The organism is Lentzea sp. NPDC037011 (assembly GCF_055607425.1).
In genome coordinates this window covers 169,046-263,964 of record NZ_JBVJRT010000011.1, presented here as the reverse complement: position 1 = coordinate 263,964, position 94,919 = coordinate 169,046, and the positions used below count along the sequence as shown (strand labels likewise).

The following is a 94,919-nucleotide window of genomic DNA, read 5'->3' as shown; positions in this document are numbered from 1 at the left end:
TCCGCCGCCAACCCGGCACTCCGCGGTTTCCGGCCGCCCGCCCCACCTCAACCACGCCTCACGCGTTGCTCCGCAAGCGCCCGCGTCAACCACCGCCACCCCCGGCACCCCGCGGTCTCCGACGCGCCCGCTGGCTCCCAACCACGCCTCACGCGTTGCCACGCAAGCGCCCGCACCATCCGCCGCCAACCCGGCACTCCGCGGTTTCCGGCCGCCCGCCCCACCTCAACCACGCCTCACGCGTTGCTCCGCAAGCGCCCGCGTCAACCACCGCTATCCCCCGGCACCCCGCGGATCTCCGACGCGCCCGCTGCCCAGCCACGCCTCACGCGTTGCCCACGCAAGCGCCCGCGCCGTCCGCCGCCATCCCGGCACCTGCGGTCCCGGCACGCCCGCTGCACCCGGCCACGCCCCACACCCGTGTCCCACAGCGCCCGCGCCGCCCGCCGTATCCCTGACCACGCATCACGTCCCGTGCCGCCCCAGGCCCGCACCTCAACGCCAGGCCCACCCCACCCAGCGACGAGAGGAGCACCTCCCACCACACCACCAGCTGGCTCACCCAGCCTCACCAACGCTCGCACCCGTCACAGGACCGGTCCCGCCGCCAGGCCCGTTCCCTCCCCCGGCTCCCCAGGGCCCCGGCGCGCCCGCTGCTCCCGGCCGACTCCCGTCGCCGGCACAGCGCCCGCGCCGCTTCGCGCCACAGGCCGCCTCACCCCACCCATCACCGGCAACAGGCCAACCCATCAACCACTGACACCCCCAGCGGCCGCCCACCCCAACCCACAGCAACCCCACCGCCCAACCGCGGGGAGAGGAAGGTGCGAATCAGCAGGAAGCGAACTCGGCGAGCAGACCGGAGGCCACCTCCACGTCCGGGCTGAGCTGGCGGTCGGACATGTCCGGGTTGAGCTTCGACTCGGCGAGCTCGAAGGCCGCGCGCAGTTCCGGGGTGTCGGGCACGATGCCGCGCAGCCGCAGGGCGCGCACGGCGGCGACGATCTCGCAGGCGAGCACGAGGCGGAACGCGCCCAGCGAGCGCAGGGCCTGGCTCGCGGACTGGAAGGCGAAGCTCGAGTTCTCCTCCTGGCCGCGCGAGACGACGGCGTTGCCGATGCTGGCCGGCTCGGCCAGGGTGCGGACCTCGGCGAGCGCGGAGTTGGCGCTGTACTCCAGGATCATCACGCCCGAGCTGCCGCGCACGCCTTCGGCCAGGAACGGGTGCAGGCCGGTGAAGTTCGGCTCGACGAGGGTGGCGAGCCGGGCGGTCGAGAGGTGACCGGTGTGCAGCAGGGCCAACCGCAGGCGGTCGAGGGCCTGGCCGAGGTACGCGCTGTGGAAGGCACCGTGGTGGTAGGCGGCGTCGTCCTCGGGGCCGAAGTGGTCGGAGACGATGAGCGGGTTCTCTGCGGCGGCGTTGAACTCGACGTCGAGGACGCGGCCGAGGTCGGTGGCGGCGTCGACGGCGGGGCCGTGGATCTGCGGGAAGCAGCGGTAGCCGAACGGGTCCTGGATGCGTGCGGGCGGGCGGGACGGCTCGCCGAGCAGCCTGCGCATCTCGGCGGCGACGGCGACCTGGCCGGGGTGCGGGCGGCCGAGGTGGACGCGTTCGGCGTAGGCCTCGACGGCGCCGTCGACGGCGAGGAACGACAGGGCGGCCACGACGTGGGTGGCCCTGAGCAGTTCCGCGGCGTCGTGCCAGGCGAGGCCCGCCATGCCGATGGTCAGGGCGTTGCTGCTGATCAACGCGAGGGCGTCGCCGGAGTCGAGGTCGATCGGGTCCGGGGTTTGCGTGGACCCGAGCCAGTAGCGCTCGCCGATCAGGGTGAGGCCGGTCTCGGCGAGTGCGGTGAGGTCGCCGGTGCCGATCGCGCCGTACTCGTGCACGCCGGGGTAGCAGCTGCTGTTCAACGCCGCGAGCAGGGCGTCGGCCACGGCCCGGCGGACGCCCGCGCCGCCGGCGAGGAGCTGGTTCAGGCGCACGACCATCATGGCGCGCACCTGTTCCTCCGGCAGCATGCCGCCGAGGCCGCCGGCGTGGCTGCGCAGCAGGCGCAGACCGTGCTCGGCCCAGCCTTCGGTGGTGACGAGCTGGTCGCGGTTCGCGCCGACACCGGTGGTGCGGCCGTACACCTGCCTGCGCACGACGAGGCGCTGGCTGGCGCGCCACGACGCTTCGAGGCGGTCGAGCCCGTCGGCGTGCAGGACCACCGGCGTGTGGTACCTGGCGACGCGCAGGACTTCGTCGCCGCCGAGGGACTGACCGTCCAGCACGACAGGGGTGTCATCGACCATGGCGACAATGTGAACACATAGGGTTCACAGGTGCTCGTACTGCATGGCCTGTGCACGACCGACGGCGCGCTTGCGCTGTGGGCCGAGGATTCCGGGCTGCCCGCACGCAGTGAGAGCAGCCGCCGGGACGCGCCGCACCCGTTCGCGGCCACGGCGGAGTCGCTCGCGGCGGCGCTCGGGATCGACGACGAACGGGCGACGCGGCGCGCGTTGCTGCTGCCCTCCTACGCGTCGGGTCCGATGGCGTCGCCGGAGCTGGTGCGCGACCCGCTCACGGCGGGCCGGGCGCAGCGCGGCAAGGTCGGGCTGAAGCAGTGGGGTGTGCCCACGATCCGGTTCGGCGACCGGCCGGAACCGGGTCCGGACGTGCGGTTGAGCGACTCGGCGCGGTTCGTGTTCGGCGTGGCGGGCTTCGCGGCGGACCTCGTCACGCGCGGGCGCGTGCTGCCCTCGGTCGCACCGGACCGGCCGCGGGCGCGGTGGGTGCCGGTGCTGTCAGGCACGGACTCGGCGCGGTTCGCCGCGTTGCAGGCCGCGATGCCGCCCGCGTGCCGCTGCGAGGAGATCGCCGCCGACCCGGCGGAACTGGTGCGCGCGGCGCTCACGACGGTGGTGGACGAGCAGGTGCGCGCCCGCCTCGACAAGACCTCGCTCGCGCCGCGCCGCCGCGGGCAGCAGACGACGGCGGAGGCGTGGCTCGCCGCGCTGACCGGGGACCCGGAGTTCGACGCGGACCCGGTGGAGCTCTACGAGCTGCGCGAACAGCTCGACCGGTGGCGGCAGAGCGCGGGCAGCGAGAGTCCGGTGCGCACGTGCTTCCGGTTGCGTTCGCCCGAGCAGCGCGGCGAGGACGAGTGGGCGGTCGAGTTCCTGCTGCAGGCCGTCGACGAGCCGAGCGTGCTGGTGCCCGCGCACCAGGTGTGGTTCGCCGACGACGCCGTGCTGCGGCGCTGGATCCCGGCGCCGCAGGAGCACCTGCTGGCGGACCTCGGCCGCGCGAGCCGGCTGCACCCCGACCTGGACGAGGCGTTGCGCGGCGCGCACCCGGCGGAGCTGGAGGTCGGAACCGAAGGCGCGTACCGGTTCCTGACCGCGGCGCCGGTGCTGGCGCAGGCCGGTTTCGGCGTGCTGCTGCCGTCGTGGTGGCAGCAGCGGGTGCGGCTCGGGTTGAAGCTCACCACGAAGAGCCGCGGCACGGCGGGGACCGTGGCGAAGGAGAGCGAGATCGGCCTGAAGTCCATCGTGGACTACAGGTGGGAGCTCGCTCTGGGCGAGGACTCGCTCACCGACGCGGAGCTCGCCGAGCTCGCCAGGGCGAAGGTGCCGCTGGTGCAGGTGCGCGGCCAGTGGGTGCAGGTCGACCAGAAGCGCCTGGCGGCGGGGCTCGCGTTCCTCCGGCACGGCGGTGGTCAGATGACCGCCGCCGAGGTGATGCTCCACAGTGGACTGACCGAGGAGGACGAGAGCCTGCCGCTGCCGCTCACGTCGGTCGAGGCGGACGGCTGGCTCGGCGACCTGTTGTCCGGCAGGGCCGACGAGCAGATCGAGCCGGTCGAGCCGCCGGCGGGCTTCGGCGCCCGGCTGCGCCCGTACCAGCAGCGCGGTCTGGCGTGGCTGGCGTTCCTCGACAAGATCGGCCTGGGCGCCTGCCTCGCCGACGACATGGGCTTGGGCAAGACCGTGCAGCTGCTGGCGCTGGAGGCCCTGAACCGCGCGAACGGCAAGCGCCCGCCGACCCTGCTGATCTGCCCGATGTCGGTCGTCGGCAACTGGCAGCGCGAGGCGGCGAGGTTCACGCCGGAGCTCTCCGTCCACGTGCACCACGGCGCCGGCCGCCTCGACGGCGACGCCCTGCGCGAGGCCGTCGAGAGCCACGACCTGGTCCTCACGACGTACGCGCTGGCGGACCGCGACAGTGCCGCGCTGGGCGACCTGACCTGGGACCGGGTCGTGCTCGACGAGGCGCAGAACATCAAGAACAGCGCCACCCGCCAGTCCCAGGCCGTGCGCCGGCTCAAGGCCCGCCACCGCGTCGCCCTGACCGGCACCCCGGTGGAGAACCGCCTCGCCGAGCTGTGGTCGATCATGGACTTCGCGAACCCCGGCGTGCTCGGCACGATCAACACCTTCCGCGCGCGCTTCGCGGTCCCGGTGGAACGCCACAACGACAAGGACGCCGCCGCCCGCCTGCGCAAGATCACGAACCCGTTCGTGCTGCGCCGCGTGAAGACCGACCCGCGCATCATCAGCGACCTGCCGGACAAGGTCGAGGTGCGCCAGCTGTGCAACCTCACCACCGAGCAGGCCTCGCTCTACCAGGCCGTCGTGAACGACATGCTGGAGAAGATCGAGGAAGCAGAGGGCATCGGCCGCAAGGGCCTGGTGCTGGCGACGATGTCGAAGCTCAAGCAGGTCTGCAACCACCCGGCCCACTTCCTGGGCGACGGCTCCCGCATCTCCGGCCGCTCCGGCAAACTCGCGCGCCTTGAGGAAGTACTCGAAGAGGTCCTCGCCGAGGGCGACAAGGCGTTGTGCTTCACGCAGTTCACCGAGTTCGGCAGCATGCTCGTGCCCCACCTCGCGGCCCGCTTCGACACCGAGGTGATGTTCCTGCACGGTGGCACCGGCAAGGCGGCCCGCGACCGCATGGTCGAACGCTTCCAGGACAGCACCGGCCCGTCGCTGTTCCTGTTGTCCCTCAAGGCAGGTGGCACCGGCCTCAACCTCACCGCCGCCAACCACGTCATCCACCTGGACCGCTGGTGGAACCCCGCGGTCGAGGACCAGGCGACGGACCGCGCGTTCCGCATCGGCCAGAACCGCAACGTCCAGGTGCGCAAGTTCGTCTGCATCGGCACGCTCGAAGAACGCATCGACACCATGATCGAGGAGAAACGCGCACTGGCCCAGCTGGTCGTGGGCGCGGGCGAGAACTGGCTCACCGAGCTGTCCACCTCCCAGCTGCGCGACCTGCTCACGCTCTCCGGGGAGGCCGTCGGTGAGTGACCACTGGTCCGGTGAACATCCCCGCTACGGCAGGACCATCAAGGCCGACAACGGCATCAGGGCGAAGAGCCAGCGCGGCGACATCGCCACCACCTGGTGGTCGCGCCGCTTCCTGGAGGTCCTGGAGTCGTTCGGCATGGGCGGCCGCCTGACCCGCGGCCGCAACTACGCGCGCCAGGGCCAGGTGCTGAGCCTGTCGCTGTCCACGAGCATGGTGATCGCCTTGGTCCAGGGCTCCCGCCCCACCCCGTACCGGGCCCGCATCGCGATCAAGTCGTTCACCACACCCGAGTGGCAGCGCATCGAACACGCCCTCGCCGGCCAGGCCCTCTACACCGCGAAGCTGCTGGCCGGCGAGATGCCCCGCGACATCGAGACCCTCTTCGCCGGCCTCGGCCTGCAGCTGTTCCCGGCGACGATGCGCGAGCTGACGATGGACTGCACCTGCCCCGACTGGGAGGTGCCCTGCAAACACCTGGCCGCCGCCTGCTACCTGCTGGCCGAGTCCTTCGACAACGACCCGTTCGAGATCCTCGCCTGGCGCGGCCGCGGCCGTGAGGACCTCCTCGACCGCCTCCGCACCCTCCGCGGCGCCACCCGCACGACGGTGACCCGCGAGGAGGCCCCGCCGCTCACCCAGTGCCTCGACACGTTCTGGCACCGCCAGACCACGACCGCGATCCCCCTCGGCGACCCGACGGCCGCGGTGCGCCCGGACGCGGTCCTCGACCAGCTCGACGCGGTTCCGATCTCCGTTCGGCGCGACAACCTCGTGGACCTGCTGCGGCCGGCGTACCTGCGGCTCGCCGAACCGCCTGCCGATGTGACCGGCACGTGAGCGATTTGCGGGATGCTGGCCAGATGAGGGAGAAGCTGACCTGGCTCGTCGTGCCGGTCCCGCTGTTGCTGGTGCTCATGGGGGCCGTTTTCGCCTGGGGCAACATCCTGTTCGTCATCAGCGAGCACGACGAGATGTGCGCGCGAGGCCTGGTCTACGAGAGGGCAGTGCTCAAGGAAGAAGTGCAGGACCCGTGGACGCTCACGAGCACCTGCGTCTTCGAGGACGGCCGCACCCACGACGAACAGCCGACACCGTGGGTGCCACCGCTGCTCGTGGTGCTCGCTTCGGTGACCGTGCTCTGCGCCGTCGTCGGTGGCTGGGCCATGTGGACCCAGAGGTCCGCCGCCCGTGCGGGCGGTTCCGGGGACCAGCCGCACTGACCAGCGAGGTCAGGAATGCGGATGGCGGGCACACCCGCCTCGGAGGCCGGTACCCGTGAGCGCGCCGTCCGGAGGTCCGCGACCCGTCCCCGTGGCCGCGGACCCCTGGACGACCCCGGCGGCTAGCCGCCGGCCACCGAGGGCAGGATCTGGATCTCGGCGCCTGCCGGGAGTGGGGTGGCCGGGCCGGAGAGGCGGCGGCACTCCTCGCCGTTGACGTAGAAGTTGACGTAGCGGCGGAGGGTGGAGCGTTCGTCGCGCAGGCGGCGGTCCAGGCCGGGGTAGGTGTCGGCGAGGACGTCCAGGGCGGCGCCGAGGGTGGCGGGTTCGGGGACGTCGACGTCGACGTGGGAGGCGCCGGCCGTGGCGGTGCGCAGGACGCCGGGGATCAGGACGGTGACCTTCATGCGGGCACCGCCGGGGTGAGCGCGGACGCCGCGTGGGCGGGCACCACGGCGGACTTGGGCGCCACGGACTCGGGCCTAGCTGCGGGCCTGAGGGCTGTGTGGGCAGGCGCCGCGGCGGGCCTGGACGACAAGCGCGCCGGGACCGCGGCGCGACCGGGTGTCGCGGGTGTCGCGGGTGTCGCGGGTGTCGCGGGTGTCGCGGGTGTCGCGGGTGTCGCGACGAGCCTGGGCACCGCAGGCGCGGGTCTTGCAGCGGGCCTGGGAGTCGCGGCGGATGGGGGCACTGCGGGACGGGGTGCCGCGGGTGGGGACACCGCGGTTGGGAGCGCTGCGGGTAGAGGCGCCGTGGAACAGAGGGCCGCGAGTGGAGGCGCCGCAGGCACCAGCGCCGCAGGACGGAGCGCCGCAGGTGGAGACGCCACGAGGTGAGGCGCTGCGGGACAGAGGGCCGCGAGAAAAGGCGCCGCGGTTGGGAGCGCCGCGGGCACAAGCGCCGCAGGACGGAGCGCCGCGGGTGGGCCGGCGGGCGTCAAGGGAGCACCGCCGCGCGGATCGACATCACGTCGGGCAGGTGGGCGGCTACCTGGTGCCAGGTCTCGCCCTCGTCGGGGCTCGCGTAGACCTCGCCGGAGCGGGAGCCGAAGTAGACGCCGGGGGTGGGGGCGGTGTCGGTGCACATGGCGTCGCGCATCACGGCGGTCCAGAAGGCGTCGGGCAGGCCGGCGCCCAGGGCCTGCCAGGACGAGCCGGCGTCGCGGGTGCGGTAGACGCGGCACTTGCCCTCGGGTGGGAAGCGGCGGGCGTCGGCCTCGATCGGGAACGTGAAGACGGTGTCCGGGTCGTGGGGGTGCACGACCATGGCGAAGCCGAAGTCGGTGGGGAGGCCGTCGGCGATGGACTGCCAGGTGTCGCCGCCGTCGTCGCTGCGGTAGACGCCGTGGTGGTTCTGGGCGTAGAAGCGGGACGGGGACGAGGGGTGCTGGGCCACCTTGTGGACGCACTGGCCGAACTCAGGCCACGGGTCGGGGAAGAAGTACGCCTTGATGCCCTTGTTGCGGGCCTCCCAGGACTTGCCGCCGTCGGCGGTGCGGTAGACGCCGCCGGTGGACATGGCCACGAGCACGCGGTCGGGGTCTTCCGGGTCGGGGACGATCGTGTGGACGGCCTGGCCGCCGAAGCCCGCCGACCACTCGGGGCGGTGCGGGTGGTTCCAGAGGCCCTCGACGAGCTCGAACGTGCGACCTCCGTCAGTGGACTTGAACAGCGCGGAGGGCTGGGTGCCCGCGTAGACGACGCCGGGCTGGGTGGCGGGGGCCGGCTGGAGCTGCCAGACGCGTTCCAGGGAGGCGTCGGCCGGGAACGCGATCGGGGGTGACTCCGGTTCGTCCCAGGTGGCGCCGAGGTCGTCCGATGTGGACACGCCGGGGCCGAAGTGCGGGGACGACACCCCGGCGAGCAGGCGGGTGCCCCCGCGGGTGTCGAACGCGACCGCGTACACCTCCTGCATGGGGTGGTGCGGGCCGTCCACCTGCCACGTCACGCGGTCCTCGCTGCGGGCCAGCCACAGGCCCTTGCGGGTGCCGATCGCCAGCAACACCGTCATCTCGCGCCTCCTCGAAGATGTGATGTGGAGCACGTTACGCCGGGGGTCTGACAATTTCCGGTGCTGGAGGAAAGGCCACGTAGACCCACAAGTTACTCACTGGTAGCGTCCGGCGGAGAGACGAAGGAGGCTCCCCCGTGCTGCTCGACCCGAACCACTACGACCCCGCGCACCTCGACGACGAGACCCGCCGCCTGCTCAAGGCCACGGTCGACTGGTTCGAGGCCCGCGGCAAGCGGCAACTCATCGCCGACGCCCAGGACAAGGTCTGGTACGCGGAGTTCCTCGACTTCGTGAAGCGGGAGAAGCTCTTCGCCACCTTCTGCACGCCCGCGAGCGTCGACCCCGCCAAGCGCTGGGACGCCGCACGCAACGCCGCGTTCAGCGAGGTGCTCGGCTTCTACGGCCTGCAGTACTGGTACGCCTGGCAGGTCACGGTGCTCGGCCTCGGCCCGATCTGGATGAGCGGCAACGAGGAGGCCAAGCAGAAGGCGGCGGCGCTGCTCGACTCCGGCGCCGTCTTCGCGTTCGGCCTCTCCGAGAAGGAGCACGGCGCCGACGTCTACAGCACCGACATGATCGTCACGAAGACCGCCGACGGTTACCGCGCCAACGGCAGCAAGTACTACATCGGCAACGGCAACGTCGCCGGCATGGTCAGCGTCTTCGGCAAGATCGACGACGAGTACCTCTTCTTCGCCGTCGACAGCCAGCACGAGAACTTCAAGCTGGTGAAGAACGTCGTCGACAGCCAGATGTTCGTCAGCGAGTTCCGCCTGGAGGACTACCCGCTGACCGACGCGGACGTCCTGCACCGCGGCCCCGACGCCTTCTCCGCCGCGCTGAACACCGTCAACGTCGGCAAGTTCAACCTGTGCACGGCCAGCATAGGCATCTGCGAGCACTCCTTCTACGAGGCGATCACCCACGCCCACAACCGGATCCTCTACGGCAACCCGGTCACCGACTTCCCGCACGTGCGGCAGAACTTCGTCGACGCCTACGCCCGCCTCGCCGCGATGAAGCTCTTCGCGGACCGCAGCGTCGACTACTTCCGCAGCGCCGGCGAGGACGACCGCCGCTACCTGCTCTTCAACCCCATCACCAAGATGAAGGTCACGAGCGAGGGCGAGAACGTCATCGACCTGCTCTGGGACGTCATCGCCGCCAAGGGTTTCGAGAAGGACACGTACTTCACCCGCGCCACGGCCGACATCCGCGCACTGCCCAAGCTCGAGGGCACCGTGCACGTGAACCTGGCCCTGGTGCTGAAGTTCATGCCCAACTACCTGTTCAACCCCAAGGACTACGCCGAGGTCCCGACCCGCCACGACGCGAGCGACGACGACTTCTTCTGGCACCAGGGCCCCGCGCGCGGTCTCGGCAAGGTCCAGTTCCACGACTGGGAGCCGATCTACACCGAGCACGCGCACCTGCCGAACGTGGCGCTGTTCCACGAGCAGGCGAACGCGCTCAAGACCCTGCTCACCACCGCGGCACCGGACGCGGAGCAGCAGAAGGACCTCGACTTCCTGCTGAACCTGGGCCACCTCTTCACCCTGGTCGTCTACGGCCAGCTGGTGCTGGAGCAGGCCAAGACCACTGACACCGGCGACGCCGTCATCGACCAGATCTTCGACGTGCTGGTCCGCGACTTCGCCGGGTACGCGACCGCGTTGCACGGCAAGCCGAGCAGCACCGAGGCCCAGCAGCAGTGGGCGGTGCGGCAGATCCGCAAGCCGCACGTCGACCAGGCCCGCTTCGACGCCGTGTGGCAGCAGGTGGTCGCGCTCTCCGGCCGCTACGAGATGCGCCCCTAGCCCTGGTAGCGCTCCAACGCCGTGATCAGGAGTTCGAGCCCGAACTCGAACTCCTGGTCGTGGTCGTAGGTCCCCAGCTCGTCGATGACCTCCGCCGACAACGGGAACGCCGCCGCGTCCACGCCCTCGAACGGTGAGAGCGCGATCCCGCCGAGCTCCGGCGACGTCGCGACCTCCCTCATCAGGGTTCCGAGCAGGTACGACACCATCGCCCGCATCATCCCGACGGCGACCTTGCCGCGGAAGCCCGCCTTCTCGATGTTCACCAGCGCGGCCTCAATGGTCCGGAACCCCGCCTCCCCGCTCAGCCGCCGGGTCGCGAGCAGCACGAACGCCCGCGGATGCTGCCGCGCGAGCTCCCGCACCGCACGCGCGTGCGCACGGACGTGGTCGCGCCAGTCGTCGCTGTCGACGTGGTAGGGCTTGGCCTGCGCCATGATCCGCTCGGCGGCGAGGTCGACCAGCACCGCCTTGTTCGGCACGTGGTTGTACAGCGACATCGTGCCCGCGCCCAGCTCCGCCGCGAGCCGCCGCATCGAGACGGCCTCCACGCCCTCGCGTTCGATCAGCCGCACCGCCACATCCACGATGCGGGCGCGGGTCAGCGGTTCACGGGGCGAGGACACTGGCGAAGACCATACGACGTGGAGTAGCTTCCGTCCGACGTACGGCGTACGTAGGAGGTCGGGCGGCATGACCGAGTCCAAGGCGCTCAGAGCGCTGCGCGAGGCGATCGTCCTGGAGCTCATCGAGTCGCAGAACGAGTACGACTTCGACGCGGGCCTGGCCCCCTTCAGCCGCCCCCGGTTCGAGATCATGGCCACCGGTCAGGTCCTCGACGGCACCGAGGCGGTGCGGGACTACTGGACGCGCACGCGCGCGGCGTTCCCCGACCAGAAGAGCAAGGTCGTCGAGGTCTACCACGCCGACGACGCCGTGATCGTCGAGTTCGAGCTGCAGGGCACGCACCTGGGCAGCCTGACCGGCGAACCGGTGACCGGCAAGTCGTTCAAGGTCCGGATGTCCGGGTTCTTCCTGTTCGACAAGGACGTGCTGGTCTGCCAACGCGTCTACGGCGACTCCGCGACGGTGCTGCACCAGCTCGGCCTGATCGAGGCCCCGCAAGAGTATTAGCGCCCGCACGGGCACAAGACGCAGCGAAGCCGCTGCCCGAAAACGGACAGCGGCTTCGCGACAGATCAGATGTGCTGACCAGTCAGACTCAGACGGCGCGAACGCCCTGGGCCTGCGGGCCCTTCTGGCCCTGACCGATCTCGAACTCGACCCGCTGGTTCTCCTCGAGAGCCTTGTAGCCGTTCATCTGGATCTCGGAGTAGTGGACGAACACGTCGGCGCCACCGTTGTCAGGGGAGATGAAGCCGAAGCCCTTCTCCGCGTTGAACCACTTGACGGTGCCCTGTACTGCCATCTTGCTACTTCTCCTCTAACAGGTGCCGGATCGCGCTCGCGACCACCGGGTCAAGCTTGGAACTGCGTCATCTCCGGAACCTGGAGAATCCACACGCTCTCAACCTCGTCGCATGATCACGCTCAAGCACGAACACACAACGTACGACCATGGACAGTGAACCACGACCTCCCGCTCCCAGTCGAGCCATCGTTCGCGCTGCTACCGTGAGATCCGGAACGAGGACGCGGAGGTGGCCGTGCCCCAGGTGGCGGCGTTGTCGATCACGGTGGCGGTGGCCCCGCGCGTGCGCGCCGGACTGCACGCCCTCCTGCTCGCCCGGTTGACCAGCCTGTCCGCCGAGCTCGCCCCGCGGCCCTCCGGCGGCGTGACGAACCTCGTCACCGGGACCGTCACCGGCAACGTGGTCCAGGTCACCGGAAACGTCGACGGTGGCATCAACATCGGCTCCGGGCCGCACCGGAGGCGGTAACCTGGAGGGTCGTTGGACCCGGGGGGCCGTGGCTTTGACCGGCAGTGAACGACTGCTCTTCTTCTTCGTCGGACTGGTGACCACGTTCGTGTTCATCCGCATCAGCGTGCGCATGATCAGGGCGAAGGTGCGCTGGTGGCCGCGCAACGTCGTGCACGGGGACACGCACGTGCACCACGTCGTGTTCGGCACGGTGCTGCTGCTCCTGTCCAGCGTGACCAGCCTGGTGATCCCGGACGACCTGCACGGCGCGCGGCTCGCGGCCGCGGCCGGGCTCGGGGTCGGGGCCGCGCTGGTGCTGGACGAGTTCGCGCTGATCCTGCACCTGCGGGACGTGTACTGGACGAAGGCGGGCCGGCTGTCGGTGGACGCGGTGTTCCTCGCCGTGGGGCTGACCGGGCTGTTCCTGCTGGGCGCGCGGCCGCTGGGCTACGACGAGGTGCTGCAGCTCAACCCGGAGACGACGCCGGCGAGCACGTTCACGTTGCGGCTCATCGCGATCGGCGTCAACCTGTGCTTCGCCATCGCGGCACTGCTCAAGGGCAAGATCTGGACCGGACTGCTGGGCCTGCTGGTGCCGGTCGTGCCCGCGGTGGGCGCGGTCCGGCTCGCGCGGCCGGGGTCGCCGTGGGCGCGCTGGCGCTACCGGGAGGGCTCGCGGAAGCTGGCCCGCGCGTACCGGCGCGAGGCGCGGATCCGGCAGCCGATCATCCGGGCGAAGATCGCCGTGCAGGAGTTCATCTCCGGCCGCCACGACCTCCCCGACTAGCGCCGGGGAGGTCGTGGCGGGCGACCGGGGTCAGCCGCCGACGATGTCCTGCTGCACGCACACCGGTTGCAGCTCGCTCGCGCACAGCTCCTGCGCCTTGATCACGCCCTGGGTCACCATGGTGCGCACCGTGTCGCGCTTGATCAGCGTGGCGCCCAGCAGCACGGCCTTCACGTCCCGCCGGGAGACGGGGTCGCGCAGGTTGCCCGTCGCGAGGTCGTCGGCACCGGCCAGGTCGCCGCGGGCGACCGCGATGGCCAGCCGGGCGGCCGCCTCCGCCTCGTCGCGCACCGGCTTGTAGACGGTCACGCACTGGTCGCCGCGCAGCACGGCCCGCAGACCGTCCAGTGTGGCGTCCTGCCCGGTGACCGGGACCTTGCCCGCGAGGCCCTTCTTCCTGAGCACCTCGATGACCGCGCCGCCGAGGCCGTCGTTCGCGGCGACCACGCCGTCGACCTTGCCGCCGTTCTCGGCGAGGATCCGCTCGAACACCTGTCCACCGAGGACCGCGTCCCAGTTGTCCACCGGCGCCGACTTCACGAGCTTCAGCGCCCCGCTGGCGTACTTGGCCTCCAGCCGGTCCTTGTGGCCCTGCGCGAACAGCGTCGCGTTGTGGTCGGTGGGCGCGCCCTCGATCTCGATGATCTGGGCACCCGGCCGCTCACCGAGGCAGCCGAGCAGCCCCTCCGCCTGGAGCTGGCCGACGTTGCGGCTGTCGAAACCGACGTGGTACTCGGCCAGGCCGCCGAGCGTCACGCGGTCGTAGTCGATGACCGTGATGCCGGCGTCTTTCGCCTTCTTCTGCACGGCGAGACCACCGGCCGACGACAACGGCGTGATGACCAGTACCTTCACCTTGCGCCGGATCATCTCGTCGGCGATCTGGGCGAACTTCGCCTCGTTGCCGTCCGCGTTCTCGATGAACGGCTCGATGTCGGCGTAGTTGAACGCCTGCGTCAACAATGGGCGATCTTGTTCTTCCCACCGCGTCGAGGACGTTCGGTCCGGAAGGATTACACCGACAACGGGTTTGGGGCCGCGCGTGGGCAGGGACAGACCGCCCTGGTCAGCATCGCCGCAACCGGAGAGAAGGAGGAGCGCGCATGCCGACGCCGCCATTACCCGTCTTCGCATAAACGCGGAGTTCATCGCTTGCGAGATGTTAAGTCAAGATTTCTTCTCGGCCATCACGCTCTGCGGCCGATCGACTACAGTTCGATTCCGTACGAAAGGCGCTGATGTTCGCCCTATTTCGCACCTAGTGTGCTGGACTTGGGCGGCAATCGGGGGCCGTACCTTCTGTGTTGGATCCAGCCCTGACCGGGTGTGAGGAGACAGCTAGGTGAGAACGCGCAGAACCGTGATGGCGGTGGCGGCAACGGTGTCGCTGATCGCCGCGGGCACATCGGCGGCGGGGGCAGCGCCGGCCGCGGCCGGGCAGCAGCAGGACACGGAGTACACGGTGCTCCTGCAGGACCCGGGCAACCGCGACTTCGCGATCGACGCCGTGCACGCGGCGGGTGGCGAGGTCGTGCGGGACAACCAGGCGATCGGCCTGCTGACCGTGAAGGCACCCGCGAACGGCTTCGTGGAGAAGGTCTCGGCGTCGAAGGACGTCGCCGGCGCCGCACGCGCGAAGCCGATCGGCCACGCGCCGGCGCAGAAGAAGGCCGAGAAGGCCAAGCGCGACAACGTGGAGAAGGAGAACACCACCACCGCGGCGAACAAGGCTCCCGCCGCGCCGAAGTCGACCGCGGGCATGGACCCGCTCGACGGCGACCTGTGGGGCCTGAACCTCGTCCGCTCGAACATCGCCCGTGCCAAGCAGGCCGGTGACAAGCGGGTGTACGTCGGCATCCTCGACACCGGTGTGGACGGTTCGCACCCGGACATCGCGCCGAACTTCAACAACGAGCTGTCGCGCAACTTCACCGTCGACATCCCGAACGACGCCGACGGTGGCGAGTTCGACGGCCCGTGCGAGTTCCGCGGCTGCGTCGACCCGGCCAACTGGGACGACGGCGGCCACGGCACGCACGTCGCCGGCACCATCGGCGCCGCTGCCAACGGCTTCGGCATCTCCGGTGTCGCGCCGGGCGTGTCGCTGGTCAACATCCGCGGTGGGCAGGACGCGGGGTCGTTCTTCCTGCAGCCGGTCGTCGACGCGCTGACCTACGGCGCCGACATCGGCCTCGACGTGATCAACATGTCGTTCTACGTCGACCCGTGGTACATGAACTGCGCCAACGACTCCACCGCCACGGCGGAGGAGCAGCTGGAGCAGCGCACGATCATCGCGACCGTGCAGCGCGCCCTGAACTACGCGCACCGCAAGGGCGTCACGCTGATCGGCGCGGGCGGCAACAACCACGAGGACCTCGGCAAGCCGCGCACCGACACGGCGAGCCCGAACTACCCGCCGGGTCACGCCCGTCCCCGCCCGATCGACAACGCCACCTGCCTCAACCTGCCGACCGAGGGCAACCACGTCATCTCGGTCTCGTCGCTCGGCCCGTCGACCGCCAAGGCGGACTACTCCAACTACGGTGTGGAGCAGACCGCGCTCTCGGCTCCCGGCGGCTACTTCCGCGACGGCCTCGGCACGCCGTGGTACCGCACCAACGAGAACATGATCCTGTCGACCTACCCGCGCAACGTCGCCCTCGCCGAGGGCAACATCGACGAGGCCGGGAACATCACGCAGAAGGGCCTCGACGCCGGCGTCAAGAAGGCCGTCGACGGTGACAGGGTCGGCTACTACCAGTACCTGCAGGGCACCTCGATGGCCGCCCCGCACGCCGCTGGTGTCGCCGCGCTGGTCGTGAGCCAGTACGGCAAGAAGGACAAGAAGAACGGCGGCCTCACCCTCGACCCCGACAAGGTCGAGAAGGTGCTGTACAAGACGGCGATCCAGCGTGCGTGCCCGAACCCGCGCACGGTGTCGTACGTCAACGTCGGTCGTTCCGCCGAGTTCGACGCCACCTGCGAGGGTGACGCGAAGTTCAACGGCTTCTACGGTCACGGCATCGTGGACGCCTACGGCGCGGTGACCCGCGGCGGTCAGTTCATCTGATTTCCGTTGCACCACAGGGGCTCCCGGCTTCGGCCGGGAGCCTTTGCCGTTTCCGGGGCCTGTTGCGGGGATTGTCCGTTTCGCAAATTAGTAAAGACTCTTGCCAATAGTGGTGTGGACCGCTTACCGTTGCCCTCACGCCGCCCGGGACCCCACACATCTCTGCCCCGGAGGAAAACCGTGAAACTCTCTGGTCGCATCGCGGCCGCGCTTCTGGCGTGCGCCGCGCTCATCACCACCACCGCAACAACGGCTTCCGCAGCCAACCTCGACGAGCCGCGCCTCAAGGACATCGCGATGCAGATCGTGTCCAGCGCGGAGAACTCCTCCACGGACTGGAGGGCCCAGTTCGGCTACATCGAGGACATCGACGACGGTCGCGGCTACACCGCCGGGATCATCGGCTTCTGCAGTGGCACGGGGGACATGCTCGACCTGGTCGAGCTCTACAAGTCCCGCAAGCCCGGCAACGTGCTGGAGAAGTACCTCCCCGCACTGCGCAGGGTGAACGGCACGGACTCGCACTCGGGCCTGGACCCGAACTTCACCAGGGACTGGAAGACCGCGGCGAAGGACTCGACCTTCAAGGCGGCCCAGGAGTCCGAACGCGACCGCGTGTACTTCAACCCGGCCGTGGCACAGGGCAAGGCCGACGGAGTGCGCGCGCTCGGCCAGTTCGCTTACTACGACGCGATCGTCGTCCACGGCGACGGTGGCGACAAGACCAGCTTCAGCAACATCCGCAAGCGCGCGCTGGGCAAGGCGAAGCCGCCGTCGCAGGGCGGCAACGAGACCACCTGGCTCAACGCGTTCATGGACGCCCGCGTGTGGGCGATGAAGCAGGAGGCCGCGCACGAGGACGTCTCCCGCATCGAGACCGCGCAGCGCGTGTGGCTCAAGGCCGGCAACTTCGACCTGAAGACGCCGCTCAAGTGGAAGGTCTACGGCGACAGCTTCGAGATCAGGTGACCTCGTGACCGCGCAGGTGAAGGGCGTCCCGATCGGGGCGCCCTTCGCCGTGCGACCGGGGGTGGCCCCCTGCCGCGCTTCGACGCAGCGCGTTCCCCCGCGCGGCCGAACGGGTGATCCATTCGGCCAACACGGCGAAACCGCAGGCAGATTGCGTCGTTCGCGCCCGTAGGAACTCCACGGCTGCATAGAGTTCTTCGATCCCCGCACCTCGGAGGAGGCCACGGTGTTCGAAGGGCGCACCCGGCTGCGCGGACTCGTCCAAGGCCTGGTCGGGGCCGTGGGGGCAGGTGTGACACCGGTGCTCGTCGTCGAGGGCTGCGGAGGCTCCGGCAAGTCCGCGCTGCTGCACCAGACGGTGCTGGAGTGGCAGGACCGGACGCCCACGGTGCTCGTGCGGCCGCGTGAGCTGAGCGCCGACGACGAGGACACCGCGTGGGACAGCGCGGTGCGGCCGGTGCTCGCGGCCGTGCTGCTGGGACTGAGCACCGAGGTCCCCGGCTTCCCCCTGTCGTTCGAACGCGTCCTGCTCGCGCAGATCGCCATGCGCGTCGACACCGACACCCTCGACCAGGAGGCCGCGCTCGAAGAGCTCAACCGGCAGACGAACAACTACCGCGACCGCAACCTGCGCGACCTGGTGCGCGACCTCGCCGCCACGGCCGGCTCGCTGATCCAGCTGCCGGTGGACCCGGCGCCGGTGGTGAACCGGATCGCCGACTACCTCGGCGGCATGCTGGAGACCTCGCGCCGGGCGTCCGGCTTCCGCTGGAGCAGGGCGGCGCTGGAGTGGTTCGGGCACCAGGACCAGCGGCTCTCCCTCAACGCCGACCAGGCCCGGTTGCGGCTGAGCGCCCAGGCCCGCAGCAGGGACCCCGACGTGCGCCGCGACGTCGACGACCTGCTCGTCGCCGCGCTGCTGGCCGATCTGCGGCACAGCCTCGCGCCGGTCAGCACCCGGCGGCACAACGTGCTGATGCTGCTCGACGACGGCGACATCGCGGTGGCCACGACGTTCGTCCGCGCGCTGCTGCGGGTGCGCAGGGCGATCGCGGACACCGCCCGCGGCGGCCATCCCGCGCTGCCCGACCCGTTGCTCGTCGTGACCACGAGCGGCGGGCTGCTGGCCGAGGAACTGGCCGAGGACGAGCTGCCGGAGGCACCGGTGCTCGCCGAGTCCGATGTGGACGCCGACCTCGCCCGCTCCGCCCGCGTGTGGCTGCGGGTCCGGTCGGAGGACCTGACGAGCAAGGACGTCGTGCAGCTCGCCAAGAGCCACCTGTGGCCCAACGACCTCGCCGCGAGCACCGTGGGCAAGGTCGTGCACCGGTTGAGCCGCGGTCACCCGAAGTCCGTCGACACGCTGCTGCGCAAGCTCCACGACGAACCGAGCCGCACCCGTGAGCCCGCCAGGCTGCTGCGCGGCGCGGAGACGGGCCTGCTCGAACCGTTCGTGCGCGAGTTCTCCGCCGGGGGCAGGGCGAACAAGCACCACGTGCAGGCCCTCGTCACGTTGTCGGCGGCGCTCACCAAGCTGGAGGCGCAGACGCTCGCCCCGCTGCTGCCCGACCCGGTCGGGCTGGGCTCGCCGCTGTACTCGTCGCCGACGCTGTGGACACCGGGTGAGTCCGGTGAGCAGCGGCTGCCACCGCTCGTCCGCTACCTCGGCCTGCGGCTGCTGGCCGCGCGGCCCGGCACCGACGAGGCGTCGTGGGACGCGGTGGTCGGCAAGCTGCGCGACCACGCCGGTGACGAGGGTCCCCGGCTGCGGCACACGCTGCTGCTGGGCGACCGCGCGGCGGTGGCGGCGGAGCTGCTGGAATCGTTGGCGGACATGGCGACCAAGGCTTGGCTCGACCTCTTCGACCTGGTCACCGGTGAGGTGAACCCGCGCGAGACCGCGCCGGACTCGATCGGCGGTGCCGCGCGCGGCAGCGACCTGGCCCACGTCCACCGGCTGCTCGGCGTCGTGCCCGCGTTCGACCACGACCCGTGCGTCACGGACCCCGACGTGCTGCAGGACTACGCCGTGCACGTGGAACAAGCCCTGCGGCAGCTCTCCAACCGCGCGCAGGACCCGGCGCTGCTGCTCAGGCGCGCACAGCGCTACGAACGGTTCGGGAGGAACCACCGGTGACGTTCACCGAACGCTTCTACCTCGGGGTCTGGCCCAGACCGCGAGCGCTGCGGCACCCCGCGAAGTGGACCGACTGGCTGCGCCCGGTCGCCGTGCTCGCGGTCGTCGCGCTCGTGGCCGGGGGCCTCACCGGCGGTCCGTGGCTGTGGAAGCGGTTGTCCTGCAAGGACGGCTGGTTGCCCAGCGCGGACGTGTGGTCGGCCGGCGGCGAGTGCGTCGGGCTGAGCCAGGGGCCCTACGCCTTCGAGCTCGACGCGTTCACGAACGTGCTGAAGGTGATCGAGAAGCAGAACGCCGCGGCGGCCGAGGTCTGCGACCCCAGCGGCACCCCGGTGACGGTCGGCGTGCTGCTCACGATGACCGACCAGTACGCCGGTGCGCGAGCCGTGCACGAGCTGGAGGGCATGGCGGCCGGGCAGGCCCGCGCGAACGGCACCGGCTGCCTGCACCCGGTGCGGCTGCTGGTCGGCAACATCGGCGCGTACGGGCCGGAGCAGGAGGCCGTGCAGGTCGCGCGCCGACTCGCCGACCACCCCGAGGTCGTCGCCGTGGCCGGGATCGGGCTGAGCCACCAGCACTCGGCGGAGATCGCCGACCTGCTGGCGGCGGAGAAGATCCCGATGGTCTCGGACCTGGTCACGGCGGAGGGGTTCGACCAGAGCGGTTCCACGGCGCAGGAGACGGACTACAGCGGCTGCGAGCCCGACACGACCTACCAGAACGGCGTGGGCCGCGACCACTACTACCGGGTGGCCTTCCGCGGCTCCGAGCAGATCCGCTCGCTCGGCGCGGCGCTGCCGGGCACCCGGCTCGACTTCATCATGGTGCCGACCGGCGGCACCGACCCCTACACCTGCACCGCGTTGCCGTTGATGCACAAGCAGTTCGGCGGCAACATCACCGAGGTCAAGTTCGACCCGGACGAGGCGAGCACGGTGTCGCAGACCGCCAGGCGGGTCTGCAACGTGACCAAGGACGTGACGGTCGGCTACATCGCCCGCGGCCGCGACCTGGCGATGTTCCTGCACAGCCTCGACCAGGAGTTCTCGCAGGGCCACTGCTCGGCGAGCTCGATCACGGTGGTGAGCACGTCGGACGGGCAGCGGGTGCGGGCGGCCGAGCTCGACCCGCGGCTGGAGGACCTGCGCGTGCAGGCGTTGTCCTCGCCCTCCTTCACCTCCGGCAAGCTGCGCCTGGTGGCCACCCTGGTCGGTGGGGCGGACAAGCAGGTCCCCGGCAACACCGGGTTCGCCGACTTCGAGCGCCAGTTCACCCGGATCGGGTTCGACGTGGCGCACACCGACGCGGGCTGGGCGGTCAACGGCTACGACGCCGTGTCCGTGGTCGAGGAGGCCGTCAACAAGCTGCCGGTGACCAAACCGGTGCAGCGCAGCCAGGTGAACACCCAGATCAGCTTCGTCTCCTCACCGGAGACCGCGGTGCTGGGAGCGGGCGGGCCGATCATGTTCGACAACGACGGCAACCGGGTCGGCGCCGAGCCGCCGGTCGTGCGGGTGTGCCCGTTGCCGCAGAAGCAGAACGGGGCGGTGGGCCGGGTCCGCAGCGTGACGCTGCACCCCGGCACCCCCACCCCGTCCTGCTGAGCGGGCGTCTGCAAGTACTACCGACTTCATGTCGGTAGTACTTGCAGACGCCACTTCCTAGAGCTGGGTCCAGTCGAGCACCGGCGCCGCGAAGTCGCGGATGGACGCCAGCAGCCCCAGGCGGGCCGCCTTCACGTCCGCGTCCTCGGCCATCACGAGCACCTCGTCGAAGAACGTGTTGATCGGCCCGGTCAGCTCCCCGGCCGCCGCCACGAACGCCGCGAGACCGGCAACGTCCTTGGTCACACCGTCGAACGCCTTGTGCAGCGCCACTTCCGCCGGCTCGGCCAGCACCGCGGCGTCGTAGGACGGCGCCACGTCCGCGGGCACGATCCGGCGCACCCGCTGCAACGCGGCCGCGAGTGCGTCGAAGGACTCGTCGCCCGCCAGCGACTCCAGCTGCGCGAGCGTCTCGTCGGCGAGGACCGGCGAGTCGGCCAGCGGCAGCACCGCCTGCACGAACCGGTGCTCGTGGCCCGCGTCGAGCAGCGCCTGCTCGTAGCGGCGGACGGCGAACTCCCGTGCCGTCTCCAGCGCCTCGGCCGGCACCTCGAGCCCTTCCGCGGCGAGCGACAGCGCCTTCGTCAGCGTGATCGCGCGCAGGTCGGGGAACGCGCGCAGCACGCTCACCGCGCTCAGCGCCGCCCGCCGGAGCCCGAACGGGTCGGACGAGCCGGTCGGCTGCGCCCCGATGCCGAAGAGGCCCGCGAGCAGGTCGAACCGGTCAGCGAGCGACAGCAGCGCACCCGGCACCGACGACGGCAGCGCGTCACCGGCCGACCGCGGCAGCTCCATCTCCCACAACGCCTGCGCGACCTCGGGGGTCTCCCCCGCCCGCACCGCGTACTCCTTCGCCATCACACCGGCGAGCGACGACAGCTCGATCACCATCTGCGAGCCGAGGTCGAACTTCGCGAGCTGCCCCGCGCGGTCCAGCGTCTCGCGGTCGACCTCGACCACACCGGCGAACCGGCCGGCCAGTGCGGCGATGCGGCCGGCGCGGTCGGCCATCGAGCCGAGCTTGTCCGCGAACGTGAGCTTCGCCAGCCCCGCCTTCATCTCCTCCAGCGGCGTCTTGAGGTCGGCGCGCCAGAAGAACGCCGCGTCCTCGTACCGGGCGCGCAGCACGGCCTCGTTGCCCGCGCGGACCAGGTCGGCGTCCACCGACCCGTTCGCCACGGCCACGAAGTGCGGCAGCAGCGCGCCGTCGGCGGTGCGGACCGGCAGGTACCGCTGGTGCTTGCGCATGACCGTGGTGAGGATCTGGCCGGGCAGCTCCAGGTACCGCTCCTCGAACGAGCCGAGGATCGGCGTCGGCCACTCGACCAGGTTCGTCACCTCGTCCAGCAGGCCGTCGACCTCCGCGACCCCGCCGGCGGACGCGGCGAGCTCCTGCGCGGCGGCCACGATGGCCTCGGCGCGGGCCTGCGCGTCGACCTGGATGCCGTGCGAGGACAGGAACTCCGGGTAACCGTCCGCGGCGGACACCTCGACCACCGGCGCGTCGGCCGTGCGGTGCACGCGGGTGACCGTGCCGGAGGCCAGCGCCGACACCGCGACCGGCACCGGCGTGGTGCCGAGCAGCGCGAGCAGCCAGCGGATCGGGCGGGTGAACGACAGCTTCGGGTCGTTCCACTTCATGTTCTTCTCGGCGCGCAGGTCGGAGACGACCTCACCGAGCAGCCCGCTGAGCACCTCGACGGCACCGCGGCCGGCATCGGTCCTGGTGAGCGCCACGAACTCGACGCCGTTCTCCTCGACCCGGCCCAGCGCGGCGACGTCGACGCCCTGGCCGCGGGCGAAGCCCTGCACGGCCTTCGTCGGGTTGCCGTCGGCGTCGAACGCGGCGGAGACCCGCGGGCCGCGCACCGTGCGCTCGGCGTCCGGCTCCCGCGGCGACACCTCGGGCACCAGCACGACGATCCGGCGCGGCGTGCCGTGCACGGTCACCTCGCCGTGCGTCAGGCGGGTCGCACCGAGCTTCGCCGTCACACCGGCGCGCACCGCGTCCACGGTCCGCAGCACCTCGGCCGGCGGCAGCTCCTCCGTGCCGATCTCGAACAGCAGCGTCGCCGGCTCGGTCACGTCGGCGAACGACGTCGGCGCGGCGGCGGGGGCCAGGGTCTCGGCGAGGCCCAGCGGGTGGCCGAGCTCCTCGCGCCGCTCCGCCCACAGCGCGGCGACCTCGCGGGCCAGCCCGCGCATCCGGCCGAACGCACGCGCGCGCTCGGTCGTGGAGATCGAACCGCGCGCGTCGAGCACGTTGAAGATGTGCGAGCACTTCAGCACGAAGCTGTGCGCCGGGACGGGCAGGCGGGCGTCGAGCATCCGGCGCGCCTCGGCCGCGAACTCCTCGAAGAGGCGCTTGTTCGCCTCCACGTCCGCGTCGTCGAGGTAGTACCGCGACATCTCGTACTCGGACTGGCCGAACGCCTCGCCGTAGGAGATGCCGGGCGCGTAGGCGATCTTCTTGAAGTGGTCGACGCCCTGCAGCGCCATCATGATCCGCTCGATGCCGTAGGTGATCTCCACCGACACCGGGTCCAGCGTCATGCCGCCGGCCTGCTGGAAGTAGGTGAACTGGGTGATCTCCAGGCCGTCGAGCCAGACCTCCCAGCCCAGGCCCCACGCGCCCAGTGCGGGCGAGGCCCAGTTGTCCTCGACGAACCGCACGTCGTGGGCCCGCACGTCGATGCCCAGCGCCTCCAGCGAGCCCAGGTAGAGCTCCTGCGGGTTGCCGGGGTCGGGCTTGAGGATCACCTGGAACTGGGTGTGGGTCTGCAGCCGGTTCGGGTTCTCGCCGTAACGGGCGTCGTCGGGCCGCACGGACGGCTCCACGTACGCGACGCGCCACGGCTCGGGACCGAGCACCCGGAGCACGGTCGCCGGGTTCAGCGTCCCGGCTCCGACCTCGGTGTTGAAGGGCTGCACGACGAGGCAGCCCCGTTCGGTCCAGTACTTGGTCAGCGCGAGCAGCGCGTCCTGCATCGTCAACACGGCGGCCAGTCTACGAAGCGGACAAAACCCCTGGTCACGGGGCCTGGATCGGGTGGTCTTCCCCACTGTGTCACGCTACGCACAACCAAGTGGGGAGTCACCACGTCTACTTGGGGTACCCGCACGTGCCGAGAGGAGTGGGTGTGGACAACCGGCCGCCGCGGCCAGGAGAGCCGAACGGGTCTCCTCGGCGACCCAGCGCCACCCCGCGTCCGCCGTCGGGGCAGCCCCGCCGTCCTCAGGACCCGCCGCGCGGCTCGGAGCCGCCCCGCAGGGACCCGCGCCGGTCGGACCAGCCGAAGCGCCAGGAACCGCCGCGCCGGGAGCCGCCCAGGCGCGTGGAACCACCCCGTCGCGGCACGTCGGACAGCCGCGGCGAGCCAGCGGGCCGCGCGGAGCCGCGCCGTGTGCCCGCCCGCGCCTCGTCGTCCGGCCCGCGCCCGCGTCCGGTGGCCGACCGCCCCACCGTCCGCACGACCCCGGCGAAGACCGCCGCGCCCGCCGCCAAGCCGCCGCAGCGCCCTGCCCAGCGCCCGCGTCCCGCCGCCGCCCGCCGCCCGAGCGCGGCCCAGCGCGGTGCGTCGACCGGCGCCAGGATCTTCATCAGCATGCTGTCGGCGACGGTCCTGCTGGTCACCGGCATCGCGTGGCAGAACCTCACCTCGTTGACCGACGGCCTCACCAAGCAGGACCTGAACCTCGCCGACGCCGGGGAGAAGCCCGCCGACGGCGCGATCGACATCCTGCTCGTCGGCATGGACAGCCGCACCGACTCCAAGGGCAACCCGCTGCCGCAGAACGTCCTGAACGAGCTGCAGGCGGGCGGCAGCGACGACGGCGGGTTCAACACCGACACGCTGATCCTGCTGCACATCCCGAACGACAGCGGCAAGGCCTTCGCGGTGTCGTTCCCGCGCGACTCCTACGTGAAGATCGCGGGCGGCTTTGGCCGCCACAAGATCAACTCCGCCTACGGCTACGCCAAGAACCAGGCCGCCGAGAAGCTCAAGGGCAGCGGCAAGAGCGGCCCCGAGGTCGAGATGGAGTCGCGCAAGGCCGGCGCGAACAACCTCATCGAGACCATCCAGAACCTGACCGACGTGAAGATCGACCACTACGCCGAGGTCAACCTGGTCGGCTTCTACGAGATCACCAAGGCCATCGGCGGCATCGACGTGTGCCTGAACTCGAACGTCCGCGACAGCTTCTCCGGCGCGAACTTCAAGGCAGGCCCGCAGACCATCGAGGGCAAGAACGCGCTGGCGTTCGTCCGCCAGCGCCACGGCCTGCCCATGGGCGACCTCGACCGCGTCGTCCGCCAGCAGGTGTTCATGGCCGGTCTGGCGAAGAAGATGCTCTCCGCGGGCGTCCTGGCCGACAGCACCAAGCGCAACGACATGATCAAGGCCGTGTCCGGCGCGATCGTGCTCGACGACGGCTGGGACATCACGAGGTTCGCGTTGCAGATGAAGGACATGACCGGCGGGAACATGACGTTCCAGACCATCCCGACCGGCAACCCCGACCTGCAGACCCCCGAGGACGGCAGCGCGGTCGAGGTGAAGGAGAACGAGGTCCGCAAGTTCGTGAAGAACCTCGGCAAGACCCCGGACGCCGCCGACGTCCCCGACCCGACCTTCGACAACGCCACCGTCACGGTCGACGTCCGCAACGCCTCCGGCCAGCCCGGCCTCGCGGCCACGGTCCTGCAGTCCCTCGTCACGAAGGGCTTCGTCGGCGGCCAGACCGGCAACGCCGCCGCGCTGGCCACGTCCGTCGTCCGCTACCCCCAGGGCGGCGAGGCGGCCGGCAAGGCCGTCCAGCAGGTCCTGGGCGGCATCGACACCGAGGAGGACGGCGACCTCCCCGCCGGCCGCGTCCGCGTGTTCCTCGGCGCGGACTACTCCGGTCCCGGCTCGCAGGGCTTCACCGGCACCCCGCTGCTCGCACTGGACGGCGCCCGCCAGCAGCCCGCCCCGCCCCCTGCCCCCATCTCCGCGGACGGCGTGCGCTGCGTGAACTGATACTCAGAGTAGAGTTCTTTACCCCGTTCGGGGGATGTTGGCCGTAAGTTGCGTAAGCGGCGAAGCATCGGCGCCTTCCATCAGCGTGAGACCCGCTCATGGGGTGGAGGAAACCGGTGACGACTGCGACAGGACCGATCGACACAGCCGCGTACCAACGCGTGCTCGGTGACGAGATCCGCAGCCTTCGCAAGCAGCGCGGCTGGACCAGGAAAGAACTGAACAAGCGCTTGCAGACGGAGATCTCCCTGCAGACCCTGGCGACGTACGAGCTGGGCACCCGCCAGTGCTCGGTCGTGCGCCTGGTCGAGATCTGCCACGCACTCGACGTGCCCGCGCACGAGGTGCTGGCCCGCGTGCACGAACGCTTCTTCGGCGACACCCCGGCAGGCCACCTGACCCTGAACCTGTCCCTGGTCGCCGCCACGGACAACCCCCGCCTCGCGCCACTGCGCCGGTGGGCGGCCGGGCGCCTGCACGTGCTGCCTCCCGGGGCGTCACCGGAGGTGCACCTCGACCTGGCGGCGGTGGAGAACATGGCGCAGCTGTGCCAGCTGCCGGCGGTGGAGCTGATCCGCACGCTGCGGTCGATGTCCCGTTAGAACGGTCGCGGGGAACGCGGGCGGAGCCGCGGGAACAGCACCCACCGTTGTACCGAACCCCGTTCACACCACCGAAACCACCGCCCACGAAGGGTTACCCGCCCACGCCGGTAGCATCGCCGGGGTGAACGATTCCCCCGCCCGCCTCCCCCTGCGCACCGCAGCCGCCGTGAAGCTGGGCAACCTGAGCTCCACGCTGTCCCAGAAGATGGGTCTCGGCGCAGGTGGCATGATCGGCGGCCGAGTCGCCCTCAAGCTCGACCCCCAGGCGTTGAACCGCCTGACCGCCGGCCGCAGGGTCGCCGTGGTCACCGGCACGAACGGCAAGACGACCAGCACGATGATGCTGGCCAGGGCCGTCACGGCGCTGGGTGAGGTCGCCACCAACCACAGCGGCGCGAACATGCCAGACGGGCACGTGACGGCGCTGTCGAAGCAGCCGGACGCCCCGTACGCCGTGCTGGAGTGCGACGAGGGGTACTTCCCCGCCGTCGCCGGTGCCAGCAACCCGGCGGTCGCGGTGATCCTGAACCTCAGCCGCGACCAGCTCGACCGGGTCGGTGAGGTGCGCACGATCGAGCGCAGCATCCGCGACACGATCGCCGGGCTGCAGAACTGCGTGATCGTCGCCAACTGCGACGACGTGATGGTGACCAGTGCGGCGAGGGACGCGAAGAACGTCGTCTGGGTCGCCACCGGCACGAGCTGGCACCACGACAGCGCGAGCTGCCCGCGGTGCGGTGACCCGATCCGCTGGCAGGGCGAGCACTGGCACTGCACGAACTGCGACCTGGCGCGGCCGCACCCGACGTGGATCACCGCCGACGAGGCCATGATCACGCCGGAGCACCGGAAGCTGGAGCTGCGGCTGACGCTGCCGGGCAAGTTCAACCAGGCGAACGCCGTCATGGCCACGGCGGCCGCGCACACGCTCGGTGTGCCGGTCGACGAGGCGGTGCGCCGTTTGCGTGGCGTGAGCAACGTCAGCGGCCGGTACCGCACGATCCAGCGCAACGGCCGCAGTGCGCGGCTGCTGCTGAGCAAGAACCCGGCGGGCTGGAGCGAGACGCTCACCGTGGTCAGGGAGGCGCACCACCCGGCCGTCCTGGTCATCAACGCCCAGGAGGCCGACGGCCGCGACCTGAGCTGGCTGTGGGACGTCCCGTTCGAGAAGCTGCGCGGCCGCCAGGTGATCGCGTCCGGTGAGCGCGCCAGCGACCTGGCCGTGCGCCTGACGTACGCCGAGGTCGAGCACACGATCGTCAAAGACCCGCTGAGGGCCCTCGACCAGCTGCCCGCCGGCGCGGTCGAGGTCATCGCCAACTACACCGCGTTCCGCGACTTGAATGCCAGGGCTGCCGCTGATGAGTGAGTCGACCGTCCAGATCGCCCTCGTGCTGCCGGACCTCCTCGGCACCTACGGGGACTTCGGCAACGCCGTCGTGCTGGAGAAGCGCATGGCGTGGCGCGGGATCAAGGCCGAGGTCGTGCCGATCAACTACGGCCAGCCGGTGCCGGACTCGTGCGACATCTACGTCGTCGGCGGTGGCGAGGACACCGCGCAGACGCTCGCGGTGAAGCACCTGCGCGAGCACCCCGGTCTGCAGCGCGCGGTCACGAAGGGCGCCGTGGTGCTCGGGGTGTGCGCGGGCATCCAGATCTTCGGCGAGAGCTTCACCCGCGCCGACAACGTGACGCACCCCGGCATGGGCCTGATCGACTCGACCTCGCACGCCGGGGGCAGCCGTGCCATCGGCGAGGTGCTGGCCGAGCCGGCGGACGGCCTGTTCTCCGGTGTGCTGACCGGGTTCGAGAACCACCAGGGCCGCACGGTGCTGGGCCCGTCCGCGCGTCCGCTGGCGCACGTGAAGGTCGGCACCGGCAACGACGGCAGCGTCGAGGGCGCGGTGCAGGGCCGGATCGTCTGCACCTACCTGCACGGCCCGGTGCTGCCGCGCAACCCGCAGCTCGCCGACATGCTGATCGAGTGGGCCACCGGCACGAAGGTGGCGCCGCTGGACCTGCCCGCCGTCACGCAGATGCGCGCGGAACGGGTCAAGGCAGCTTCGTGAGCCGGTCGGCGACGCCCGGCCAGACCACGGCCATCACGTAGTCGGTCGCGAGCGCGGGTCCCACACCGGGCCTGCGCTCGCACCACACGGCGAGCCGTTCGCACGCGCCGACGACGATCTCCGCGAACGCCTCCGCCTCCAGCGGGTCGATCTCCGGCGCGAACGACACCAGCACGGACCCGATCATGTCCGTCTGCTGCTGCCGGATGCCCTCGACCTCCTCCTGCGCCGACGGCACCGCGATCGCCGCCTCCTGCCGCAGCAGGGCCCAGGACCGCTGGTGGTCGACGATGAACTCGAAGAACGCGAGCAGCCCCAGCCGCAGGAACTGCTCGGGGTCCTGCGCGCCCGCGATGGCCGCGGCCGTCTTCTCCCGCAGCTCGGCGCGCGCCCGGTGGATGCAGCCGATCAGCAGGCCCTCCTTGGACCCGAAGTACTCGTAGATCATCGGCTTGGAGACGCCGCAGCGTTCGGCGATCTCGTCCATGGAGGTGGCGAGGTAGCCCTGCTCCGCGAAGACCTCCTCGGCGACGGTGAGCATCTGGGCCATGCGCTGCGCCCTGGGCATGCGGCGCCGTGGCGCTGGAGCGGTCACGAATGGAGTCTACCGCTCGTAACTTACTTCGAGTAACCTACTGCGAAGTAGCCAAGCGAGTGGGAGGGTGTCCCCATGCACCGAGAGACGAAAGTGCTCGTCATCGGCACCGGCTTCTCCGGCCTCGGGATGGCCGTCGAGCTGAAGCGCCGCGGTGAGCACGACTTCGTGGTCCTCGAAAAGGCGAGCGACCTCGGTGGCACGTGGCGGGACAACTCCTACCCCGGTTGCGCGTGCGACGTGCCGTCGCACATGTACTCGTTCTCGTTCGAGCTGAACCCGGGGTGGTCGCGGATGTTCGCCCAGCAGGGCGAGATCTGGGAGTACCTGCGCAAGGTCGCCGACAAGCACCGGCTGCGACCGCACATCCGCTTCAACACCAAGGTCTCCGGCGCGCGGTGGGACGACGAGGCCAAGCGCTGGCACGTCACCACCGAGCAGGGCGACACCTACACCGCCACGGCGCTGGTCGCGGGCGTCGGCGCGCTGCACATCCCGAACGTCCCCGAGCTGCCGGGCATCGAGAACTTCACCGGCAAGACGTTCCACAGCGCGCAGTGGGACCACGACTACGACCTGACCGGCAAGCGGGTCGCCGTCGTCGGCACGGGCGCGTCGGCGATCCAGTTCGTGCCGAAGATCGCCGGGCAGGTCGGGTCGCTCAAGGTCTTCCAGCGCACGCCGCCGTGGATCATGCCCAAGGCCGACCGCGAGATCACCGGCTGGGAGCGGAAGCTGTTCCGCGCCCTGCCGTTCACGCAGCGGCTCTACCGCGACTTCGTCTACTGGACCCGCGAGTCGTCGGCGCTGGGCTTCGCAGTCAACCCGAAGATCATGCAGTTCGCGCAGGGGATCGCGGTGCGGCACCTGAAGAAGCAGGTGCCGGACCCGGAGCTGCGCAAGGCGCTGAAGCCCGACTACACCATGGGCTGCAAGCGCGTGCTGATCTCCAACGACTACTACCCCGCGCTGTCGCGGTCCAACGTGGACCTGGTGACGGACAAGATCTCCGAGGTGCGCGAGAGGTCCGTCGTGGACAGCGCGGGCGTCGAGCACGAGGTCGACGCCATCATCTACGGCACCGGGTTCCACGTCGTCGACTCGTTCGACTACCTGGACATCCAGGGCAAGGGCGGGGTCGACCTCGCCAAGAAGTGGCGCGAGCAGGGCATCGAGACCTACTACGGCATCACGGTGTCCGGCTTCCCCAACCTGTTCTTCCTGCTGGGCCCCAACACCGGACTCGGGCACAACTCGGTCGTGTTCATGATCGAGTCGCAGATCCGGTACGTCTCGCAGTGCCTCCGGCTCCTCGACCGGCACCGCGCGGCGGAGCTGGACGTGCGGCGGGAGGCCCAGCAGGAGTTCAACCGCGAGATCCAGGGCAAGCTGACCAAGGGCGTGTGGACCCAGGGCGGCTGCAAGAGCTGGTACCTCGACGCGCAGGGCGTCAACCGCACCGTGTGGCCGGGCTTCACCTGGCGGTACTGGATGCGGACGAAGCGCGTGCGCGCCGAGGACTACGTGCTCACCGCCGCCGCGCGGACGCCGGCGGCGTGAGTCACGGCTTGACGATGACCTTGAGGGCGGTCCGCTCGTCCATCGCCTGGTAGCCCTGGGCGACGTCGGCGAGCGCGACCGTCCGGTCGAACACGGGACCGGGGTCGATCCGCCCGGCGAGCACGTCGGCGAGCAGCTCGGGCAGGTAGGCGCGCGCGGGTGCGACGCCGCCGCCGATGGCGATGTTGCGGCCGAACAGCTTGCCCAGCGGCAGCCCCGGCATCTCGTGCGGCACGCCGACGTACCCGATGCGACCGCCGTCGCGCACGATGCCCATGGCGGTCTGCCACGACTGCTCCGTGCCCACGCACTCCAGCACCGCGGCCGCCCCGAGCCCGCCGGTCATCTCCTTGATCCGCTCGACGGCGGCGTCACCGCGTTCGGCCACCTGGTCGGTCGCGCCGAACAGGGTCGCGATCTTGGCGCGGTCCTCGTGGCGGCCCAGCGCGATGATCCGCTCGGCGCCGAGGCGCTTGGCCGCGAGCACACCGCACAGGCCCACGGCGCCGTCACCGACGACCGCGACGGTGCTGCCGGGTTGCACGCCCGCGCCCAGTGCCGCGTGGTGCCCGGTGCCCATGACGTCGCTCAGGCTCAGGAACGCGGGCAGCAGCTCCGCCGGCGCGTCGGCCGGGACGCGCACCAGCGTGCCGTCGGCCTGCGGCACCCGCACGGCCTCGCCCTGGCCGCCGTCGCTGCCCTTGCCGCCCCAGAACCCGCCGTTGAGGCACGACGTCTGCAACCCGGCCTGGCAGTAGGCGCAGGTGCCGTCGCTCCACACGAACGGCGCGATGACCCGGTCGCCGGCCTGGACGCTGCGCACGTCCGCGCCGACCTCCTCGACGACGCCGAGGAACTCGTGGCCGATCCGCTGACCGCTCTCGCGCTTGGCGACACCCCGGTACGCCCACAGGTCGCTGCCGCAGATGCAGGCGAGCTCGACCCGGACGACGACGTCACCCGGCTCCTGGACGCGCGCGTCGGGCACCTCCTCGACGCGGATGTCACGGGTGCCGTAGATCGTCGTAGCCCGCACCTGGGTTCCTCCTCTGCCTAGTGGTCCAACCGGTCCATCGTGCTCCGGGCAGGCCGGTCGCGCCCACTCGGGAGGCTGTGGAGTTGACCACCCACGCCTACCATCGGGGACGTGCTGAACACTGCGGAAGGCCTCGTGCGGGCACGTGCGATCCGTTACGCGACGGCGGCCCGGTTCGCCGCGCCAGAGCCGCTCACCTGGGACGGTGTGGTGGACGACACCCGCCGCGGCCCGGCCTGCCCGCAGTCGCCGTCGGCGCTGGCCGCGGTGGTCGGCAACTCGGTCGAGGGGCTGTCGTTCGATGAGCACTGCCAGGTGCTGAGCGTGACGGCACCGGCCGACGCCGACGGCCTGCCGGTGATGGTGTGGTTCCACGGCGGCGCGTACGTGACCGGCAGCGGCGAGTCGGCGAAGTACGACGCAGGGCTCTTGGCCGCGCAGGGCGTCGTGGTCGTGAGCGTCAGCTACCGGCTCGGGATCTTCGGTTACCTGCGGGACGACCTGGGGCTGCTGGACCAGCTGGCGGCGTTGCGGTGGGTGCGCGACACCATCGCGGAGTTCGGTGGCGACCCGGCGAACGTGACGGCGTTCGGCCAGTCCGCGGGCGCTGACTCCGTGTACGCGCTGCTGCTCACCGACACCGAGGGCCTGTTCCAGCGCGCGATCCTGCAGAGCGCGCCGCTGGGCACCCGCAGCCCCGACCGCCCGGCCATGACGGCGGCGCTGCGCGAGCACGTCGCCGCCTCCGTCGACGCCGGCACCCCCGTGGCGGACGTGCTGGCCGCCCAGCAGCGCGTCACCGCCGAGCTGGGGCCGAGGTTCACGCCGTCGGGCAGCATGCCGTTCGGCCCGGAGCTGCCGGGCGAGCCCGACCTGACCGCGGTGGCGCCGCGGGTGGAGCTGCTCGTCGGACACACGCGGGACGACGGCAGCCCGTACGTCGCGAACCACCCGGAGGCCTGGGCCGTCGCCACCGAGCTCGTCTTCGCGGGCCCCGCGCGCCGGCTGGCCGCCGACTGGGCCAAGGCCGGTGGCCAGGCCGCCACCTACGACTTCCGCTGGCGGCCGGAGGGCGCTCCGCTGGGGGCCTGCCACTGCATGGAGCTGCCGTTCCTGTTCGACCCGGACGCCTGGACCGGTGCGGGCATGCTGGCCGGGCAGGAGCCGGACCCGGCGCTGGCCGCGGTCGTGCGGCGGACGTGGACCGACTTCGCCCGGAAGGGGATCGACGCGCTGCCCGCGCGCGAGCTCGAGCTCGGCGCATGACCGAACGCGAGCGCCTGCGCGCCACCTTCGGCACGGACGCGGCCCGCTACCACCGGGCCCGTCCGACCTACCCCGCCGAGCTCTTCGCCGCGCTGCACGGCGACCGCATCCTGGAGATCGGTCCTGGCACCGGCCAGGCCACGCTGCCGCTGACCGCGCTCGGTTCCGTGACCGCGGTGGAGCTGAGCCCGGACCTCGCCGCGATCGCCCGCACCCACGCGCCGCGCGCGCACGTCGTGGTGGCGGACTTCGACGAGTGGGAGCCGGACGGGGAGTTCGACCTCGTGGTGTCCGCGACGGCGTTCCACTGGCTGGACCCGGACACCCGCATGGCCCGGTGCGCACGCGCGTTGCGGGACGGCGGAACGCTCGCCGTGATCTCCACGCACCACGTCGCGGGCGGCACCGAGCAGTTCTTCGCCGACGTGCAGGAACTCTACGAGCGCTGGGACCCGGGCACGCCGCCGGGCTTCCGGCAGCCGGCGGCCGGCACCGTGCCGTTCGAGCTCGACGACAGCCCGTTCTTCGAGCCGCCGGAGTTCCGCAGGTACGAGTGGGAGCGCGACTACACCGCGGAAACCTACGTCGACCTGCTGCTCACGTACTCGAACCACATCACGCTGCCCACCCGCGACGAGCTGGTCGCCGGCATCGGCAGGCTCATCGACACCCGCTACGGCGGCCGGATCACCAAGCGGTACCTGACCCAGCTGGCCACGGCCGTGAAGGCACCGGCGGACTGACCGTCTGATGTGGACTGTCCAGCTCCCTGGCACGATCTTCAGGTTCTCGACAGGTGCCGGAACGGAGTTCCCGGTCCTCTTCCCGGTACCGGCCGCACAGGAGTCGACCGACCACAACACGATCCAACAACCGGGTGCTGCTGCCCCTGCGAGTAGGGCGAGACGCCTAGGATGTCCCGCCAAAGGGGCGGGGAGAACACGCACGAGCCGTGCCCTTGCACTAGGAGGTGGCATGGCCGTGCCGACAGCGGCGCTCAACGAGGGAAGGGCCCCACAGCGGGGCCGGCCTCGCGACGCCAGCAGGGACGACGCATTACGTCAGGCAGCGCTCGAAGTGATGGCCGAGGTCGGATACCGGGCCCTCACCATGGACGCGGTGGCAGCGCGCGCGAGAGCGGGCAAGGCCACGATCTACCGGCGCTGGGAGTCGAAGCTCGATCTGGTGATCGACACGTGCACGCAGCTCGCCACGCAGAACCTCGGCGCACCGGACACCGGCTCGCTCGCCGGTGACCTGCGCGAGTTCCTGTCGTCGTTCGCCGCGTTCCTGTCCGGTCCGATCGGCAAGGCCGCTCAGGCGCTGGTGGGCGAGCTGCCGCACGAGCCGGAGCTGGCGGCGGCGTTCCGGGAGACGTTCCTGATCTCGCAGCGCGACGTGCTGCGCGGAATCCTCGACCGGGCCGCCGACCGGGGTGAGCTGAGGGCCGACGCCCCGCGCGGCATGGCCGTGGAGATCGCGGGCGCGGCGTTGATCTACCGGCTGATGCTCACCGGTGACCCGCTCGACGAGCCGTTCGTGGAGAAGGTCGTCGAGCAGGTCCTACTACCGTTGGTGCACGCCTAGCGCCCCCCGGCTTTGCCGGCATCTGCAAGTACCACCGACTCAACATCACCAAGCACTTTTCTACTGCCAACAGCTCCGCCGACCGTCCGCGGATCTGGAATCCGGTTCGACGGGCGGCGACCATGTTGGTGGTACTTGCAGACGCCTGATCAGCAACGAGGGGGCGGACGAGACTTCTGGCCAGGTGCTCAGCGGAAGAGCTTGCGCACGAGCGCGAAGCCGACCACGGCACCGACCGCGATCAAGGTGTACTTGACCTTGGGCTGGCTCAGCGTGGCCAGCACGGACGAGCGGCCCTGTTCGACGAGCTTCTGCGGGTTCGCGCGCTCGCTGAGCTCGTCCAGGGTGTTGGCCAGCGCGGCACGAGCCTGTTCGATCTCGCGCTGGATGGTGTCGGGATCGCGTGCCACATGTCCTCCTAGCAGCGGTTCTGGCAGTCACCGTAGTGGACGGCCGTGGGCGGGGCCGCACACGACCCACATGCGCCCCGGGAGAGCGTGTACATGGCCGCGCTATAGGCTTCCACCCGAGGGGTCGTAGCCCAATTGGCAGAGGCACTGGGTTTAGGTCCCAGCCAGTGGGGGTTCGAGTCCCCCCGACCTCACGATCGTCCTGGGCGCGGTGTGCTCACGGGGCACGTTCGCCCAGGTCAGATCGCATGTTCCTGCGTTCGACCCAGTCCGCGATCTGGGTGCGGCTGGTCAGGTCGAGCTTGCGCCGGACCCGTTGCAGGTGCGTCTCCACCATCCGCTGCGAGATGTGCAGCTCCGTGCCGATGCCACCGTTCGTCCGCCCCGCGGCCACCAGCGCGACGACCTGCCGCTCGCGTGCGCTGAGCTCCTGCTGCTCGATCCGGCCCTCCAGCGCGTAGGCGACCGCTTGCTCACGCGTCATCTGCCGGCCGTCGGCGAGACACGAGTTCCCCACGGCGACCCGTGCGGCCCGCACGACCTCGACGACCTCCCGCTGCCACACGAGGTCGTCGGTGGGCCCGCCTTCCCTCAAGCACGAGGCCGCGCCGACCAGCCTGAGCGCGCGCCTCGGGTCACGGCGCCGGTACGCGATCACGGCCAGCCCCTCCAGCACGTCCGCCACCCAGAAACCCGTGCAGGACGCACGAAGCGACTGCTCGAACCAGTCCGTGGCCTCGTCTGTCTCGCCGCGCTGCAACGCGCGCACGCCGACCGTGTGCAGGAAAACCGCTAGTCGGCGTGGTGGAGCGAACCGCCGGTAGACCGGCAGCACGTCGGCGAGCAGGGCGTCCGCGAACTCCTCGTCACCCGCCCGCAGCGCCGACCAGGCCAGGTTGTGCTCGATGATCGCGAGGTCCAGCGGCCCGGCGACCGGCACCAGCAACGCCAGCGCCTCCTCGTAGTGCTTGCGCGCCTCGCTGGTCCGGCCCGCGCGCACCAGCTCGCCCGCGACCGCGTTCAGGGCCTGGGCGAGCAGCACCGGTGCGCCGAGCTCGCGGGCCAGCGCGACGGCCTGCTCGGCCGTGGGCAGACCGGTGTCGTCGTCGGTGCCGGCCAGGTAGGCGAGGTGGCACAGGGCGAGGCAGCGCACGGCGGGTTCGCTGGGCACCGTGGACCGCACCGCCGCGTGCAGCGACCGGCGCCCCTGCGACACCTGCCCCTGGTCGCGCCAGGCCGTGGCGAGCATCGTCGCGAGCCGCAGGTGGCTCCGGTCGCCGGTGCGGGCCGCCCAGTCGACGGCGCTCTGCAGCGCGGCGCACTCGGCGATCAGCGGTTCGACGACGGCCGGCGCGCTGAACACGGTCGCCGTGAACGCGGTCCAGCGGCCGGCGAACCAGTGCGCGACCCGCGCCAGCACGACGTCCCGCAGCTCGCCGAGCTCCTCCCTGCCGTACAACCGGAGCGTCTCCAGCTGCTCGAACCGCCCCGCGCCCGTGAACGTGAGCAGCGACTTCGACACGAGCCCCGACAGCAGCGCCAGCACCCGGTCCGTGCGCAGCGCACACGCCGCGACCGCCACCTCCAGCCCGAACCCGCCGGGGAACACCGACAGGCAGCGGAACACGTGCTGCTCGTCGGCGCCGAGGTGGTCGTAGCTCCACTCGACGGCCGCGCGCAGGCTCTGATGCCGCACGGCTGCGGTCCGGTTGCCGCGGTTGAGCAGCTCCAACCGGTCGTCCAGACGGGCCAGCAACTCGCTGACCGGCAGCACCGTCACCAGCCGCGCGGCCAGCTCGACCGCCAACGGCAGCCGGTCCAGCCGCACACACAGCCCGGCGAGCACCTCCCGCCCCGGCAACCGCACCCCGAGCTGACTGGCCTCCGCACGGTCGGCGAACAACGCGACCGCCCCCTCGACCGGCAACGGCGGCACCGGCACCAGCACCTCCCCCGGCACCCGCAACGGCTCCCGGCTCGTCGCCACCACCCGCACCCCGGGACAGCCGATCAGCAACGGCTCCAGCAACGCCGCGCACTCCCCGGCGACCCGCTCGCAGTTGTCCAGCACCAGCACCACCGTCCGCCCGGCCAACGCGTGCACCACCGTGCTCAGCACCGTCTCACCGGTGACCTCGCCGATGCCCAAACTCGTCGCACACGCCCGCGGCACGTGGTCACCTCCCGCGACCGAGGCGAGCTCCACCCAGGCGACCTCGGGCAGGCGGGCGGTGAACTCCTTGGCGAGCCTGGTCTTGCCGACACCGGCCGGGCCGGTGAGGGTGAGGACGCGGGCGGTGCCGGTGGTGTGGAGGGCTGCCAGGCGGTTCAGGTCCTCGGTGCGGCCGATGAAGCTGTCAAGGGCTGGGTGGCGGTGGGCGGGCTCGTTCGTCGGGTGGTTCTTGGGCTGGTTCGCTGGGTGGTTCGGCGGCTGGTTGGTGCGTTGGTCGGCTTGGACGTTGGTGGCGCGGTAGATGGTGTGGCCAGTGCTCTGGTGGTTCGCGCGGCCGTTGCTCGGCTGGCTGTTGCTTCGCTGACTGTTGCTTGGTTGGCTGCTGCCTGGCTGGTTGCCGCCCGCCTGCCAGCCGTTGGTCGTTTGCCAGCCGTTGCCGGTCTGCCAGCCGCCGGTCGGCTGCCGGTTGGTGGCCCGCCGCCGGTACGCGCGCTGCCGGCACGCGTTCGAGCAGTACCGGGCCTGACTCCGCCGGGAGGTAGCGGTCGCGGTGCCACACGTCGCACACGTCCCCGCCTGGTCGGTCATCGCACGGAGCCTAACGACCCGGTTCAGCCCCGGAAAGGCCTTTCCACCAGATGTGGCCCAATGGACGTACCCGCACACCGCCCCGCTCCAGTCCACTGTGGACTGACCGCCCTGCCGAACCTCGCCCTCGGTCCGGCCGCCGCGCCCGGTCGCGTGAGCACTCTCACGCGACATTTCGGACACCACTGTGACCCTCGGAGGCCTCCCGCGTTTCCCCGTCCGCGGCAACGACTTCCCAGCTCACCCCCGGCAGACCCCGACCCCTGGGTGGGGTCACCCCCACCCAGGACCTCGGGTTTCCCCCAATGTCACCGGCCACCCGAATCCGTACCGTCGATCCCATGAACCTCGTCGACTGGGTCACCGACCTGATGCAATCGGCCGGCGCACCCGGAGCGGCACTGGCGATCGCGCTGGAGAACCTCTTCCCGCCCCTGCCCAGCGAGGTCTTCCTCCCCCTGGCCGGTTTCACCGCGGCCCAGGGCAAGATGTCCCTGCTCGACGCGATCCTCTGGACCACCGCGGGTTCGGTGGCCGGCGCCCTGCTCCTCTACTGGCTCGGCCACCTACTGGGCCGCGACCGGGTCCGGCGCATCGCCGCCCGCATGCCGCTGGTGCGCGTGTCCGACGTGGACAAGACCGAGGCCTGGTTCCTCCGCAACGGCTACCGCGCGGTCTTCTTCGGCCGGATGATCCCGGTGTTCCGCAGCCTGATCTCCATCCCGGCCGGCGTGGAGCGGATGCGACTGGCACCGTTCCTCGGCTACACCGCCGCCGGCAGCCTCCTCTGGAACACCGCGCTGATCCTCGCGGGCTACCTCCTCGGCGACAACTGGCACCTCGTCGAGCAGTACGTCGGCCTGGCCTCCACGGGTGTGCTGGCGCTGGCCGGTGTCGCGCTGGCCGTCTTCGTCACCACCCGGCTCACCACCTCCCGACTCGTCACCACCCGGCTCACCACCTCCCGACTCGCCACCACCCGGCTCACCACCTCCCGACTCGCCAAGCCCAAGCGCCGGACTCACTCGGACTCCTGACCCGGTCCGGCACCCACGCGTTCCGACACGTTCCGTCCCGCCTCCCCGCGTTCCTCTTCCCCCACGGGGCGAGCGAGCGGCCGATTCCGGACACAAGGCACCTGATCGAGCGACACCACACGAAGTCACCCCTGCAAGACGGGCGAACCGCCGGATCAGGACACGCGCCACCCGATCGAGCGACAACGCGAGACCGCCGCAACGCCGCTACCAGCGACTTCACCCCGCCAAAGCACCCTCAACCCCCGAGCGCCCAACCCCCGGACTCCCAGCCCCCGAACCCCCAGCCTCAAGACCGAGAAACCGCACCAACTCCCGCACCGCACTCCGCCCCGCCCGGTTCGCCCCGATGGTGCTGGCCGAAGGCCCGTACCCGACGAGGTGGATCCGCGGATCACGCACGACCCGCGTCCCGTCCACCTGCACCCCACCCCCGGCCGCACGCAGACGCAGCGGCGCCAGGTGGTCGAGGTCGTGCCGGAACCCGGTGGCCCACAGGATCACGTCGGCGGCGTACCGCTCGCCCGACTCCCATTCGACGCCGTCGGGGACGACGCGGGAGAACATCGGCCAGCGCTGGAGCACGCCGTCGGCCAGCGCGGCGAGGGTCCGGTCGTTCAGGGGGAGGCCGGTCACGCTCACCACGCTGCGCGGGATCAGGCCGGCGCGGACGCGTTCCTCCACCAGGGCGACGACCTGGCGGCCGTAGTCCTCGGTGAACGGGCCCTCGTGCCACACCGGTTCGTGGCGGGTGACCCAGCGGGTCGAGGCGGCGAGCGGGGCGATTTCCATCAGCAGTTGGGTGGCTGAGGCGCCGCCGCCGACCACGACCACGCGTTTGCCGGCGAAGGCGGTGGGGCCCTGGTAGTCGGCGGTGTGCAGGTGCAGGCCGCGGAACGTGGACTGGCCGGGGTAGTGCGGCCAGAACGGGCGGCGCCACGTGCCGGTCGCGTTGATCAGGCCGCGGGTGGTCCAGGTGCCCGCGGAGGTCTCGACCCGCAGCAGGGGCGAGTCGGAGGTGACCGCGGAGACGGTCACCGGGCGCAGCACCGGCAGGTCGAACAGGCGCTCGTAGCGCGCGAAGTACGACGGGATCGCCTCGCGGGCGGGGGCGTCCGGGGGTGGTTGTTCGAAGGGCATGCCGGGGAGCTCGTGGATGCCGTGCACGGTGCGCATGCGCAGGCTCGGCCACCGGTGCTGCCACGCGCCGCCGGGTGCGGGGTTCGCGTCCAGCACGACGTGGTCGACGTTCCGCCTGCGCAGGAAGTAGGAGGCCGAGAGGCCCGCCTGGCCCGCTCCGATCACCACGACATCCGTCACACCCACGTCAACCCGCGACCGCCACCGGGTGATTTCGGATGTGACCGAGCAGTCACCAGCACCGCGTGCAGGCTCGGACCGGCGGACGCCCGACGAGTTACCCGGCTCACGGAAGAAGTCGCGAAGTATCGGTGTTGATCGATGTATGAGCCGCCTCAGTGAGATCCCGCTGTCCGTCCTCGACCTCGCCCCGATCGGTTCGGGCTCGGATGCGACGGCCGCGCTGCAGAACTCCAGGGAGCTCGCCCAGCAGGCCGAACGCCTCGGCTACCACCGCTACTGGTTCGCCGAGCACCACAACATGCCCGGTATCGCGAGCTCGGCGCCCGCGGTGTTGATCGGGCACGTCGCGTCGGCGACCGAGCGGATTCGCGTCGGGTCAGGTGGCGTCATGCTGCCCAACCACGCGCCGCTCGTGGTCGCCGAGCAGTTCGGCATGCTGGAGGCGCTGCACCCCGGCCGCATCGACCTGGGCATCGGGCGCGCGCCCGGTACCGACCAGAAGACGGCGCGGGCGCTGCGGCGGACCGAGGCCGGGCTGTCCGCGGAGAACTTCCCGCAGGAGCTGACCGAGCTCATCGGCTACTTCGACGGCACCGCCGAGCTCAACGCCGTGCCCGCCGCGGGCAACAAGCCGCCGATCTGGCTGCTCGGCTCGTCCGGCTACAGCGCGCAGGCCGCGGGGCTGCTGGGGCTGCCGTTCGCGTTCGCCCACCACTTCAGCGCGCAGAACACGCTGCCGGCGCTCGCGTTGTACCGCAAGCACTTCCGGCCCTCGGAGGTCCTCAGCGAGCCGTACGCGATGGTGTGCGCCTCGGTGGTCGTGGCCGACACCGACGAGCGCGCCCGCTACCTCGCGGGTCCGGGTGCGCTGTCGTTCGTGAAGCTGCGCCAGGGCCGGCCGGCTCCGCTGGCCACGCCGGAGGAGGCCGCCGCCTACCCGTACACCGAGATCGACGAGCTCGTGATCGAGGACCGGATGGCCACCCAGGTCATCGGTTCGCCGCAGACGGTCGCCGCCGGGCTGGGCGAACTGCTGGAGTCGACGGCGGCCGACGAGCTCATGGTGACGACCATCGTGCACGGGCAGCAGGACCGGTTGCGGTCGTTCGAACTGCTGAGCGAGCTTGCCGAACGGACGCCCGCGCTGGGCCGTTCAGCCGCACATACGTGAGTCGGTCACGCCTGAGCTTCACGTTTCGTACGACTGACGTTGGTCTGAACGGGTGATAATCGGCTCCGCTTGTAGCGCGAGGCACACCCTGCGCGATGATCGGTGTGAGCGCGCACGCCCCCCGACGCGCTCCCTAGCTTCACCCGACGGACGGCGTGGGGCCGGCGCTCTCTTGTGGCGCCGCCCACGCCGCCCATCACGAGTCGGCATCGTCCCGGCACCAGGTCCGCTTCAAGGGCCCCTTTCCTCCCCCGCTCGCCCCGCGGCACCGTCACAGTTGACGGGAGTCGTCCACACCCACCGCCGGGGTGGGAAAGGGGAGTTCGTGAAGTTCGCCAAATCGGCAGCGGGTCTCTGCCTGCTGCTGGCCGTGGCGGGATGTGCGGGCCCCAGTGTCGCCGTCACCACGGACGAGAGCCTGACCGTCGAGCAACGGGCCGAGACGCCCGACGCAGCCACCAACGCCGCCTTCGGCACCCAGCGGGTGTGGGGCTCCGGTCTCTCCGTCGTGGTGTCGGCCCCGAGATCGCTCTCACCGTCGGACACGGCCACCCCGCGCGCCGCGCGCACGGCCGTCTTCACGCTCACCGTCTACAACGGCTCGAAGAACGCCTACAAGCCGTCCCAGCTCGCCGTGAAGGCGACGGCGAACGGTGCCGCGGCTCCCGAACTGGTCGACTCGGTGCAGGGCCTCAACGGCCTCGCCGCGGCCGTCGCCGAGCTGCCGCCCGGCAAGGACACCCAGGTGGTGCTCGCGTTCGCCGTGGCGGAGGGGCCGGTGCAGATGCAGCTGACCGTGCAGCCCGGCGGCCAGGGCCAGGACGCACCGACCGTGTTCGAGGGCCAGGCCTAGTCTCAAGGCCATGAGCACCCGTCTCGAACCAGGGGACACCGCACCCGCCTTCACGCTGCCCGACAGCGACGGCAAGCCGGTGTCGCTGTCCGACTACCTCGGCAGGTCAGTGGTCGTGTACTTCTACCCGGCCGCGAGCACCCCGGGCTGCACCAAGCAGGCCTGCGACTTCCGCGACAGCCTCGCCCAGCTGAACGACCTGGGCTACGCCGTCGTCGGCATCTCGCCGGACAAGCAGGAGAAGCTCGCGAAGTTCCGCGACGCGGAGGGCCTCACCTTCCCGCTGCTCGGTGACACCGAGAAGACCGTCCTCACCGAGTGGGGCGCGTTCGGCGAGAAGCAGAACTACGGGCGCACCGTGCAGGGCGTCATCCGCTCCACGTTCCTCGTCGGCCCGGACGGCAAGGTCGTGAAGGCCATGTACAACGTGCGCGCCACCGGTCACGTCGCGAAGCTTCTGCGCGAGCTCCCGGCCTGAAAAATCACCTGGAAATGTGACACCGCCGCCGCAGGACTTGCGGCGGCGGCCCCTTCTTCGGGTATGGTCGAGGTGAGGGCGTGCAACAACTGCCGCCCCTGTTCCGGTGAGGGTGATACACCGTGTGTCGCTTGACGGCACCTCGCGGCCCCGACATCCCGTCTGATTTCGTCTTGCGCGTCCACTTCCCCACGCGCGGCGGTTGACCAGGGCGTTCTGCCCTCAGTCCACCGTTCGCAAGCAAACACGCATGCCTGGCGCTGCGTGCATTTCGTGCTGGGAAAATTCAATGCTCAAGTGGGTGCTGCTCACCATCGCCGTGGCAGCGGAAGTTTTCGCGACCCTTTGTCTGAAGTACTCCGACGGTTTCACGAAACCGTGGCCCGTCGTCGGTCTCGGCGCCGGGTTCCTCACCGCTCTCTACCTGGAGTCGGTGGTGATCCGGATGGGGCTGCCGGTCGCCATCACGTACGCGATCTGGGCGGGCGCGGGCATCGCGCTGGTCACCCTCACCAGCCGCGTGCTGTTCTCCGACCCGCTGAACCTCGCCATGCTCGGCGGCATGGCGCTCATCGCGGCCGGCGTGTGCGTGGTGTCGGTCGCCTCGCACGCACACGCCGTCACGGCCTAACGCAGCTTGCGCAGGTGCGGGACCAGCAGCTTCAGCGCCCTGCCCCGGTGGGACTGGGCGTCCTTCTCCTCGGCGCTCAGCTCCGCCGAGGTGACCATGTAGCCCTCGGGCAGGAAGATCGGGTCGTAGCCGAAGCCGTTCGTCCCGCGCCGCTCGCGCAGCAGGGAACCCCGCCACTCGCCGCGGACCACGACCTCCTCGCCGCCGGGCACGACCAGCGCGACCACCGACACGAACGCCGCGCCACGGCGTTCGTCCGGCACGTCGCCGAGCTGGCCCAGGAGCAGGTCGAGGTTCGCGTCGTCGTCGCCGTGGCGGCCGGACCAGCGCGCGGACAGCACGCCGGGCATGCCGTTCAGCTCGTCGACGGCCAGGCCGGAGTCGTCGGCCACGGACACCAGACCGGTGGCCGCGGCGGCGTCACGGGCCTTGGCCAGCGCGTTGCCCTCGAAGTCCGGCGCGGTCTCCGGTGCCTCGGGGAACTCCGGCACGTCCGCGAGCGACAGCACCTCGATGCCCGACAGCTCCTCGGCCACGACGATGCGCTGCAGCTCGCGGAGCTTCTTGGCGTTGCGGGAGGCGAGCAGGAGCTTCACCGGCGACCACCGGACTTCGGCTCGGGCAGCACGCCGGGGTACGGGGCGGACAGGGCCTCGGCCTGCAGGCGGTTGAGCTGCGCGCAGCCCTCCAGGGCCACGTCCAGCATGCGGTCCAGGGTGGACCGGGCGAACGTGGCGCCCTCACCGGTGCCCTGCACCTCGATCAGCGTGCCCGCGTCGGTGGCGACGACGTTCATGTCGACCTCGGCGCGCGAGTCCTCCTCGTAGGGCAGGTCCAGGCGCACGCGGCCGTCGACCACGCCCACCGACACCGCGGACACCGCGCACGACAGCGGCGACGGGTCGGCCAGGCGACCGGCCGCGCCCAGGTACGTCACCGCGTCGGCCAGCGCCACGTAGGCGCCGGTGATCGCCGCCGTGCGGGTGCCGCCGTCGGCCTGGATCACGTCGCAGTCGATGACGATGGTGTTCTCGCCCAGCGCCGCCAGGTCGATGCACGCGCGCAACGAGCGGCCGATCAGCCGGGAGATCTCGTGCGTGCGCCCGCCGATGCGGCCCTTCACGGACTCCCGGTCGCTGCGGGAGTGCGTGGCGGACGGGAGCATCGCGTACTCGGCGGTCACCCAGCCGAGACCCGAGCCCGACCGCCAGCGGGGAACGCCTTCGGTGACACTCGCGGCGCACAGCACGCGGGTGTTCCCGAACTCGATCAGGACCGAGCCGGCCGGCCAGGTCTGATATCCACGCGTGATCCGGATGTCACGCAACACGTCGTCGTTTCGGCCGTCGCTTCGCACCACGGCCCATACCCTAATGAACCCCGCGGGGCGCACTGGCGTAGGGAGAGACATGCTGACGATCGACGGTATTCCGATCCACCCGTTGCTCGTGCACGCCGTGGTCGTGCTGCTGCCCCTGGCGGCGCTCGGCTCGATCGCGATCGCACTGGTCCCGGCCTGGCGGCGCAGGTACGCCTGGCCCGTTCTCGGGGTCACCCTGGCCGGTGTCGCCGCCGTGCCGGTCGCGAAGCAGGCGGGCGAGGACCTCCAGGCCGCACTCGAACGCGCCACCGGTGCGGCGAACCCGGTCATCCAGGCGCACGCGGACCTGGGCGACCTGCTGCTGCCCGTCGCGCTCGGCTTCGGCGTCGCGGTGATCGCGCTGCTGGTCGCCGGGCGCCTCGCCGACCGGGAACGCGAGGCGGAGGCACCCACCACGAGGACGTGGCGGGTGGTCTCAGTCGTCGTGTCGGTGCTGGTCGTCGTGCTCGCGGCCGGAACCGTGGTGCAGACGGTCAGGGCCGGTCACAGCGGGTCGGAGGCCGTCTGGAGCGGCGTCGGGAGCTGAAGCGGCGCGGTCGCGGACTGCTTCAGCGTGCGGGTGACCGTGCAGAACTGCTCCACGGCACGCCGCACGACGACCTCCAGGGCCTCCGGGTCGTCCACCGCGGACAGGTCGTAGGACAGCGCCACCGGGATCGACACGACCTCGTTGCCGCTCTCGGACTGGACGGCGTCCGCGACCGCCGACAGCTCCTCACCGCCGGTGCGGCGCAGGATCAGCGTCTCCGACGTCACCAGCGCGCAGCCCGCGGCGGCCGCGACGAGCAGCTCCACCGGGCTGAACGAGCCCTCCTGCCCCTTGCGCCCGATCCGCACCGACGCGCCGCGGTCGTTCGTCGCGACGAACTCGTGCTCGCCCACCCGTTCCAGCTCGATCACGCCATCTCCCCCACTTCGTACCGGCCGCCCTCTACGACCAGTTCGCTCGGCCCGGCGAAGGCCGACCTGGCCTCCGCGAACACGTCGTCCCGCGACGTCCACGGCGGAACGTGCGTCACCAGCAACCGTCCCGCGCCGGCCCGCGCGGCCAGCTGTCCCGCTTCGAGCCCGGACAGGTGCAGGTCCGCGACCCGGTCGGGCGCGTGCGTCCAGCTGGCCTCCGCGAGCAGCACGTCCACCCCGTCGGCCAGCGCGTCCAGCGCCGCGCACGGCCCGCTGTCACCGGTGTAGGCCAGTGTCGCGCCACCGCAGGAGATCCGGAACCCGTACGCCTCGCAAGGATGCGCGACCACAGCGGACTCCACGGTGAACGGTCCGATGTGGACGGTGGAGCCCAGCGGGTGGAACTCGAAGACGTCCGTGAGGTCCAGCGACGCGCGTTCCTCCTCGGAAGGCGCGTAGGCGGCGGCGAACCGCGCGTGGGCCTGGGAAGGCGCGTAGACCGGCAGGACGGCGGACGGCGGGCTGGGGTGGTACTTGCGCGCCACGTACAGCGACGACACGTCGATGCAGTGGTCGGGGTGCAGGTGCGACAGCACCAGCGCGTCCATCGAGAACAGCGGGCGCTCCTGCTGGAACCGCCCCAGCACGCCGTTGCCGAGCTCCAGCACCAGCGTGAAGCCGTCCGCCTCCAGCAGGTACCCCGACGCCGCCGCGCCAGGTCCCGGAATGCTGCCGGAGCAGCCCAGCACGGTCAACAGCACCGTTACCCCCACTGTTCGAACGTCGGCAGGAACCTGGCGGCCAGCTTGGCGAAGCGCTCCGGCGGACCGGTGCACGTCACCCGGTGCACGGGCGGGTCGGCGGCGAAGTCGTCGCGTTCGGTCAGCAGCCGCACCACGTCCTTCACGGTCTCCTCGGCGCTGGACACCAGCGTCACGTGCTCGCCCATGACGATCTGGATCACGCCGGTCAGCAGCGGGTAGTGGGTGCACCCCAGCACCACGGTGTCGACCTCGGCGCGCTGCAACGGTTCCAGGTAGGCCTGGGCGAGACCCAGCACCTGCCGGCCGGAGGTGACGCCGCGTTCCACGAAGTCGACGAACCGCGGGCAGGCCGCCGCCGTGACGGTGACGTCCCGCGCGGCCTGGAAGGAGTCCTGGTAGGCGTGCGAGTTGATCGTGCCGACCGTGGCGATCACACCGACCCGGCCGGACCGCGTCGACCGCACCGCGCGGCGCACCGCGGGCAGGATCACCTCGACCACCGGCACGTCGTAGCGTTCCCGCGCATCGCGGAAGCAGGCGGCGGAGGCGGTGTTGCAGGCGATCACGAGCATCTTGGCGCCCTCGTCGACCAGCCGGTCGCACACCTCCAGGGCGTGCTTGCGGGCCTGCGCGATGGGCAGCGGCCCGTAGGGACCGTTCGCGGTGTCACCGATGTAGTGGATCGACTCGCCGGGCAGCTGTTCCACGACGGCTCTGGCGACCGTCAGGCCGCCGACGCCCGAGTCCATGATCCCGATCGTCACGCCGTGAATGTAGCCGGTGCGGCCGCCCTGCGGTTGTCGCGAGAAACACCCCACGCGGCCAGGACTCCACCCATTGCGCCGAACAGGTGGCCTTCCCACGACACGCCCGGCTGGCCCGGCAGCACACCCCACAGCGCCGCGCCGTACAGGGCGAACACGCCGACGGCGATCACGAGCTGCAGCCACGACCGCGCGAAGACACCGCGCACCAGCAGGAAGGTGAGGAAGCCGAACACGAGCCCGGACGCGCCGATGTGGCTGCCCTCGCTGCCGAACACCCAGACGCCGAGCGTGCTCGTCAACCAGATGACCGCGGTGACCTGGAAGAACTGCTTCAACCCACCGGAGGAGGCCAGGAACCCCAGCAGCAGCAACGGAACCGCGTTGCCGGTGAGGTGGCTCCAGTCGCCGTGGATCAGCGGCATCCACGCCAGGTTGTCCCACTGGCTGAAGTCGCGCGGCCGCACGCCGTCGTCCTCCAGCGAGCCACCGGTGGCGACGTCGAAGGCCTCGACGACGTAGAGGAAGCCGACGAACCCGGCCACCACCAGCAGCGACAGCACGGGGTGCGGCGGTATGACCCGTTTCGCGAGCGCAGTGCGGTCCACGTGTCCAGCCTACGTGCACCTAAGGTGGTCGGGTGTCGATCGAGGTAGCGGTGCGCGTATCGGCCCAGCTCGGCGAGGGGCCGACCTGGGACCACAGCAGCTCCACCCTGCTGTGGGTGGACATCCTGGCGTCCGAGGTGCACCGGTACGCGCCGGCGCGTGACGACGACGCGGTGCTCGCGCTCCCCCAGCACGTGGGCGCCGCGAAGCCGCGTGCGCAGGGCGGCCTCGTCTGCAACCTGCGCGACGGCATCGCGCTGGTCGACCGCGACGGCACCAAGAGCTGGCTCGTCTACTGGGCGCGCGACGGGGTGCGCGGCAACGACGCGGGCGTCGACCCGTCCGGCCGGCTGTGGGCCGGGACGATGCGCTACGACCAGGCGGCGAACGAGGGCTGGCTCGCGCGGGTCTCCGGTGACGGCGCGGCGAAGGTCGTGGTCAGCGAGGTCAACACGAGCAACGGCGTGGGCTGGAGCCCGGACGGCACGCTCATGTACTTCATCGACACGCCCACCCGCCGCATCGACGTGTTCGACTTCGACAACGCCGCGGGCACGGTCTCGAACCGCCGCCCGCTCGCCCACGTCGGCGGCACCGACGGCTCACCGGACGGGCTGACGGTGGACGCCGACGGGTGCGTGTGGGTCGCGCTGTGGGGTGGTCACGCGGTGCGCCGCTACACCCCGGGCGGCGAGCTGGACCGGGAGGTGGCGCTGCCGGTGGACCAGCCGACGGCGTGCTGCTTCGGCGGCAGCGACTTCACCGACCTCTACGTCACCTCGGCCCGCGTCGGGCTGTCCGACGAGACGTTGGTGCAGCGGCAGCTCAACGGGTCCGTGCTCGTGCTGCCCGGGATCGGCGCCGGACTGCCGGGAGTCGCGTTCGCGGGCTGAGGTGCGGTGACCGGAGTGGTCACCGCACAACCGGTCAGGCCCAGAGGTGCCCGTCGAGCCGCGCCGCCGCCTCGTCCAGGGTGCCCGAGTACGCGCCCGTGGACAGGTACTTCCAGCCGGCGTCGCAGACGATGAACACGATCTCGGCGGACTTGCCTGCGACCTCGGCCTTCTGCGCCACGGCCAGCGCGGCGTGCAGGATCGCACCGGTCGAGATGCCCGCGAAGATGCCCTCGGACTCCAGCAGCTGCCGGGTGCGGCGCAACGCGTCGTAGGAGCCGACCGAGTACCGCCCGGTCAGCACCGACTCGTCGTACAGCTCCGGAACGAAGCCCTCGTCGAGGTTGCGCAAGCCGTACACCAGCTCGCCGTAGCGCGGTTCCGCGGCGATGACCTGCACGTCCGGCTTGGCCTCGCGCAGGTACCGCCCGACACCGACGAGCGTGCCCGTCGTGCCCAGGCCGGCCACGAAGTGCGTGATCTCCGGCAGGTCGGCGAGGATCTCCGGCCCGGTGCCGCGGAAGTGCGCGTCGGCGTTGGCCGGGTTGCCGTACTGGTAGAGCATCACCCAGTCCGGGTTCTGCTTGGCGAGCTCCTTGGCCGTGGCGACGGCCTGGTTCGACCCGCCGGCCGCCGGGGAGAACACGATCCGCGCGCCGTAGGCCTGCAGCAGCTGGCGGCGTTCGGTCGAGGTGTTCTCCGGCATCACGCACACCAGGCCGTAGCCCTTGAGCTTCGCGGCCATGGCCAGCGCGATGCCGGTGTTGCCCGAGGTCGGCTCCAGGATCGTGGCACCGGGGCGCAGCACGCCGTCCCGCTCCGCCGCCTCGATCATGGCCAGCGCGGGCCGGTCCTTGATCGAGCCGGTCGGGTTGCGGTCCTCGAGCTTCGCCCAGATGCGCACGTTCTCCGACGGGGACAGCCTCGGCAGGCCCACCAGCGGGGTCCCGCCGAGCGCGTCCAGCAGCGAGTCGTAGCGCGCCATGGTGTGGCTCAGCCGCCCGCGACGGCCGGGAGGATGGTGACGTTGTCGCCGTCCTTCACCGCGGCGTCGAGGCCACCGGCGAAGCGCACGTCCTCGTCGTTGACGTAGACGTTGACGAAGCGGTGCAGCGCACCCTCCTTGACCAGGCGGGCCTTGAGGCCGCCGTGGTTGTTCTCCAGGTCGTCGATGACCTCGGCGAGCGTCGCGCCGGTGGCGGACACCGACTTCTCGCCCCCGGTGTGGGTGCGCAGGATGGTCGGGATCGACACGGTGACGGCCATGGTGGTTCTACCTCCGGGAGAAACTTCAGGATTCGATGATCTTGACCGGTTCCTCGGTCACGACGCCGTCGACGATGCGGTACGACCGCAGCTCGTGCTCGATCGGGTCACGCGTGGAGACCAGCACGTAGTGCGCCTCCGGCTCGCCCGCGAACGAGATGTCGGTGCGGGACGGGTACGCCTCGGTGGCGGTGTGCGAGTGGTAGACGACCACCGGCACCTCGTCGTTGGCGTCCATCTCCCGCCACACCTTGAGCTGCTCACCCGCGTCGAACCGGTAGAAGGTGGGCGACCTCTCGGCGTTCTCCATCTCGATGAAGCGCTCGGGGCGGTCCGAGCCCGCGGGCCCGGCGATCACCCCGCACGCCTCGTCGGGGTGGTCACGGCGGGCGTGGGCCACCATCGCGTCCACCAGGTCACGGCGAATCACCAGCACGCAGTCAATCCTACGGGCTGGCGGAAGTTGTCTCGGTATGCGAGATAACACCTCCCGCACCTGGCCTTGCCTGCGCAGATGCGGGCTCCGGGACGGTCACCGCCGCCGGCTGAGCACCACCACGAGGTAGAGCGCCAGCAACGCCACACCGCGCCGCCGCTGCCCCTGGTCCAGGGTGCGCCACGCGGCCAGCTCCGCCCACGCGGCGAGCGGGGTGGTGAGCACGCCCAGCTTCATCAGCACCTTCCCGAACCCCGGCGGGACCAGGAAGGACGCCACGAAGAGCCCGGCGGGCGCGACCGCCACCAGCTCCCTCCCGGGCACCTCGCGGCCCGCCACGGAGGGCGGTACGAGCTCGGACACGACACCGGCTGCCTGATCGATCACATCGGCCATGCCGGCGGGTTACCCACTCAGAGGTCGCGGAACGCCTGCACGCCGTTCGCGGTCGTCGCCTCGCGCGCACCGGACACCACGGCCTCGGCGAACGCGTCCGCGGCGGCCGTGCAGAGCGCGTCCAAGGCGAACGCGCGCGGTTCCGCGAGCGGGCGGGCGCCGGTGGCCAGTGCGAACACCGTGTCACCGTCGAACATGGAGTGCGCGGGGCGCACCGCCCGCGCGAGCCCGTCCTGGGCGGCCATCGCGAGGCGCTGGCACTCCGCTTTGGACAGTTCCGCGTCGACGGCGACCACGCCGATCGTGGTGTTCAGCCCGTCCGGTTTGCGCTGCGGCAGCACCACCGGTGACGTGCCGAGTGACGGCAGCCACGGCAGGCCCGTCGCGCGGTCCACGACCTCACCGGCCGCGTTGACCACGGCGAGCGCCCCGATGTGGTGGTCACCGACCCGGCCGGTGAACGCGCCGATGCCGCCCTTGAGCGACCCGACCCGCGCACCGGCACCCGCGCCGACGCAGCCCAGGGCGAACTCCGCGGCGGCAGCGGCACAGGCTTCGTAGCCGAACGAGGCGTCCGGCCGGTTGCCCCACTCGGACATCGGCAGGTCGAAGATCACCGCACCGGGCACGATCGGCACCACGTGGTGCGGCTGCGCGCCGACCTGGAAGCCGATCGAGCGTTCGGAGAGCCAGCGCATCACGCCGTCCGCCGCCGCGAGCCCGTACGCCGACCCGCCGGACAGGCAGATCGCGTGCACCTGCTGCACCAGGTTCGCCGGGTCCAGCAGGTCGGTCTCGCGGGTGCCGGGGGCGCCGCCGCGGCCGTCGACCGCGCCCACCGCGCCGGCGGGCACCAGCACGACCGTCGTGCCGGTGTTCCAGCCGGGTTCGACGCGGTGGTGGTGCCCGACCAGCACGCCGGGGATCACGCCAGCATCGCCTCGACCAGCGTCTCCTGCACCCAGGTGAGCCAGTGGTAGACGCCCAGGTGCGGCGAGCGCGGGTCCTCCGGGGGCAGCTCGTCCGGCATGTCCTCCTGGACGTCCAGCGCCGTCCCGAGGGCCAGACGCACGTCGTTGAGCGACGCGAGCCAGGCCTCCGCCTCACCGATCGTCAGCCTGATCTCCCCGCCGTCGGGAGAGCAGGTCCGCAGCACGGTCTCGGCGGCACCGGTCTTCTGGTCCAGCAGCTCCGGCTCGTGCAACGACCGCAGAGCCGCCGCGGAGTCCACCTCCGCGGGGTCGGGCGCGTCGTCGTCGAGCCGGTGGAAGTCCGGCAGCAACCGGCCCAGGATCGGGTCGTCGGGTGCCTGCGAGGGTCCGGTCCTGATCCCGGTCAGCTCGGCGAGCTCGTCCTGGGGCGCTTCCTCGGCGCGGGCCATCAGCATGTCCTGGATCTGGCTGACCAGACCCCGCACGACCGCCGCCTCCTGGCGGTCGAGCCTGCCGACGACGACGTCACCGTCGCGGATCCACCGCTTCACGAGGCCCGCTGCATGGTCGCCCAGAGCCCTGCCGCGTGGAGCTTCGCCACGTCGGCCTCCACCTTGTCCTTGGTGCCCGATGTCACGATCGCCTTGCCCTTGTGGTGCACGTCGAGCATCAGCTTGGTCGCTTTGTCCCTGCTGAACCCGAACAGCTTCTGGAAGACGTACGTCACGTACGACATGAGGTTGACCGGGTCGTTCCAGACCACGGTCTGCCATGGCCGGTCCTCGGCTGCGATCTCCGCGCCAATGGGCTCGGCATGCGTCCGTTCCTGTTCGACGGGCGTGGTCATACCGCCAATGGTGTCATGTTCGCCGCAGTCGCGGAGACGGCATGCGGCTAAACCGGATGCGACCTTAGGGTGGGTGACCATGAACTCCACGGCCTTGCTGACCGACCACTACGAGCTGACGATGCTCGCGGCCGCGCTGCGTGACGGCACCGGTGACCGTCCGTGCGTGTTCGAGGTGTTCGCGCGCAGGCTCCCGGACGGCCGCCGCTACGGCGTGGTCGCGGGGGTGAACCGGCTGCTCGACGCCATCGAGGACTTCCGCTTCGGCGAGGAGGAGATCGACCAGCTGCGCCGCAACGCCGTGGTCGACGACGCCACGCTGGAGTGGCTCGCGAACTACCGGTTCTCCGGTGAGGTCGACGGCTACCCGGAGGGCGAGCTCTACTTCCCCGGCTCCCCGGTGCTGACCGTGCGCGCCTCGTTCGCCGAGGGCGTGGTGCTGGAGACGCTGGCGCTGTCGATCCTCAACCACGACAGCGCGATCGCCTCGGCCGCCGCCCGCATGGTCACCGCCGCGAACGGCCGGCACATGATCGAGATGGGCTCCCGCCGCACGCACGAGGAAGCCGCCGTGGCGTGTGCCCGCGCGGCCTACCTGGCGGGCTTCCACGCGACCTCCAACCTGGAGGCGGGCCGCAGGCACGGCATCCCGACGGCCGGCACGTGCGCGCACGCGTTCACGTTGCTGCACGACACCGAGGAAGAGGCGTTCCGCAGCCAGGTCGAGGCGCTGGGCGTCGGCACGACGCTGCTGGTCGACACCTACGACATCACCGAGGGCATCAAGACGGCCGTGGCCGTCGCGGGCCCCGAGCTGGGCGCGATCCGGATCGACTCCGGTGACCTCGGCGTGATGGCCAGGCAGGCGCGCGACCAGCTCGACGCGCTGGGCGCGAAGAACACCCGGATCGTCGTGTCCAGCGACCTCGACGAGTACGCCATCGCCGCCCTGCGCGCGGAGCCCGTGGACGCCTACGGCGTGGGCACCTCGGTCGTGACCGGGTCCGGCGCGCCGACCGCGGGCATGGTCTACAAGCTCGTCGAGGTCGACGGGCGGCACGTGGAGAAGCGCAGCACGTCGAAGCAGTCGCGCGGCGGCTGGAAGAAGGCGCTGCGCCGGCACAAGGACACCGGCACGGCGCTGGAGGAGGTCGTGTTCCAGGCCTCCGCGGAACCCGAGCTGGGCCCGCACGACCGGCTCGTGCAGGTCCCGCTGATGCGGGCGGGCAAGCTCGCCGACGGCGTCCCCGGGCTGGAGCAGAACCGCGAACGCCTGCGGGCCGCGCTGGTCAGCGTGCCGTGGGAGGGCCTGAAGCTCTCGCGCGGCGAGCCCGCGATCCCGACGGTCTACCTGGAGGAGTCGAAGTGACCAAGGCACTGATCGTCGTCGACGTGCAGAACGACTTCTGCGAGGGCGGGTCCCTCGCGGTCGCCGGTGGCGCGGCCGTGGCGGAGGCCATCTCGCGGCACATCGCGGCCTCGTCCTACGACCACGTCGTGGCGACCCGCGACTACCACGTGGACCCCGGTGAGCACTTCAGCGAGACGCCGGACTTCGTCGACAGCTGGCCGGTGCACTGCGTGGCCGGCACGGCCGGTGCGTCGTTCCACCCCGAGCTCGACGTCGCCGGGATCGAGCAGGTGTTCTCGAAGGGCCGGTTCGCCGCGGCGTACTCCGGGTTCGAGGCGGAGAACGACCTCGCGGGCTGGCTCACCGCCAAGGGCGTGACCGAGGTGGACGTCGTGGGCATCGCGACGGACCACTGCGTGCGGGCCACGGCGCTCGACGCGCATCGCAACGGGTTCCGCACGACGGTGCTGGCCGGGCTGACCGCGGCCGTGGCGCAGAACACCCGCGACGCCGCTCTGGACGAGCTGCGCGCCGCGGGTGTCGTGGTGTCCTGAGCTGCCCCGACCGCTACGGGGTGGGCGAGCAGGCCGCCGTGCCGAGGGTGATGCTGCCCGTGTAGCCGGACGACGGCTCGAACGTGATCCGCAGCAGGGTCGTGCTGAGGCTGCCGTCGTTCGGCTCCGGGAACGCGGTGTCGGTGAACTTCGCCTTGGCCAGCACGGTTCCGGTGCTGGACTTGACGTCGTGGACGTACCCGGCGGGGATCTGCGCGGGCAGCCCCGGCCAGCCGGACAGGCCCTTGAGCCCCCAGGCCGCCTGCGTGCCCTCCGCGTCGGCGGAGCAGGTGATCGTCCACTCGGCGATCTTGAGCCGCGGGCCCTTCTGCGCCATCAGCGCCGACAGCTCGAAGGCGGTGCCCTTGGCCGTCGACGTCGTCGTGGTGGTGAACTCCGCCTCGTTGACCACGGTGGTCGTGCAGGTGGAGGACGTCGCACCGATCTTGAGCCCGGTCCCGCTCACCGCGGGGCTCGCCCCGGTGACCGTGCCCGCCTGCTCCGGGTTCACGTCGCACACGGCGAGCGGGCCGACCACGACCGTCTGGCCGCCCTGCTGCGCGAAGTCCGCGGACCCGGACGACGCGCGGCCGGGCGGGTTCGCCGCCAGCGCGGGCGCGGCCGTGGCGAAGGTCAACGCGACCACGACACCGGCGATCACACTCTTGCGCACTTCGGTCCCCTCGGGCTCGGTCATGTTCGGTTCCTGACCCCGATCCTCTCCGCGTCGCGCGGCTGAGCCGACGGTTCGCCCCGTACATCACCCGTTCGTGGAAGCCGGACCAACCGACCTGGTGACGCACGAGCTGCTAATACACGCCCGCGAGGGTGGCGAACGGCTCCCGGCGCGGCAGTGCGGTCGGCAGGCCGGCCAGCCGCTCGATCGCCGCGCAGACCCGGACGGCGGCACGCCCGTCGCCGAAGGGGTTGCGCCCCGGGGGGAGCCGCAACCGGGAGCCGAGCACCCAGCCCGCCTCGGCGAGGATGCGGGTGGTGTCGGTGCCGACGAGCCAGGCGCACCCGGCGTCGACGGCCAGCACGCGTTCGGTCGTCTCGCGCAGCACCAGCACGGGCACGCCGAACGACGGCGCCTCCTCCTGGAGTCCGCCGGAGTCGGTGAGCACCAGTGCGGCGCGCTTGAGCACCCGCACCAGGTCCGGGTAGTCGAGCGGGTCGGTGATGACGACCCGCTCGTGCCCGCCGAGCAGGGAGACGACCTGTTCGCGCACACCGGGGTTCGGGTGCGCGGGGACCAGCACGTGCAGGTCGGGGTGGCGGTCGGCGAGGGACCGCACGGCGTTGAGCACGCGCATCAACGGCCGGCCCCACGACTCGCGCCGGTGCACGGTGAGCAGCAGCAGCCGGCCGCCGGTGGCGTCCAGACCGCGTTCCAGAGCGGCGAGGTCGGCGCTGCGGGCAGGGAGGTCGAGGGCGGCGACCCGCTGCACGGCGTCCACGACCGTGTTGCCGGTGACCACGACGTGGCTGTCCGGCAAGGACTCCGCGTGGAGGGCGTTGGCCGCGTCGTCGGTCGGCGCCAGGTGCAGCGAGGTGACGCGGGAGATCATCTGCCGGTTCCCCTCCTCGGGGAACGGGCCGTACAGGTCGCCGGTGCGCAGACCGGCCTCCAGGTGCGCCACGGGGATGCCGCGCCAGTACGAGGCGAGTGCCGCGGCGAGGGCGGTGGTCGTGTCGCCCTGCACCAGCGTGACCGCCGGGTCGCGGCCGGCCAGCACGGCGTCGAACTCGGGCAGCAGCCGGGAGACCAGCTCGGCCTGGGTGCCGCTGGTCCTGGGCACGTCCAGGCGCAGGTCGGGGACGAGGTCGAACGCGCTGAGGGCCTGCTCGACCATGCCGGAGTGCTGTCCGCTGTGGACGATCGTGGGGTGGAGGCCGGGGTGCCCCCTCAACGCGATCGCGACGGGGGCGATCTTCACGGCTTCCGGGCGGGTGCCCGCGACCAGCAGAACTTCCTTGCTCACACCGTTGTCCTCTCGGGGGAGGCGGGCCGGTCCGCCCGGGTGCGGGGGCATCCCCGGGCGGACCGGTGATCAGCCCGCTCGATTCGGTCTGGTTGTGGCCGGGACGGGGACCGCGCGCCGCTTCCTGCGCGCCGAGCGCAGGAGGAACGCGCCCGCGACGAGCAGCACGACTCCCGCGGCGATCCACCACGTCACGTCCGCGCCGGTGACCGCGAGGGCACCGACACCCGTGCCGACGCCCACGCCGGTTCCGGGGACCTTGTACATCGGCCGCTCTCCTAGACCGCGGTGAGCGACGCGCGCCTGCGCAGCGCCACGAACGCGACCGGGACGGCGACGACACCGAGCAGGCCGAGGCCGATCCACAGGCCGGCGCCCGACGCCATCGGGATGGGCAGGCCGGCGGGGCCGCAGGTGGCGGACGAGATGACCACGTCACCGGTGCCGATCGAGCCGAGCACGCCCTGCAGCAGCCTGATGTGGATCGCGTTGACCGTGAGGCTGCCGTCGGCGTTCTTCAGCTGCTCGTTGAAGACCACCTCGGCGACCTTGACCCCGGCGAGCGCGACGTCGAGCACGGTGTTCGGCGCCGGGTCGGCGTTGACCTGGCCGAGCTCGCCCAGGTCGACGCCCGTGAGCTTCGCCTTGCCGGCCAGGCCCTTCTGGGTGGCCGCGCACTCCGCCTCCACCAGCTCGGCGGAGACCTTGCCGGTGACCCCGGACAGCAGGTCGACCCGGACGTCCGCGGTGCTCGCCCGCGAGGACACGCCGCCGGACCTCTCGTCGCGCGACGCGGAAGTGTTGATCACACCGGTCTTGAGGATGCCGGTGAGGTCGACGCCCAGGAACGTGTTCTGCGTCGGCCCGTTCGCGCTGGCGGCGGCGAACGGCTCGGCGTTGACCGCCGGGCTGCCGAGCAGGGTCACGGTGAGCTTCGCGCCGTGGGCCGAGGCGTCCCCCGGAGCGGCCGAAGCGGGTGCGGCACCGGCCAGAAGTGCTGCGATGGCAGCAACTCCGGCCAGTCCCGTCAGTCGGAAACGCATGAAACTCCCTCCGTCATTCCTCCGGCCCCAGGGCGCGTTCGAACCAAGCTGGTTCACGCTTTCCGGGGGCAGTTACCGGCATCGGCGTTATTCCGGGGGAACTGAGGGTTACTCCCCGTATCGGGCGACATGATCACTCGACTCGCCCAGTCGGTGCCACGGATCGTGGGACTTTTGATCAATTTCCGGTCACGGCATCACTCGATCCGGGGATGAGGGCTGACGTTCCGTCAACCGATGGAAGGTCAAGTAGCCCGTCTGGGCGCTCCCTCATCGGTGGAAAGGATTCTCGGGTGACGCTTGCCCTGCGCCGCGCCGCATTCCCGAGCCGGGTGACGGTGGTCGTCCTGCTCGCACTCGCCGCCGGACTCGTGTTCGCGCACCGCCTCTACCGCACGGTGGAGATCTCGCTGTCCGGTGCGGTGCTGAGCGCCATCAGCTCCTACGGCGTGGAGGTCGTCGCCGACCGCCAGACCGTCTACTTCGGACTGGGCTCGGACACGCCGCTGGGCCTGCGCATGACGCCCGAGTGCACGTCAGCGTTCCTGGTGCTGCCGCTGGTGGTCGTGGGCGCGGTGATGATCGCGCTGCGGCCGCGGGTCCAGTCGCGCGTGCTGGTCGCGCTGGGCGTGGCCGCGCTGGCGGTCGTGGTGGTCAACCAGTTCCGGGTGCTCACGCTGGTGGGGCTGGTGGACTGGCTGGGCGTGGACACCGGCTACTACTGGGGGCACACGCTGCTGGGGTCGATGGTGAGCGTGTTCGGTGGCGCGGCGGCACTCGTCGCGTTCGTGTGGCTGGCGACGCGGAAGTGAGCCTCGACCTCGTCCTCGGGTTCACGCAGGCGCTCGCCCTGACCATGAGCGTCGCCTTCGTGACGTACGTGTTCGTGATCGTGGTGCCGTACCTGCGGCGCAAGCCCGCGCCCGTCGGTGAGCCGTCGTCGTTGGAGTGGCACTTCTTCGTGCCGTGCCGTGACGAAGAGGCCGTCATCGGTGACACGATCCGCTATCTGCGCGGGACGTTCCCCATCGCGCACGTGTGGGTCATCGACGACGACTCCGACGACCGCACCGCGGGAGTCGTGCGCGCGTTGAAGCGCAACGGTGGCGTTCGCGACCCGAACATCCATCTCGTGCAACGCCAACGCCCGTACGCGCGCACCGGCAAGGGCAACGCGTTGAACGACGCCTACCGCACGGTGAAGCTGTGGATGGGCCGGCGCGCGGACACCGAGAGCGCGATCATCGTCGTGGTCGACGCGGACGGCCGGCCGGCACCGAACTTCCTGGAGGTGTGCGCGGCCCAGCACCTCTTCGGCAACCCGCGGATCGGCGCGGTGCAGGTGGACGTGCGGATGATCAACGCGGGCCAGCGCCAGCCGGGGGTGTCGCGGTGGCGGCGCGCGTTCGGCGCCGGGCTGGTGCGCATGCAGGACCTGGAGTTCCGCACGGCCATCGCGGCGATCCAGCTCTCGCGCGGCGCGACCGGCACGATCTCCATGGGCGGCAACGGACAGGCCACGCGACTGTCCGCTTTGGACTCGATCGCCGGACCGGCGGGCAGCCCGTGGCGCGGGTCGCTGCTGGAGGACTTCGAGCTCGGCGTGCACCTGCTGACCGAGGGCTGGCACACCGGGTTCACGCTCGACACGCACGTGAACCAGGAGGCGCTGTACTCGTTGCGCCGGTTCCTCGCCCAGCGCACCCGGTGGGGTCAGGGGACGATGCAGTGCACGCGCTACCTGCGGCGCATCTGGGACTCCGACCACCTGACCACGCTGGGCGCTGCCGAGATGACGTACTACCTCGCCCAGCCGTGGATGCAGCTGCTCGGCACGCTGATCTACCCGATCCCGGTGGCGCTCATGGCCTACCGGTTCGCCGTGTCGCCGTCGGAGGTCGTGTTCTGGTTCTTCGACGGCGCGTGGGTCCTGTTCACCGTGTACGGCGCGTTCGGGCTGTTGCCGTTCGTGCTGTGGGGACCGGTGTACCGCGCGCGTTGCGAGCCCGTGGGTTTTTGGAGGTCCATCGGGTACGGGTTCGGTTACGCGTTGTACATCTACACCTTCTACATCACGTCGTGGCGCGCGGTGGTCAGGCTGGCCCGCGGCCACAACGGATGGGCCAAGACCAGGCGCAACACCGAACGCGTGGGCGGCAAGGTCGCACTCGATGTGTGACCGGTCACTTTGTGGAGACCAGACAAAGACGTTCTCGAGTTCCCCTGGTTAATCTCAGGCCCTCTTGCCATTCCGCCTGGGAGGGAACGCTCGTGGCCGCTCTCGCACTCGCGCCCCGTCGCACCGTGCTCGCCGACTTCGTCCCGGGCGCACTCGCCCGCGACCTCACCCTCGTGGTGGCCGGTGCCGCCCTCACCGGTCTCGCCGCGCAGGTGGCGCTGCCGATCCCGGGCAGCCCGGTGCCGCTGACCGGTCAGACGTTCGCCGCGCTGCTGGTCGGTGCCGCGCTGGGCTGGCAGCGCGGCGCGATCTCGATGCTGCTGTACCTGATCGCCGGTGTCGCCGGTGTGCCGTGGTTCCAGGGCGGTTCGTCCGGCGTCCCGGTGTCGCTGGGCTACGTGGTGGGCTTCGTGTTCGCCGGTGCCCTGGTCGGCGCGCTCGCCGCCCGCGGTGGTGACCGCACGCCGGTGCGCACGGCCGGCACGATGGTGCTGGGCAACCTCGCGATCTACGCGGTCGGCGTGCCGTGGCTGATGGCGATGACCGGCATGGGCTTGGTGAAGGCGCTGTCGGTGGGCGTGCTGCCGTTCCTGCTCGGTGACCTGCTGAAGGTCGCACTGGCCGCCGGTCTGCTGCCGGGCGCCTGGGCCCTCGTCCGCCGCCGGTAGCGTGGACCGGGTGGTGACGCCCGGGGAGTACCTGGACCTGCTGGATGCGCGCCTGCCCGGTCTTGTGGCAGGCGCGCATCTTCACGGCTCGCGCGTGCTGGACGACGTGGTCTTCGACTCCGATCTGGACGTCGTCGTCGAGCTCGCCGCTGCTGCTGATGTGCCCGCCGTGGACGGTGTGGACGTTTCCGTGGTGATGGCGGGCGACCTCTCTCGTCCCGTTTCTTCGGTGACGCCTCTTTTCGGCGAAGTCACGCCCGTACTGTGGCAACAGTTGCGGACCGTCGGTCAGACCGTGCGCAGCACACGGCCCGCATGCCCGGTCACTGCTGCTGAGGTGGCGGCGTACTGCCGTGCGAACCTCGTGTCGTACTGGAAGCCTCAGCTCGACGCCGGTCGTGCCGCGCTGAGGACCGTCGACCAGCGCATCCCGGTGTTCCGCGAGGCCGTGCTGTGGGTCGGTCTGGGTCCCGCGCGCCTGTGGCACACCATCCGCACGGGTGAGATCGTCAGCAAGTCCCGCGCCGGCGTCCTGGCCGCCGAGCAGTGGCCCGACCTCGGCCCGTTGCTCCTGGACCTGGTCGAGGCTCGCCGGGACGCCGCCGTCGTGCTGACGCCGGACCACCTCGCGGCGGCACTCGGCCTGGGTGACCGCGTCCTCGCCGACGTGACCGCTTGATCTCGTTCGGTGACCGGCGTAACGCCGTGCCCCGGCCCGTCGAGAACTCCGTGACGTCCCCTGCTCACGGAGATCCCCCAGTGCAGACCACCCCCGAGGAACTCGCCTGCCTCGCCGGCGGCCCCCGCCGCGCCGCCGAGGTCGCCGTCGCCCGCCTCGCCGACGCGGGCCAGCTGCGCCTGTCCCGTGAAGGCTTCGCCACGGCCACCTCCCGCCACGGCGCCGCCACCCCGCTGGAGGCCCGCGTCCTCGGCGAGCTCCGCCGCTCCGGCCGCTACCTGCCGGACCTGCTGTCCGCGGTGGCCGCGAGCCAGGAGGCCGCAGGCCTGCGCGCCCACCTGGTGGACCGCGGTCTGCTGCGCGCCCGCCGTTCCCTGCGCCCGCGCCTGTACCCGTGGCTGTTCCTGCTGGGCTTCGCCCTGATCGGTGCGGGCGTCGTGTCGTTCGTGGCACCGGACGTGCTGTCGTTCGTGCCGGTGACCGTGCCGGGCTGGGCGTACTTCCCCGCGGCGGTGGCCCTGATCGCGCTGGCCGCCGTGCTCGGTGCCCGTGACCCCGGCCGCCTGCGCACACGGGCGGCGATGCGGATCGTGCGCCGCGCCGAGGCCCGGGTGTCGTCCGCGCGCAGCACCGAACGCCACACCCCGCACTACCGCCTGCGCGCGGTCGCCGTGGCCGGTCTGGGCGGGCAGGCGGCGTTGTTCGGGCTCACCCCGGCCGTGGTGGGTGCGCGGACCAAGTCGTCGGACGGCGGCAGCAGCTGCGGCGGCGGTTGCTCGTCGAGCAGTTGCAGCAGCAGCGACGGCGGCAGCAGCTGCGGCGGCGGCGGTTGCGGCGGCGGAGGCGGCGACTGACCCAGTCGGTAGTGGAAAAGTGCCTGTTGATGTTGAGTTGGCGGTACTCGCAGATGCGGGTGGAGCAGGAGTGTCGGGGGTGGCGGGTACGGTCTTCCCCGTGCCTGAAGTTCCCCCCACCCTGAGCCTGCTGGAAACCGCCGTCCACGCCGTCGGCGGCGCCGAGCGCCCCGGTCAGGTGGAGATGGCCGAGGCCGTCGACCGCTCCATCCGCACCGGTGAGCACCTGGCCGTGCAGGCGGGGACCGGCACCGGCAAGTCGCTCGCCTACCTGGTGCCGAGCATCCGGCACGCGATCGCCGAGAGCGAGACCGTGGTGGTGTCGACGGCCACGATCGCGTTGCAGCGGCAGCTGGTGGACCGGGACCTGCCGCGGCTCGCGAAGGCGTTGAAGAAGGAGCTGGGGCGCGAGCCCACGTACGCCATCCTCAAGGGGCGGCGGAACTACCTGTGCATGCACCGGGTGCACAACGGCGCGCCGGAGGAGCCGGAGGACGCGCTGTTCGACCCGTTCGCCGTGTCGAAGCTCGGGCGTGAGGTGAAGCGGCTGCACGAGTGGTCGTCGGACACCGAGACGGGCGACCGGGACGAGCTGGTGCCCGGTGTCAGCGAGCACGCGTGGCGGCAGGTGAGCGTCACGGCCAGGGAGTGCCTCGGGGTGTCGAAGTGCCCGATCGGGTCCGACTGCTTCGCCGAACGGGCACGGGCGCAGGCCGGCAAGGCCGATGTCGTGGTCACGAACCACGCGATGCTCGCCATCGACGCCCTTGAGGGCTACCAGGTGCTGCCGGAGCACGACGTGGTGGTGATCGACGAGGCGCACGACCTGGTCGACCGGGTCACGTCGGTGGCCACGGAGGAGCTCACCGGGGCGTCGATCTCGATCGCGGCACGGCGCTGCGGGCGGCTGATCGACCAGGACGTCGCCGACCGGCTGGCGGAGGCGAGCGACGGGCTCGCGATGATCCTGGAGGACCTGCCCGCCGGCCGGCTGGACGAGCTGCCGCGGGCCTTGGCCGGTGCGCTGGCGGCGACCAGGGACGCGGCGCACATGTGCATGTCGTCGCTCGGGCCGGAGCGCAAGGAGGACGTGGACGGCGCCACGGACCGCAAGCTCGCGATGTCGTTGCTGGAGGAGGTCCACGACTGCGCGGTGCGCATCCTCGACGCGTTCGGCGAGGAGCGCGACGTGGTGTGGGTGTCGGGCGACTTCAACCAGAAGACGCCGGCGTTGCGCGTCGCCCCGCTCGGGGTCGGCGGGCTGTTGCGGGAGCGGTTGTTCGGCAAGCGCACCACGGTTCTCACGTCGGCGACGCTCACGCTGGGTGGCGCGTTCGACGCGATGGCGCGGCAGTGGGGGCTGCCGCCGTCGGAGCAGGTCCGCAAGATCGAGGGTGCGGCCACCGACAAGGAGGTCAGGGACGTCGACGGTCCGAAGTGGAGCGGTCTCGACGTCGGCTCGCCGTTCGAGCACCGGTCGAGCGGCATCCTCTACGTGGCACGGCACCTGCCGCAGCCGGGCCGGGACGGGCTGCCGAAGGAGTACCTCGACGAGATCGAGGGGCTGGTGAACGCCGCCGGCGGTCGCGCGCTGGGGCTGTTCTCCTCGACGCGGGCGGCCAAGGCGGCTGCGGAGGCGTTGCGGGACAAGATCGAGTACCCGATCCTCTGCCAGGGCGACGACGCGACCGGCCTGCTGGTGAAGAAGTTCGCCGAGGACGAGCGCACGTGCCTGTTCGGCACGCTGTCGCTGTGGCAGGGCGTGGACGTGCCGGGGCCGAGCCTGCAGCTGGTGATCATGGACCGCATCCCGTTCCCGCGCCCGGACGACCCGCTGGCCTCCGCACGCCAGAAAGCCGTCAACTCCCGTGGAGGCAACGGCTTCCTGACGGTCGCGGCGACGCACGCGGCCCTGCTGCTCGCCCAGGGCGCCGGCCGCCTGCTGCGGTCGATGTCGGACAAGGGCGTGGTCGCGATCCTCGACCCGCGCCTCGCCACCGCCCGTTACGGCGGCTTCCTGCGCGCCTCGCTGCCGCCGTTCTGGACGACCTACGACCCGGACGTGGTCAGGGCCGCTCTCCAGCGCCTGGACGCGGCGCAGACCCGGTGACGCGCTCGACCAGCTCGTCGCGGTAGGCCGCCGCCGCCGCCCGTTCCGGATCGTCGGCGGCGGCCCGCTTCAGCGCACCCTCCAGGATCTTCAACGCCTGGCGCTCATCTCCGCGCGCGTCCCCCTGGCGTGCGGCGTTCTCCATCGCCCTGGCCAGCGCGGTCCGTGCCTCGGGTGCCGTGCCGGGCGTGCTGATCCGGATCCAGTTGCCGCCGGGGTCGACGACGGCGAACCCGGTGTACCGGTCGTTGCGCAGCCGGGGCCGGGTCATCCGCGGGATGCCGGAGATGAGCAGTTTTCCGTGCACGGCACGCATTCCCGCCGCGAACGCTTCGAACAACTCGTTGATGTCCGGCACGATGACCACGCACGTGCTGTACGACTGCTCCGGGTCGTAGCCGTCCATGCCGAAGAAGTGCAGGTTGATGTCTTCGCGCCGCAACGCCACATAGGGGTTCGGCTTCGTCTGCCGGTACGTGATCTCGAACCCGAGCATCTCGTAGAACGGCGCGATCTCGTCAATGGAGGGACAGGGCAGAAGTGGAATCGTCAGTTCGTTCGCCACTGCCCGAAGCTAAGCCCGGTCCCGCCGGAACGACACCGAGCTATTTGCTCATGCGAACAGCATGACCACGCCGGCCAGCACGAACAACGCCGACACCACCGCGATCGCCAGCACACGGCCACGCGGCGTCTGCGCGTGCCGCAACGCCATCCCCAACGGTCCGATCCCAGCCACAACAGCTCCCTTCGACGGCATGACGACAACAGCGAGCAAAGCCCCGAACGCCACGCGCACCGGCGACATGCCGAGTTCGCGCGCACCGGCAACATCCGCTTCCCATTGCTCGCGATAGCGCTCATCGCCCACGACGGCGGCCGCGAGGCGCACCAACAACAACGCGACTCTCATTGCGCCGTCCTCGGCACGAAACGCGGTTCCGGAGCACGCGCCGCGACCACGCGACGAGCCTCCGCCGCACCATCGGGCGTCAGCACGTACATCCGCCGCCGCGGCCCCTTGCGCGTGTCGTCGTCCTCCCACGACGACGTCACCCAGCCGGCCCGCTCCAACCGGTCCAGCAACGGGTACACGCTGCCCGACGGCCGCCCGGTCAGCTTGATGATCTCCAGGCCCCAGCGGGGTCCGGAGGCGCCGAGCAGCACCTCCAGCACGTCCACCGTGGCCTTGCCGATGCGGCGCAGGGGCTCCACGCCGGTAATACTACCTATGTAGATTAAGCCGTTCAAGCAGCTCTTCGCGGAACTCCAGCGCCGACGCCAGGTCGTCCTCCGACGCGTCCCACTCGCGGGCCAGCGCCCCTTCGAGGATGCGCAACGCCTGCCGCTCCGCCCCGTGCGACCCGGCCAGCGTCTCCGCGCTGTGCAGCGCCCGCGCCAGCCCGTTGCGCGCGGGCTCGCTCTCCTCCACCGCCGGCACGACGCGGATCCAGTTGCCGCCGGGGTCGACCACGAGGAACCCGTCGCGCCGGGGCCGGGTCATCCGCGGGATGCCGGACGACAGCACCTTCCCGTACACCGCCCGCATGCCGTGGGCGAACGCGTCGAACACCTCACGCGTGTCCTCCACCTGCACCAGGCACGAGCTGTACGACGTGGCCGGGTCGAAGCCGCGGATGCCGAAGAAGTGGAGCTGGACGTCCTCGCGCCGCACCGACAGGTAGGGCGTCGGCCGGTACTGCCGGTGCGTGATCGTGAACCCGAGCATCACGTAGAACTCGGCCACCTCGTCGATGGAGGCGCACGGCAGCAGCGGGATCGTCACCTCGTTGGCCACGCAGGCCACGCTAGACCCGGAGATCAGCCGTCGACCAGCAATCCGCGCAACGGTCCTTGCAGCCTTCCAGCCCGTCGCGACACCCCGGGCAGCGGCATCACCCGTGACGGCCGCTTCAGCGCCGGGCGCCAGATCTCGTCCACGACCTCGTGCGCGGGCCCGGACACGTCGGCGTCCAGGTGCTCCGCCCACAGCCGCAGCCGGGTCGAGCGGGCCACCTCGGCGTCGTCGGTCACGACGTTCACCTCGGTGTCGTTGAACAGCGAGTGCTCGTTCAGGTTCGCCGAGCCGATCGACAGCCACTCGTCGTCCACAATGGACAACTTGGCGTGCACGTACACCGGTGCATCGCCGTGGGAGACGAGGGTCGCGGCGATCAGCCGACCGCCCTCGGGGTCGGCGTCGAGCAGCCTGCCCAGCTGCCCGCGGGTGGTGTCGGCGCCGTTGCTGGGCTTCTGCGGCAGCAGCAGCACCATCCGGAACTCGTCCGACGGCGGGTTGCTCAGCTTCTCCAGCAGCACCTCGGTGATCTCGGGCGACCACAGGAACTGGTTCTCGATGTAGATCAGCGACTTGGCCGCGCGGAACGCCCGCAGGTACGAGTCGAGCAGCGTGAAGTCGCCGTGCGGCGCGAAGTCGTAAGTGCCCTCGGGGATCGTCCGCACCAACTGCACCGACGACGAGCCCGCCTCCGGTGGCACCTCGGGCGCGGGCAGGGTCTCCCCCGCGATCTCCAGCCACCGGGCGGCGAAGTGGGCGGCCACCTCGGACACCGCCGGGCCGGAGACCTTCGCGATGTGGTCGTGCCAGCCGAGGTCGCGCGGCGGGTGCTCGGACGAGTCGTGCCGGTCGCCCTCCACCGCGGTCATGTCGAGGCCGCCGACGAACGCCACGTCGTCGACGATCACGACCTTCTCGTGGTGGCAGTGCAGCGTCCGCTCACGCGCGTCCAGCTCGCACCGGACCGCACCGCACTCCAGGAACGCGTGCTTCGCGGCCTCCGCCCGTTTGCGGGTCGGCTCGAAGAACGGCACCGGCGGCCCCGCCCACAGCAGCACCCGCACCGGCACCCGTTCCGCGGCGGCGGCCAGCAGCTCGCGCAGCTGCGGCGCACCCGGCTCACGGGTCAGCCGGAAGTCCGGCGAGGCGTGCCAGTTCGCGATGTGCACGTACTTCTGGGCGTTCTCGATGGCCTCGGCGATGGCGGGGAACGCCTCGGCGCCGTCGACGAGGACCTGGATCTTGTTGCCGTGCTGGACCGGACGGCGCGGGGTGAACCACCCGGCGCCGTCGCCGTCCAGCACCTCGCCCCAGCCGAGGCGGCGGAGCCTGCGCGTGTGGTGCGAGCACAGCAGGTTCTCCAGGCCGTCACCCAGCCTGGCGTCGAGCACGTCGAGTAGGCCCACGGAACGTGGATTTACCCGAATTACGCGGTTCTAACCCGAAATGTCAGCCCAGAGGTGCGATCACAGTTGTCGTCCCCGGTTCCACCTCGGTGAAACCGGCGTCCCGCACCGCCACGACGTCCGCGCTGTGCACCAGCGCGTCCCACTCGGCCACCGACGGCGTGCGCACGGCGCAGCGGTAGTCGATCGCCGCCCACGCCTTCAGCTCGTCGCCGGACAGGTGCGGTGCGAGCAGCATCGACGCGTGGCCGACCTGGGCCGCGAGCTTGCCGGCGGACATCTCCACGCGAGGGTTCGTGTACAGCACGTGGGCCCCCTCGGGCACCGCACCCGGCTCGTCGAGGGGCAGGTCCGACCCGGAGATCTGCAGCTTGGCGACCTCGCGGGGCGTCTCGGAGACCAGCGCCGGCAGCAGCGAGCGCACCGACGCGCCCTCCACGGTGACCGTCACCCCCGGCAGCGCCTGCACGGCCTCCCACTGCACGCCACGGGCCCGGCGCGACACCTTCCGGATCCGCCCGGCCACCCACGCCCGCACGGCCTCGTGCCACTCCCCGCCCTCGTCGGCACGCGGGTCGAGGCACACCGCGACCGCCGACGCGGCCGCGGCCTCCAGCAACGCGGTGCGGCCCGGCGGGTCGACGCGTTCGATGCGCATGACCATCGGCATCGCGCGGACTTCCGACTCCTCGGCGTAGTTCCGGGAGGCGATCAGGTCGAGGATCGTCACAGCCGGGTCGACTCCAGGCCGTCCGCGGCGTCCGCGGCCTCCACCTCGGCGCGGGTGACGCCCAGGATGAACAGCACGGCGTCCAGGAACGGGTGCGACAGCGCCGTGTCGGCCACCTCGCGCAACGCGGGCTTGGCGTTGAACGCGATGCCCAGGCCCGCCGCGTTCAGCATGTCGATGTCGTTCGCGCCGTCACCGACCGCCACGCACTGGGCCAGCGACACGCCGGCCTCCTCGGCGAACCGGCGCAGCGCCACGGCCTTGCCCGGCCGGTCGACGATCTCGCCGACGACCTTGCCGGTCAGCTTGCCGTCGACGACCTCCAGCGTGTTCGCCGCGCAGAAGTCCAGCTGCAGCTCGTCCGCGAGGCCGGTGATCACCGACGTGAACCCGCCGGACACCACACCGCAGTAGAAGCCGAGGCGCTTGAGCGTCCGGATCGTCGTGCGGGCACCGGCCGTGAGCTCCAGCGACGCCCCGACCTCGTCCAGCACCGTCGCGTCGAGGCCCTCCAGCAGCGCCACCCGCCGCCGCAGCGACTCGGCGAAGTCGAGCTCGCCGCGCATCGCGGCCTCGGTGATCTCGCGGACCTGCTCCTCGCACCCGACGTGCGCGGCCAGCATCTCGATCACCTCGCCCTGGATCAGCGTGGAGTCGACGTCGAACACGACGAGCCGCTTCGCCCGCCGGGTGAGCCCGGCCCGTTCGACCGCGACGTCGAGGCCGACCCGCACGGAGACGTCCGCGAGCGCCGACCGCAGCTCCGAGTCGTTCTCCAGCGTGTCGTCCGCGACGGACACGCGCAGTTCGAGACCGGTGACGGGGTAATCGGCCACACCGCGGATCGCGTCGATGTTCACGCCCAGCGAGGCGAGCCGGCGGGCGACCTCGGTGAACGCCTTCGCGGTCACCGGGCGGCCCAGGACGATCAGCACGTGCGAGGACTCCAGGCGCGCGCTGCGCTTCGAGTCGGCGCCGACCTCGATCTCCACCTGCATCGAGACGGTCGCCATGGCCTGCTCGACGGCCTCCTGCAGGCCCTCCGGGTCGTGGTCGGTCGACACCAGCGCACCCAGCACCAGCCGACCCCGGATCACGACCTGCTCGACGTCGAGCACCTCGACCCCGTGCCTGGTCAGCACGGCGAACAGCACCGAGGAGACACCGGGCTTGTCGGGACCGGTCACGGTGATCAGCACGGGCGTTTTCACGTCGTCGTCTCCTCGCAGCACGCGTAGTACGCGACGAGCCCCGGCCGCACGCGGCGGCCGGGGCTCGTCGTTGAACCTGTGACGTGCAGGTTACTTGTGGTCGGAGTCGTCCTTCTCGGAGGCCGTCCCCGACTTCAGCGCGGAGGCCGCCAGCTCCGACAGGGCGGGCGGCGCGTCCTCGTGCCGGATCGCCTTGCCGGTGAAGGTCACGTGACCCTCGTTGCGGATGCGCTCCACCATGTGCGGGTAGTGCAGCTCGAACGCCGGGCGCTCCGAACGGATACGGGGCAGCTCGGTGAAGTTGTGCCGCGGCGGCGGGGACGAGGTCGCCCACTCCAGCGAGTTGCCGTAGCCCCACGGGTCGTCCACGGTCACGACCTCGCCGTAGCGGTACGACTTGAAGACGTTCCAGATGAACGGCAGCGTCGACGCGCCCAGGATGTAGGCGCCGATCGTGGAGATCATGTTGAGCGTGGTGAAGCCGTCGGACGCCAGGTAGTCGGCGTACCGGCGCGGCATGCCCTCGTTGCCCAGCCAGTGCTGGACGAGGAACGTCGCGTGAAAGCCGAGGAACGTCGTCCAGAAGTGCAGCTTGCCCAGCGGCTCGTCCATGAAGCGACCGGTGATCTTCGGGAACCAGAAGTAGATGCCCGCGAAGGTCGCGAAGACGATCGTGCCGTAGAGCACGTAGTGGAAGTGCGCCACGACGAAGTACGTGTCGGACACGTGGAAGTCGATCGCGGGCGCGGCCAGCAGGATGCCGGAGAGACCACCGAAGAGGAACGTGACGATGAAGCCGATGCTGAACAGCATGGGCGTCTCGAACGTCAGCTGGCCCTTCCACATCGTGCCGATCCAGTTGAAGAACTTCACACCGGTCGGGACCGCGATGAGGAACGTCATGAAGGCGAAGAACGGCAGCAGCACGGCGCCGGTCGCGTACATGTGGTGCGCCCACACGGCCACCGACAGGGCGGCGATGCCGAGCGTCGCGTAGACCAGGCCGTTGTAACCGAAGATCGGCTTGCGGCTGAACACCGGGAAGATCTCCGACACGATGCCGAAGAACGGCAGCGCGACGATGTAGACCTCGGGGTGGCCGAAGAACCAGAAGAGGTGCTGCCACAGGATCACGCCGCCGTTGGCGGTGTCGAACACGTGGGCACCGAGGTGGCGGTCGGCCAGCAGGCCGAGCAGTGCCGCGGTGAGGATCGGGAACGCGAGCAGCACCAGCACCGACGTCACCAGGATGTTCCAGGTGAAGATCGGCATCCGGAACATCGTCATGCCGGGCGCGCGCAGGCAGACCACGGTGGTGATCATGTTCACCGCGCCGAGGATCGTGCCGAGACCACCGATCACCAGACCGGCGATCCACAGGTCGGCGCCGACACCGGGCGAGTGGATGGCGTTGCTCAGCGGCGTGTACGCGAACCAGCCGAAGTCGGCGGCACCACCGGGGGTGATGAAGCCCGACATCACGATCAGGCCGCCGAAGAGGTACAGCCAGTACGAGAACGCGTTCAACCGCGGGAACGCCACGTCGGGCGAACCGATCTGCAACGGGAGGACGAAGTTCGCGAAGCCGAACACGATCGGCGTCGCGTACAGCAGCAGCATCACGGTGCCGTGCATCGTGAAGAGCTGGTTGAACTGCTCCTGCGAGAGGAACTGCATGCCGGGCCTAGCCAGCTCGGTCCGCATCAGCATGGCCATCGCGCCGCCGACCATGAAGAAGGCGAACGAGGTGACCAGGTACATGATGCCGATTTGCTTGTGGTCCGTGGTGCGGAACATCCGCAGCAGGAAGGACCCCTTGACCGCAGTGCGCGTCGGAAAAGGACGCGTTGCGATCGGCTGCGGGGCTACGGCCGTCACGGTGCCTCCAGGCCTTGGTGGGACCAGTCGTTCGGGAAACTCCCCGGATATTAGACGCAGCCGATCAGCTCCACTCGGGTGGGCCATGGCCCGTGGCCAGCGGCGTAGCGCAGGTCACACGTAAGGTGACCCCCGTGCTTCGTACGTTCGCCGTAGCCGCGACCCTTCTGCTGGGTATGTCCCCTTTGGCCGCGTGCGGCTCGCCCGCCACGCACAACTCGGCGGACGTCGCGTTCGCGCAGGGCATGGTCCCGCACCACGAGCAGGCCGTGGAGATGACCGGTCTGGTGGCCGAGCGCACGGACAGCGCGCACGTCGTCGACCTGGCCGAGCGCATCGCGCGGCACCAGCAGCCGGAGATCGACCGCATGAACGGCTGGCTCAAGGCGTGGGGCGCCCCGGTGAAGGCCTCCTCGCACGCGGACCACGGGCACGCCGCCGACCACGGCGTGGTCGACCTCGGCACCCTCGCCGACCTGCGCGGGACCGACTTCGACCGGCAGTGGCTGTCGCTGATGATCCAGCACCACCGCGGCGCCGTGGAGATGGCGCGCAAGCACCTCGACGCCGGTACCGACCCGGGCGCGCGCTCGCTCGCGCAGGACGTCGTCGCAGCTCAGGAGAAGGAGATCGCGGAAATGGAGTCGCTCCTGCCCCAGGGGTGATGTGACCCTCGTCCCCATGAGCGCCTCCGCCGCCGTGAGGGCCGCCGTGTCACTGGCCGCCGCGCACGGCATCACCGCCACGGACCCGGCCGTGCTGAAGGACGGCAGCAACGTCATCGTCCACCTGCGCCCGGCACCGGTGGTGGCCCGCGTCGCCGCCCGCACGGCCCTGGTGCGCCCGTCCGTGGCCGATCACTTCGCGCGTGACCTGGCGATTTCCGCGTTCCTGGCCGCTCGTGGCGTGCCGGTCGTGATGCCCTCGGCGGACCTTCCCGCGGGGCCGCATTCGTACGACGGGTTCGTGGTGTCGTTCAGCACGTTCGTGCCGCACGACCCCGGCTACGAGTTCTCACGCCTTGACGTGCTCAAGCTGCTGCCCGCCCTGCACGCCGAGCTGCGGTCCTATGACGGTCCTCTGCCCGTGCGCGGCCCTGTGGACGACGTCGACAACACGCTGGCCTATCTGAGTGGCATAGGCGTGCCGGATCTTGAACCGTTCCGTGAACGCCGTGCCGAGCTCATGGCGTCGTGGGACGCCCACTACCGCGACGTCCAGCCTCTGCACGGCGACCCGCACTGCGGCAACCTGCTGATGGGCCCGCACGGTCCCGTGTGGCTCGATTTCGAGGACACCTGGCGCGGCCCGGTCGCCTGGGACCTCGCCTGCCTGGCCGGTGCCGAAGGCGCGGAAGCCGCCCGGCGCACCGTGGAGACCTACGGCGGCGGGGCGGCTCCCGAGGACGTGGAGTTCCACGTCCGCACACGCATCCTGTTCGGCACGCTCTGGGGCGTGCTGATGCAGAACTCCTAGGGCCTGTGTCGAGGTCCCGTTCGATGAGAGTCGCGCCTGAGGTGGTTCCTGGCGGTGCGGGCGGACAGCCCGCATACCGGTGTTGTATGTGGGCTGTCCGCCCGTGCCCCCAGGGGCCGCCTCAGGCCCGGCTATCGCGAACATGGACTTCGGCACAGGCCCTATGCGCGGCGCCTGCGCAGCACGAACAGCACGGCGGCACCGGCGGCGAGCAGGGCGGCGCCCAGGCCGATCAGCCAGGCGGACCCGAAGCCCGTGGAGGCCAGGTCGTCGTCCTCGTTCACCGGCACGACGGCGGCGTTGGTGGTGGTGACGGCCGGCGTGGTCGTGACGGCGCCGGAGGACGAGGTGGTCGTGGTCGTCACCGGCGAGGTCGTCGTCGTGGTGGTGCCACTGCTCGACGTGATCGTGGTCGTCGTGGTCGTCGTGGTGGTCGAGCTGCTGCTGCTCGACTGCTGCGTGGTGGTCCCGCACGCGTACCAGTGGCTGATCGCCGGCACCTGCCCGCCGTTGTTCTGCGGCGCCCGCAGGTCGTTCCACGGCAGCGAAGCGAGCTTGGGGGCCAGATAGACGTTGTAGGCGTCCCCGCCCTTGACCACGACACCCGTGATCGTGGTGCCGGCCGGGACGGCGGTGATGTCGACGTCCTGCTGGTTCGCGCCACCGGCGAAGGTGAACTGGCCGGGCGCGATCGGCGTGCCGCTGAGCCCACCGACGGTGCAGGCGTCCCTGTGGTTGATGTCGACGTTGCCGTCGTAGGCGACCGCACGCTCGTCACCGGACACCGGCGCCGGTGCCGGCTTGGCGGTGGCGGCGGTCGTGAGCGCGAACAGGGCCGCCACGGCGGAGGCGGCGAGGCCGGCGGTTCTCAGGGGCGTCATGCGCATCGGTTGCTCCGTTGGGGTCGGCGGGTTGCCGAGATCTAAGACCATCGGCGTGCGCTTGACGGACCAGTAACCAACTCACAGTAGGCCTTGTGGCCCAGTTGTTATACGACCACGAGGAGGTGTGCACCCGAACGAGGAAAGGGCCGGCTGGTGGCCGGCCCTCCTCCGTCGATCACGACTCAGTCGTTCTGCGCGCCCTCGGAGGGCCTCAGGAACACGGTGCCACCGTTCGGCATCCGCCTGAACCAGTCGACCGGGGTGACGGGCTGACCGATCACCGGACCCGCACCGGTCGGGAGGTGCGGAACAGGGACGCCGGGAGTCTGCGGCCGGCGAAGAGGCTGGTTCGGGGTGGTCATCGTTCCTTCTCGAGAAGTGAAGCGGAACCCTGTGATGATCTTCAGATGGTGCCGCACCGCACCGGTGCGGAACTCGAACCGGAACGTGCGTCGCCGAAAACTAGCGGACCGGGCTTCGTGGGCCGTCAACCGCCGCTTCCCGCGGAACGGGATTCGGCAGTCTACATCGGACCGCAAACCCCTTTCACCAGCAGTTTTCCCGACGCGGACGAGCCCGGCGCGAGCAGCTTTGCATTCTCACCCGATCGGGTTCGCGCGGCGGAACCTTCGGTAAGCCGTACCGCTTCACCGGGACGAACGGCACCCGGCGGGAGCGCCAGCCGCGGACCGCTCAGGACACCCGTTCGACGATCGAGCTCGCCAGGAGCGAGGCCAGCGCGGCCCTCGAACGCCGCGCCGCGGTCTCCCCGTCCACCGTCCACGACCTGCTCGCCCCCGCAACGATGTCGTCGTACGCCACCGGACCGCCGTCGTGCGGCAGCCGGCCGATCACCCGGCCCGCGTCCTCGTCCAGGAAGAAGATCTCCGGCAGCGGGGCCACCCGGCCCACCACCGCGCGTCCCGACGCGGCACGCCGGTGGCGGACGCCCGCGCCGAGGCGGAACCGGTCGCCGGCGCCGATCCCGGCACCGCCGTCGTCCACAACGGACGGAGCGCCGCCCGGCTCGCCCGCGAGAGCGCGCAACAGCCAGCGCGCGTCCGGACGCAGGTCCTGTTCATGGGTGAGCAGCCACGCGCCGATCTCCTCGGCCCGCTCGCGCGCCTTCGGCAGCAGCGAGTCGGGGCCGGGCTCGACGCCCGCGCAGGCCTGCGCGAACTGGGCGAGGCAGCTGTAGGCGTGCCAGGCCGCGAACGTCTGCTCCAGCGGCCACCGCGCGTGCGACCAGGACGTCTCGAAGAGCTCGACGTCCTCGGCGTGCGCGTCGAGGAACTCGCGAGTGATCGCCAGGTCGAAGAACTTCTCGTGCGCGCCCTCGTGCACGAGGGCCTCGGCCACCTCGATCGGCAGCGCGGGCTCGTCGACCAGCACGATGCCGGGCACGTACCGCGACGACGCGGAGACGACTCCCCCGGACGTCTCCCGCTTGAGCACGGCGAGCATCGACACGTGGGCGAGCAGGTCGCCGGCGGTGTCGGGGGCGAGCGCGCGGAACAGCCGGACGCCGTCGGCGACGACCCGCAGCGCCGCCGAGAAGCGCTCCCCGTCCGCCTCGGTCAGCGGCTCCACGACCGCACCGGGCGGCGCGATGATCCGCAGCGGTGCTTCGAGCAGCGCGGCCGACCTCGGGTCCGCGGCCACCGGCACACCGGCGTCCCGCACGCGCAGGCCGGCCGCCTCGTGCAGGCGAGCGAGGTCCAGGTCGCCGGCACCGGCGAGGGCGCGGCCGATCTCGTAGCGGACGACCGGGTGGTCGGCGAGGTTGTCCGACAACTCGGTGCCCGGCGCGAACAGGTCGGCCGCGAGGCGGTAGAGCGTGCGCCGTTCGTCGACCAGGACGGCTGCGGGCGCGATGCGCGCGTGCAGCGTGTGAGCAGTGGCCACCGCCGAGACCCTAGAGCACCCGGTGGCCCTTTCCCGGAACGGCGCCCGGAAGAGGAGGTGCCCGGCCTGCGGGCGGCGCAGACCGGGCACCCTGGTTCTGCTCATCAGCCGAACATGATGCTGGTGACGTTCACGAAGCCGACGACGGCCAGCGCGACGACCGAGACGGCGACCATCGTGAGCACGGTGCGCCATCCGATCGCGGTGACGGCGACTGCGACGGCTGCTGCGATTCCGAGTGCACTCCCTGCGGACATCTCGTTCCCCTCCCGACTGGGCGAGCCGGGGCTCCTCGGTGTGGGCGGTCCGAGGCCTCTCGCCCCAGTGCAAGGATCGCCTAGTTGTAGGTTGTCTGTCAACTGCGGACAGGTTGCCAGACAAGTTGCAACCAGACCGCCAGCGCCCTACGCTGGGCCAATGCCCGCCGACGACTCCCATCCGGGCGAGAGCTGGGCGCTCTCGCCCGACTCGCGACGGCCGCTTCCGGAGCTCATCGAGCAGAAGCTCCGGGAGCAGATCATCGGCGGCACCCTCAGGGCGGGTGATCGACTGCCCACCGAGCCGGAGCTGGCCCGCAAACTGGACGTCGCCCGCTCGTCGTTGCGCACGGCTCTGCAGCGCCTCCAGCTCCAGGGCATCGTCGAGGTCCGCCGCGGCCTGGGCTGGTACGTCCGCCGCACCGACCTGACCGCTGTCGAGGAGCACCTGGAGGGCCGCCTCGCCGCCCGCCAGTTCACGCACACCGACCTGCTGGAGGTGCGCATCGCCCTGGAGACCACGGCCGCCTCGCTGGCCGCGGTCCGCGCGGGTGACGGCGAGCTGGACGAGCTCGCGAAGCTCAACCACCGCTACCAGCGCGCCGAGGTGGAGGACGTGCAGGAGGTGATCGAGGCGGACGAGGAGTTCCACTCGGCACTGATCCGCGCGGCGCACAACGAGCTGCTGGAGCAGATGTACCAGGCCCTCGTGCCCGGTCTGCAGGACTGCAAGCGCCACGCGCACCCGTCCCGCGAGGTGCACAACCGCTCGGCGAACGAGCACGAGCAGGTCATCTGGTTCCTGCGCCGCCACGACGAGGTGGGCGCGAAGAGCGCGATGACCACGCACCTGCTCGGGTTGTACGACGACCTGACGTCCGACGACACCAAGCCCCGCGCCGGCCTGAGCACCTACGTCGGCGTGCACGACGAGCCGATGTGGGACCGCTCCCGCTAGTACGGCGTCCACCGAACGGGTCTGGTGCCGCTGCCCCGTCACTCCCACCATGTATGGACGAGCCGGTGGAGTGAGGGGGCGGCGGGAAGGTGGCGCACAGGCGGGTACAGGCGCTGGCCCTCGCACTTCTCCTGATCCTGCTGGCCGCCCTCGACCTGAGCGTCGTCCTGCTCTGGCAACCCGCCACCCGCTCGGTGCTGCACGACGTGCTCGTCGTCGCCTGGCCGCTGCCCGCGCTGGCCGGGTTCCTGCTCGGCGCCTACGAGCTCTTCTGGCACCAGCGCCTGGTCGCCGAGGTCGGCCGGCTGACCGGTCCCGTCTTCCTGGAGCACCTGCTCCCCTCCGAGGTGCTGCGCACGTTCCTGGCCTCCGTCTACGGCCCGAACGTCGCCAACGACGACGTGGTCGCCGGCGTCCTGGGCGGCAGCGGCATGCTCCCTCGCGGCGACGACCTCACGATCAGCACCGGCACCACCGTGAAGCTGGAGCTGCAGGGCATCGACACCAAGACCTACCACCTGATGACGACGCAGCGGTACCAGTTCCGCAACAGCGTCCCCGTCGACCGCTTCGTCATCTTCGCGACCTCCAACGCCCTGCTGCGCGACACCATCAGCGCCGCCTGCCGCTACCCGCTCTTCGAGCTGTACTTCATCCCCGACTCGTCGCTGTTCCTGGAGTCCGTCGACGACCTGCGCCGCTCCACCCAGATCGCCATCGACTACCTCGACCACGAGGGCCAGCGCCGTTCGGCGGAACCGAGCCAGATCCCGCCGGTCGAGGTGAGGTTCGGCGAGTGGGCCACCTACCTGACGTTCTTCCGCGAGGCGATGGGCCCGCTGCCCAAGCTCAGCCCGATGAGCCACATGAGCGACCTGCGGATCTTCGAGTGCGACCTCTCCGGCATCGCCGACGACCACGTGGTGCGCGCGATCTGCGGCCTGACGGTGTGGTCGCGCACCTTGCAGCGCACCAACGACGGGTTCTGCTACTGGCAGTCGCCCTACCCGTCCTTCGTGGACACCATCAGCTTCGACGCGACGGGGCTCGCGGTCGCCGAGTCGCCGCCGCACGAGTTCCGGGTCATGCCGTTCACGTTCCGGTCGGCGACGGCGTCCGCGCAGTGGCTGCAGGCCGGGGAGCTGCGGGACCTGGACGTGCGGTCGTGGTTGTTGCCGGGGCACGGGGTGGCGTTGCTGTGGCGGGAGGCGCTGGGCTGACCGCCGGCCGCGGTCACCAGATGGCCGCGATGCCCTGCCGCCCTTGGTGTCGAGGATGAGCGAGCCGACGCCGTCGAGGAACGGCTGCACCCACACCTGCCGCTCACCGTCCTGCGTGAGCTCGCGCAGGACCATCGCGACCGTCCGGACGAACATCGGCCTGACAGCGGACCAGAACAGGAAGTGGTCGGCGAGCGTCTGCGACCACCGGTAGTGGTGCCGCACGCGAACGAGCTCCGACGTCTCCCGGCTCAGGTCGGCGATGAAGAGCACAACGTCGGCGTCCGTCATCCCGACCGGCAACGAGATGTGCCGGCGCAGAGCGCTGGCCGGCACCCTGCGGAACTCGGCTTTGCGCACCGCGCCGTGCTCCGGTCCCGCGTAGCACTCGAGCCGCTCCTCGAACGCGTTCGCCGCCTCCCGGAAGGTGTCGAGCGCGCGGGATCTCGTGCAAGGGTCAGGGACGCCGGTAGACCGTGCCGCCGCCGTTCGGCATCCGCCGGAACCAGTCCACGCCGCTCACCTTCGGCTGCGGCTGGCCGAACCGGTCCGGCTCGACCGGCGCGGGCACCATCGGCGCGGGCACGCTCGGAACAGGTTCGGAAGCCATGACGTCTCCCCTCGCCCGGGAACGGCCCTCCAGCGTAGCCACGAGCCACCCCGGCGGCCTCCCGCCAGCCGGGTGAGCGTGGCGCGCAAATGAGCGCAAGAACTTGCGTACACTTGCGCCATGACGCAACGGAGGCTGGCCGAGGTCGCGGCCAAGGTCGGGGTCAGCGAGGCCACCGTCAGCCGGGTGCTGAACGGCAAGCCCGGCGTGTCGGACGCCACCCGGTCGGCGGTGCTGACGGCGCTGGACGTGCTGGGGTACGAGCGGCCCACGCAGCTGCGGGGTGAGCGGGCACGGTTGGTCGGGCTGGTGCTGCCGGAGCTGCAGAACCCGATCTTCCCGGCGTTCGCGGACGTGGTGGGCAACGCGTTGGCCCAACGAGGTTTCACGCCCGTGCTGTGCACGCGGACGGCCGGTGGGGTCACGGAGGCGGAGTACCTGGAGCTGCTCCTCGAACAGCACGTCAGCGGGATCGTGTTCGCCGGCGGGCTGTACGCGCAAAGGGATGCAAGCCACGGGCACTACCAGCAGATGATGGCCAGGAAGCTGCCCGCGGTGCTGGTCAACGCCGCCATAGACGACCTGGCGTTCCCGCGGGTCAGCTGCGACGACGCGGTGGCGGTGGAGCAGGCGTACGGGCACCTGACCTCGTTGGGGCACAAGCGGATCGGTGCGGTGCTGGGGCCGCCGGACCACATGCCGAGCCAGCGCAAGCTGGAGACGATCCAGCGGTGTGGCGGGGCGGACGTCGAGCACGCCATGTTCAGCCTCGAAGGCGGGCAGGCGGCGGCGACCAAGCTGGTGCAGCGCGGCGTCACGGCGATCATCTGCGCCAGTGACCCGCTGGCGCTCGGCGCCATCAGGGCCGTCCGGCGGGCGGGGCTGGACGTGCCCAAGGATGTGTCGATCATCGGGTACGACGACAGCGCCTTCATGACCTGCACCGATCCGCCCCTCACCACGGTGCGGCAGCCGATCGAGGCCATGGGGCGGGCGGCCGTGGAGCTGCTGGCGAACCAGATCAGCGGCAACGCCGTCGCGCCCGACGAGCTGCTGTTCGAGCCGGAACTGGTGGTGAGGGCCTCCACGGCACCGGCCAGGTAGGTCAGTCAACTTCTTGCGAGTTTCAGTCTGGATATTGCGTTCAGATGTAACGGAGACTTATGGTCGCCGTCACATCGACGCGCTCGCGAGAAGGGCGGCCCCACCATGAAGAAGTCCGCTGCCGTGTTGTTGGGCTGCGTGCTCGTTGCCGGCTGTGGGAGCGGTACCACGGCTGACACGGGCGGCAAGGTCGTGATCAACATCAACGGTCAGCCGCCGCAGACGCAGGCGTTCGACCGCAAGGTGTTCGACGAGGACGTCGCGGAGTTCGAGCAGCAGAACCCCGACGTCGACCTCGTGCCGCACGAGGGGTTCATGGACCCGAAGACGTTCTCCGCCAAGCTCGCCGGCGGGCAGCTGGAGGACGTCTTCTACGTCTACTTCACCGATCCGGCGGCGCTCATCGCGCGCAAGCAGGCCGCCGACATCACCGACCACGTCAAGGACGTCCCGCATTACGGCGACCTCAAGCAGGAGCTCAAGGACGTCTTCACGGTCGACGGCAGGGTCTACGGGCTGCCCACCGCCAACTACACGATGGGCCTGCTCTACAGCCGCGCGAACTTCACCAAGGCGGGCCTCGACCCGAACACGCCGCCGCGGACGTGGGACGAGGTCCGCGCGGCCGCCAAGAAGCTCAAGGACGCCGGTGTCACCGGGTTCGCCGAGTACAGCAAGAGCAACCAGGGCGGCTGGCACTTCACCACGTGGATGAAGTCCGTCGGCGGGGACGTCGCGCGCAAGGACGGCGAGAAGTACAAGGCCGACTTCAACAACGACAAGGGCAAGGAAGTCCTGCGCCGGCTCAGGGAGATGCGCTGGGACGACGGCTCCATGGGCGAGAAGCAGCTCCTGGAGATCGGCGACGTGCAGAACATGATGGGCGCCGGGCAGCTCGGCATGTACCTGGCCGCGCCGGACAACGTCGCCGCGATCGTCAACCAGTTCAAGGGCAAGTACGACGACTACGGCCTCGCCGCGATCCCCGGTCAGCAGGGCACGCTGCTCGGCGGCGAGGGCTACATGATCAACCCGAAGGCCACGCCGGAGAAGATCAAGGCCGGTCTCAAGTGGGTGCAGTGGAAGTACCTCAACCCGGACCGGCTCGAAGCGAACCTGCAGAAGTACAAGGACCGCGGCCAGCCCGTCGGCCTGCCGATCCCGCCGATCGCCGACATCTGGACCGGTGAGCCGCGCAAGCGGCAGGAGGAGCTCAAGGGCAGGTACGCCACCATGCCGGTGCAGAACTTCCAGGCCTACGTGGACGGTTCGGAGAAGACCAGGGGCAGCCTCGAACCGCCGCAGGCGCAGCAGGTCTACGCGATCCTCGACAACGTCGTGCAGGCGGTCCTCACGAACAGGGACGCCGACCACGCGCAGCTGCTCGCGGACGCGGAGACCAAGGTCAACGCCGTTCTGGCGCAGGTGAAGTAGGTTGCGGCGGCACGTCACCGCGTACGGCTTCCTCAGCCTCGCGCTCGTCGTCTTCGCGGTGTTCTCCTGGTACCCGATCGTGCGCGGGGTGGTCCTGAGCTTCCAGCAGGTCAACTTCGTCTCCGACCCCGAGTGGGTCGGCTGGGAGAACTTCCGGCGCCTGTTCGACGACCCGCTGTTCGCGGTGGCGTGGCGCAACACGGCCTACTACACGGTCCTCGCGCTGCTGATCGGTTTCGGCGTCCCGTTCCTCACCGCCGTGGTGCTCAACGAGCTGCGGCACGCCAAGGGCTACTTCCGGCTGCTGGTCTACCTGCCGGTGATGCTGCCGCCGGTCGTCACGGCCCTGCTGTGGAAGTGGTTCTACGACCCGGGACCCGGCCTGTTCAACTCGGTCCTGCGCGGAGCCGGGCTGCCGGGCCTGCAGTGGCTCGACTCGGCGGACACCAGCCTGATCAGCATCGTCCTGCTCACCACGTGGGCGAACATGGGCGCGGCGACGCTGATCTACCTGGCAGCGCTGCAGACGATCCCCGGCGAGCTGTACGAGGCCGCGGAGCTCGACGGCGCGGGGATCTTCAGGAAGGTCTGGAACGTCACGATCCCCCAGACCAAGTTCGTGCTGCTGATGTTGTTGCTGCTGCAGGTCGTCGCGACCATGCAGGTCTTCACCGAGCCGTTCATCATGACCGGCGGCGGCCCGGAGGACTCGACCGTCACGGTCCTGCTCCTGCTCTACCGCTACGCCTTCGTCTACAACGACTTCGGCACCGCCAGCGCGCTCAGCCTCATCCTGTTCGCGGTGCTCGGCGTCTTCTCCTTCCTCTACCTCAAGCTCACCAGGAGGGCGGACGCGTGAGGACCCTCACCAAACCCGGCGGCAAGCTCTACTGGGTCGTCCTCGCGCTCACCCTCGTCCTGTTCACGGTCGCGTTCCTCGTGCCGCTGGTGTGGGTGCTGCTCGGTGCGTTCAAACCACCGGCCGAGCTCGCCCAGCAGCCGCCGACGGTCCTGCCGCGGACGTGGGAGCCGGGTGCGTACGCCGACGCCTGGAACTACATGGACCTCGGCAAGTTCTTCCTGAACACCGTCGTCGTCGCGTTCGGGGCGTGGGCGGTGCAGATGGTCGTGATCATCCCGGCCGCGTACGCGCTGTCGAAGCTGAAGCCGTTGTTCGGCAACGTGGTCCTCGGCCTGATGCTGGCCACGATGATGCTGCCCGCCACGGCCCTGCTGGTGCCGGTCTACCTCACGCTCACCGACCTGGGCCTGCTGAACAACCCGGCCGGCATCTGGCTGCCGGCCGCGGCGAACGCGCTGAACGTCTACCTGCTCAAGCGCTTCTTCGACCAGATCCCCGAGGAGCTGCTGGAGGCGGCCAGGATGGACGGTGCGAGCACCTGGACGGTCCTCACCCGCATCGTCCTGCCGATCTCGCGCCCGATCCTCGCCGTCGTCTCCATCTTCACGGTCGTGGCGGCGTGGAAGGACTTCATCTGGCCGCTGCTCGTGTTCCCCGACCCGGCGAAGCAGACGCTCAGCGTCGCGTTGCAGCGCTTCGCACCGGACACCCCGATCAACCTCCTGCTCGCCGGGCTGGTGCTGGCGAGCCTGCCGATGGTGGCGCTGTTCCTGGCGTTCCAGCGGCACATCCTCGCGGGGCTCACCGCGGGATCTATCAAGGGCTGAAAGGACACCGCGCATGAGCTGGTGGCGCAACGCATCCATCTACCAGGTCTACCTCCGCAGCTTCGCCGACGGCAACGGTGACGGCGTCGGCGACCTCGCCGGCCTCAGGCAGCGTCTCCAGCACATCGCCGGACTCGGGTTCGACGCGATCTGGCTCAACCCCTGGTACCCCAGCCCGCTGGCCGACGGCGGGTACGACGTGGCCGACTACCGCGACATCGAGCCGGTGTTCGGCACGCTGGCCGATGCCGAGGAGCTCATCGCCGACGCGCACGACCTCGGCATCCGGATCATCATCGACCTGGTGCCGAACCACTGCAGCGACCAGCACCCGTGGTTCAGGGACGGGTTGTGGGACCGCTTCCACATCCGGGACGGCGAGGAGCTGCCGAACGACTGGAAGTCGCGGTTCGGCGGGCCCGCGTGGAGCAAGCTCGACGACGGGCGGTGGTACCTGCACCTCTACGCCGCCGAGCAGCCGGACTTCAACTGGGAGAACCCGGTGGTCCACGCCGAGTTCGAGGACATCCTGCGGTTCTGGCTCGACCGGGGTGTCGACGGGTTCCGCATCGACGTGGCCGACGGGCTGGTCAAGGACTTCTCGAAACCGGACGCGGACCTGCCCTACTCCGACCAGGACGGCGTGCACGAGATCTACCGGCACTGGCGCAAGGTCGTCGACGAGTACGACGGCGACCGGATCCTCGTCGGGGAGATGTGGCTGCCGGACCCGGAGCGGTTCGCGCGGTACCTGCGCAACGACGAGATGCACAGCGCGTTCAACTTCGACTTCCTGTGCTGCCCGTGGAACGCGGCCGAGCTGCGCAAGGTCGTCGACAGCACGCTCGCGGCGCACGAACCCGTGGGCGCGCCGCCGACCTGGGTGCTGTCCAACCACGACGTCACGCGGCACGTCACGCGGTACGGGCGGGAGAAGACCGGGTTCTCGTTCGCGGACCGGCAGCACGGGGCGCCCACGGACTTCGAACTGGGCACGAAACGGGCCCGCGCGGCGATCATGCTCACGGCGGCGCTGCCCGGTGGGGTGTACGTCTACCAGGGCGAGGAACTGGGGTTGTGGGAGGTCGAGGACCTGCCGGACGAGCTGAGGGAGGACCCGGTGTGGCACCGGTCGGGGTTCACCGACCGCGGGCGCGACGGGTGCCGGGTGCCGCTGCCCTGGTCCGCTGACGACGGTCCGAGCTGGTTGCCGCAGCCGGAGAACTGGCAGGAGTTCTCGGTCAGCGCGCAGACCGGCGAGCCGGGGTCCATGCTGGAGCTGTACCGGCGGGTCTTCGCCCTGCGCAAGGCCGTCGAGGGCGACCTGGAGTGGCTCGACCTGGGCGAGGACGTGCTGGCGTTCCGGCGCGGCGACCACACCTGTGTCGTCAACCTGTCCGGCCACCCGGTCGCGCTGCCCGGGACACCGGTGGTGACCAGCGTGCCGCTCGACGACGACGGCAGGCTGCCGGTCGACGCGGCTGCCTGGTTGGGCTAGAAACGGGCCATTCGGATACCCGAAACGGGCATGCCCGAAAGCCGCGTCCCAGGTGGGCGCGGCTTTTGCCATGTGAAACGGGCTGAAACCGGGCAAGATGTCACTCTGTTGTGGTACCGACCACAACGTTTCAGGGGTGTTTCATCTATGCACAGCCCGAACGGGCATCAGCAGATCCGAACGGGCAGGTGACATGCGAGCCGAGGACCGCAAGCGCCGCATCCTGGCCAGGGCTCGCGCCGACGGGCGCGTCGACGTGGTGGAGATGGCCCAGGAGCTCCAGGTCGCACCGGAGACCGTCCGGCGTGACCTGCGGTTGCTCGACGAGCACGGGCTGGTGCGGCGCACGCACGGTGGCGCGGTTCCGGTCGAGAGCGCCGGCTTCGAGACCGGTCTGCGGTTCCGGGCCGGGTCGCACGTGCCGGAGAAGCGGCGCATCGCGAAGGCCGCGGCCGAACGGCTCGACGACGCCGAGACGGTCTTCATCGACGAGGGTTTCACGCCGCAGCTCGTCGCGGAAGCGTTGCCGACCACCAACCCGCTCACGGTCATCACCGCGTCGCTGCCGACCGCGGCGGCGATGTCGGAGCACCCGTCGTGCGTCGTCCTGCTGCTGGGCGGCCGGGTCCGCGGCCACACGCTGGCCACCGTGGACCACTGGGTGCTGCGGATGCTCGGCGAGATGGTGATCGACCTGGCTTACATCGGTGCGAACGGGATCTCCCGCGAGCACGGTCTGACCACGCCCGACCCGGTGGTCGGCGCGGTGAAGGCCAAGGCGCTCAGCGTGTCCCGGCGGAAGATCTTCGTCGGGGTGCACACGAAGTTCGGCGTGTCGAGCTTCAACCGGTTCGCCGAGATCGGCGACCTGGAGGCGATCGTCACGGACTCGGGCCTGTCCGCCCACGAGGCCCACCGCTACTCCTTGCTCGGCCCCAAAGTGATCAGAGCCTGAGGGCGTCTGCAAGTACCGCCAACAGCCAGTTGGCGGTACTTGCAGACGCCAGGACAAGCCCCCTGACGGGTACGCCTGGTGTCTTCGCCGTGCCCGAAATCCCCCGAAAGGAACCGACGATGTCGTCGATCCGCACGCTCGGCGCCGCGACCGCTGTGCTGCTCCTCGCTTCCGCCTGCGCGGGCGCCGGCGGTGGCGGAGGCGGCGGTGCCGACTCCGTGAACGTCCTGATGGTGAACAACCCGCAGATGCAGGACCTGCAGAAGCTCACCGCGGACAACTTCACCAAGGACACCGGCATCAAGGTGAACTTCACCGTGCTGCCCGAGAACGACGTCCGCGACAAGATCAGCCAGGACTTCTCCAGCCAGGCCGGTCAGTACGACGTCGCCACGATCTCCAACTACGAGACGCCGATGTTCGCCAAGAACGGCTGGCTGGCGCCGATGGACGACTTCGTGGCCAAGGACAGCGCCTTCGACCAGGCCGACATCCTGGAGCCGATCAAGCAGTCGCTGACCGCGGCGGACGGCAAGGTGTACGCGCAGCCGTTCTACGGCGAGTCGTCGTTCCTCATGTACCGCAAGGACATCTTCGAGGCCAAGGGCGTCACGCTGCCGGAGAAGCCGACCTGGCAGCAGGTCGCCGAGGCCGCGCAGAAGGTCGCGACGCCCGAGGTGCGCGGCATCTGCCTGCGCGGCCAGCCGGGCTGGGGCCAGGTCATGGCGCCGCTCACGACGGTCGTGAACACCTTCGGCGGCACGTGGTTCACCAAGGACTGGCAGGCGCAGGTCAACGCGCCGGAGTTCAAGGAGGCCACCAAGTTCTACGTGGACCTCGTCCGCAACCACGGTGAGGCGGGCGCCCCGCAGGCCGGGTTCGCCGAGTGCCTGAACAACATGACGCAGGGCAAGGTCGCGATGTGGTACGACGCCACGGTCGCCGCCGGTCTGCTGGAGGCCGCCGACTCGCCGGTCAAGGGCAAGCTCGGCTTCACCCAGGCGCCGGTCGTGAAGACCGACAGCTCCGGCTGGCTCTACACCTGGGCGTTCGGCATCCAGAAGGCCTCGAAGAAGCAGGACGCGGCCTGGAAGTTCGTCTCGTGGGCGTCCGGCAAGGGCTACGAGGAGCTGGTCGGCAAGAACCTCGGCTGGTCGAAGCTGCCCGACGGCAAGCGCGCGTCGACCTACCAGCGCGCCGAGTACAAGCAGTCGTCCGGCTCGTTCTCCGCGATGGCCGAGGCCGCGATCAAGAGCGCGAAGCCGCTCAACCCCGGTGTGCAGGAACGTCCGGCGCCCGGCATCCAGTTCGTCGGCATCCCCGAGTTCACCGACCTGGGCACGCAGGTGTCGCAGCAGATCAGCTCCGCGATCGCGGGTGCGGTGAGCGTCGACGAGGCGCTGAACAACGGTCAGGGGCTCGCTGAGAAGGTCGCCGCGAAGTACAAGGGCCAGTGAAGGGGCCGTTGACATGGCAGTCATGACGCAGGCGCGGCCGGACACCGACGACCGGCCGCCGCCCGTCCCCCGCAAGAAGACCAACCGGTGGGTCACGCGGGCACCGCTGCTGCCCGCGCTGATCTTCCTGATCATCGTGACGCAGCTGCCGTTCGTCGCCACGCTGGTCATCTCGTTCATGAAGTGGAACTCGCTCGACCCCGCCAACCGCGGGTTCGCCGGGTTCGACAACTACGTCAACGTCTTCACCGACCCCGACCTGCGCTCGTCGGTCGTCAACACCATCGTGCTGACGGCGTCGGTCGTGCTCATCAGCCTCGTCCTCGGGCTGGGGCTGGCCCTGTTGCTGGACAAGAAGTTCGCCGGCCGCGGGCTGGTGCGCACGCTGCTGATCGCACCGTTCCTCGTGGTGCCGGTGGCGGCGGCGCTGATCTGGAAGCACGTGCTCTACAACCCGGAGTACGGCCTGTTCAACGGCATCCTGAACTGGCTGGGGTTCGACGCCCAGCCGGACTGGATCTCCAGCATGCCGATGACGGCGGTCGTGCTGTCGCTGGTGTGGCAGTGGACGCCGTTCATGATGCTGATCCTGCTGGCGGGCCTGCAGTCGAAGCCGGTCGAACCGGTCGAGGCCGCGACGATCGACGGCGCGTCGTCGTTCCAGATCTTCCGGTACCTGACGTTCCCGCACCTGCGGCAGTACCTGGAGCTCGGCGGTCTGCTCGGCTCGATCTACGTCGTGCAGAACTTCGACGCCGTCTTCACCATCACGTCCGGTGGTCTGGGCACGGCGAACCTGCCGTACATGATCTACCAGACCTTCTACCAGGCCCACGAGTACGGCGAGGCCTCCGCGGCCGGCGTGATCGTGGTGGCGGGGTCGATCATCATCGCGACGTTCGCGCTGCGCACGGTGTCCTCGCTGTTCAAGGAGGAGAAGCGATGACCGCCAAGTGGATCGGCCGCGCTTGGGGCGCGCTCGCCTGGTTCTGCGGCCTGGTGTTCTTCGCGCCGGTGGCGTGGATGTTCCTGACCTCGCTGCACAGCGAGTCGGACGCCGCGACCAACCCGCCGTCGCTGCTGGCGCCGCTGACGCTGGACGGGTACGGCGAGTTCTTCGACGCCGGCGCGTGGCCGCCGTTGCTGAACTCGTTCAGCGCGTCCATCGGCTCGACGATCATCGTGCTGCTGCTGGCGATCCCGGCCGCGTACGCGTTGTCGATCAGGCCGGTGGAGAAGTGGACGGACGTCCTGTTCTTCTTCCTGTCCACCAAGATGATGCCGGTCGTCGCGGCGCTGCTGCCGATCTACCTGTTCGCGCAGTTCTCCGGGATGCTCGACAACATCTCGTTCCTCACGCTGCTCTACACCTCGATGAACCTGCCGATCGCGGTGTGGCTGATGCGGTCGTTCCTGTCCGAGGTGCCGAAGGAGATCCTGGAGGCCGCGTCGATCGACGGTGCCGGCCTGCTGACGATCCTGCGCAGGGTCGTGGCGCCGATCGCGATGCCGGGCATCGCGGCGACGGCGTTGATCTGCTTCATCTTCAGCTGGAACGAACTGCTGTTCGCGCGGGTGCTGACCGGTGTCGTCGCCGGTACCGCACCCGTCTACCTCACCGGGTTCGTCACCTCGCAGGGCCTGTTCCTCGCGAAGGTGTGCGCGGCCGCGGTCGTGGTGTCTCTGCCGGTGCTCATCGCCGGGTTCGCCGCCCAGGACAAGCTGGTCCAGGGCCTTTCGTTGGGAGCGGTCAAGTGAAAGCAGCAGTGATCACGGGCGTCGGGTCCGTCGAGGTGACCACTGTGGACGATCCCAGGTGCGGTCCGCGCGAAGTGGTCGTGGACGTGGCGGCGTGCGGCCTGTGCGGCACTGACCTGCACATCCTGCAGGGCGAGTTCGCACCCACCCTGCCGGTCGTGCCGGGCCACGAGTTCGCGGGCACGGTCGTGGAAATCGGTGCGCAGGTCAACGAGGTGAAGGTCGGCGACCGCGTGGCCGTCGACCCGTCGCTGTACTGCCACGAGTGCCGGATGTGCCGCAACGGCAAGAACAACCTGTGCGAGCGCTGGGCGGCCATCGGCGTCACGACGGCCGGTGGCGCGGCGGAGTACGCGGTGGCGCCGGTGGCGAACTGCGTGAAGCTGCCCGACCACGTGCGGACCGAGGACGCGGCGCTGATCGAGCCGCTGTCGTGCGCGGTGCGCGGCTACGACGTGCTGCGCTCGCAGATGGCGTCCCGGGTGCTGATCTACGGCTCGGGCACGATGGGCCTGATGATGCTCCAGCTCGGCAAGCTCACCGGCGCGTCGTCCATCGAGGTCGTCGACCTCAACGCCGATCGGCTCAAGACGGCGCAGCAGCTGGGCGTCACGGCCACGGCGGCGTCGCCGGACGAGCTGGACCGGCCGCAGGGCTGGGACCTCGTCATCGACGCGACCGGCAACGAGAAGGCCATCCAGGACGGGCTGGGCCGGGTCGCGAAGGGCGGCACGTTCCTCCAGTTCGGCGTCTCGGACTACTCGGCGCGGGTCACGATCGAGCCGTACAAGATCTACAACCAGGAGATCACGATCACCGGCTCGATGGCGGTGCTGCACTCCTTCGAACGGGCGGCCGACCTGTTCGCGACCGGGGTGCTCGACCCGGAGGTGTTCATCAGCGACCGGCTGCCGCTGGCCGACTACGCCGGCGCGCTCGACCAGTTCAAGGCGGGCAAGGGCCGCAAGATCCAGGTCCTACCCTGAGTCACCAGCGCAACCCCGCGTGGCCCCGATCGTCGCAACGATCGGGGCCACCCGTGTATCTGGGGTGTGCACGACGGCTCCTACTGGGCATGTCGAAGTCCGAGCAGAAAGCCGGGCAGGAAGTACAGCTGCCGCCCTACTTCTCGACCATGTCAGACGAAGAGCTCCTGTCCTGGTACGCGGAGCTTCAGGCGCGGGCGATGAGCCCGCAGCCTGGTGACGTCGATTTCGACCACGCCCATCGACCGGGCAAGCCGATGACCGTGGAGCAGCTGCGGCACCGACTGCTCACGTTCCAGGGCTGGCCGGGCGGGTCCGGGCTCAGCACGATGGACTCCGGTTCTCCGTTCCACAACCTGTGGCACTGGCTCAGCGCCTGACCCGCGGCGAGGTCGCCCTCGCCAGGGTCGTCGGCGCGCTGGTGGCCGCCTGTGTGCTCTACGCCGTGGTGCACACGGCGCTCACCGGCGCGGTCTCGCATCCCCGCAACTGGCTCGTGGCCTTCGCCTGCACCCTGCTCGGGGTGCGGGTGATCGGTCACGTGGAACGGTCGGCCGTCGGCTGGTTGCTGCTCGTCATGGGCCTGTTCGGCGGGATCACGGTCGCCGTGGCGGGCCAGCCGGTCGAGCACCCGGCGCGGTGGGTGGAGGCGTGGGTCTGGTGGCCGACCTACGCGCTGCTGCCCGCTGTGGCGCTGGTCTTCCCGAACGGCAGGCCGTTGGGGCACCGGTGGTGGTTCGCCATCGGCGCGAGCCTGGTGAGCGCCGTCCTCGGCACGGTCGGGCTCGCCTGGGGGTCGTGGGGTGACCCGGCGGGTTTCTGGGAGCACGCGGGTGGCGGGCTGGCCAAGGGCATCACGGTGGTCGCCGTGCTCGCGGCCGGGGTGTCGGTGGTCGCGGCGGTGGCGGCGTTGTTCCTGCGCTGGCGGCGGGCCGAGGGGGACGAACGCCGGCTGCTCGTGTGGGCGTTCGCGTTGCTGGCGCTGGCGGTCGTCGCGACGGCGCTGGAGACCACGGACGGGCACTTCGCGTGGGTCATCGGGGTGCTGGCGTTCCCGGCGGCCGCGGTGATCGCGATCGTGCGGTACGGGCTGTACGACATCAGCCTGCTCATCCACCGGTCGTTGCTCTACGGCACGCTCACGGTGGCGTTGCTGCTCATCTACCTGGGTGTGATGCTCGCGGCCGGGCAGCTGTTCAGCAGTGACGCCGAGGTCATCGGGGTCGTGGCGGCGGGGCTGGTGTTCGCGCCGTTCCGCAGCTGGGTGCAGAAGAAGCTCGACCGGTGGCTTTATGGCGAGCGGTCTGATCCCTATGCCGCGCTGTCGACGTTGAGCGAGAAGCTCGAACGGTCCCAGGACGTGCTGCCGACCGTCGCGCAGACGGTCGCCGAGTCGTTGAAGCTGCCGTACGTCGCGATCCGCGGCGGGTCGGTGCTGGCCGAGCACGGGCGCAGCCGCGGGTGGCCGCAGCTGCGGTTCCCCATGACCTACCGCGGTGCCGCGGTCGGTGACCTGGTGGTCGAGCCGCGTGCGCCGGACGAGCGGTTGAGCGACAAGGAGCTCAGCCTCCTGGTCGACCTGGCGCGGTCCACCGCCCCGGCCGCCCAGTCGATGAAGCTGACGGCCGATCTGCAACTCGCTCGCGAACGGCTCGTGCGTGCGCGCGAAGAAGAACGACTGCGGCTGCGGCGCGACCTGCACGACGGCGTGGGACCGGCGTTGGTGGGCATCCGGTTGCAGCTCAAGGCATTGCGGCGGTCGATGGGTGAGGCGCTGGACCCGGTGCTCGGCGACGTCGACTCCACGGCGGGCGAGGTGCGCAGGCTGGTGGACGGGTTGCGGCCACCGATCCTCGACCAGGGCTTGGCGCTGGCGGTGCGGGACGAGGCCGCGCGGTTCCACGGCGAGCTGGCGGTGCGCGTCGAGGCCGAGGAGGTCGAGGGCCTGTCCGCCGCGGTCGAGGTCGCCGCCTACCGGATCGTCGCGGAGGCGTTGACGAACACCGCACGGCACTCGGGCGCACGGCACTGCGTCATCACGGTCCGGCACGACGGCGACCTGGTCGTGGAGATCACCGACGACGGCCGCGGCGTGGCACCGGACGCGACGCCCGGCGTCGGGCTGGACTCCATGCGAGAACGCTGCGCCGAACTGGGCGGATCGTGCACAGTGGGACCCGCACAACCACACGGCACTCGGGTGGTCGCGCGGCTTCCGCTGGAAGTCCGCTGACGCGGGAGGTTCTCGATGGCGCGGGTCGTGATCGCCGACGACCACCCGGTGTTCCGGCGCGGCATGAAGGCGTTGCTGGACGGCGAGGACGGCATCGCGGTGGTCGGCACGGCGGCCGATGGCGTCGAGGCCGTGGAGGTCGTGCTCGCCACCCGCCCGGACGTCGTCGTGCTCGACCTGCACATGCCGCGGCTGGGCGGTGTCGAGGCCGCGAAGCAGATGCTGGCGGCCCTGCCGGAGGTCGGCGTGCTCGTGCTGACGATGCACGAGGACGACGAACTCGTCTTCGCCGCGATGCGGGCCGGCGCACGCGGATACCTCGTCAAGACCACGGACGACGACGAGATCGTGCGCGCGGTGCAGGCCATAGGAGCCGGTGAGGCGATCTTCAGCGCGACCATCGCCCAGCGCATGATGGGCTACTTCACGGCGATCTCGTCGTCCAAGGCGGTGGCGTTCCCGCAGCTGACCGACCGCGAACGCGACGTGCTGGAGCTGATGGCCTCCGGCAAGGACAACGCCTCCATCGCGCACCGGCTCAGCCTCTCGCAGAAGACCGTCCGCAACCGGGTCTCCGCCATCTTCACGAAACTCCAGGTCGCGGACCGCGCGCAGGCCATCGTGGCGGCACGGGAAGCAGGCCTAGGCAGCTCGTGAGCAACCGCCGTCCCGGCCGGTTCGGGACACCGGTCACCTGACAGCGGGACACCTCCCCGGCTTCGATCGGCGCATCCGCCGAGCCTTCAGGGAGCCCTGCCCATGGACATCACCTGGGACGTCGCACACGCGCGGCTCAGCCACGACCGCATGCTGCACATCGCCAAGGCGCTCATCTCCATGCGCCCCGACACGGTCACGCTCGGAGGGGGCGAACCCCTCGGCGTGCCCGGCCTGTTCGAGATCGTCGAGAAGTTCCGCCGAGCCGGCATCGACGTCGTCCTGCGCACGTCCGGCAAGTCGCTGCACCCGTCGATGGTGCGCACGCTCCTGGCGTCGTGCGCCCGCATCGAGGTGTGCGCGATGGCGTTCACCCACGCCCTGCACGCGTTGCACCTGCTCGACGTGGGCGCCGCCAAGCTCGACCGGCACGCCGTCTTCGGCCTCGACGCCACCGGCATCCGGCGCGGCTTCGACCGGCTGGAGGACTTCTGCGCCACCACGGCGTTCGACCTGCCGCGCCTCGCGTTCATCGCGCTCGGCGACACCATCGGCCGCGACCACGCCCAGTACCTGCAGTCGCTCGCCCCTCAGACCGTCCGCGTGACGGTCGAGACCGCGAACACCTCGGTCGCCGTCAGCCGATCCAGCTGACGAGCGCGCGCCACGCGGGAGTCGAGAACGTGAGCACGTCACCGCTCACGTTCTTGGTGTCCCGCACGAGCGCGTCCTGGGCCAGTGACACCTCCACACAGTTGCCGTTGCCGTTTCCGCTGCTGTAGCTGCTCTTACGCCAAGCCCGATCCGGGATCATGGAGGTCCTCTCGCAGTCCGCTGACGTACTCCATCAGCTTGCTCCGCGATTGTTCCTCATCCAACGCGATGGCATCCAGCCGCTGAAAGTGCCGCCTGGCCCGCGCCACAGCTGCCTTGTCCTGCGCGAACACCTGGACCGTGTCGGTCTCCGTGAACACCACCGGCGCCGCCTTCGGGAACTCGTACAGCACGCTCGGCGAGCGGAACACCGGGCCTTTGGCCTGGGCGGGCACGACCCGGAGCTGATGCGTGTTGAAGAGCAGGCGAAGGTACTGCTCCTCCATCAGCTGAGCGTTGCCCAGCACCATCCGCAACGCGAACTCGTGCACGTAGAACCGGCAGTCCGGCCGACTGAGCTTCCGCATGATGGCCTGACGTTCGATGCGCATCCGCACGAACCGCGCAACGTCCTCCGGCAGTTCGATCTCCGACGCGATGAGCAAGGCATGCGCGTACTCCTCGGTCTGCAGAAGACCGGGCACGGTCAGCACGTCGTAGCTGATGATCGTCGTGGCGATCGACTCGGTCATGACGAGTGTGCGCAGGTTGCTGTTGTCCTGCGCGAAGTACAGGTCGAACGCGTGGTGGTACCGGCGGCGGAAGGACTCGACGAACTCCAGGTTCTTCCCGCAGGTCGCCAGGTACTGAACGAGGTCGATGTCGCTCGCACGGGCTTTGCCCAACTCGATGTCGGACACCTTGCTCGGGTCCCAGCCGAGGTGCAGTGCCATCGCGCGGCCGTGGAACGGCGTGCAGGACTCCCTTATCCGGCGGAGCTCGTCGCCGAGGTCCCGGCTGTACGGCGTGGAGGTGATCGCGGTCATTCCGGGGACGCTATGGCGTGGAATGAAACCAAGTAACTGGCTCGTTCGGGTGAAAACAGAGCTAGAAAACCCCGCCGCGAGCTGCGAATACGTCGTTGATAGGCACCATCGCGCCGAGGGCGAGCCGCAGCAGCACGCGTGCCTTACGGGGACATAGCCAGCCGGCCATCACCGCGCCGCGCTGGATGAGGTCGGACTCGGAGCCGGTGAAGCCGTAGGTGTTCTGGAACGTGGTGCCCGCGCCCGTCCGCGTGGCGACGACGACCGGGAACCGCGCCCGTGAGATCGCCGCGGCCATGCCCGCCGACACGTGCCCGACGCCCGTCGCGGCGATGACCACTCCCCCGACGTTGAGCCAGTCGAGCAGGGTGCCGTCGTCGTCGATCGTGGCCTCGACGAGCGGGACCGGTGGCACGGTGCGGGGCCGTGGCAGGGCGGGCAGCCGGTGGGCGGGGTGGAAGTAGTGCGGGGCGCCCTCCACGACGAGACCGAGCGGGCCGGGGAAGGAGCTGAACGCGCTGGGCAGGCTGCTGTGCGTCTTGCGGACCCAGCGGGCGGCGTGGACCTCGTCGCCCAGCACGAGGAGTGCGCCGCGACCGCGGGAGTTCTCGGCCCGGGCCACGGCGACGGCCGCCGCGAGGTTCGCCGGGCCGTCCGCGCCGGGCAGGCCGGGGTGGCGCATGGCGCCGGTGACGACGAGCGGGTGGTCGTGCGGCCACAGGCAGTCGAAGAAGTACGCGGTCTCTTCGAGGGTGTCGGTGCCCTGGACGATCACCACACCACTCGCGCCCTCGGCGACCTGCCGGTCGGCCCAGTCGAAGGTCTCCAAGAGCACGTCGAACGTCAGCGAGGCGCCGGGGGTGGTGGCGAGGGTGGCGATCTCGCCGACCTCCAGGCCGCCGACGAGGTCCCGCGCGCCCAGGGTCGGTGACACCGCGCCGGAGCCCGTCATCGTGATCGTGCCGCCGAGCGATGCCACCGCCACCTGTGAGCCCATGCGCTCACGATAAGGGCATCTCGTGTTCGAGCCAGTCCGTGAGGGACGGACGCGAGGGGCGCCAGCCGAGGGCGCGGGCGCGGGTGGCGCGGACCCGGCTGTTGGCGCCGAGCGCGTAGCGGGCGAACCCCTCGCCCCACGCGGCACCGGCTTCCTCCAGGCCCCACGGCCGCACCGGGCCGAGGCCGAGGCGGCGGGCGATGGCCTGGCCGATGTCGGCGAACGAGACGTCCTCACCGCCCGCCACGAAGTACAACCCGGTGGCCGCGGGCTCGGTGAGGGCCAGGAGGTAGAGGTCGGCCATGTCGTCGAGGTGCACGGTGGACCAGCGGTTGAGGCCGCGGCCGACCACGCGGA

The 94,919-nt window shown here is 70.7% G+C and carries 100 protein-coding genes and 1 tRNA gene (1 of these 101 cut by a window edge); 55 read left to right on the top strand and 46 right to left on the bottom strand.

Annotation, left to right across the window (positions count from 1 at the left end; translation table 11 throughout):
• Positions 1–831: 831 nt before the first annotated feature.
• Positions 832–2,298: an aromatic amino acid ammonia-lyase gene (locus ACZ7CH_RS31655; RefSeq protein ID WP_470371315.1), complete on the bottom strand. Its 1,467-nt coding sequence runs from the start codon at positions 2,296–2,298 to the stop codon at positions 832–834.
• A gap of 30 nt (positions 2,299–2,328) precedes the next feature.
• Here ACZ7CH_RS31655 and ACZ7CH_RS31650 point away from each other — a divergent pair, with 30 nt between their 5' ends.
• The 3 genes from ACZ7CH_RS31650 to ACZ7CH_RS31640 are packed head-to-tail and all read left to right on the top strand — an operon-like array spanning position 2,329 to position 6,525.
• Positions 2,329–5,304, top strand: a complete 2,976-nt coding sequence (locus ACZ7CH_RS31650; protein WP_470375608.1) for a DEAD/DEAH box helicase — start codon at positions 2,329–2,331, stop codon at positions 5,302–5,304.
• Positions 5,297–6,142, top strand: coding sequence for an SWIM zinc finger family protein (locus ACZ7CH_RS31645; RefSeq protein ID WP_470375607.1), 846 nt, complete (start codon positions 5,297–5,299; stop codon positions 6,140–6,142). The genes ACZ7CH_RS31650 and ACZ7CH_RS31645 overlap by 8 nt, the downstream gene beginning before the upstream one ends.
• A gap of 23 nt (positions 6,143–6,165) precedes the next feature.
• Complete coding sequence (locus ACZ7CH_RS31640) at positions 6,166–6,525, top strand: hypothetical protein (RefSeq protein ID WP_470375606.1); 360 nt, start codon at positions 6,166–6,168, stop codon at positions 6,523–6,525.
• 122 nt (positions 6,526–6,647) lie between these two features.
• Here the strand turns inward: ACZ7CH_RS31640 and ACZ7CH_RS31635 are convergent, their stop codons facing one another.
• Positions 6,648–6,932, bottom strand: coding sequence for a ubiquitin-like small modifier protein 1 (locus ACZ7CH_RS31635; protein ID WP_360400622.1), 285 nt, complete (start codon positions 6,930–6,932; stop codon positions 6,648–6,650).
• A gap of 529 nt (positions 6,933–7,461) precedes the next feature.
• On the bottom strand, positions 7,462–8,535 hold the full coding sequence (locus tag ACZ7CH_RS31630; RefSeq protein ID WP_360400619.1) for a WD40/YVTN/BNR-like repeat-containing protein: 1,074 nt from the start codon (positions 8,533–8,535) through the stop codon (positions 7,462–7,464).
• A gap of 137 nt (positions 8,536–8,672) precedes the next feature.
• On the opposite strand from ACZ7CH_RS31630, the gene ACZ7CH_RS31625 reads away from it, so the two are divergent.
• Positions 8,673–10,355 carry an acyl-CoA dehydrogenase gene (locus tag ACZ7CH_RS31625; protein ID WP_470375605.1) on the top strand — a complete coding sequence of 561 codons (1,683 nt, stop codon included), beginning with the start codon at positions 8,673–8,675 and terminating at the stop codon, positions 10,353–10,355.
• On the opposite strand, the gene ACZ7CH_RS31620 is transcribed toward ACZ7CH_RS31625, so the two are convergent.
• Positions 10,352–10,981 carry a TetR/AcrR family transcriptional regulator C-terminal domain-containing protein gene (locus tag ACZ7CH_RS31620; RefSeq protein ID WP_360400613.1) on the bottom strand — a complete coding sequence of 210 codons (630 nt, stop codon included), beginning with the start codon at positions 10,979–10,981 and terminating at the stop codon, positions 10,352–10,354. The genes ACZ7CH_RS31625 and ACZ7CH_RS31620 overlap by 4 nt on opposite strands.
• A 67-nt stretch (positions 10,982–11,048) precedes the next feature.
• Here ACZ7CH_RS31620 and ACZ7CH_RS31615 point away from each other — a divergent pair, with 67 nt between their 5' ends.
• Positions 11,049–11,489, top strand: coding sequence for an ester cyclase (locus ACZ7CH_RS31615; RefSeq protein WP_470371320.1), 441 nt, complete (start codon positions 11,049–11,051; stop codon positions 11,487–11,489).
• Between the two features lie 88 nt (positions 11,490–11,577).
• On the opposite strand, the gene ACZ7CH_RS31610 is transcribed toward ACZ7CH_RS31615, so the two are convergent.
• The gene (locus ACZ7CH_RS31610; RefSeq protein ID WP_030468404.1) at positions 11,578–11,784 is read right to left on the bottom strand and encodes a cold-shock protein; all 207 of its coding nucleotides are present in this window, start codon (positions 11,782–11,784) and stop codon (positions 11,578–11,580) included.
• Between the two features lie 232 nt (positions 11,785–12,016).
• Here ACZ7CH_RS31610 and ACZ7CH_RS31605 point away from each other — a divergent pair, with 232 nt between their 5' ends.
• Together ACZ7CH_RS31605 and ACZ7CH_RS31600 are read left to right on the top strand one after the other, a co-directional pair.
• The gene (locus ACZ7CH_RS31605; RefSeq protein WP_360400607.1) at positions 12,017–12,256 is read left to right on the top strand and encodes a hypothetical protein; all 240 of its coding nucleotides are present in this window, start codon (positions 12,017–12,019) and stop codon (positions 12,254–12,256) included.
• Between the two features lie 76 nt (positions 12,257–12,332).
• Positions 12,333–13,025: a hypothetical protein gene (locus ACZ7CH_RS31600; RefSeq protein ID WP_360400604.1), complete on the top strand. Its 693-nt coding sequence runs from the start codon at positions 12,333–12,335 to the stop codon at positions 13,023–13,025.
• Between the two features lie 30 nt (positions 13,026–13,055).
• Here ACZ7CH_RS31600 and ACZ7CH_RS31595 read toward each other — a convergent pair whose 3' ends face one another.
• The gene (locus ACZ7CH_RS31595; RefSeq protein ID WP_470375648.1) at positions 13,056–14,144 is read right to left on the bottom strand and encodes a sugar ABC transporter substrate-binding protein; all 1,089 of its coding nucleotides are present in this window, start codon (positions 14,142–14,144) and stop codon (positions 13,056–13,058) included.
• Positions 14,145–14,388: 244 nt separating this feature from the next.
• Between ACZ7CH_RS31595 and ACZ7CH_RS31590 the strand changes: the two genes are divergently transcribed.
• The 4 genes from ACZ7CH_RS31590 (at position 14,389) to ACZ7CH_RS31575 (ending at position 20,808) form a co-directional block, all read left to right on the top strand.
• Positions 14,389–16,098: a S8 family serine peptidase gene (locus ACZ7CH_RS31590; protein WP_470371476.1), complete on the top strand. Its 1,710-nt coding sequence runs from the start codon at positions 14,389–14,391 to the stop codon at positions 16,096–16,098.
• A gap of 180 nt (positions 16,099–16,278) precedes the next feature.
• The gene (locus tag ACZ7CH_RS31585; RefSeq protein WP_458434090.1) at positions 16,279–17,067 is read left to right on the top strand and encodes a chitosanase; all 789 of its coding nucleotides are present in this window, start codon (positions 16,279–16,281) and stop codon (positions 17,065–17,067) included.
• A 226-nt stretch (positions 17,068–17,293) separates the two neighbouring features.
• A complete protein-coding gene (locus ACZ7CH_RS31580; RefSeq protein ID WP_470375604.1) occupies positions 17,294–19,204 on the top strand; it encodes a hypothetical protein in 1,911 nt (636 codons plus the stop codon).
• The gene (locus tag ACZ7CH_RS31575; RefSeq protein WP_470375603.1) at positions 19,201–20,808 is read left to right on the top strand and encodes an ABC transporter substrate-binding protein; all 1,608 of its coding nucleotides are present in this window, start codon (positions 19,201–19,203) and stop codon (positions 20,806–20,808) included. The genes ACZ7CH_RS31580 and ACZ7CH_RS31575 overlap by 4 nt, the downstream gene beginning before the upstream one ends.
• 57 nt (positions 20,809–20,865) lie before the next feature.
• Here the strand turns inward: ACZ7CH_RS31575 and ACZ7CH_RS31570 are convergent, their stop codons facing one another.
• Complete coding sequence (locus ACZ7CH_RS31570; RefSeq protein ID WP_470375647.1) at positions 20,866–23,796, bottom strand: glycine--tRNA ligase; 2,931 nt, start codon at positions 23,794–23,796, stop codon at positions 20,866–20,868.
• A gap of 347 nt (positions 23,797–24,143) precedes the next feature.
• Between ACZ7CH_RS31570 and ACZ7CH_RS31565 the strand changes: the two genes are divergently transcribed.
• The 4 genes from ACZ7CH_RS31565 to ACZ7CH_RS31550 all read left to right on the top strand — a co-directional run bounded on the left by ACZ7CH_RS31565 (position 24,144) and on the right by ACZ7CH_RS31550 (position 28,503).
• Complete coding sequence (locus tag ACZ7CH_RS31565) at positions 24,144–25,829, top strand: LCP family protein (RefSeq protein ID WP_360398252.1); 1,686 nt, start codon at positions 24,144–24,146, stop codon at positions 25,827–25,829.
• Between the two features lie 116 nt (positions 25,830–25,945).
• Entirely contained in the window at positions 25,946–26,431 is a 486-nt protein-coding gene (locus ACZ7CH_RS31560) for a helix-turn-helix domain-containing protein (protein WP_360398250.1), read from the top strand.
• Positions 26,432–26,555: 124 nt separating this feature from the next.
• Positions 26,556–27,803, top strand: a complete 1,248-nt coding sequence (locus ACZ7CH_RS31555) for a Mur ligase family protein (RefSeq protein WP_360398248.1) — start codon at positions 26,556–26,558, stop codon at positions 27,801–27,803.
• On the top strand, positions 27,796–28,503 hold the full coding sequence (locus ACZ7CH_RS31550) for a type 1 glutamine amidotransferase (RefSeq protein WP_360398246.1): 708 nt from the start codon (positions 27,796–27,798) through the stop codon (positions 28,501–28,503). Before ACZ7CH_RS31555 ends, ACZ7CH_RS31550 begins: the two co-directional genes overlap by 8 nt.
• Here ACZ7CH_RS31550 and ACZ7CH_RS31545 read toward each other — a convergent pair.
• Positions 28,487–29,098 carry a TetR/AcrR family transcriptional regulator gene (locus ACZ7CH_RS31545; protein ID WP_360398244.1) on the bottom strand — a complete coding sequence of 204 codons (612 nt, stop codon included), beginning with the start codon at positions 29,096–29,098 and terminating at the stop codon, positions 28,487–28,489. The genes ACZ7CH_RS31550 and ACZ7CH_RS31545 overlap by 17 nt on opposite strands.
• A gap of 75 nt (positions 29,099–29,173) precedes the next feature.
• Here ACZ7CH_RS31545 and ACZ7CH_RS31540 point away from each other — a divergent pair, with 75 nt between their 5' ends.
• Complete coding sequence (locus tag ACZ7CH_RS31540; RefSeq protein WP_470375602.1) at positions 29,174–30,658, top strand: flavin-containing monooxygenase; 1,485 nt, start codon at positions 29,174–29,176, stop codon at positions 30,656–30,658.
• 1 nt (position 30,659) lies between these two features.
• Here the strand turns inward: ACZ7CH_RS31540 and ACZ7CH_RS31535 are convergent, their stop codons facing one another.
• Positions 30,660–31,694, bottom strand: coding sequence for a zinc-dependent alcohol dehydrogenase family protein (locus ACZ7CH_RS31535; RefSeq protein ID WP_458434096.1), 1,035 nt, complete (start codon positions 31,692–31,694; stop codon positions 30,660–30,662).
• Between the two features lie 111 nt (positions 31,695–31,805).
• On the opposite strand from ACZ7CH_RS31535, the gene ACZ7CH_RS31530 reads away from it, so the two are divergent.
• The 3 genes from ACZ7CH_RS31530 (at position 31,806) to ACZ7CH_RS31520 (ending at position 34,547) form a co-directional block, all read left to right on the top strand.
• Positions 31,806–32,960, top strand: coding sequence for a carboxylesterase family protein (locus tag ACZ7CH_RS31530; RefSeq protein WP_470375601.1), 1,155 nt, complete (start codon positions 31,806–31,808; stop codon positions 32,958–32,960).
• Entirely contained in the window at positions 32,957–33,703 is a 747-nt protein-coding gene (locus ACZ7CH_RS31525; RefSeq protein WP_470375600.1) for a class I SAM-dependent methyltransferase, read from the top strand. Before ACZ7CH_RS31530 ends, ACZ7CH_RS31525 begins: the two co-directional genes overlap by 4 nt.
• Before the next feature lie 232 nt (positions 33,704–33,935).
• Positions 33,936–34,547 carry a TetR/AcrR family transcriptional regulator gene (locus ACZ7CH_RS31520; protein WP_360398234.1) on the top strand — a complete coding sequence of 204 codons (612 nt, stop codon included), beginning with the start codon at positions 33,936–33,938 and terminating at the stop codon, positions 34,545–34,547.
• A gap of 188 nt (positions 34,548–34,735) precedes the next feature.
• On the opposite strand, the gene ACZ7CH_RS31515 is transcribed toward ACZ7CH_RS31520, so the two are convergent.
• Positions 34,736–34,957, bottom strand: coding sequence for a DUF3618 domain-containing protein (locus ACZ7CH_RS31515; RefSeq protein ID WP_360398232.1), 222 nt, complete (start codon positions 34,955–34,957; stop codon positions 34,736–34,738).
• Between the two features lie 120 nt (positions 34,958–35,077).
• Here ACZ7CH_RS31515 and ACZ7CH_RS31510 point away from each other — a divergent pair.
• A tRNA-Leu gene (locus tag ACZ7CH_RS31510) sits at positions 35,078–35,151 on the top strand.
• Positions 35,152–35,174: 23 nt separating this feature from the next.
• On the opposite strand, the gene ACZ7CH_RS31505 is transcribed toward ACZ7CH_RS31510, so the two are convergent.
• Positions 35,175–37,718, bottom strand: coding sequence for a LuxR C-terminal-related transcriptional regulator (locus ACZ7CH_RS31505; protein ID WP_470375599.1), 2,544 nt, complete (start codon positions 37,716–37,718; stop codon positions 35,175–35,177).
• Between the two features lie 341 nt (positions 37,719–38,059).
• On the opposite strand from ACZ7CH_RS31505, the gene ACZ7CH_RS31500 reads away from it, so the two are divergent.
• Positions 38,060–38,755 (top strand): DedA family protein, encoded by a 696-nt coding sequence (locus ACZ7CH_RS31500; RefSeq protein WP_470375598.1) that lies wholly within the window; start codon positions 38,060–38,062, stop codon positions 38,753–38,755.
• Between the two features lie 219 nt (positions 38,756–38,974).
• Here the strand turns inward: ACZ7CH_RS31500 and ACZ7CH_RS31495 are convergent, their stop codons facing one another.
• Positions 38,975–40,075: an NAD(P)-binding domain-containing protein gene (locus ACZ7CH_RS31495; protein ID WP_458434104.1), complete on the bottom strand. Its 1,101-nt coding sequence runs from the start codon at positions 40,073–40,075 to the stop codon at positions 38,975–38,977.
• A gap of 145 nt (positions 40,076–40,220) precedes the next feature.
• Between ACZ7CH_RS31495 and ACZ7CH_RS31490 the strand changes: the two genes are divergently transcribed.
• From ACZ7CH_RS31490 to ACZ7CH_RS31475, 4 genes are all read left to right on the top strand, one after another.
• Positions 40,221–41,249 (top strand): LLM class flavin-dependent oxidoreductase, encoded by a 1,029-nt coding sequence (locus tag ACZ7CH_RS31490; protein WP_458434106.1) that lies wholly within the window; start codon positions 40,221–40,223, stop codon positions 41,247–41,249.
• Positions 41,250–41,574: 325 nt separating this feature from the next.
• Entirely contained in the window at positions 41,575–42,102 is a 528-nt protein-coding gene (locus ACZ7CH_RS31485; protein ID WP_458434107.1) for a hypothetical protein, read from the top strand.
• A gap of 10 nt (positions 42,103–42,112) precedes the next feature.
• Entirely contained in the window at positions 42,113–42,580 is a 468-nt protein-coding gene (bcp, locus tag ACZ7CH_RS31480) for a thioredoxin-dependent thiol peroxidase (protein WP_360398220.1), read from the top strand.
• A 289-nt stretch (positions 42,581–42,869) separates the two neighbouring features.
• Positions 42,870–43,211, top strand: a complete 342-nt coding sequence (locus ACZ7CH_RS31475) for a DMT family transporter (RefSeq protein ID WP_360398218.1) — start codon at positions 42,870–42,872, stop codon at positions 43,209–43,211.
• Here ACZ7CH_RS31475 and rdgB read toward each other — a convergent pair.
• Both rdgB and rph read right to left on the bottom strand, forming a co-directional pair.
• Positions 43,208–43,807: an RdgB/HAM1 family non-canonical purine NTP pyrophosphatase gene (gene rdgB, locus ACZ7CH_RS31470; RefSeq protein WP_458434108.1), complete on the bottom strand. Its 600-nt coding sequence runs from the start codon at positions 43,805–43,807 to the stop codon at positions 43,208–43,210. The genes ACZ7CH_RS31475 and rdgB overlap by 4 nt on opposite strands.
• On the bottom strand, positions 43,804–44,571 hold the full coding sequence (gene rph, locus ACZ7CH_RS31465) for a ribonuclease PH (RefSeq protein WP_360398214.1): 768 nt from the start codon (positions 44,569–44,571) through the stop codon (positions 43,804–43,806). Before rph ends, rdgB begins: the two co-directional genes overlap by 4 nt.
• A gap of 49 nt (positions 44,572–44,620) precedes the next feature.
• On the opposite strand from rph, the gene ACZ7CH_RS31460 reads away from it, so the two are divergent.
• The gene (locus ACZ7CH_RS31460) at positions 44,621–45,118 is read left to right on the top strand and encodes a DUF2231 domain-containing protein (protein ID WP_360398212.1); all 498 of its coding nucleotides are present in this window, start codon (positions 44,621–44,623) and stop codon (positions 45,116–45,118) included.
• Here the strand turns inward: ACZ7CH_RS31460 and ACZ7CH_RS31455 are convergent.
• Genes ACZ7CH_RS31455 through ACZ7CH_RS31440 form a run of 4 tightly spaced genes read right to left on the bottom strand, consistent with a single transcriptional unit; the run spans position 45,076 to position 47,631 of the window.
• Entirely contained in the window at positions 45,076–45,492 is a 417-nt protein-coding gene (locus tag ACZ7CH_RS31455) for an OsmC family protein (protein ID WP_360398210.1), read from the bottom strand. The two genes, ACZ7CH_RS31460 and ACZ7CH_RS31455, sit on opposite strands and share 43 nt — an antisense overlap.
• On the bottom strand, positions 45,489–46,256 hold the full coding sequence (locus ACZ7CH_RS31450; RefSeq protein WP_470375597.1) for an MBL fold metallo-hydrolase: 768 nt from the start codon (positions 46,254–46,256) through the stop codon (positions 45,489–45,491). Before ACZ7CH_RS31450 ends, ACZ7CH_RS31455 begins: the two co-directional genes overlap by 4 nt.
• 2 nt (positions 46,257–46,258) lie before the next feature.
• Positions 46,259–47,008 (bottom strand): glutamate racemase, encoded by a 750-nt coding sequence (murI, locus tag ACZ7CH_RS31445; RefSeq protein WP_470375646.1) that lies wholly within the window; start codon positions 47,006–47,008, stop codon positions 46,259–46,261.
• An 11-nt stretch (positions 47,009–47,019) separates the two neighbouring features.
• On the bottom strand, positions 47,020–47,631 hold the full coding sequence (locus tag ACZ7CH_RS31440) for a rhomboid family intramembrane serine protease (RefSeq protein WP_458434109.1): 612 nt from the start codon (positions 47,629–47,631) through the stop codon (positions 47,020–47,022).
• Between the two features lie 32 nt (positions 47,632–47,663).
• On the opposite strand from ACZ7CH_RS31440, the gene ACZ7CH_RS31435 reads away from it, so the two are divergent.
• Positions 47,664–48,524: an SMP-30/gluconolactonase/LRE family protein gene (locus ACZ7CH_RS31435; protein ID WP_470375596.1), complete on the top strand. Its 861-nt coding sequence runs from the start codon at positions 47,664–47,666 to the stop codon at positions 48,522–48,524.
• 34 nt (positions 48,525–48,558) lie between these two features.
• Here ACZ7CH_RS31435 and ACZ7CH_RS31430 read toward each other — a convergent pair whose 3' ends face one another.
• The 7 genes from ACZ7CH_RS31430 to clpS all read right to left on the bottom strand — a co-directional run bounded on the left by ACZ7CH_RS31430 (position 48,559) and on the right by clpS (position 52,401).
• Positions 48,559–49,509, bottom strand: coding sequence for a PLP-dependent cysteine synthase family protein (locus ACZ7CH_RS31430; protein WP_470375595.1), 951 nt, complete (start codon positions 49,507–49,509; stop codon positions 48,559–48,561).
• An 8-nt stretch (positions 49,510–49,517) separates the two neighbouring features.
• Complete coding sequence (locus ACZ7CH_RS31425; RefSeq protein WP_053735880.1) at positions 49,518–49,790, bottom strand: MoaD/ThiS family protein; 273 nt, start codon at positions 49,788–49,790, stop codon at positions 49,518–49,520.
• Positions 49,791–49,815: 25 nt separating this feature from the next.
• Positions 49,816–50,226, bottom strand: coding sequence for a M67 family metallopeptidase (locus tag ACZ7CH_RS31420; RefSeq protein WP_053735881.1), 411 nt, complete (start codon positions 50,224–50,226; stop codon positions 49,816–49,818).
• Between the two features lie 96 nt (positions 50,227–50,322).
• Complete coding sequence (locus ACZ7CH_RS31415; RefSeq protein ID WP_470375594.1) at positions 50,323–50,622, bottom strand: hypothetical protein; 300 nt, start codon at positions 50,620–50,622, stop codon at positions 50,323–50,325.
• A gap of 17 nt (positions 50,623–50,639) precedes the next feature.
• On the bottom strand, positions 50,640–51,551 hold the full coding sequence (locus ACZ7CH_RS31410) for a P1 family peptidase (protein WP_470375593.1): 912 nt from the start codon (positions 51,549–51,551) through the stop codon (positions 50,640–50,642).
• On the bottom strand, positions 51,548–52,105 hold the full coding sequence (locus tag ACZ7CH_RS31405) for a DUF2017 domain-containing protein (RefSeq protein ID WP_360398199.1): 558 nt from the start codon (positions 52,103–52,105) through the stop codon (positions 51,548–51,550). Before ACZ7CH_RS31405 ends, ACZ7CH_RS31410 begins: the two co-directional genes overlap by 4 nt.
• Complete coding sequence (gene clpS, locus ACZ7CH_RS31400; RefSeq protein ID WP_053736042.1) at positions 52,102–52,401, bottom strand: ATP-dependent Clp protease adapter ClpS; 300 nt, start codon at positions 52,399–52,401, stop codon at positions 52,102–52,104. Before clpS ends, ACZ7CH_RS31405 begins: the two co-directional genes overlap by 4 nt.
• A gap of 79 nt (positions 52,402–52,480) precedes the next feature.
• On the opposite strand from clpS, the gene ACZ7CH_RS31395 reads away from it, so the two are divergent.
• Complete coding sequence (locus ACZ7CH_RS31395; RefSeq protein WP_470375592.1) at positions 52,481–53,770, top strand: nicotinate phosphoribosyltransferase; 1,290 nt, start codon at positions 52,481–52,483, stop codon at positions 53,768–53,770.
• A complete protein-coding gene (locus ACZ7CH_RS31390) occupies positions 53,767–54,306 on the top strand; it encodes an isochorismatase family protein (protein ID WP_360398195.1) in 540 nt (179 codons plus the stop codon). The genes ACZ7CH_RS31395 and ACZ7CH_RS31390 overlap by 4 nt, the downstream gene beginning before the upstream one ends.
• Positions 54,307–54,319: 13 nt before the next feature.
• On the opposite strand, the gene ACZ7CH_RS31385 is transcribed toward ACZ7CH_RS31390, so the two are convergent.
• From ACZ7CH_RS31385 to ACZ7CH_RS31370, 4 genes are all read right to left on the bottom strand, one after another.
• Complete coding sequence (locus ACZ7CH_RS31385) at positions 54,320–55,003, bottom strand: hypothetical protein (RefSeq protein WP_470375591.1); 684 nt, start codon at positions 55,001–55,003, stop codon at positions 54,320–54,322.
• A 112-nt stretch (positions 55,004–55,115) separates the two neighbouring features.
• Positions 55,116–56,288, bottom strand: a complete 1,173-nt coding sequence (wecB, locus tag ACZ7CH_RS31380; protein ID WP_470375590.1) for a non-hydrolyzing UDP-N-acetylglucosamine 2-epimerase — start codon at positions 56,286–56,288, stop codon at positions 55,116–55,118.
• Between the two features lie 69 nt (positions 56,289–56,357).
• Positions 56,358–56,555 (bottom strand): LPXTG cell wall anchor domain-containing protein, encoded by a 198-nt coding sequence (locus ACZ7CH_RS31375; RefSeq protein ID WP_360398189.1) that lies wholly within the window; start codon positions 56,553–56,555, stop codon positions 56,358–56,360.
• An 11-nt stretch (positions 56,556–56,566) separates the two neighbouring features.
• A complete protein-coding gene (locus ACZ7CH_RS31370) occupies positions 56,567–57,331 on the bottom strand; it encodes a choice-of-anchor P family protein (RefSeq protein WP_470375589.1) in 765 nt (254 codons plus the stop codon).
• 293 nt (positions 57,332–57,624) lie between these two features.
• On the opposite strand from ACZ7CH_RS31370, the gene xrtP reads away from it, so the two are divergent.
• The 6 genes from xrtP (at position 57,625) to ACZ7CH_RS31340 (ending at position 63,821) form a co-directional block, all read left to right on the top strand.
• Positions 57,625–58,143 (top strand): exosortase P, encoded by a 519-nt coding sequence (xrtP, locus tag ACZ7CH_RS31365; protein WP_360398185.1) that lies wholly within the window; start codon positions 57,625–57,627, stop codon positions 58,141–58,143.
• 44 nt (positions 58,144–58,187) lie between these two features.
• Positions 58,188–59,510, top strand: a complete 1,323-nt coding sequence (locus ACZ7CH_RS31360; RefSeq protein ID WP_470375645.1) for a glycosyltransferase — start codon at positions 58,188–58,190, stop codon at positions 59,508–59,510.
• A gap of 92 nt (positions 59,511–59,602) precedes the next feature.
• Complete coding sequence (locus tag ACZ7CH_RS31355; protein WP_470375588.1) at positions 59,603–60,178, top strand: biotin transporter BioY; 576 nt, start codon at positions 59,603–59,605, stop codon at positions 60,176–60,178.
• 10 nt (positions 60,179–60,188) lie between these two features.
• On the top strand, positions 60,189–60,857 hold the full coding sequence (locus tag ACZ7CH_RS31350; RefSeq protein WP_470375587.1) for a hypothetical protein: 669 nt from the start codon (positions 60,189–60,191) through the stop codon (positions 60,855–60,857).
• Positions 60,858–60,883: 26 nt separating this feature from the next.
• The gene (locus ACZ7CH_RS31345; protein ID WP_470375644.1) at positions 60,884–61,711 is read left to right on the top strand and encodes a TIGR04222 domain-containing membrane protein; all 828 of its coding nucleotides are present in this window, start codon (positions 60,884–60,886) and stop codon (positions 61,709–61,711) included.
• A gap of 100 nt (positions 61,712–61,811) precedes the next feature.
• The gene (locus tag ACZ7CH_RS31340; RefSeq protein WP_470375586.1) at positions 61,812–63,821 is read left to right on the top strand and encodes an ATP-dependent DNA helicase; all 2,010 of its coding nucleotides are present in this window, start codon (positions 61,812–61,814) and stop codon (positions 63,819–63,821) included.
• On the opposite strand, the gene ACZ7CH_RS31335 is transcribed toward ACZ7CH_RS31340, so the two are convergent.
• The 8 genes from ACZ7CH_RS31335 to ctaD all read right to left on the bottom strand — a co-directional run bounded on the left by ACZ7CH_RS31335 (position 63,778) and on the right by ctaD (position 70,844).
• Positions 63,778–64,386 carry a VOC family protein gene (locus ACZ7CH_RS31335; RefSeq protein ID WP_470375585.1) on the bottom strand — a complete coding sequence of 203 codons (609 nt, stop codon included), beginning with the start codon at positions 64,384–64,386 and terminating at the stop codon, positions 63,778–63,780. The genes ACZ7CH_RS31340 and ACZ7CH_RS31335 overlap by 44 nt on opposite strands.
• A 48-nt stretch (positions 64,387–64,434) precedes the next feature.
• Complete coding sequence (locus ACZ7CH_RS31330; RefSeq protein WP_360398173.1) at positions 64,435–64,734, bottom strand: hypothetical protein; 300 nt, start codon at positions 64,732–64,734, stop codon at positions 64,435–64,437.
• Positions 64,731–65,036, bottom strand: coding sequence for a PadR family transcriptional regulator (locus ACZ7CH_RS31325; protein WP_360398171.1), 306 nt, complete (start codon positions 65,034–65,036; stop codon positions 64,731–64,733). Before ACZ7CH_RS31325 ends, ACZ7CH_RS31330 begins: the two co-directional genes overlap by 4 nt.
• Before the next feature lie 10 nt (positions 65,037–65,046).
• Positions 65,047–65,619: a VOC family protein gene (locus tag ACZ7CH_RS31320; protein ID WP_360398169.1), complete on the bottom strand. Its 573-nt coding sequence runs from the start codon at positions 65,617–65,619 to the stop codon at positions 65,047–65,049.
• Between the two features lie 23 nt (positions 65,620–65,642).
• Positions 65,643–67,025: a phospholipase D-like domain-containing protein gene (locus ACZ7CH_RS31315; protein ID WP_470375584.1), complete on the bottom strand. Its 1,383-nt coding sequence runs from the start codon at positions 67,023–67,025 to the stop codon at positions 65,643–65,645.
• A gap of 43 nt (positions 67,026–67,068) precedes the next feature.
• Positions 67,069–67,695, bottom strand: a complete 627-nt coding sequence (locus tag ACZ7CH_RS31310; RefSeq protein ID WP_470375643.1) for a peptidyl-tRNA hydrolase — start codon at positions 67,693–67,695, stop codon at positions 67,069–67,071.
• Positions 67,696–67,751: 56 nt separating this feature from the next.
• Positions 67,752–68,966, bottom strand: a complete 1,215-nt coding sequence (gene serB / locus ACZ7CH_RS31305) for a phosphoserine phosphatase SerB (RefSeq protein ID WP_470375583.1) — start codon at positions 68,964–68,966, stop codon at positions 67,752–67,754.
• 90 nt (positions 68,967–69,056) lie between these two features.
• A complete protein-coding gene (gene ctaD, locus ACZ7CH_RS31300; protein WP_360398163.1) occupies positions 69,057–70,844 on the bottom strand; it encodes an aa3-type cytochrome oxidase subunit I in 1,788 nt (595 codons plus the stop codon).
• A 176-nt stretch (positions 70,845–71,020) separates the two neighbouring features.
• On the opposite strand from ctaD, the gene ACZ7CH_RS31295 reads away from it, so the two are divergent.
• Both ACZ7CH_RS31295 and ACZ7CH_RS31290 read left to right on the top strand, forming a co-directional pair.
• Complete coding sequence (locus tag ACZ7CH_RS31295; RefSeq protein WP_470375582.1) at positions 71,021–71,509, top strand: DUF305 domain-containing protein; 489 nt, start codon at positions 71,021–71,023, stop codon at positions 71,507–71,509.
• Positions 71,510–71,525: 16 nt separating this feature from the next.
• Positions 71,526–72,320 (top strand): phosphotransferase, encoded by a 795-nt coding sequence (locus tag ACZ7CH_RS31290; RefSeq protein WP_470375581.1) that lies wholly within the window; start codon positions 71,526–71,528, stop codon positions 72,318–72,320.
• Positions 72,321–72,481: 161 nt separating this feature from the next.
• Here ACZ7CH_RS31290 and ACZ7CH_RS31285 read toward each other — a convergent pair whose 3' ends face one another.
• From ACZ7CH_RS31285 to ACZ7CH_RS31270, 4 genes are all read right to left on the bottom strand, one after another.
• Positions 72,482–73,201: an LPXTG cell wall anchor domain-containing protein gene (locus tag ACZ7CH_RS31285; RefSeq protein WP_470375580.1), complete on the bottom strand. Its 720-nt coding sequence runs from the start codon at positions 73,199–73,201 to the stop codon at positions 72,482–72,484.
• Between the two features lie 185 nt (positions 73,202–73,386).
• Positions 73,387–73,566, bottom strand: coding sequence for a hypothetical protein (locus tag ACZ7CH_RS31280; RefSeq protein WP_458434125.1), 180 nt, complete (start codon positions 73,564–73,566; stop codon positions 73,387–73,389).
• 331 nt (positions 73,567–73,897) lie between these two features.
• Entirely contained in the window at positions 73,898–75,214 is a 1,317-nt protein-coding gene (locus tag ACZ7CH_RS31275) for an aKG-HExxH-type peptide beta-hydroxylase (RefSeq protein WP_470375579.1), read from the bottom strand.
• Entirely contained in the window at positions 75,214–75,366 is a 153-nt protein-coding gene (locus ACZ7CH_RS31270; RefSeq protein ID WP_360398153.1) for a hypothetical protein, read from the bottom strand. Before ACZ7CH_RS31270 ends, ACZ7CH_RS31275 begins: the two co-directional genes overlap by 1 nt.
• Positions 75,367–75,526: 160 nt before the next feature.
• Between ACZ7CH_RS31270 and ACZ7CH_RS31265 the strand changes: the two genes are divergently transcribed.
• The 4 genes from ACZ7CH_RS31265 to ACZ7CH_RS31250 all read left to right on the top strand — a co-directional run bounded on the left by ACZ7CH_RS31265 (position 75,527) and on the right by ACZ7CH_RS31250 (position 77,929).
• Complete coding sequence (locus tag ACZ7CH_RS31265) at positions 75,527–76,324, top strand: FadR/GntR family transcriptional regulator (RefSeq protein ID WP_360398151.1); 798 nt, start codon at positions 75,527–75,529, stop codon at positions 76,322–76,324.
• A gap of 89 nt (positions 76,325–76,413) precedes the next feature.
• Complete coding sequence (locus ACZ7CH_RS31260) at positions 76,414–77,544, top strand: hypothetical protein (RefSeq protein ID WP_470375578.1); 1,131 nt, start codon at positions 76,414–76,416, stop codon at positions 77,542–77,544.
• A gap of 55 nt (positions 77,545–77,599) precedes the next feature.
• Entirely contained in the window at positions 77,600–77,758 is a 159-nt protein-coding gene (locus tag ACZ7CH_RS31255) for a hypothetical protein (protein ID WP_470371341.1), read from the top strand.
• Between the two features lie 48 nt (positions 77,759–77,806).
• On the top strand, positions 77,807–77,929 hold the full coding sequence (locus ACZ7CH_RS31250; RefSeq protein WP_458434129.1) for a hypothetical protein: 123 nt from the start codon (positions 77,807–77,809) through the stop codon (positions 77,927–77,929).
• Between the two features lie 72 nt (positions 77,930–78,001).
• Here ACZ7CH_RS31250 and ACZ7CH_RS31245 read toward each other — a convergent pair whose 3' ends face one another.
• A complete protein-coding gene (locus ACZ7CH_RS31245; protein WP_470375577.1) occupies positions 78,002–78,154 on the bottom strand; it encodes a hypothetical protein in 153 nt (50 codons plus the stop codon).
• Between the two features lie 120 nt (positions 78,155–78,274).
• Between ACZ7CH_RS31245 and ACZ7CH_RS31240 the strand changes: the two genes are divergently transcribed.
• The 14 genes from ACZ7CH_RS31240 (at position 78,275) to ACZ7CH_RS31175 (ending at position 92,579) form a co-directional block, all read left to right on the top strand.
• Complete coding sequence (locus ACZ7CH_RS31240) at positions 78,275–79,258, top strand: LacI family DNA-binding transcriptional regulator (RefSeq protein ID WP_458434132.1); 984 nt, start codon at positions 78,275–78,277, stop codon at positions 79,256–79,258.
• A gap of 105 nt (positions 79,259–79,363) precedes the next feature.
• On the top strand, positions 79,364–80,692 hold the full coding sequence (locus ACZ7CH_RS31235; RefSeq protein ID WP_470375576.1) for an ABC transporter substrate-binding protein: 1,329 nt from the start codon (positions 79,364–79,366) through the stop codon (positions 80,690–80,692).
• Position 80,693: 1 nt separating this feature from the next.
• A complete protein-coding gene (locus ACZ7CH_RS31230; RefSeq protein ID WP_360398141.1) occupies positions 80,694–81,551 on the top strand; it encodes a carbohydrate ABC transporter permease in 858 nt (285 codons plus the stop codon).
• Positions 81,548–82,381, top strand: a complete 834-nt coding sequence (locus tag ACZ7CH_RS31225) for a carbohydrate ABC transporter permease (protein ID WP_470371345.1) — start codon at positions 81,548–81,550, stop codon at positions 82,379–82,381. The genes ACZ7CH_RS31230 and ACZ7CH_RS31225 overlap by 4 nt, the downstream gene beginning before the upstream one ends.
• A gap of 13 nt (positions 82,382–82,394) precedes the next feature.
• Positions 82,395–83,879, top strand: a complete 1,485-nt coding sequence (locus ACZ7CH_RS31220) for a glycoside hydrolase family 13 protein (protein WP_360398137.1) — start codon at positions 82,395–82,397, stop codon at positions 83,877–83,879.
• A 193-nt stretch (positions 83,880–84,072) separates the two neighbouring features.
• Positions 84,073–84,834, top strand: a complete 762-nt coding sequence (locus tag ACZ7CH_RS31215; RefSeq protein ID WP_360398135.1) for a DeoR/GlpR family DNA-binding transcription regulator — start codon at positions 84,073–84,075, stop codon at positions 84,832–84,834.
• A gap of 119 nt (positions 84,835–84,953) precedes the next feature.
• The gene (locus tag ACZ7CH_RS31210) at positions 84,954–86,291 is read left to right on the top strand and encodes an ABC transporter substrate-binding protein (RefSeq protein ID WP_458434136.1); all 1,338 of its coding nucleotides are present in this window, start codon (positions 84,954–84,956) and stop codon (positions 86,289–86,291) included.
• A 13-nt stretch (positions 86,292–86,304) separates the two neighbouring features.
• On the top strand, positions 86,305–87,237 hold the full coding sequence (locus ACZ7CH_RS31205) for a carbohydrate ABC transporter permease (RefSeq protein WP_360398131.1): 933 nt from the start codon (positions 86,305–86,307) through the stop codon (positions 87,235–87,237).
• Positions 87,234–88,049 carry a carbohydrate ABC transporter permease gene (locus ACZ7CH_RS31200; RefSeq protein WP_360398129.1) on the top strand — a complete coding sequence of 272 codons (816 nt, stop codon included), beginning with the start codon at positions 87,234–87,236 and terminating at the stop codon, positions 88,047–88,049. The genes ACZ7CH_RS31205 and ACZ7CH_RS31200 overlap by 4 nt, the downstream gene beginning before the upstream one ends.
• Positions 88,046–89,035, top strand: a complete 990-nt coding sequence (locus ACZ7CH_RS31195; RefSeq protein ID WP_360398127.1) for a zinc-dependent alcohol dehydrogenase family protein — start codon at positions 88,046–88,048, stop codon at positions 89,033–89,035. Before ACZ7CH_RS31200 ends, ACZ7CH_RS31195 begins: the two co-directional genes overlap by 4 nt.
• An 89-nt stretch (positions 89,036–89,124) precedes the next feature.
• Positions 89,125–89,415, top strand: coding sequence for a hypothetical protein (locus ACZ7CH_RS31190; protein ID WP_360398121.1), 291 nt, complete (start codon positions 89,125–89,127; stop codon positions 89,413–89,415).
• Entirely contained in the window at positions 89,394–91,268 is a 1,875-nt protein-coding gene (locus ACZ7CH_RS31185) for a sensor histidine kinase (RefSeq protein ID WP_458434139.1), read from the top strand. Before ACZ7CH_RS31190 ends, ACZ7CH_RS31185 begins: the two co-directional genes overlap by 22 nt.
• Before the next feature lie 15 nt (positions 91,269–91,283).
• Positions 91,284–91,925, top strand: coding sequence for a response regulator transcription factor (locus ACZ7CH_RS31180; RefSeq protein ID WP_360398117.1), 642 nt, complete (start codon positions 91,284–91,286; stop codon positions 91,923–91,925).
• 102 nt (positions 91,926–92,027) lie between these two features.
• Complete coding sequence (locus tag ACZ7CH_RS31175) at positions 92,028–92,579, top strand: hypothetical protein (protein ID WP_458434140.1); 552 nt, start codon at positions 92,028–92,030, stop codon at positions 92,577–92,579.
• Here the strand turns inward: ACZ7CH_RS31175 and ACZ7CH_RS31170 are convergent.
• The 4 genes from ACZ7CH_RS31170 to ACZ7CH_RS31155 form a co-directional block, all read right to left on the bottom strand.
• Entirely contained in the window at positions 92,563–92,739 is a 177-nt protein-coding gene (locus ACZ7CH_RS31170; RefSeq protein ID WP_470371346.1) for a DUF397 domain-containing protein, read from the bottom strand. The genes ACZ7CH_RS31175 and ACZ7CH_RS31170 overlap by 17 nt on opposite strands.
• Positions 92,714–93,565: a DUF5753 domain-containing protein gene (locus ACZ7CH_RS31165; RefSeq protein WP_470371347.1), complete on the bottom strand. Its 852-nt coding sequence runs from the start codon at positions 93,563–93,565 to the stop codon at positions 92,714–92,716. Before ACZ7CH_RS31165 ends, ACZ7CH_RS31170 begins: the two co-directional genes overlap by 26 nt.
• Positions 93,566–93,626: 61 nt before the next feature.
• Positions 93,627–94,562 carry an asparaginase gene (locus tag ACZ7CH_RS31160; RefSeq protein ID WP_470371348.1) on the bottom strand — a complete coding sequence of 312 codons (936 nt, stop codon included), beginning with the start codon at positions 94,560–94,562 and terminating at the stop codon, positions 93,627–93,629.
• Positions 94,563–94,566: 4 nt separating this feature from the next.
• On the bottom strand, positions 94,567–94,919 hold the final stretch of the coding sequence (locus ACZ7CH_RS31155) for an NAD-dependent epimerase/dehydratase family protein (protein ID WP_360398107.1). 544 nt of this gene lie beyond the right edge of the window; only the last 353 of its 897 coding nucleotides appear in the window; its start codon lies off the right edge, out of view; the stop codon is at positions 94,567–94,569.

What these genes read in the sequence shown, in the direction of transcription:
- ACZ7CH_RS31655 (WP_470371315.1), bottom strand. Translation starts at nt 2,298, where the DNA reads ATGGTCGATGACACCCCTGTCGTGCTGGACGGTCAGTCCCTCGGCGGC.
- ACZ7CH_RS31640 (WP_470375606.1), top strand. Translation starts at nt 6,166, where the DNA reads ATGAGGGAGAAGCTGACCTGGCTCGTCGTGCCGGTCCCGCTGTTGCTG.
- ACZ7CH_RS31635 (WP_360400622.1), bottom strand. Translation starts at nt 6,932, where the DNA reads ATGAAGGTCACCGTCCTGATCCCCGGCGTCCTGCGCACCGCCACGGCC.
- ACZ7CH_RS31630 (WP_360400619.1), bottom strand. Translation starts at nt 8,535, where the DNA reads ATGACGGTGTTGCTGGCGATCGGCACCCGCAAGGGCCTGTGGCTGGCC.
- ACZ7CH_RS31615 (WP_470371320.1), top strand. Translation starts at nt 11,049, where the DNA reads ATGACCGAGTCCAAGGCGCTCAGAGCGCTGCGCGAGGCGATCGTCCTG.
- ACZ7CH_RS31610 (WP_030468404.1), bottom strand. Translation starts at nt 11,784, where the DNA reads ATGGCAGTACAGGGCACCGTCAAGTGGTTCAACGCGGAGAAGGGCTTC.
- ACZ7CH_RS31595 (WP_470375648.1), bottom strand. Translation starts at nt 14,144, where the DNA reads ATGGCGGCGTCGGCATGCGCGCTCCTCCTTCTCTCCGGTTGCGGCGAT.
- ACZ7CH_RS31590 (WP_470371476.1), top strand. Translation starts at nt 14,389, where the DNA reads ATGGCGGTGGCGGCAACGGTGTCGCTGATCGCCGCGGGCACATCGGCG.
- ACZ7CH_RS31570 (WP_470375647.1), bottom strand. Translation starts at nt 23,796, where the DNA reads ATGCAGGACGCGCTGCTCGCGCTGACCAAGTACTGGACCGAACGGGGC.
- ACZ7CH_RS31550 (WP_360398246.1), top strand. Translation starts at nt 27,796, where the DNA reads ATGAGTGAGTCGACCGTCCAGATCGCCCTCGTGCTGCCGGACCTCCTC.
- ACZ7CH_RS31540 (WP_470375602.1), top strand. Translation starts at nt 29,174, where the DNA reads ATGCACCGAGAGACGAAAGTGCTCGTCATCGGCACCGGCTTCTCCGGC.
- ACZ7CH_RS31525 (WP_470375600.1), top strand. Translation starts at nt 32,957, where the DNA reads ATGACCGAACGCGAGCGCCTGCGCGCCACCTTCGGCACGGACGCGGCC.
- ACZ7CH_RS31520 (WP_360398234.1), top strand. Translation starts at nt 33,936, where the DNA reads ATGGCCGTGCCGACAGCGGCGCTCAACGAGGGAAGGGCCCCACAGCGG.
- ACZ7CH_RS31505 (WP_470375599.1), bottom strand. Translation starts at nt 37,718, where the DNA reads ATGACCGACCAGGCGGGGACGTGTGCGACGTGTGGCACCGCGACCGCT.
- ACZ7CH_RS31500 (WP_470375598.1), top strand. Translation starts at nt 38,060, where the DNA reads ATGAACCTCGTCGACTGGGTCACCGACCTGATGCAATCGGCCGGCGCA.
- ACZ7CH_RS31490 (WP_458434106.1), top strand. Translation starts at nt 40,221, where the DNA reads ATGAGCCGCCTCAGTGAGATCCCGCTGTCCGTCCTCGACCTCGCCCCG.
- bcp (WP_360398220.1), top strand. Translation starts at nt 42,113, where the DNA reads ATGAGCACCCGTCTCGAACCAGGGGACACCGCACCCGCCTTCACGCTG.
- ACZ7CH_RS31475 (WP_360398218.1), top strand. Translation starts at nt 42,870, where the DNA reads ATGCTCAAGTGGGTGCTGCTCACCATCGCCGTGGCAGCGGAAGTTTTC.
- ACZ7CH_RS31460 (WP_360398212.1), top strand. Translation starts at nt 44,621, where the DNA reads ATGCTGACGATCGACGGTATTCCGATCCACCCGTTGCTCGTGCACGCC.
- murI (WP_470375646.1), bottom strand. Translation starts at nt 47,008, where the DNA reads ATGGACTCGGGCGTCGGCGGCCTGACGGTCGCCAGAGCCGTCGTGGAA.
- ACZ7CH_RS31430 (WP_470375595.1), bottom strand. Translation starts at nt 49,509, where the DNA reads ATGGCGCGCTACGACTCGCTGCTGGACGCGCTCGGCGGGACCCCGCTG.
- ACZ7CH_RS31425 (WP_053735880.1), bottom strand. Translation starts at nt 49,790, where the DNA reads ATGGCCGTCACCGTGTCGATCCCGACCATCCTGCGCACCCACACCGGG.
- ACZ7CH_RS31415 (WP_470375594.1), bottom strand. Translation starts at nt 50,622, where the DNA reads ATGGCCGATGTGATCGATCAGGCAGCCGGTGTCGTGTCCGAGCTCGTA.
- clpS (WP_053736042.1), bottom strand. Translation starts at nt 52,401, where the DNA reads ATGACCACGCCCGTCGAACAGGAACGGACGCATGCCGAGCCCATTGGC.
- ACZ7CH_RS31395 (WP_470375592.1), top strand. Translation starts at nt 52,481, where the DNA reads ATGAACTCCACGGCCTTGCTGACCGACCACTACGAGCTGACGATGCTC.
- ACZ7CH_RS31385 (WP_470375591.1), bottom strand. Translation starts at nt 55,003, where the DNA reads ATGACCGAGCCCGAGGGGACCGAAGTGCGCAAGAGTGTGATCGCCGGT.
- ACZ7CH_RS31375 (WP_360398189.1), bottom strand. Translation starts at nt 56,555, where the DNA reads ATGTACAAGGTCCCCGGAACCGGCGTGGGCGTCGGCACGGGTGTCGGT.
- ACZ7CH_RS31370 (WP_470375589.1), bottom strand. Translation starts at nt 57,331, where the DNA reads ATGCGTTTCCGACTGACGGGACTGGCCGGAGTTGCTGCCATCGCAGCA.
- ACZ7CH_RS31360 (WP_470375645.1), top strand. Translation starts at nt 58,188, where the DNA reads ATGAGCGTCGCCTTCGTGACGTACGTGTTCGTGATCGTGGTGCCGTAC.
- ACZ7CH_RS31330 (WP_360398173.1), bottom strand. Translation starts at nt 64,734, where the DNA reads ATGAGAGTCGCGTTGTTGTTGGTGCGCCTCGCGGCCGCCGTCGTGGGC.
- ACZ7CH_RS31310 (WP_470375643.1), bottom strand. Translation starts at nt 67,695, where the DNA reads ATGCCGATGGTCATGCGCATCGAACGCGTCGACCCGCCGGGCCGCACC.
- ACZ7CH_RS31295 (WP_470375582.1), top strand. Translation starts at nt 71,021, where the DNA reads ATGTCCCCTTTGGCCGCGTGCGGCTCGCCCGCCACGCACAACTCGGCG.
- ACZ7CH_RS31290 (WP_470375581.1), top strand. Translation starts at nt 71,526, where the DNA reads ATGAGCGCCTCCGCCGCCGTGAGGGCCGCCGTGTCACTGGCCGCCGCG.
- ACZ7CH_RS31285 (WP_470375580.1), bottom strand. Translation starts at nt 73,201, where the DNA reads ATGACGCCCCTGAGAACCGCCGGCCTCGCCGCCTCCGCCGTGGCGGCC.
- ACZ7CH_RS31280 (WP_458434125.1), bottom strand. Translation starts at nt 73,566, where the DNA reads ATGACCACCCCGAACCAGCCTCTTCGCCGGCCGCAGACTCCCGGCGTC.
- ACZ7CH_RS31275 (WP_470375579.1), bottom strand. Translation starts at nt 75,214, where the DNA reads ATGAGCAGAACCAGGGTGCCCGGTCTGCGCCGCCCGCAGGCCGGGCAC.
- ACZ7CH_RS31270 (WP_360398153.1), bottom strand. Translation starts at nt 75,366, where the DNA reads ATGTCCGCAGGGAGTGCACTCGGAATCGCAGCAGCCGTCGCAGTCGCC.
- ACZ7CH_RS31265 (WP_360398151.1), top strand. Translation starts at nt 75,527, where the DNA reads ATGCCCGCCGACGACTCCCATCCGGGCGAGAGCTGGGCGCTCTCGCCC.
- ACZ7CH_RS31255 (WP_470371341.1), top strand. Translation starts at nt 77,600, where the DNA reads ATGAGCGAGCCGACGCCGTCGAGGAACGGCTGCACCCACACCTGCCGC.
- ACZ7CH_RS31250 (WP_458434129.1), top strand. Translation starts at nt 77,807, where the DNA reads ATGAAGAGCACAACGTCGGCGTCCGTCATCCCGACCGGCAACGAGATG.
- ACZ7CH_RS31245 (WP_470375577.1), bottom strand. Translation starts at nt 78,154, where the DNA reads ATGGCTTCCGAACCTGTTCCGAGCGTGCCCGCGCCGATGGTGCCCGCG.
- ACZ7CH_RS31240 (WP_458434132.1), top strand. Translation starts at nt 78,275, where the DNA reads ATGACGCAACGGAGGCTGGCCGAGGTCGCGGCCAAGGTCGGGGTCAGC.
- ACZ7CH_RS31235 (WP_470375576.1), top strand. Translation starts at nt 79,364, where the DNA reads ATGAAGAAGTCCGCTGCCGTGTTGTTGGGCTGCGTGCTCGTTGCCGGC.
- ACZ7CH_RS31220 (WP_360398137.1), top strand. Translation starts at nt 82,395, where the DNA reads ATGAGCTGGTGGCGCAACGCATCCATCTACCAGGTCTACCTCCGCAGC.
- ACZ7CH_RS31215 (WP_360398135.1), top strand. Translation starts at nt 84,073, where the DNA reads ATGCGAGCCGAGGACCGCAAGCGCCGCATCCTGGCCAGGGCTCGCGCC.
- ACZ7CH_RS31210 (WP_458434136.1), top strand. Translation starts at nt 84,954, where the DNA reads ATGTCGTCGATCCGCACGCTCGGCGCCGCGACCGCTGTGCTGCTCCTC.
- ACZ7CH_RS31205 (WP_360398131.1), top strand. Translation starts at nt 86,305, where the DNA reads ATGGCAGTCATGACGCAGGCGCGGCCGGACACCGACGACCGGCCGCCG.
- ACZ7CH_RS31200 (WP_360398129.1), top strand. Translation starts at nt 87,234, where the DNA reads ATGACCGCCAAGTGGATCGGCCGCGCTTGGGGCGCGCTCGCCTGGTTC.
- ACZ7CH_RS31190 (WP_360398121.1), top strand. Translation starts at nt 89,125, where the DNA reads ATGTCGAAGTCCGAGCAGAAAGCCGGGCAGGAAGTACAGCTGCCGCCC.
- ACZ7CH_RS31180 (WP_360398117.1), top strand. Translation starts at nt 91,284, where the DNA reads ATGGCGCGGGTCGTGATCGCCGACGACCACCCGGTGTTCCGGCGCGGC.
- ACZ7CH_RS31175 (WP_458434140.1), top strand. Translation starts at nt 92,028, where the DNA reads ATGGACATCACCTGGGACGTCGCACACGCGCGGCTCAGCCACGACCGC.
- ACZ7CH_RS31170 (WP_470371346.1), bottom strand. Translation starts at nt 92,739, where the DNA reads ATGATCCCGGATCGGGCTTGGCGTAAGAGCAGCTACAGCAGCGGAAAC.
- ACZ7CH_RS31165 (WP_470371347.1), bottom strand. Translation starts at nt 93,565, where the DNA reads ATGACCGCGATCACCTCCACGCCGTACAGCCGGGACCTCGGCGACGAG.
- ACZ7CH_RS31160 (WP_470371348.1), bottom strand. Translation starts at nt 94,562, where the DNA reads ATGGGCTCACAGGTGGCGGTGGCATCGCTCGGCGGCACGATCACGATG.